The sequence below is a fragment of the Micromonospora siamensis genome (assembly GCF_900090305.1).
In the GTDB taxonomy this organism is placed as follows: domain Bacteria; phylum Actinomycetota; class Actinomycetes; order Mycobacteriales; family Micromonosporaceae; genus Micromonospora; species Micromonospora siamensis.
Window position 1 is genome coordinate 5328897 of record NZ_LT607751.1, and the last position, 112810, is coordinate 5441706.

The following is a 112810-nucleotide window of genomic DNA, read 5'->3' on the forward strand; positions in this document are numbered from 1 at the left end:
CTCCGTCACGCCTCGAAGGTTGGCGGCCAGGGCAACACCGAGGAGTCCCATGGCCAGACTCATGACGACGGCCGCCACGAAGCGCCATCCCGCCATCTGACCTCCTTGCTGGATCGACGGTCATCCGCCGCCCTGTCCTGCGGCGCTCAGGCCATTGTCAACCGGCGTCGGTCTCTCCCGCTGCCCCGTCTGTCCGTGCATGCCTCGAGCCTTACGATGGCGCGGTGACGACGGACAAGTGGGCGCAGTGGCTCCTGAGCCGCCGGGACGGCGACAGCGCGGACCTGCGGGCCCGCTACGCCCCGGAGTTGGCCGCGTTCCGGGACGGCGTCCTCGACGGAGCCGGCCTGGCGGCCGACGACGTGGTCCTCGACGTGGGCTGCGGGACGGGACTTGTCGGGTTCGGCGCGCTGGATCGACTCGGCCCGGACGGCCGTGTCATCTTCAGTGACGTCTCACCGGATGTGCTCGACGAGTGCCGGCGTACCGCCGGTGGCGACGGGCGGTGCAGCTTCGTGGTCGCCTCGGCCGACGACCTCACCGGAATCGCCGACGCCTCCGTCGACGTCGTGACCACCCGGTCGGTGCTCATCTACTCCGATCGCAAGGCCGCCGCCTTCGCGGAGTTCTTCCGGGTCCTGCGGCCGGGCGGACGGATCTCCCTGTTCGAGCCCATCAACCGCTTCGCGGAGCTGCTCCGGCCCGGTGATCTGTTCGGCACCGGCGACTCGCCTGCGGACGACCTGATCGCCAAGGTCCGCGACGTCTACCGGAGCACCACCGAGGAAGCCACCCGACCGATGATGGACTTCGACGAGCGTGACCTCGTCGACTGGGCGGTGACCGCCGGCTTCGAGGCGGTGGATCTGGACTACCGCGCCCAGGTCGACGTCCCCTCCCACCCGATCGGGGACTGGGAAGCACTCAAGCGCGCGGCGCCAAACCCCTTGGTCCCCACGTACGGCGAAGCGATCGATGTCGCGCTGACCGACGACGAACGCGAGCGTCTCGACACGTACCTGACCGCCCTGGCCACGGCCGGTACGCCAACACGACGCACGATGGCCACGGCGTTCCTTCGCGCGCGGCGTCCACACGGGAACCGCTGAGGACGTATCGCGCCACTCGCGCTCGCCCACGCGCCGGCCACGGATGTCCGCTGGGCCTGGCGCCCATCGCCGTGGCGCCCGGACCGCGGCAGAAGAGGACGGTCTAGTTGTCGCCTCGGGGTCCGTCGCGGACCACCGCCAACCCGCCGACCCGGGTCGTGATGCCCGCCGGCACGCGTCGTGCGGAAGCGAGCACGCTGGCCGGCCGGCCGAGGGTGTCACCCTGCTCCACCTCGATCGCGATCGTCTGTGCCCCTGTCGTGTCGAGCAGGTGGGCGGCCAGGCAGCCGGTGCTGTTGGCGTTGGCGACGTCCTCGTCGACACCGATCGCCGGCGCGAACATCCGCGCCGCACCCGGTCGGTCGCCCACCGGCGGTACGTACACGAAACAGCCGAGGAGCCCGTACCGCCGGCACGCCGCGGCCAGCCTGCCGAGGTCTGGGCGGACCCGGAGCAACGCCGACCGGTCGTGGACCGGTACCAGCATGCGTGGCGCGCCGGGCGCGGCGATGCGTGGCGCGTCGGTCCGATGCGGGTCGTCCGCGGTGAGCCCGAGCGCGGCGACGATCGCGGCGCGCTCGTCCGGTGCCGGGTCACGCAGCGCGACGAGGCCCTGGTCGAACCACACCTCGATGCCGGCGGGGCGGCGGATCGCGACGGTGTCGAACGTACGCCCGCCGGTGTGTTGGCGGTCGCTCAGCTCGCCCAGCGCGGTGCGGGTCAGCCGGACGGCCTGCGCGGCGACGGTGCCGTGGCCGCAGCCGGACAGTTCGGCGGTGGCGGTGAAGAACCGGACCGGCCAGCCACCGTCCGGCGTCCGCCCCGGGCCGAGGAACGCCGCGTGCGAGGTGCCGGCCGCGGCGGCGACCGCACGCCGGTCCGCGTCCGTCGCCGCCGGGTCGTCGTCGGCGACGGCCGTGGGGCTGCCGCCCCGGCCGTCGCGCCGCACGCACGCATCAACCACCGTGACATCCGGCCAGGACATGGGCCCACCTCTGACGCTCGACGAACCGGCATCCGCGAACGGCGTGGGATCCGGCGGGGCGAATATCGAGGTAAAGATCATGGCGAGTGTGGATGCCGACGCGATGATTCCCCCGAGCGCGGGGTTCAGGGCGAAGCCCAGTGCGACCCCTGCCAACCCCACGCACAGTGCGGTGACCCAGATCGCCCGCTGCTTCCGAGTCATACGGAGCCACACCGATCTGCTCGTTGTCGCCATGCCGGTAGGGTGCCATGAATCGATCAGTCTGGCGTCCTGGCAGATCTGCGTACCTGAACCTGGTTCCGGCGGTGACTGTCTCAAGGGCGGATCCCTGCCGAGGGCCCTCGACCGGGCTCGGGCTGCTTCGCGCAGTGAGCGGTCAGGGTGTGGACGCCTGCCGCACCTGCTCGAAGTGGAACTCGCGAATGAAACAGTCTCGTGGTTGGCCGACCGCGAAAAGCACGCAGTCGATGACCGATCGCGCGGTGAGATCGCTGTTTGCCTGACGGGGCCCGTCCTGAACGAAGTCCGGCGGAAACAGTGAGATCACCCGGATCCCTTCTGGCCGGAGCCGGTGCGACAGGATCTCAGCGAGTCCGGCGTGGGCATGCTTGGCCGCGTAGAACGCGGGATGTGCACCCGAGCGGCGGTGCCCCACCTCGCCGCATGCGGAGATCATGTTGACGATGTCGGGCCGCGACGATGCCCGTAGCAGCGGCAGTAGATTTTTGGTCAACAACATGGTGCCGGTCCCGCCCGCAGCCATCACGCTTTCGATCCTGTCGTCCGAGACGTCTCCCAGGTCGTCGCCTTCGATGTATGGGGCACCATTGTTGATCAGCACGTCGAGGTGCTTCGTCCGTTCGGCCACGGCACCGGCGAAGGCGCGCACCGACTCCGGTACGGCGAGGTCGCAGTGAAACACGTCAGCCCGGCCTGGCCCCCGCTGGCTGATCGCATCCGCAACATGCTCGGCCGCAGCCAGGTCGCGGGCCGAAAGGAAGATCTGCGCACCGTGCTCGGCGAAGGCTTCGGCCAGCAGTCGTCCGGTGTCACGTGCGGCACCGGTGATGGCGACGCGCAGACCGTCAAGGTTCATGGCCGAAGTGAAGCATCTGAACTCTGGTTGAGGTCAACAGGAACCTGCCGAGATCGGGCACCCGCTCTTCGGCATGACAGGGCGCCGCCTCGCCCCTGGCTTGCTGGCTGACGCGTTCCGGGGTCCACTAGTCGACCGCGGCTGACTCCTCGGTCGGGCGGGGTGTGCCGTTGACGAACCGGGGTCGTCGGCCCGGACCTCGACGCGGTCCGTCCGGGTCGCCGGCAGCATGATCGACCAGGGAAAACGGTTGGTGGGGCGGGCGGGACTCGAACCCGCGACCGAGGGATTATGAGATCAAGAAGGGCGATCCGGCAGCCTGCATACCTGGGCCTCTACCAGCGGAAACTCCTCTCGACATCTCTCACCGCTCCCCCACCGTCCGTCGACTTCTTGCGGACTGGATGCGGACTGTCTGCTGCCGCGAGGTGGCCAGTTCGCCGGTATCTTCCGGTTTGCCCGGACACCTACATTCCCGGGTGGGACTCGACATGTGGCGTAGCGTTCCGCAGCTAACATCGAAGGCTATGCAGCCTCTCCGAGATGTGCACGACGTCGCCCTCCTGCCCTTTAGCACCCATGGCGGCTTCTGGATCTTGGGGGGCCGATGATGCCGCTCGCTCAGGTCGGAATCACGCCCGGCGATTGGCTGGGTGCTGTTGTAGGGCTGGCCTCCTTGATCGTGACGGCGATCCTGGCCGTGCTGGTGTATCAGCTTCAGCGTCGGGACCGAGTTAAGGAGGCCGCACAACAGCGGTTAGAGGCGGAGCGTTCGAAGGAGCAAGAGCTCCGGCTCGCTGAGCTACGGCACGAGGAGGCCAAGCAACGCGAAGAAGCTCGCGCCAAAGAAGCGCGAGAGAGAGAGTTGCGACAGATCCGCCGTGAGCGCCATCGCGAAGACTTCGCCGTAGCGCACCAGGCCATCAACACGGTGGCTGATGCCGTGGATAAGTTGAAGTACGGGCCAATGGCTCCCGGAGATCCCCGCATAGCGGACTTGCGGGGCGCTGCCGAGAAGTTGAAGGGAATCGGCAGACGTATCGATGGCCTCTACAGGCTAGACAGCCTGGGCATTCATGCTGACTACCTTGCGCACCTTGCCACCCGAATGATGACCGACAAGGAAGCCGCGGCTCTGGTGACTATCGCGGTTCGTCGGGACAACGGCGACGGCGACGGCGAGCGCTTAAACGAGCGCCTGAGGAGCATGATGTGGGCTGTCGCCGATCAGTACGCAATGCGCAAGGAGATGCTGGTCAAAATTCAGGCCAGCCGCGATGCTCTGGCAAAGGAGTGGGGCGAATAGCCCCACATGACCTGCCATCCCGTCTGCCGCCGACCCACACACCGTGGAGCGGGCCAGGGCCAGGGTGACAAGGTGGAGCGCCCTACCGGACGAACGACCTTGTCGCCCTGGCCCTGGTCTGCTCGGCTCTGCCTGGGTCGGTGGCTGGCGGGATGGCATCCCACCACCCACGAACCGGAACCGTTCGGCAACTCCATCTCGGAGTCGTCTGGCCCCCGCCGGAGGCATGCCCTTAATTGGCCGGCGCGCCGGCCGATGCCGGCGCTTGCGCCGCCAGCAGGCCGAGCGCGGCCGGCGCGGCCCGCTTGCGGGCCGCCTTGATCTGATAGAGCGGAATTCGGCAACGCAAACCGCCGAGGGCTAGCCGAGCGGCATCCGAGCGATGACTTGCCATTCGTACATGTGCCGGTCTCGGTGCATCTCGATCAGATCAACGTGGCTGATCGAGACGGTGGCGGGCTCAGGAGCCACGGACTGCACCGCCTGAACGTAGGGCTCTGATGGGCCATCGGTGGTCAGGTAGGCAACGCTGACGTGGGGCCGGAATCGGCTCGGGTCCTCGGGGACCTGGTCCTCACCAACGACATGTCCGATGGCGGTCCGGGTAGCGGCTCGTAGCCGTTGGACAGGCTTGGCGGGCAGCGCGGGCATGACGATGGCCTCGTCAGCCACCACGATCTCCCGGAACTCGACAGCGACCGCGGGCAGTTGCGCGAGCTGCTTGCCCGCTTCCTCGATGATGGCGGCCAGTGTCGCGTCGCTGGTCTCGTCGGTGAAGCCGATGCCCTGCATGGTGAGGTGTAGCCACTGATCCGGGATCAGCGTTGCGGCGGGAGCTGCGGCCAGCGCCGACCGGTACGAGTCGGCCAAGCGGTACAGCTCGGGTTGGTCCTCGAAGGTCACGTGGAAGGCGTAAAAGCGGCGCCCGACACGCCACCCGGGCCGCCACCACCAGTGGTCACGGACATGGCCGGCGTGTTGCCCGGGTGCAAGGTCTGCGAATGACACGACTTCTCCTGTCAGACTTCCGAGGGCGCTTCGGGCTCGGTGGCGCTCGGCTCTACCTGGTAGTCGTCGATGACCATGATCCGATCGGCTGGCCATACCGACTCTGAGACTTCGAGGATGCTGCCGTCTTCGGCTCGGGCCGTATGGATCACGTGCATGACCGGGGCACCCATGGGCAGTGCGAGAGCTGCCGCTTCGTCGGCGGTGGGAAGGCGGGCCACCCACTGGTCTCGCGCCGTCGTGTAGCGCTTGCCGCTCAGGTCTTCCACGCAGAGGAACAGGCCCTTCGGGACCACCGTGGGTTCCTCTAGGTAGGTGCCGGCCGCGAACTCGGCCGGGATGTAGCTGGCCCCGATCTCCTCTGGCTTGCCCGTCTCCCGGTCGTAGAGGTTGCGGCGGCGCACCACGATCTCCGTGCCTGGCTCGATGTCCATGACTTCGGCGATGTGCGCGGGCACCGGGATGCGGCCGGCAAAGACGATCTCGTGCCGGAGATGCGAGGTAAGCAACCGCTGATCCTTGCGCGCTCGCCCATAGCGGTCGCGGGATCGGCGGTGCAGCCGGCGGCTTTCACGCACGAACGTGCCGACGCCGTGGCGGGACTCGATGAGCCCTTCGGCCCGAAGTACGCCGATGGCGTTCCGGAGAGTGATCGGGCTGACTCGGAAGCGCTCTGCGAGAGCTGTCTCAGCGGGAAGCCGGTTGTCCGGCTTGAACTTGCCTTCGCGGACTTCCCTGCGTAGCTGGGCCGCGATCTGCAAGTACTTGGGTGCCTTGGCACCGAGGTCGTCGGTCATGTCTGCCCCATCCTGGGCCGGTCCTATGGAGGTCTACCCCTCTTGACCACGGTAGCGCCGATGCCGTCTCCACTTCTCGGCAACATCGGTCCTATAGAGGTCTTGCTGACTGGCCGGAGAGCACCTACAGTCCTCTATAGGTCTTCCGACCCGCCAAGACCGGCAGAGGGCCGGCGGCGTCACGAAGGAGTGCCGAGATGGCTGTCCCCAACACGATCAAGGTCCCGGTTCCGTTCGAGTACGTCTTCCCCGCTGGTGTGCTGTGCCTGGGCGTACAGCCGGTGACGGACTTCGACAAGCGCGGCCAGGCCGACGACCAAGCCCGCGACAAGGACACCGGCGAGCGGCTGTGGGTGGTCAAGGTCCTGGACCTGGACCCGGAGGCCGGGAAGTTCGGCGGTACGAACGAGGTGAAGGTGAAGATCGCCGCTCCGGTGCAGCCGGTGCCGCCGGCGTCGAAGATCCCGGGCTACCCGCCGGCGGTGGAGTTCACCGACGTGACCCTCACTCCGTACGTCGACTCGCAGCGGTGCAAGGGCAACGCGCCCAAGTGCAAGGCCCGTCAGGCGTGGTCGATCCGCGCGGGCGCCATGACCGAGCCCATCGCTGTCGCCGCGACGAAGCAGGCGGCCTGACCAGAACTGCACGCGCGGGGCGGGCCTCTACCGCCAAGTCGATTCCCGCCCCGCGCTCTGACCCGTTCTCCCTGGAAGGAGTTGGGCTGATGCCCACGCTAGCTGACGCTGCCCGCATCGTCGGGAACCCGCGCCCCGCACCCCGCCGCACCACTCACCGCCGCACGGTGATGCGCCTCGCCGGCCCCGGTATCCGGGCCGTCCGCGAGGTCTACACCACCGTCCCCGCCGACGCCGTCCGCGTCGCCGCCCTGGTCGAGATCTCCGCCGCCGCCGCAGCGCTGGCGCGGACGGTGGTTAAGTTGCGGCACCTCGACCCGGACCTCATCGCCCCGCACGTGGCCGACCGCGTCGACCTGCGTGCCGTGCTCGGTCGTGGCCGGTGGCTGCCGACCATGACCCGCCACGTCCCCGCCCCGGACTGTGGTCCGGTCAACCTCGCCGCTCTCGCCCCGGCGCGGATGCCGGTGCGCCGCAGGGTGATCCGCCGTGCCGGCACCCCTGGTCAGGCATCGCTGTTCACCGCCGCCGCGACGGTCGGGGAGGGCTGAGCCATGCCGCTGGTCAACGTGATCCGGGGCGACCGGATCGAGGGCGCGCCGATCAACGTCCGTACCCCGTTCGTGCGGATCCCGATGTGGCTGGCCCTGTCGTGGTGGACCGCCAAGGCCCTCGGCCGCCTGGTCCTCGTGCTCGTCCGCTTCTGGTACCTGACCGCCCCGGCCGTCTTCTTCGGCTGGCTTTACCTCCGCTTCGGGTGGCTCGGCCCCACTGCCGTAGTGGCCGCCGTGGTGCTGGTGTCGACGGTGTGGGCGTTCGCGCATCGGGCGTCGTGGCTGCGGTTCGGGTGGTGGCCGGTCCTGTCCCGCTACCGGCGCATGGTCTATCGGCGGAACTGGCACGCCGCGATGGTGACCGCGAAGCTGGCCGTCTCGTTCGACTCGCACACCGTCTTGCCGGTGCTGCGGCGGGTCCGCTGCTCGGCGGGCGTGGACGTGGTGACGGTGCGGATGGTGACCGGGCAGATCCCCGACGACTTCGCCAAGGTGGCCGAGAGGTTGGCCCACACCTTCGGCGTCCGGCAGGTCAAAGCCGCCCCGGGTTCACGCCCGGACGTGGTGCTGCTGCACCTGTTCCGCGGTGACCCCCTGGCGAAGCTCGTCCGGCCCGTGCCGGTGCCGGCCGTGCCGGAGTTCACCGCCCTGCCGGTCGGTCGGCAGGAAGACGGCGACGGCTACGAGCTGCGGCTGTTCGGCACACAGGTCCTCGTCGTGGGCGCCACGGGAGCAGGGAAGGGCTCGGTCATCTGGTCGGTCGTCCGCTCCCTCGCCAACGGCGTCACCTCCGGCCTGGTGCAGATCTGGGGCCTCGATCCCAAGGGCGGCATGGAACTCGGGATGGGCGCGCCGATGTTCTCCCGCTTCGCCTGCAAGGACTACGCCGCGATGTGCGAGCTGATCGAGGAAGCCGCCACCGAGGCCAAGCGGCGAGCAGCCAAGCTCTACGGCCGCACCCGCCAGCACACGCCGACGCCGGATGAGCCGCTGATCGTCCTGGTGATCGATGAGCTGGCCAACCTGACCGCCTACCTCACCGATCGGCAGCTCAAAGACCGGATCAAGGCCGCGCTGTCGATCCTGCTCAGTCAGGGGCGGGCGGTTGGTGTTCACGTCCTGGCCGCGATCCAGGACCCGCGCAAGGAGGTGCTGCCGTTCCGCGACCTGTTCCCCACCCGCATCGGACTCCGGCTCGCTGAGGCGGCACAGGTCGACCTCGTGCTCGGGGAAGGGATGCGCGACCGGGGCGCGCTCTGCGACCGCATCCCGCAATCCCTGCCCGGGGTCGGCTTCGTGGTCATCGACGGTGACCCGACGCCGATGCGGGTCCGGTTCTCCTACCTGACCGATGACGAGATCCGCGACATGGCCCACACCTACGGCCGGCTCCGGGTCATCGACGGCGAGATCCTGGAAGGTGCCGCATGAAGCCCCACCCCACCACCACCCGCGCCGACCGCATCGAGGGCCTGGTCCTCGTCGTCATCCTTCTGCTCGTCGCCGGCTTCGCCGGGGCCGCGTCGTTCACCCACGTCAAGGACTGGACTCTCGACAACTCTCCGGCTGGCACGGGCGAGTGGTTCGGCTGGGCCAACGCCGTCATCAGTGAGCTCGTCCCGGTCGCCGCGCTGCTGACCATCCGCCGCCGACGCCGTTCCGGTGCCTCGATCCGGTACCCGATGTTCCTGCTCGTCGCTGCCGTCGCTCTGTCCCTGGCCGCGCAGCTCGCCGTGGCCAAGCCGGGCCTGTCCGGGTGGCTGCTGTCCGCCGTCCCGGCGCTGGCGTTCATGGGCCTGTCCAAGCTCGTCCTCGCCACCGCCCCGGCCCCCGCACCGGAGGCCGACGAACCCACCTCGACTACGGCACCCGCTGCGGCGTCGCCCGCCCGCCCGGTCACGCCGCCCGCTCCTGCCGTCACGCCAACTCCGCCCACCCCTGCCTCGGAACCGGTCGCCCTGGTCCCGGTCGAGCCCGCCCGTCCCGCCCCGGTCGTCCCGACTCCGGTCGCTCCGCTGGCTCCGGTGCCGCCGGCCGCGTTCGTCCGCCGCAATGGTGTGCCGCTGATCGGAGAGGTGACCCGATGACCGACAACCTGCTCTCCGGCGTCCTCTTCGCCGCCTGCCTCGCCCTGTTCGCCTGGGATCAGTACCGGCTCTACGCCGCCCGCTACGAGCTGGCCGCCCTGCAACGGACGACGCTGCGCGACCCGCTCACCGGCATCGCCAACCGCGCCGGCCTCGCCCAGGCGTGGGAGCAGCTCGCCGCGCTGCGGCCGTGGGTGCTGGTGGTCGACCTGGACGGCTTCAAGCCCGTCAACGACACCCACGGCCACGCCGCCGGAGACCTGGTCCTCACCGCCGTCGCGCAACGCCTGCGGTCGGTCCACGGTGTGGCCGCCCGGCTCGGCGGGGACGAGTTCGCCGCGCTCCTGCTCGACCCGAACCCGGCCACCGCCGCCCGCCAGCTGGCCGCCGCGATCGCCGCCCCGGTCCGGCTGCCGTCCGGGGTGTCGGTGTCGGTGACCGCCAGCATCGGCCTCGCCCCGGCCAGCCCGTCCGGCCTCGCCGCCGCCCTGGCCGACGCCGACGCCGCCATGTACCGGGCCAAGACCACCCGGGCCGGCGTCGTCGCCTTCGACCCGCTGCGCGACGACCACACCACCCCCACCGCCGACCCGCGCCCCGCCCTCCGCGTCCGCGACCTCACCCCGACTGTCGGGGTGGGCCGATGACCATCACCCCGACGCTGCCCGGCCTCGCCCCCGCCCCCGTGGCGGAGCCAAGGCCGGGCTCCCGGGCCGCCCGGATGCTCATGCCCCGCTCCGTCGACGTCGTCAAGGACCTAGCCGCCGACTACGGCGTCTGCACCCGCCCCGTCTCCCTGCGCCGCACCGACCTCGACAGCGGGCAGACCGAGGTCATCGACATGCCGTGCGGCGCCACGCAGGAAGCCAAGTGCCCCGCCTGCGCCACCCGCGCCCGCCGGCTGCGGCAGCAGCAGATCCGGGAGGGCTGGCACCGCGACGACGAACCCGACCCCGGACCGCAGCCGGCCACCGACGCGCAACGCGGCCTGATCGTCGCCCGCGCTCACCTGGAATTCGCCCGGGATGAGGCTGCTCGGGCTTCGCAGTGGGACCAGGTGGCCGACCTGGACGACGCGATCAGCGAGCTGGAAGGCCAGATCACCATCGAGGGCATGCGCGGGCGGCCCGCCCCACCGCACGGCGGCGAGGACCAGGAGGACGGCGACGGCAAGCGTCGCGTTCGCTCCACCAAGCGGCGGCAGGACGCCCCAGACCTGCCCCGGCTGCCGGTGGAGAACCGGACCGTGGGCCGCACGTTTGAGGGCCACGGCGGGCAGGTGTTCCGGCCGTCGATGTTCCTCACCCTCACTCTCGACTCCTACGGCCGCGTGCACTCCGACGGGACACCGGTCGACCCCGACAGCTACGACTACCGGCGAGCAGCGTGGGATGCGGTCCACTTCCCGCGGCTGCTCGATCGGTTCTGGCAGAACCTGCGCCGGGCGGTCGGCTGGAACGTCCAGTACGCCGGTGCCGTGGAACCGCAGCGCCGACTGGCTCCGCACGCGCACTTCGCCATCCGGGGCACCATCCCCCGCGCCCTGGTCCGCCAGGTGGCCGCCGCCACCTACCACCAGGTGTGGTGGCCCTCCGTCGAGCAGCGGGTCTACGAACCCGGGCGGGCGCCGCAATGGGACGCCGACGCCGCCGGCTACACCGACCCCACCACCGGGCGGCTGCTGCCGTCGTGGGATGACGCCCTGGACCTGGTCGACGCCGACCCCGATGCCGAACCGGTCCACGTCGTTCGCTTCGGTGTGCAGGTCGACGCCAAGGGTGTGCTCGCCGGCTCCAAGGACGCGGATCGGTGCGTTGGGTACATCACCAAGTACCTGACCAAGCAGGCCGCCGACTGCCACGACGTGACCACCGGCCGGCAACGGGCGCACCTGGAACGGCTCTGGCAGGAGCTGCGGCACACGCCGTGCTCGGAGCGGTGCGCCAACTGGCTGCTCTACGGCATTCAACCGAAGAAGGCTCGACCTGGGCTTCGGCCGGGCAACTGCAAGAACAAGGTCCACAAGCGGGAAACCCTTGGCATCGGTGGCCGGCGGGTACTGATCTCGCGGCAGTGGTCCGGCAAAACGCTGACTGACCACCGGGCCGACCGACGCGACTGGGTCAAGGCTCTCCTGGGCGTCACCACCGACGCCGACACCGCCCCGCCCGGCGGGGAGCAACGCCACGCCTGGGAACTCGCCAAGCCCACTGATTCGGACGTTGCTCCGCTCGGGCACCGGGTCCTGCGCGCCATCTCCGAGCGCATCCAATGGCGGGTCCAACTCGACGCGGCCAGACGCAACCAGGCACCACCCGATGTTTCGGCAACCGCCACGGCTCAGGAGGGAGCAGCATGAAGACCCGGACCATCGAACCGCTGTGGACGGCTGAGGACGTGTCGACCTTCCTCGGCATCCCGGTGAGCACCCTCTACCAATGGCGGTACCGCAGGACCGGACCCAAGGCGTCTCGGGTCGGCCGGCACCTGCGGTACAACCCGGCCGACGTGCGGGCCTGGCTGGAAGAGGCGGCAGACCGGTGAGCGTGGTCAAACGCCCGAACGGGAAGTGGCGTGCCCGGTACCGGGATGCTGCGGGCAAGGAGCACGCTCGCCACTTTGACCGCAAGGTCGACGCTGACCGGTGGCACGCGTCGATGAAGACGGCCCTTGCTCGCGGTGAGTGGGTCGACCCGGCTCTCTCACGGGTCACCGTTGGCGACTGGGCTGCCCGGTGGTTCGCCAATCAGGTGCAGCTCAAGCCTTCGACTCGGCATCGGTACGGCAGTCTTCTGCGGCGGCAGGTGCTCCCGGTGTGGGAACGCGTCCCCCTCTCGGCAGTCACGCACGCCGACGTTGGCGAGTGGGTGCGCCGCATGACGCAGGCAGGCCTTGCGCCGTCCACCGTTCGGCAAGCCCATCGCGTGTTCTCGCTGCTGCTGGCGCTGGCGGTTCGGGATGGTCGGCTGACTCGTAACGTCGCTGTGGGCGTGCGCCTCCCCCGCGTCGGGCGCGCTGACAAGGTGTTCCTGACGCACGGCCAGGTGGCCGAGCTGGCGGCGGCGGCAGAGCCGCATGGGCTGATCATCCGGGTCCTGGCTTACACCGGGCTGCGCTGGGGCGAGCTGGCCGCGCTTCGGGTCCGCCGGGTGGACCTGGTGAAGCGCCGGCTGCTGATCGCGGAGTCGGTGACGGAGGTCAACGGTCGGGCGGTGTTCGGCACGCCAAAGACGCACCAACGGCGTTCGGTGCCGCTCCCCCGGTTCCTGGTCGAGCCGATCGCCGGCCAGATCGCCGGCCGTTCCGGTGACGAGCTGGTGTTCACGTCCCCGGCCGGCGACGTGTTGCGCAACAACAACTTCCGTCGCCGGGTCTTCGATCGGGCTGCGGAGTCGGTCGGTCTCGCTGGCCTGACGCCGCACGAGCTGCGGCACACGGCGGCCAGTCTCGCGGTGGCCGAGGGCGCCAACGTGAAGGCGGTGCAGCGGATGCTCGGCCACGCCTCGGCGGCCATGACGCTGGACGTCTACGCGGACCTCTTCGAAGACGACCTGGACCAGGTGGCCGATCGCCTCGACCGGGCGGCGGGTCGTGCTGCTGCGGACTCAGTGCGGACTGAGGGTGTCGGTCCGGACCTCGATGCGGTCCGTCCGGGTCGTCGGCAGCATGGTTGACCAGGTAAAACGGCTGGTGGGGCGGGCGGGACTCGAACCCGCGACCGAGGGATTATGAGTCCCCTGCTCTAACCCGCTGAGCTACCGCCCCGTCACCGCGCCGGATCGTAACCCGCCCAACGGATCACCGGCCATCACCCGACGGGCCGACGCAGGATCCGGGCAGCACGATGGGCAACGCGAGAATAACAGCGCGCAGCCGGTTGTTCGGTCCCGCCATGGCCGACCGGAGCGTCACCGTTCCGGGTCGAGCAGGGTGGCCGACAGCCATGCCCCGGCGGTGTTGGTCGCCTCCCGGATCGAACGGGTGATCCGGGCGAGGCGACCCACCGTCGGCGGCGGGGCTGGGATCAGCTCGGGGTCGCGGGCCGGCAGGGCGACGTGCCGCTCGCCCGGCACCGCCTCGTCGACCATCGACAGGTCCGGCGTCGGGGTGAAGAGATTCGGCTCGACGTGCAGGGTGATGCCGTCGTCGCCGATCAGCCGCCGGGCGCCGTCGGGCCAGACCAGCAGGGCGGCGCAGGCGGCGTACCCGACGGTGGAGATCGCGTCGCGGAACGCCATGGTGACGCCGTCGGGGCCGATGGTCAGTTCGGCCTCGTCGTCGGTCCCGTGGTGGACGGTGCCGTCGACCGCCCGTTCCGAGGTGGTGGGCGCGGCGGTGAAGCCGGCCCAGTCGGCACCGTCGAAGATCGCCCGCAACGCCGGCCAGTCGTGGTCGCGCAGGGCCGCCCGCAGGGCGAGCACCTGCGGGTACGCGGCCTGCGGGTCCGTTCTGGCCGCTAGGGTGAGGGGCACGGCGCGATACCAGGTGATCAACTCCGGCCGCGGCGCCCCGATCGTCAGCCCCTTCCGCGCAGCTCCGCCAGCACCGCCCCGGCGGTCCGCCAGCCGCTGGCCAGCGCCCCCTGGATGGACGGGCTGTCCCGGTGGTCCCCGGCGACGAAGAGCTCGTCGCCGAACGTCACCGGCTTGCGCAGCCGGCCCTGCGGCGGCGGGGCGGCGGGCAGGGCGTCCGGGATGGACACGGTGGTCAGGTGCGTCCAGTCGGCGGTGGACCGCCCGTACAGCCGCTCCAGCTCGGCGCGGATCACCGGCTCCGGTGGCGCGGCCGGCCCGACCACGGAGGTGGCGACGAGGTGCCGTCCGGCCGGCGCGCACGTCGGCGCCGCCCGGCTGATCACCACCGTGTTCGCCACCAGCTCCCGCCGGTCCCCGTCGACCAGCAGGATCGGCTCGTCCAGCGGCGCCTCGGCGGTGCTGTGGTAGTAGGTGGTGTAGCTGTGCATGCGTACCCGACCGAGGCCCGGCAGCAGTGCGGCCGCGCGGGGCGGGTCAACGGCGACCACGACGGCCCGGCAGGTGATCTCGCCGGCCGGGGTGCGGACCCGGCCGGGCGTCACCTCGGCGACCGGGGTGCCCAGCTCGACCAGGCCGGTCGGCAGCGGGTCCGCGATCGCGGCGGGCAGCGCCCCCATCCCCCGGGCCGGCAGGCCGATCCGGCCACGGGCGAAGGAGCGAAGCACCATGGCCAGCACGTGGCTGGAGGTCTCCAGCTCCCGGTCGATGAAGACGCCGGAGAGGAACGGCCGGATCAGCTCCTCGACGATGGAGGTGGAGAGGCCGGCGCGGCGCAACGCCGCCTCAGTGGTGGTCTCCGGCGCGTCGAGCAGCCGACTGACGGGCAGGGTGGCGCAGCTGGTGGCGAGGCCGGCGAAGCGGAGCCGGTCGCGCAGCGAACCGACCCCGGCGAGCGCGGTGCGGGGCGCTCCGGCCGGCTCGCGCAGCGGGTTGACCAGCCGGTCCAGCCGGCCGCGGCGGCGGACCAGCACCCCGGAGGTGAACCAGCCGAGGTCGAGGGTGGCCAGGTCGAGCAGGGTGCCCAGCCGCGGGTAGGCGGTGTTCAGCACCTGGAAGCCGCGGTCCAGCAGGTAGCCGTCGACCGCGTCGGTGGCGACCCGTCCGCCGAGGCGGTCGGCCGCCTCGACCAGCCGCCACGCCACGCCGGCGCGGTGCAGTCGCCGGGCTGCGGCGAGACCGGCGAGGCCACCGCCGACGATCACGACGTCGGTGTCAGTGGGCACGGTGACTCCCGGCGTCCATCCGGTCGTCGCCGTCGCGCGTGGACCGGGACAGCCGGCTGGGCCACCACACCTTCGGCCCGATGTCGTACGACAACGCGGGCACCAGCAGCGAGCGGACGATGATGGTGTCGATCAGGACGCCGACGGCCACCGCCACGCCCAGCTCCACCAGCACCACCAGTGGGAGTACGGCCAGCGCGGAGAAGGTGGCGGCCAGCACGATGCCGGCGGAGGTGATCACCCCACCGGTGACGGCGAGCCCGGCGAGCACGCCGGCCCGGGTGCCCCGCTTGACGGATTCCTCGCGTACCCGGCTCATCAGGAAGATGTTGTAGTCGATGCCGAGGGCGACCAGGAAGACGAAGGCGAAGAGCGGGAACGACTGGTCCACCCCGGGGAAGTCCAGCAGGTGCTTGAAGATCAGCGCGCAGAGCCCGAGGGTGGCCAGGAACGACAGCACCACGGTGGCGATGAGCAGCAGCGGGGCGAGCAGGGCGCGCAGCAGCAGGGCCAGGATGATCGCGATCACCACCAGCACCACCGGGATGATGACGTTGCGGTCCCGGGCGGAGGCGTCCGAGGTGTCCACGTTGATCGCGGTGAAGCCGCCGACCACCGCGTCGGCGCCGGGCACGGCGTGCACCGCCTCCCGCAGGTCGCGGATGGTCCGCTCGGCGCCGTTGCTGTCCGGCGGGTCGGCCAGGGTGGCCTGGAGCTCGACCTTCCCGTCGACCACCTTGGGCTGCGCGTTCGGGTCGGGCGGGCCGGCCTGCTGGGCGCCGGTCACCGGGGCCACCGAGGCGACCCCGGGCACGCCCTGCGCCACCTGGGCGACCTGCCGGGCGGTCTGCTGGGTGGTGAAGATGGTGGCGGGGCTGCCGGTGCCGCCCGGGAAGTGTCGGGCGATCACCTCCTGCCCGGCCACCGAGTCGGTGCGCTTGGTGAACAGGTCGGTCTGGCCGAGGGTGGTCACGCCGAGCTGCGGCAGGCCCAGGATGAGCAGCCCCAGCACCGCGGCCGTGACCAGCCAGACCGGCCGGGCCCGGCGGGCGACGAAGCCGGCGATCCGGCTCCAGATGCCGTGCTCCGCCTGCGGGTCGGCCTGGTCCTGCCGGGGCACCCGGGGCCAGAACGCCCACCGGCCGCCGAGCACCAGCAGGGCCGGCAGGAAGGTCAGCATCACCAGCAGGGTGGCGGCGATGCCGATCGCGGCGACCGGTCCGAGCGCCCGGTTGGAGTTGAGGCTGGACAGCAGCAGGCAGAGCAGGCTCAGGATGACGGTGCCGCCGGAGGCGATGATCGCCGGGGCGGCACCCCGCCAGGCGGTCTTCATGGCGTCCCAGGGACGGGCGTGCCGGTGCAACTCCTCCCGGTAGCGGGCGATCAGCAGCAGCGCGTAGTCGGTGCCGGCGCCGAAGACCAGCACGGTGAGGATGCCCTGTGCCTGCCCGTTCAGCTTGATCACGTCGTTCTTCGCCAGGAAGTAGACGAAGACCGAGGCCAGCGAGTACGACATCCCGGCGGCGAGCAGCGGCGCGATCCAGAGCACCGGACTGCGGTAGACCACCAGCAGGATGATCAGCACCACGACCAGGGTGACCAGCAGCAGCGGCCCGTCGATGGCGGAGAAGACCTCGATCAGGTCGGCGAGCAGGCCGGCCGGCCCGGCCACGTCGACGGTGAGCCCGTCGCGATTCTCGCCGGCGATGGCGCGCAGTTGGTCCACGACGCTGATGATCTGGTCGCCGTCGGTCCCGTCGACCGGGACGACCACCTGCAACGCCTTGCCGTCCTTGCTGGGGATCGGCGGGGGCAGCGGGCCGACCACGCCGGGCACCTGGGCGAACCGGGCCGCGTCGGCGGCGGCGACCTGCTTGTCGGCGTCGGTGATGCCGGAGTTGCGTTCGTAGACCACCAGGGCCGGGGTGGTCTGCTTCTCGGTGAACCCGGCGGCCAGGTCCTGGGCCCGGGTGGCCTCGGCGTCGGCGGGCAGGAAGGAGGCGTTGTCGTTGGTCGACACCTCGCCCAACTTGCCGGAGTACGGTCCGGCGATCCCGCCCACGACCAGCCATCCGAGCACGACCGCCACCGCGATCAGTGTGGCCGTAGCGCGGCCCCGTCCTCCGGCCATCTGCACCCGTCCTTGAAATCGACGCACCAATCGACGCAGCGGGAGTCTAAGTCGACATCGACCATCCTGCCGGCCGAGCCCGGACGAAGGCGCAACTTGCGGCAATTAGGCGCTTTCCCGAGCGGTGAGGGCACCAGCCGCCGCAACCCGGGCAGCGGCACAAGTCGGGTCGGCGGCGGAACGACGAACGCCCGTCGGCCTGGGCCGACGGGCGTCTGGTGGAGAAGCTCCCCCGATTGGACTCGAACCAATAACCTGCCGGTTAACAGCCGGCTGCTCTGCCAATTGAGCTACAGGGGACTGCTCATCGCTTTCACCCCGGATCTCCCCGGTGCTCGGCGACGGGACAAGAGTACAGGAAACCGGGGGGTGTTGGTCCAGGGGGTTACCCCCTCCCACGACGACCGCCTCGACCGATGGCATAACCGGACATATCGTCATCCCGGCACAAGGAGGTATGAGGACGGAGCAGGATGGGTAGTTAGCTGCGGACAGAGGACGCAGGCGCGAAAAGGTCGCCCCGAGCGGGTCACCCCGTCGGGTTCGACGGCGCGTCAGGTACGAAAGGAGCCGCCATGCGCGGAAAGATCATGTTCCTTGGCGGGCTGGCTGCGGGGTTCGTCCTGGGCGCCCGTGCCGGCCGGGAGAAGTACGAGGAGCTGGTGGTGCGGGGCCGCAAGGTGCTCGACCACCCGACCGTCCAGGAGGCGGCGGGCGTCGCGCAGGCCCAGGCGACCCGGCTCTACAGCGAGGGCAAGGACAAGCTCGGCCAGTCCAAGCTGGGCGAGAAGCTCAGCACGAGCACCGGCAGCAACGGCAGCAGCCGGCAGGAGCTGACCGCCGCCGACGACGCGTTCGCCGGCACGCCGGCCACGGTCGCCGCCAAGGCGGGCAGCAGCTCGTCCAGCACCGGTTCGACCACCACGTCGGCCACCACCACCCCGCGCACCAAGCCGTCCGGCACCGGCGCCAACGGCAGCACCATCTGAGTCCACGTACTCCCGGAAGCGGGTCGATCGCCTCGGCGACCGGCCCGCTTCCGTACGTCCGGGCGCGCGTCGGGCAAGATTCTCCGGTGGAGGTGGTCACGTGGCCGTCGTACGACCGGAGAACGCGCACCAGGCGCGGCTGTTGCGCCTGCTGCGCGACGACGGGCCCCGCTCCCGTGCGGAGCTGGGGGACGCCGTCGACCTGGCCCGGTCCCGGCTGGCCGCGGAGGCCGACCGGCTGATCGAGCGCGGCCTGGTGGAGAACGCCGGACCGGCTGCCTCCCGGGGTGGCCGCCGGTCGCCGCTGCTCCGGCTCGCCGCCACCGTCCGGTTCGCCGGGGTGATCGTCTCGCCGCAGCGCATCGACGTCGCGGTGACCGACGGCGAGCTGGCCGTGCTCGCCCGGACCAGCGAGCCGGCGGACGTCCGGGCCGGGCCGGAGGCGATCTGCGCCCGGGTGGTCGAGCTGATCGGCAAGCTCCGCGCCGAGCTGGGCCTGAATCAGCTCACCGCCGTGGGTGTCGGCCTGCCGGCGCCGGTCGCCTTCGCCGAGGGGGTACCGGTGTCACCCCCGGCCCTGCCCGGCTGGCACCGCTTTCCGATCCGCGAGACGCTCGCCGCCGACCTGGGCTGCCCGGTGCTGGTGGACAACGACGCCAACCTGATGGCGCTCGGGGAGAAGCACGCCGGCACCGCCCGGGCCTTCGACGACTTCCTCCATCTCAAGCTCGGCTCGGCGATCGGCTGCGGGCTGGTGCTCGGCGGCCAGGTCTACCGGGGTGCCACCAGCGGCGCGGGCGACATCGCTCACCTGCGCCTGGCCGACGACGGCCCGCTCTGCGCCTGCGGCGACAACGGCTGCCTGGAGGCGTACAGCGGTGACGCCGCCCTGGTCCGGGAGGCGGTGACCGCCGCCCGGACCGGCCGTTCGACGGTGCTCGCCGAGCGGCTGGACGAGGCCGGCGAGCTGACCGTCCTCGACGTGGCCCGGGCGGCCACCGGCGGGGACGCCGCCGCACAGGCCCTGGTCCGGGCCGCGGCCCGCCGGTTGGGGCAGATCCTGGTCGGGCTGGTCAGCTTCTTCAACCCGGGCATCGTCATCATCGGTGGCGTGGCCCCGGGCATCGGGCCGGTGCTGCTGGCCGAGATCCGGGGGCTGGTCTACCGGCGGTCCACCCCGCTCTCCACCGGCACCATGCCGATCGTCCTGTCGGACCTGGACGACTGCGCCGGCGTGATCGGCGCGGCCCGGCTGGCCAGCGACCACGTCCTCACCCCCGCCTGACCGGCCGGCACTCCCGCGGCGCGTGCCGCTGCGCCGCGCCGTCCCGCGCCCAAGATCGTGCTGTTTCCAGGATGTAGTGGCCTCGGATCGACGAGGAGGCCACTACATCCTGGATCGAACGTGATCTTGGAGGGTCACCGGCGACGGACAGCCGCGCGGCGGGTCAGTCGCGGGTGCTGCTGAACGCGGCGTCGAACGCGGCCGACGGGGCGTCGAAGGCCAGCCGGCGGACGAACTGCAGCGCCTCCGGCGCGCCTACCAGCCGGTCCATGCCGGCGTCCTCCCACTCGATCGAGATCGGGCCGTCGTAGCCGATCGCGTTCAACGCCCGGAAGCAGTCCTCCCACGGCACGTCGCCGTGGCCGGTGGAGACGAAGTCCCAGCCGCGCCGCAGGTCGGCCCAGGGCAGGTGGGAGGCGAGCCGGCCGCGCCGCCCGTCGCCGGTACGCACCTTCGCGTCCTTGCAGTCCACGTGGTAGATCCGGTCGGCGAAGTCGAAGATGAAGTTCACCGGGTCCAGCTCCTGCCAGACGAAGTGCGACGGGTCCCAGTTCAGCCCGAACGCGGGCCGGTGCCCGATCGCCTCCAGGGTGCGCCTGGTGGTCCAGTAGTCGTACGCGATCTCGCTGGGGTGCACCTCGTGCGCGAAGCGCACGCCCACCTCGTCGAAGACGTCGAGGATCGGGTTCCACCGGTCGGCGAAGTCCTGGTAGCCGCGCTCGATCATCGCGGGCGGGACCGGCGGGAACATCGCCAGGGTGTGCCAGATCGACGAACCGGTGAACCCGACGACGGTCTTCACCCCGAGCTTCGCCGCCGCCCGGGCGGTGTCCTTGATCTCCTCGGCGGCGCGCCGGCGTACCCCCTCGGGTTCGCCGTCGCCCCAGATCCGCGCGGGCAGGATGTCCTGGTGGCGCTCGTCGATCGGGTGGTCGCAGACGGCCTGGCCGACCAGGTGGTTGGAGATGGTGAAGACCTGGAGGTTGTGCTTGGCCAGCGTCTCCTTCCTGCGCTCGACGTACGAGTCGTCGGCGAGCGCCTTGTCGACCTCGAAGTGGTCGCCCCAGCAGGCGATCTCCAGGCCGTCGTAGCCCCATTCGGAGGCGAGCCGGCAGACCTCGTCGAACGGGAGGTCGGCCCACTGGCCGGTGAAGAGCGTGATGGGTCGCGCCATTGTCTGTTCTCTCCCCTGTCGTGATGGGGATTCCTCGGTGCGGGACCGGGGCGGGGGCGACCGGGGTGGAGCACGGCGGACCGCCGTGGGACACCGGTGGGCGCGGGAAGCACCTGGGACCGACGGGTTGCGCCTCCCGTCGGTGCACCGGCGGCCGGCACGGTCGCCGCCCCCACTCTAGAACCGCCCCGGCGGTTGGGAAAGGGGCCCGATGGCACCGGGCCCCTTTCCACGCCTCAGGCGTCGCGGCGGCGGAGCTGGACGACGGCGGCGCCGAGCAGCACCGCGAGCCAGGCCACGAAGACCGCCGCGCCGGCCGCCGGGGAGAGCAGGTCGGGGTTCGACCCGATCGACATGAACGCCTGGCCGGCGTTCGACGGCAGGTACGGCGACACGGCATCCGACCAGCTCTCCGGCAGCAGCGACACCACCCCCGGCACCACCAGCAACAGCGCCACCACGCTGGTCAGCGCGCCGGCCGTGTTGCGCAGCAGCGCGCCCAGCGCCGCCCCGAGCACGCCCACCCCGGCCAGGTAGCCCGCGGTGCCCAGCACGGCACGCAGCACCCCGTCGTCGGTCAGCGCGACACCCTTGTCGCCGAGGATCGCCTGCCCGCCTCCGAAGGTGAGTAGCGCGGTCGGCACCAGCACCGCCAGCGACACCCCGGCCAGTACGCCGACCTTGCCGACCAGCACCGGCCAGCGCCTCGGCACGGCCGCCAGCGAGGAACGGATCATGCCGGTGGAGTACTCGCCGGCGACCAGCAGCACGCCGAGGGTGCCGATCAGCAGCTGGGCGAGGTTCACCCCGCCGAGGCTGGCGCCGAGCGGGTCGAGTGAGGACGGCCCACCGGGTGGCGCGGGCGTGCCCGGCTCGATGGTGGTGTTGGCGAGGAAGGCGGAGAAGGCAAGCCCGAGGCCGGCGAGGACGACGACGGTGGCGGCCAGCATGATCAGCGACGACCGCAGCGAGCGGAACTTGATCCACTCGGCGCGGAGCACCCGCCACCCGGTGACCCGGGCGTCGGCGGGCACGGTGGGACGCGGGACGGTGGTGGCGGTCATCGGGCGCTCCCTACGGCGGGCCGGTCGGTCTCGCCGTGGTACTCGACGGCGTCCCGGGTCATGGTCATGAACGCCTCCTCCAGGGAGGCCTCGGTGGCGGAGAGTTCGTGCAGGGTGAGGCCGGCCGTGGCGGCCCGGTCGCCGATCTGCTCGCGGGTCAGCCCGGTCACCTCCAGCAGCCCCGGCTCGCCGGAGGTGACCGTCACGTCCGGGCCGAGCAGCAGCTCACGCAGGGTGCCGGCCTGCGGGGAGCGGACCCGCACGGTGGTCCGGGACGCCTGCCGGGTGAACTCGGCCAGCGGCACGTCGGCGATCAGCCGGCCCCGGCCGACCACGATCAGGTGCTCGGCGGTCTGCGCCATCTCGCTCATCAGGTGGGAGGAGACGAGGACCGTGCGGCCCTGCGCGGCCAGCCCCTTGAGCAGGCCGCGGATCCACCGGATGCCGTCCGGGTCGAGGCCGTTGACCGGCTCGTCGAGCATCACCACCTTGGGGTCGCCGAGCAGCGCGGCGGCGATGCCGAGCCGCTGGCCCATGCCGAGGGAGAACCCGCCGGCCCGCTGACCGGCCACCTCACGCAGCCCGACCAGCTCGATCACCTCGTCGACCCGTCGGGCGCCGATGCCGTGGGTGGCGGCCATCGCCAGCAGGTGGTTGCGGGCCGACCGCCCGGTGTGCACCGCCTTCGCCTCCAGCAGGGCGCCGACCTCGCGCAGCGGGGCCGGGTGGTCGGCGTACCGGCGGCCGTCGACGGTGACGGTGCCGGAGGTGGGGGCGTCCAGGCCGATGATCATCCGCATGGTGGTGGACTTGCCGGCGCCGTTCGGGCCGAGGAACCCGGTGACGATCCCGGGCCGCACCTGGAAGGTCAGGTCGTCGACGGCGACCTTGTCGCCGTACCGCTTGCTCAGGTTGGTCACATCGATCATGCGTCCAACGATCGCCCGCGTACCCCTGCCTGCGCGTCGGCCGGGCGCGGACACCTGCGCGTACCGCGGACGTGGTAGGCGGGGACGCCGGCTACCGCGGGCGCGGGCCGCCTCAGCGCGCCGGCGGCTGGTCGACCCGGACCAGCCCGCTCTGGTACGCGATCACGACGAGCTGCGCCCGGTCGCGGGCGCCCAGCTTCATCATGGCCCGGTTCACGTGGGTCTTCGCCGTCAGCGGCGAGACGACCAGCCGCTCGGCGATCTGCTCGTTGGACAGCCCGGCCGCCACCAGACCCAGCACCTCCCGTTCCCGGTCGGTGAGCACCCGCAGCCGTTCGGGGGTGGCCCGCTCCTGGAGTTCCGGCTGGGCCAGGAAGCGGGCGATCAGCCCCTGGGTGGCCTTCGGGGAGAGCAGCGCCTCACCGGCGGCCACGGTCCGGATCGCGTCGAGCAGCTCGGTCGGGCCGACGCCCTTGCCGAGGAACCCGCTGGCACCGGCGCGCAGCGCCCGGAAGACGTACTCGTCGACCTCGAAGGTGGTCAGCACCAGCACCTTCACGCCGGCCAGCCCGTCGTCGGCGGTGATCGCCTCGGTGGCGGCCAGCCCGTCCAGCTCGGGCATCCGGATGTCCATCAACACCACGTCGGCGCGGGTGGAGCGGGCCAGTTCCACCGCCTCCCGGCCGGTGGCGGCCTCGCCCACCACGGTCAGGTCGGGGGCGGAGTCGACCAGCGCCCGGAAGCCGGCCCGGATCAGCTTCTGGTCGTCGGTGAGCAGTACCCGGATCATGCCTCCTCCTCGGGGGCGGGGAGTTGGGCGCGCACCGCGAAGCCGCCCTCGGGGCGGGGGCCGGCGGTGAAGGTGCCGCCGACGGCCTCGGCGCGCTCCCGCATGCCGAGCAGCCCGAGACCGCCGCCGGGTCGGGGCGTCGGCGGCGTCCCACCCGCGGGTACGCCGTCGTCGCGTACCTCGATGGTGACGCCCTCGGGGTCGTAGCGCAGGCGGACCGCGACGGCCGCGCCCGGCGCGTGCCGGTGGGCGTTGGTCAGCGACTCCTGGATGATCCGGTACGCGGCCACGTCGACGGCGGTGGGCAGCGGGCGCGGCGCGCCGCCCACGGTCCAGCGCACCGGCTGGCCGGCGCTGAACCCCTCGACCAGCGCGTCGAGGCGGTTGAGGCTGGGCGCCGGTTCGGTGGGGGCGGCCGGCTCGGGCTCGCCGTCCCGGCGCAGCACGCCGAGCAGGGCGCCCAGCTCGTCGAGGACCGACCGGCTGGCCGAGCGGACGTGCCCGAGCGCCTCCTCGGCGGCGTCGGGCCGCTCGCGCAGCAGGTGCCCGGCCACCCCGGCCTGCACGTTGATCACCGCGATGTGGTGGGCGACCACGTCGTGCAGTTCGCGGGAGATGCGCAGCCGTTCCTCGGCGACCCGTCGGCGGGCCTCCTCCTCCCGGGTCCGCTCGGCGCGCCGGGCCCGCTCCTCCAGCACCGCCACGTACGCCCGGCGGCTGCGCACCGCGTCGCCGAAGGCCACCGCCACCCCGAACCAGAGGATCAGCACGACCACGGCCGGGTCCAGCCAGCCCACGCCGAGAGTGGCCACGCCGGCCGCACCGAGCAGCAGCGCGCTCACCCCGCCCGCCAGGAAGGCGGTCCGCCGGTCGGTCCGGGTGGCCACGGTGTACGCGGCGATCGCCACGCTGAGCACGAAGGGACCGCGCGCCTGGTGGCTGAGCAGCGACAGGATCACCGCGACCAGCGCCACGGCCAGCACCGGCAGCGGGTGCCGGCGGCGTACGGCCAGCGCGCCGCAGCCGATCAGGGCGAGCAGCACCGCGCCCAAGGTGAGCGGGTCGCGGGGTGGGCCGCCGGGCGGGTTCACCGGCAGCAGGCTGACCGCGAAGAGCAGCGCGGCCAGCAGCGCGTCGGCGACCGTCGGGTGCGTCCGGGCGACCCGACGCCAGTCCGCGAGGCGTCCCATGCGGCCAAGGTACGGCAGCGACCTGTGGTCGGACCGCCCGCCTCGACGGCCGGCGTGCCGGGGCCGGTCGGCGCGGACCAGGCCGGCTTGCCGGACCCGCTCGGGGCGGACGACTTTTCGAGCGTGATACCCGAGAGGCATAGAAATACCTCTGAGGTATCGCGCTGGTCGAAGCATCGACCCGCAAAATCCACGACCCGCACGACCCGCCCGGCGGGAGGGCCGGACGGGTCGGGGCGGTCAGGGGGTCAGCTGCGTCAGGGCAGCACCCACTTCTGGTTGGCGGCGCCGGTGCAGGTCCACAGGTGCACGGGCGTGCCGTCGGCGGAGTTGTTGCCGCTGACGTCGAGGCACTTGCCGGACTGCGGGTTCCGGACAGTGCCGTCGGCCTGGGCGGACCAGTTCTGGGCACCGGTGCCGTTGCACGTCCAGAGCTGGATCTTCGTGCCGTCGGCGGAGCCGCCGCCGGAGACGTCCAGGCACTTGCCCAGCGCCTTGACCGTGGAGTTCGGCGTCACCGTCCAGGTCTGGGCAGCGGAGCCGTTGCAGGTGTAGAGCTGGATCTGGGTGCCGTCGGCGGTGGCCGCGTTGCGCACGTCCAGGCACTTGCCGGCCAGCCCCTTGACCGGGCCGGTACGGGTGGTGGAGCCGCCCCGGACCAGGGTGAAGTCGTCGACGTCGAAGAGCCCGGAGCCGGAACCGGTGAAGGTCAGGTACAGGTTCTGGCTACCCGACGGCACCCCGGTCAGCGTGGTGCCGACGTCGGCGTAGGTGGTCCAGCTGCCGGTGTTCGGCACGGTCACCTGCCCGAGCACGGTGCCGGTGGGCGAACCGGTCCGGACCTGGATGGTGCCGCCCGGGCCGCCGGAGACCACCCGGGCCCGCAGCGAGGTCACCCCGGTCAGGTCCAGGCCGTTGTACGCGGCCCAGTCGCCCGGGTCGACGTACCCGAGGGTCTGGCCGCCGTTGGCCCCGGCCTTGGTGTACGGGCTGACGCCGCTGGCGGTGCTGTACGCCTCGGCCTGGACGGTGGTGTCGCCGCTCGGCGGCGGGGTGCCGCCGAGTTCCTTGATCCGGATGTTGCGGAACGAGACGTCGTCGCCGGTCCCGTGGTTCTGGATGCCGATGTGGCCGGCGAGCGAGCGGACCGGATCGGTGTTGGTGAAGTCGTTGATCTTCACCCCGTTGAGGAAGACCTGCAGGCGCTCCCCCTCGACCCGCAGCTCGTAGGTGTTCCACTCCCCCGCCGGGTTGAGCGCGGCGTCCCGGGCCGCCAGGTCGGCGGACTTGAAGCCGTAGACCGCGCCGGTGGTCCTGTCCGGGGTGTCGGTGGGGTCGATCTGCACCTCGTAGCCGTTGCTCACCGCCGAGTTCGGGTCGGTCGACGGCGGGAAGCCGATGAACACCCCGGAGTTGTCGTCCCCGGCCAGCCTCCAGTCCAGTTTCAGTGAGTAGCTGGTGAACTGCTTCGCGCTGTACCAGTACAGGCCCATGCCGCCCACCGAGGTGAGGGTGGCGTCGGAGTTGGTGAAACTGCCCGGCCCGGCCTGGGACCAGCCGGTGGTGGCGCCGTTGTAGAGGGCGGTGTAGCCGGTCTCCGCCCGGCAGTCGGCCTTGGCGCGGCCGGCCGCGTACCGGATGCCGCCGAGCAGGTGGGCGCGGAACGCCGGGTCGCTGTAGGAGGCCTGGGTGTGGCCGCCGCCGGTGTAGAAGGACCGGCCCCCGGAGTACGCCTTGCACCAGGCGTGCGGGTGGTCGCCGGCCATCGACCCGCCGGAGTACGACGACTCGTCCAGGCTCGCCAGCACGTGCGCGGTGGAGCGGGCGTTGGTGCGGTAGTTGTACCACTCGTCGGTGCGGGTCCAGGTCTGCGGCAGGTGGGCGGTGGCGGCGTGCGCCCGATCCTCCACCTTGACGTTCGCCTGCTGGATGGCCGGGTGGGAGGCGAACCAGGCGCCGACCAGGTTGCCGTAGAACGGCCAGTCGTACTCGGTGTCGGCGGCGGAGTGCACCCCGACGAAGCCCCCACCCGCACCGATGTACGACTCGAAGGCGCTCTGCTGGGTCGGGTCGAGCACGTCGCCGGTGGTGTTCAGGAAGACCACCGCCTCGTACTGCGCCAGGTTCGCGGTGGTGAACCGGATGGCGTCCTCGGTGGCGGTGACGGTGAAGTTGTTGGCCGCGCCCAGGTCCCGGATGGCCTGGGTGCCGACCGCGATGGAGTCGTGCCGGAAGCCCGCGGTCTTGGAGAAGACCAGCACGTCGTACGGGGCGTCGGCGGCGGCCGCCGGGGTGGCGGGGACGGTGCAGGCGACGGCGGCGAGGACGGCGGTGGCCGCGCCGAGAACTGGTCGGGGAATCCTCATGGCAGGGTCCACTTCTGGTTGGCGGCGCCGGTGCAGGTCCACAGATGGACCGGGGTGCTGTCGGCGGAGTTGTTGCCGGAGACGTCCAGGCACTTGCCGGACTGCGGGTTGCGCAGCGTCCCGTCGGCCTGCGCCGACCAGTTCTGTGCGCCGGTCCCGTTGCAGGTCCAGAGCTGGATCTTGGTGCCGTCCGCGGAGCCGCCGCCGGAGACGTCCAGGCACTTGCCCAGCGCCCTGACCGTGGAGTTCGGCGTCACCGTCCAGCTCTGCGCCCCGGTGCCGTTGCAGGTGTAGAGCTGGATCTGGGTGCCGTCGGCGGTGGCCGCGTTGCGGACGTCCAGGCACTTGCCGGCCAGCCCCTTGACCGGTCCGGTGCGCACGGCCGACGTGGTCAGGGTGAAGGAGTCCACGTCGTAGAGGGCGCCGGTGGTGGGGCCGGCGAAGGTCAGGTAGAGCGTGGTGGTGCCGGCCGGGGCGCCGGAGACCGCGCCGGTGACCGTGGTGAACGAGTCCCAGGCGCCGGTGACCGGGACGGTGGCGGAGCCGAGCACGGTGCCGGTGGGTGAGCCGGCGCGCAGCTGGAGGGTGCCGCCCTGCCCGGCGGAGGAGACCCGGGCGCTGAACGAGGTGACGTTGCCCAGCTGGTACGGGGTGAACGCGATCCAGTCCCCGTTGTCGATGTTGCCGACGGTCTTCCCGCCCTCGGCGGTGGCCTTGTCGAAGGTGGCGATTCCGGACGAGGTCTTGAAGTGCTCGGCCTGCCGGTGCCGGGGTTGCAGGGTCTGCTGGGTGTGCGTGGTCAGGCCACCGGAGTCGGTGTACTCGGCGTCGAAGATGGCGAAGATGTTCGCCGCGTCGTCGTGCTCGCCGTCGACCGGGATGGTGATCGAGCCGGTGCAGCCGTTCACCGAGGTGATCTGGTGGCCGTGCTGGTCGTGGCCGAGCACGTAGGTCATCTTGACCTTCGCGCAGTCGATCGCGCCGTCCTCCGGGTCGGTGACGGTGATCGAGAAGGGCACCGTGTCGCCGTACGAGAAGAGCTGGCCGTTGCCGGGGGTGTTCACGGTGACCGTCGGCGCGGTGTTGCCGACGCTGATCGGCACGCTCGCCGTGCCGGTCGCGCCCTGCGGGTCGCGCACGGTCAGCGTCGCCGTGTACGTGCCGTTCGCCGAGTAGGTGTGCGCCGGGTTGGCGGCCGTCGAGCTGGTGCCGTCACCGAACGCCCACGAGTACGTCAACGCGCCGCCCTCCGGGTCCGCCGAACCGGCCGAGGAGAAGTTGACGGTCAACGGGGCCGCGCCGGAGGTCCGGTCTGCCGCCGCCTTCGCCACCGGCGCCCGGTTGCCGGAGCCGACGTGGTCGAAGCGGTATAGCGCCGAGTTGGCGTCGCCGTTGAAGTAGCCGGTGCCGTAGTCGAGCACGTAGTACGAGCCGTCCGGCCCGAACGCCGAGTCCATCACCTGTTTGCCGGTCCACGGGAAGGCGTCGATGGTGCCCGGGGTGCCGTCGGCGTTGAGGTGGATCGGCTTGATCCAGCCGCGGCCGAACTCGGTGGCGAAGAACTGCCCGTCGAAGGACTGCGGGAACTTGGTGGTCGAGGTGGAGGAGGCGTTGTAGCGGTAGACCGGGCCGGCCATCGGGGACTCGGAGCCGCCGCCGAACTCGGCCGGGGTGCCGGCGTCGCCGCCGTACCGGATCCAGGCGGGTTTGGCCGCGGGCAGGGTGGCCTGGCCGGTGTTGCGGAACGAGTTGTTGGTCGGGCCGCCCGCGCAGTTGAACTTCGGCCCGGCGGTGCCGGTGGCGAAGTCCCACTCGGCGTACGTCTCGGCGGCGGTGTTGGTGCCGGTGCAGTACGGCCAGCCGTAGTTGCCGGGGCCGGTGACCCGGTCGAACTCGACCTGGCCGGACGGGCCGCGGGTGGAGCTGGTGCCGGCGTCCGGCCCGTAGTCGCCGACGTAGACCACGCCGGTGGCCTTGTCGACGCTGATCCGGAACGGGTTGCGGAAGCCCATCGCGTAGATCTCGGGGCGGGTCTTCGCGGTGCCGACCGAGAAGAGGTTGCCGGCCGGGATCGAGTACGACCCGTCGGCGTTCACCTTGATCCGCAGGATCTTGCCGCGCAGGTCGTTGGTGTTGCCGGCGCTGCGCTGCGCGTCGTACGCCGGGTTGCGGTTGGTCCGCTCGTCGATCGGCGAGTAGCCGCCGGAGTCGAACGGGTTGGTGTCGTCGCCGGTGGAGAGGTAGAGGTTGCCGGCGGCGTCGAAGTCGATGTCCCCGCCGACGTGGCAGCAGATGCCCCGGTCGGCGGGCACGTCGAGCACGTCGACCCGGCTGGACTGGTTGAGCGTCCAGTCGGCGTTGAGGGTGAACCGGGAGAGCCGGTTGACGCCCTGCCAGGCGGAGAAGTCGGTGCCGGTGGCGGGGGCGTCCCCGGCGGGGGTGCTCAGCGGCGGGGCGTAGTACAGGTAGACCTGCCGGTTGGTGGCGAAGCCGGGGTCGACGCCGACGCCCTGCAACCCCTCCTCGTCGTGGTTGTAGACCGACAGGGTGCCGATCACGGTGGTGGTGCCGGCGGCGTCGGTGCGGCGCAGCGTGCCGTTGCGGGCGGTGTGCAGCACCGAGCGGTCGGGGAGCACGGCCAGGGACATCGGCTCGCCGGTCTCGGCGACGCCGCGGGCCAGCTCGACCTGCTGGAAGTCGCTGGCGGTGATGGTGTGGGCGGCGGCCGGGGTGGGCCCGCCGAGGGCGGCCGGTCCGGCCGCCAGGGTGGTGGTGCCGGCCGCCGCGACCAGGAGCAGCGCGGCGAGGCCGGCGGCGGGGCGGGGACGGGGTCGTCGAGGACGGGCGTACGGGGAGTTGGACATCGAGCTGTCCCTTCCTGACTGGAGCTGCCAGGGCGGGGCGCGCGCCGTCGCGCCGGATGCCGTTGCGGGGGTGGTTGCAACCGGAATGACATTAACGTTTCTCGATTGTGAAGTCCATGTCTTCTGATCGATCAGCATGAACTTCTGCTCATCCTGCGGAAAGTCACCGGCCGGCCGCGTACCGGATGCCGCCGAGCAGGTGCGCCCGGAACGCCGGCTCCGCGTAGGAGGCGGGGGTGTGGCCGCCGCCGGTGTAGAACGACCGGCCCCCGGCGTACGCCTGATACCAGGCGTGCGGGTGGTCGGCCCCCATCGCCCCGCCCGCGTACGACGACTCGTCCAGGCTGGCCAGCACGTGCGCGGTGGAGCGGGCGCTGGTGCGGTAGTCGTACCACTCGTCGGTGCGGACCCAGGTGGGGCCGAGGTGGGCGGTGGCCGGATGGCTGCGGTCCTCGACCCGGATGGTGGCGCGCTGCACCGCCGGGTGCCGGGCGAAGCGGGCACCCACCAGTTCCCCGTAGAACGGCCAGTCCTCCTCGGTATCGGCTGCCGCGTGCACCCCGACGAAGCCCCCACCGGCCCGGACGTAACCCTCGAACGCCGCCTGCCGGGCCGGGTCCAGCACGTCCCCGGTGGTGTTGAGGAAGACCACGGCCTGGTATTTCGCCAGGTCGGCGGTGGTGAACCGGGTGGCGTCCTCGGTGGCGGTGACGGTGAAGCCGTTGGCCGCGCCCAGTTCGCGGACCGCCTCGATGCCCGCCGGGATCGAGTCGTGCCGGAACCCGGCGGTCTTCGAGAAGACCAGGACCTCGTACCGGCCTTCGGCGGGGGCGTCCTCGCCCGCCGGCTCCGGGCCGGTGCAGGCGGCGGTGACCAGCAGGGCGGTGACCGTGCCGAGGACGATGTGCGGTGCTCGCATGGCCGAGGCTCCTTCCGGCCGGGGTCGGGGCCCCACCCTGCTCCTGCTCCTGCTCCTGCTCCTGCTCCTGCTCCTGCTCCTGCTCCTGCTCCTGCTCCTGCTCCTGCGTGGAGGATCGGACGTCCGTCTCGGACGCTACAGACTTGAGAGCGTGTACGACTCAACGGTCGTGAGTCGTTGACGCTCTCAAGTCTGTAGGCACCCGGCGGACTCACCGGGAGGCCTGCCCCGGGCTCGAGCCGAGCCGGGGGCCTGCCCCGGGACCGAGCCGAACCGGCAGCCTGACCCGGGACCGAGCCGAACCAGCAGCCTGACCCGGGACCGAGCCGAACCAGCAGCCTGACCCGGGACCGAGCCGAACCAGCAGCCTGACCCGGGACCGAGCCGAACCAGGAGCCTGACCCGGGACCGAGCCGAGCCGAGCCGAGGCCCAGCCTGCGCCGGGCCCAGGCCCGCGCCGAGGTCCAAGTCGAGGGTGGACTCGGGCGGGTCAGGCGGTGCGGTGCACGGCCTGGGCGGCCAGGCCGGCGAGGGCGGCCCGGGCCGGACCGGCCAGCGGCAACCGCTCCAACGCCTCCCGGGCCGCCGCCGCACGGACCCGGATCATCCGCTCGATCCGCTCGCGGGCCCCGGTCGCCTCGATGATCCCGCGCAGCTCGGCCGCGCCCCCGGCGTCCAGCTCCGCGTTACCGAACAGCTCCCGCAGCCGGGCCGCCTGCACCCGGTCGGCGGCGCCGCGGGCCAGCGCCATCATCACCGTCGGCTTGCCCTCCCGCAGGTCGTCCAGCACGGACTTGCCGGTCACCGCCGGGTCACCGAACACCCCCAGCACGTCGTCGCGGAGCTGGAACGCGTCGCCCAGCGGGTCACCGAACTCGACCAGCGCGTCCAGCAGGGCCCGTTCCGCGCCGGCCAGCGCCGCCCCGATCTGCAACGGCCGGGTCACCGTGTAGCGGGCCGCCTTCATCCGGATCACCGTCAGCGCGCTGGCCACCGAGCCGTCGCCCACCCCGGAGACCAGGTCCAGGTACTCCCCCGCGATCACCTCGGTACGCATCAACGCGAACCAGCGGTACCCCCGCTGCACCTCGGCGGTGCTCAGCCCGCACTCGTGGAACATCTGGTCCGACCAGGCGGCGCAGAGGTCCCCGCAGAGCAGCGCGGTGTTGCGCCCGTACGCCTCCGGGTCGCCGCGCCACGACGAACGGGCGTGCAGGTCGGCGAAGAGCCGGTGCACCGAGGGCTCGCCCCGGCGGCGGTCGCTGCCGTCCAGGATGTCGTCGTGGATCAACGCGAAGGCGTGGAACAGCTCCAGCGCCGCCGCGGCGACCACGATCGGCGTGCCGTCTCCCCCACCGGCGGCCCGCCAGCCCCAGTAGCAGAACATCGGGCGCAGTCGCTTGCCGCCGGCCAGCACGAACCGGTGCAGCGCGGTGAAGACGCCCCGGGGCGCCCCGTCCGGCCACTGCACGCCCTGCCGGTCCAGGAACGCCGCGAGTTCCGCGTCGAACCGGGCCCGCAGGCGTACGGCGTCGGCCGGGGCGACGGTCACCGTCACGGGGACTCCGGACGCAGGCCGGCCAGCTCCAGCAGCAGCCCCTTCACCCCGGTGGCGGGCACCCGCTCGCGGGCCGCCGACGGGTCGGAGCAGAGCAGCACCGGCCCGTCCGCCGGGTCCTCCGGCAGCCGGCCGTGCGAGCCGCGTACCGCCCGCGCGCCGGCGTCCAGCCCGACCACGCTCATCAGGTACCGCATCCCGAGTTTCTTGCGGGCCAGCGCCACCGCCGCCCGGCGCTTCGCGGCCCCGGGCGCGGCCGGGTCGAAGAACAACTCGGCCGGGTCGTAACCCGGCTTCCGATGAATTTCCACCACCCGGGCGAAGTCCGGCGCGTGGGCGTCGTCCAGCCAGTAGTAGTACGTGAACCAGGCGTCCGGCTCGGCGACCAGCACCAGGTCACCGGCGCGGTCGTGGTCCAGCCCGTACGCCGCCCGGCCCTCGGCGTCGAGCACCTCGGCCACCCCGGGCAGCCCGGCGCAGAGCTTCGCCACCGTCGGCAGGTCCGCCGGGTCCTTCACGTACACGTGGGCGACCTGGTGGTCGGCGACGGCGAAGGCCCGGGACACCCACGGGTCGAGGTATTCCATCCCCTCCTGGGTGTGCACCCGCAGCAGCCCCTCGGCGCGCAGCGCCCGGTTGACGTCGACCGGCCGGGAGACGTCGGTGATGCCGTACTCGGAGAGCACCACCACCGTCGCGTCCCGGCCCCGGGCGGCGTCCAGCAGCGGCCCGAGCACCTTGTCCAGCTCGGTCGCCGCCCGGGCCGCCTGCGGCGCGGACGGCCCGTAGCGTTGCAGGTCGTAGTCCAGGTGCGGCAGGTAGACCAGGGTCAGGTCCGGGTTCTTCTCCGCCATGATCTGCTCGGCGGCCCGGGCGATCCACCGCGACGAGGCGATCCCCGCGCCCGGCCCCCAGTAGGTGAAGAGCGGGAAGGTGCCGAGCCTGCCGGTCAGCTCGTCGTGCAGCTCCGGCGGGTCGGTGTAGCAGTCCGGGTCCTTGCGCCCGTCGGCGTGGTAGACCGGGCGCGGGGTGACCGTCCAGTCCACGTCGGCGCCCATCGCGTACCACCAGCAGACGTTGGCCACCGTCCAGTCGGGGCGCTGCCGCCGGGCCGCCTGCCACACCTTCTCCCCGCCCATCAGCGCGTGGTGCTGCCGCCACAGCAGCACCTCGCCCAGGTCGCGGAAGTACCAGCCGTTGCCGACGATGCCGTGCTCCTTCGGCAGCTCGCCGGTGAGGAAGGTGGCCTGCGCGGAGCAGGTGACCGCGGGCAGCACGGTGCCCAGCTCGGCGGTGAACCCGCCGTCGGCGACCGCCCGCAGCCGGGGCATGTGCGCCAGCAGCCGAGGGGTCAACCCGACCACGTTCAGCACCACGACCGGGCGGCTCATCGGCGTACCCCCGATCCGGCCGGCACCGGGGCCGGCACCGGCGTCAGGCCGACGGCGACCAGCTCGTCGCGGGCGAAGGCCAGCTCGGCGGCGATGCCGCCGGCCAGCTCCGCATCGGTGCGCGGTCGTCGCTGCACGGGCAGCACCCCCCAGGTGTACGTCTCGACGTCGAGGTGGTCGCAGCCGGCGGCCGGGCCGGCGAAGAGTTCGGCCAGGGCGGCCCGCAGCACCGGGACGGTGGAGGTCAACGGCTCCTCGGGCGGCGCGTGCAACGGCACGTGGTAGTGCACCCGCCACGCCCCGGGCAGCCGCCGCTCCAGCGCCTCGTCCAGGTCGTCGGCGGCGTACGCCGGGTCGGCCGGGTCGCCGCCGCCGGCGCACCTCGCGGACCGGGTCTGGTGCAGGAACCGGGGTTCCACCCAGCGGTGCAGCGCCCCCCGGGCGGCCTCCGGGTCGGCGGCCTCGACGGCGGCGGAGACCTGCACCTTGACCACCGGCAGCCCGGCGGTCCGCAGCCGGTCCAGCGCGGCGGCCGGCTCCTCCCAGGCGCAGGCCAGGTGGGCCAGGTCGAGGCAGATCCCGAGCCGCTGGACGTCCACGCCGGCGAGCAGCGCGGCGGCCTGCCCGGTGGACTCCACCACGCAGCCCGGCTCCGGCTCGAAGCCGACCCGGACGGTCCGGCCGGACTCCCGTTCCACCGTGGCCAGCCCGTCGGCGAGCTGGTCCAGCCGGTGGCGGGCGGCGTCGGCCCGTCGGCTGTCCCACGGGTCGCGCCAGGCCAGCGGCAGGGTGGAGACCGAGCCCCGGGCAGCGTCGTCGGGCAGCAGGTCGGCCAGGATCCTCGCCAGGTGCAGGGTGTACGCGAGCCGGTCCGGGGTGGTCCAGTCCGGTTGGTACACGTCGCCCTTGACCACCGGGGCCTGGAACGCCGCGTAGGGGAAGCCGTTGAGGGTGACCACCTCCAGCCCGCGCGCGGTCAACTCGGTCCGCAACCGGCGGGTCAGCTCCGGGTCGGCGGCCAGCTCGGCGGCGACCGGCGCGGCCAGCCAGAGGCCCAGCCCGAGCAGGTCGGCGCCGAGACGTTCCCGCACCGGCAGCGCGTACGTGTCGAGCTGGGCGAGGACGCCGGCCAGGTCCTCGGCCGGATGGACGTTGGTGCAGTAGCCGAGATGCACGTTGCTGCCGTCGGCGTGCCGCAGCCGCATCACTCACCCCCGCGCAGGATCGAGTTGCCGGTCGCCGGGTCCACGGCGGTGACGTCCAGGTCGGCCAGGTCCAGCCGCCCGGACTGCCCGTAGAACTCCACCGGGTTGCGCCACAGCACCCGGTCGACGTCGTCGTCGGTGAAACCGGCGGCCAGCATCGCCTCGCCGGTGGCCCGGGTGAGCAGCGGGTCGGACCGGCCCCAGTCGGCGGCCGAGTTCACCAGCATCCGCTCGGTGCCGTACGTCCTGAGCAGCTCCACCATCCGGGGCGGGGACATCTTGGTGTCGGGATAGATGGAGAAGCCGAGCCAGGCGCCGGTGTCCCGGACCAGATTCACGGTCACCTCGTTGAGGTGGTCGATCACCACCCGGCCAGGTTCGATGCCGGACTCGGCGACCACGGCCAGGCTGCGCTCGACGCCGCGCGCCTTGTCCCGGTGCGGGCTGTGCACCAGCGCCGGCAGCTCGTGCGCGACCGCCAGGGCGAGCTGGGCCGCGAACGCCTCGTCCTCGGCCGGGGTCATCGAGTCGTAGCCGATCTCGCCGACCGCGACCACGCCGTCCTTGTCCAGGTAGCGGGGCAGCAGGTCGAGCACGGGCCGGCAGCGCGGGTCGTTGGCCTCCTTGGGGTTGAGCGCGATGGTGGCGTGGTGCCGGACGCCGAACTGGCCGGCCCGGAACGGCTCCCAGCCGATCAGCGAGTCGAAGTAGTCGGCGAAGCTCTCCGGGCCGGTGCGGGGCTGGCCGAGCCAGAACGCGGGCTCCACCACGGCGCGTACCCCGGCGGCGGCCATCCGCTCGTAGTCGTCGGTGGTCCGCGAGGTCATGTGGATGTGCGGGTCGAAGATGCGCATCATGCCTCCGTGGGGCTGAGCTGTGCGGGGGTGGCCTGGCCGGCTCCGCCGGCGAGCCGGTCGAGCAGGGCGGTGGCGTCGGCGGGCATCGGTCGGCCGGCGGCGGCGCGCTCGGCGGCCAGGCCGGCCAGCATCACGGCCAGCTCGCCGTCGGCGCGCCCGTCGAGGTCGGCCACGGCGGCCAGCGGGACGCCCATGAAGACGCACTTGAGCACCCCCTGCCGCCAGGCCGCCTGGTCCAGGTGGCTCGCGTAGGGGCCGAGCGCGGCGGCGACCAACCGGGTGTCGTTGGTGCGCAGCGCGTCGTGCAGCAGCGGCACGCCGGCCGCGCCGACGGGCAGCAGCGGCAGGGCGCGCAGCACGGCCCGCTTCTCGGCGGCGTCGCCGTGCCGGTAGAGGGCGGTCGCCGCGTCGGCGTGACCGGCGGGCAGCGCGGTCAGCAGCAGCACCCGGGCCGCCTCGTCGGCGGTCCAGCCGGGCAGGTCGGGCAGCTCGGCCCGGCCGCAGTGCCGGCCGGCGGCGGCGAAGTGCCGCGCGATCGTCGTCGGTTCGGCCGCGACGCGGCGCAGCGCCTCGTCCAGCCACTCCGGATCGGGTACGCCGTGCAGCGCGGCCCGCAGTCGTTCCGGTTCCATACCGTTGCCTCCCCAAGCGCGGATGTCGGTGTCCGGACGTGGTCGGCCCGGCCGGGCCGACCACGAACGTGTTCAGCCGCCCCCTTTGCTCTGCTGCACCCCACGCGACGGTGCGGGCCCGGAAGTGTCGCCTCCGCCGCAGCAGAGCAAAGGGGCGGAGTCGGGTGCCTCCGGCCCGGGTGCCGCGCCCGGCGGATCCGGTCGCGTCGACGCGGTCCGGGCGGCGGCGCGCAGGAAGTCCAGCGACCCGGCGGCGACCGTCGGGGCGGCGTGCGAGTGCCGGGGCAGCTCCACGGCGACCAGGCCGCGGTAGCCGACCTCGGCCAGGGCGGCCAGCACCGGCGGGAAGTCGATCTCGCCGGTGCCGAACTCCAGGTGCTCGTGCACGCCCCGGCGCATGTCGTCGATCTGCACGTTGACCAGGTGTCCGGCGACCTGGCGTACGCAGTCCGGCACCGGGGCCGGTTCCAGGCAGCGGCAGTGTCCGATGTCGAGGGTGAGGCCGAAGGCCGGTGGGGCGCCGAGGGCGGCGTGCAGCCGGCGCCAGCCGGCGATCTCCTCGACCAGCATCCCCGGTTCCGGCTCGAAGCCCAGCGTCACGCCGGCCGCCGTGGCGGCGTCGCAGACCGTGCCGCAGCCGGCCACCAGCCGGTCCCAGGCCACGTCGGGCTCGACGCCGTCGGGGCGTACGCCGGCCCAGAAGGAGACCGCCTCGGCGCCCAGGTCCGCGCCGATCGCCACGGCCCGGCGCAGGAACTCGATCCGCAGCGCCGGGTCGTCGTGCAGCAGGGTCGGCGCGTGCTTGTGCCACGGGTCGAGCAGGTAGCGGGCGCCGGTCTCGATCACCACGGCCAGCCCGAGGGCGTCCAGCCGGCGGCGCACGGCGGCCACCCGGGCGGCCAGCCCGGGCGCGAACGGGTCCAGGTGGTCGTGGTCCAGGGTCAGCGCCACGCCCTGGTAACCCAGGTCGGCCAGGACGGCGAGGGCGTCGTCGAGCCGGTGGTTGGCGAAGCCGTTGGTGCCGTACCCGAGGCGCAGCTCCGTCGGGTCCAGCGCGGCGGGGGCGTTCATGTCGGGGACACCAGTCGGGCCAGCCGGTGGCCCAGCGGCGCCGCCGCCGCGACCGCCAGCCCGAGCAGCCCGGCGCCGGCCCGGGCGGTCAGCGCGCCCTGCAACGCGGGCAGCCCGGTGATGCCGGCGCCGACGGCGGCCCGGACCCGGCCCGGCGACGGGTCGGCGAGCACCCGGGCCTGGGCGCCGCCGTAGCGGGTGGCGTAGCCGGCGGCGAGCAGCGCGGGCACCGGGGCCACGGCCGGCCCGACCGCGGCGGCGGCGACCAGCGCCGTGCCGGCCAGGGTTGCCCGCGGCAACCGTCGGTCGGCGCCGCTCACCTCACGGCGGGACAGCTCGGTGACGGTCCAGGTGTGCGCGGCCACGGTGAGCGCCGCCGGGAACGCCCGGCGCAGCCGGCCGCCGGTCGCGCCGAGCAGCACGTCCAGCCCCCGGCAGGCGGCCATCACCACCGGGCCGGCGGCGGTGTTCTTGGCGGCCAGGTCGTACCCCCAGACGGTCGCCGCCAGCGGCACCGCGACGGCGGCGGCCCGCCGGCCGCCCGCGACGGCGGCCAGCGCCACCCCGGCGGCGGTGAGCCCGGCCGCGATACCGACCGCCGTGCCGGGACGGATCCGGCCGCTCGGGATGGGCCGCTCGGGCCGCTCCACCGCGTCCAGCCGGCGGTCGGCCCAGTCGTTGGCGGCCATCCCGCCCCAGTAGAGCAGCACCGACGCGCCGGCCAGAGCGGGCGTCCGCCGGTCCAGCGTCCCGGCCGCCGCCGCCCCGGCCAGCACGTCCCCGGGTACGGAGAGGCCGGCCGGCGCCCGGACCAGCTCGACCAGGTCAGCCACGCGGCTCATCGGCACCTCCCGCGGCGGCGTGCAGCGCCCGGACGAAGTCGCCCAGCCGGATCCACTGCTCGGCCAGCGAGTGGGTGGCCGCGCCGAGCGGGTCCTTGAAGAAGAACGCCAGCTCGGTCAGGGGTCCGGTGTGGCCGGTGGCGTGCGCGGCGGCGGTGAGTCGGGCCAGGTCCAGCACCAGCGGGGCGGCCAGCGCCGAGTCGCAGCCGTGCCAGGTGAACTCCATCCGCATGCCGGTGCCGAGGAAGCCGGCGAAGGTGACCAGGTCCCACGCGGTCTTGAAGTCGCCCAGGTCCTCGACGTACTCGATCCGGGTGTGGCCCTGCGGTACGTAGCCGAGCGTCTCGCCCAGCACCCGCTGCTTGCTCTCCACCTTGGCCGCGTTGGCGGCCGGATCGGCCAGCGTGGCGCCGTCACCGCCGCCGAGCAGGTTGGTGCCGGACCAGGAGCGCACGGCCAGGTTCCGCATCGCGAACATCGGGGCGAGCACCGACTTGACCAGGGTCTCCCCGGTCTTGCCGTCGTGCCCCGCGTACGGCAGGCCCCGCTCGGCGGCCAGCGCGGTCAGGGCCGGCAGCCGGGCCCCCGTGGACGGGGTGAAGTCGACGAAGGCGGCCCCGGCGGTGAACGCCGCGTACGCGCACAGTGAGCTGTTCGGCAGCACGTCGTCCGGTCCGGCGAGCGCGGCCCGCAGCGCGGCCAGGTCGGCGTGGGCCGGGTGCGGTACGGCGACCGGCTCGGTGGCCGACACGTTCACCACCACCAGCCGGTCCAGCGCGTGCCGGTCGCGGAACCCGGTCAGCTCGCGGACCAGGGTGGCGGCCCGGTCGGCCTGGCTGCCGCCGGTCGGGGCGGGCCGCAGGTCCTCCTCCACCCCGGTCAGCTCGGCGGTCAACGCGGCGACCAGCCGGGCCGGCACCACGCCCGCGTCGGCGAGCGTCTCGGCCCGCTTGGTAAGCGGGGTGCACACCACGTCGTGGCCGCCGAAGACGAGATCGGTCAGGGCCGGCAGGGCGGGGCCCCGCAGCTCGGGCAACTCGGTGACGCAGCCGGTCGGGGCGGCCAGGCCGGCCCGCAGGGCGAGCGCCCCGACGATGCTGGTGGTCGCGACCGAACCGCGCGCCCCCACCAGCCAGACACCCGTACGCATGATGCTCCTTCCCGTCGGGTGAGGGGACCGGTGCCCGTCGCGGCCGGCGGGTGGCCGGCCGGCGGCGTACGCCGGACCGTGGTCGACGCGGATGGCCCCGCCCGCCCACCCGTCGTGGGTGCACCCGGCGCCGGTGTTCGGCGGCACCGGCCCGGGCGGTCCGGGCGGCCGGGACGGGCGGGGCCGGTAGGCAGGTCCGGTCGGCGTGCCGGTCCTGCCTCCCCCGCGTCGGGTCCTGCCCGGTCCCGCGGGGCGGCCGGGGAATCCCGGTCCGACCGCCCCACGGGACCGTCGTGCCTCGTGCGTCGCCACAGCGGCGGTCGCACACCCTCCGGGGCCGACCTCGTCCCGGCCGCGGGGCGCAACCGCGGCCGGCCCTCGCCGGTCGGCACCGGGGAGCCGTCGGGCGACGGCGGCGGGTGGGCCGCCGTCGCGGGTGGTGCGGCGCGGCGGGTGCCGCGACCGCGTGGGCGACCGGCGCCGACCACGGCGCCGGCGTGGGTCAGGCGGGCACCGGCGCCGGGGTCGACGCCACCTCCGTCCAGGAGGAGCTCCGCTCGGCGGAGCGGGTGACCGCGTCCAGCACCAGCTGGACCTGCAGCGCCTCCTCGAAGGAGGGGGTCGGGTCGGCGCCGGTGGCGACCGCCTCGACGAAGTCGCGCATCTGGTGGGTGAAGGAGTGTTCGTAGCCGATGATGTGGCCGGGCGGCCACCACGCCGACAGGTACGGGTGCTCCGGTTCGGTGACCAGGATCCGGGTGAAGCCCTGCTCGCCGGCGGGCAGCGTGGCGTCGTGGAACTCCAGCTCGTTGAGGCGTTCCAGGTCGAACACCACGCTGCCGAGCGAACCGTTGATCTCCACCCGGAGGGCGTTCTTGCGGCCGGTGGCGAACCGGCTGGCCTCGTAGGTGGCCAGTGCGCCGCCGTCGAGCCGGGCGACGAAGACCGCCGCGTCGTCGACGGTGACCGGCCCGGTGGCCGGGCCGTGCCCGTCGACGGAGCCGTGCCCGTCCACCGATCCGTGCCCGTCGACCTGGGCGGCCAGGCCGCTGGAGCCGGCCGGCAGGGGGCGCTGCTTGACGAACGTCTCGGTGATCGCGCTGACCCCGCCGATCCGCTGGCCGGTGACGTACTGGGTGAGGTCGATGATGTGGGCGCCGATGTCACCCAGCGCGCCGGACCCCGCCTTGTCCTTCTGCAGCCGCCAGACCAGCGGGAACTGCGGGTCCACGATCCAGTCCTGCAGGTACGCCGCGCGGACGTGCCGGATCACGCCGAGGCGTCCGGCCTCGACCAGCTGCCGCATCAGGGTGACCGCGGGCACCCGGCGGTAGTTGAACCCGCACATCGAGCGCACCCCGGTGGTCCGGGCGGTGGCCGCCGCGGCGGCCATCTCCCGGGCCTCGGCGACCGTGTTGGCCAGCGGCTTCTCGCAGATCACGTGCTTGCCGGCGGCCAGCGCGGCGAGCGCGATCTCGGCGTGGCTGTCCCCCGGTGTGCAGATGTCGACGACGTCGATCTCGTCGGACGTCACCAGGGCCCGCCAGTCCGTGGTCCAGCTGTCCCAGCCGAGCCGGTCGGCGGCGTCGGCGACCTTGCCGGGGTCCCGGCCGCAGATCGTCGACATCCGGACCCGCGCCGGCAGGTCGTAGACCCGGTTCACGGTGCGCCACGCCTGCGAGTGCGCCGCGCCCATGAACGCGTAGCCGACCATGCCGACCCGCAGTTGCCTGTTGTGAGTGGACAAGGGAGGTCTCCCAACCGTGTGTCAGAACCCGAGCTTCAGGTAGTCGCCCGCGTTCTCCTTGGTGATGGTCTCGGAGGCCAGCACGATCTCCTTGGGGACCTGGAGTTCCACCAGGTCGGACATGCCCTTGCCCTGGCCGATCAGCCGGGCCAGCGAGATCGCCGACGAGGCCATCGACGGGCTGTAGGTGACGGTCGCCTTCAGCACCGTGTTGTCGGCCTTGATGTCCTCCATGGCCTTCTTCGAGCCGGCGCCGCCGACCATGAAGAACTCCTTGCGGTTGGCCTGGTTGACCGCCGCGAGGACGCCGATGCCCTGGTCGTCGTCGTGGTTCCAGATCGCGTCGATCTTCGGCAGGGCCTGGAAGAGGCCGGTCGCGGCCTGCTGGCCGGAGTCGGCGGTGAACTCCGCCGGCCGCCGGTTGGCGACCTTCAGCCCGCTGGCCGCCAGGGTGTCGGCGAAGCCCTTCGAGCGTTCCTGGGTCAGCTCCAGCGAGTCGATGCCGGGGATCTCACCGATCACCGGGTTGCTCACGCCCTTGGCCTTGAGCTGCTCGATGATGTACGTCGCGGCGGCGACGCCCATGCCGTAGTTGTCGCCCTTGATCTGCAACCGGTAGGCCTTCGGGTCGGGGAAGGCCCGGTCCAGGTTGACCACCGGGATGCCGGCCTTCATCGCCTCCAGGCCGAAGGCGTTGAGCTCCTTGCCGTCGTGCGGCAGCAGCACGATCACGTCCGGCTTCTGGGAGATCAGGGTGGACAGCGCCGCGCGCTGGGCCGCCGCGTCCGCGCCGGCCTCCACGCTCTGCAGCTTGACGTCCGAGTACGCCCCGGCCTGCGCCTTGGCGTTGTTGGTGATGGCGGCGATCCAGCCGTGGTCGGCTGCCGGGGCGGAGAAGCCGATGGTGACCTGCTTGCCCGGGGCGGCGGCGCCGCCGGAGGAGTTCGCGGCGGCCTTGGTCTGTGCCTCGGTCGGGGTGGCCTCGTTGCTGGTGCACGCGGTGAGCAGGGCACCGGCGCCGAGCGCCGCGGAGCCGAAGAGGATCCGGCGGCGGGACAGGTCGCTTCTGGTTGTCATGTCGACCTCCTGAAATGCGGGTGGGGGGAGCGGAAGAGGGTGTGGTCGTCCCGGCCACCGTCGGTGTGTCGAGGTGGCCGCGGGTTTCGCGGTGATCGGGTACGGGGTGGAGGTGGCTCCTGCTGTCGCGGCGGGTCGGTCGGTGCCGGGGTCAGGCGGTGCTGGCCCGCTTGCCCCCGAACCGGCCGCCCAGGCCCCGGAACTGCACCTGCTGGACCAGGACCGCGGCGACGATGATGCCGCCCTTGACCATGTTCTGGGCCTCGGTGGAGAGCCCGTTGATGGCGAAGAGGTTGGTGATGGTGGAGAAGATGATCACGCCGAGCAGGGAGCCGACGATGGTGCCCCGCCCGCCGGTGAGCAGCGTGCCGCCGATGATCGCGGCGGCGATCGCGTCCAGTTCGTAGAGGTTCGCCATCGCCGCCTGGGCGGAGTTGGCCTGCGCGGTCAGCATGATCGCGGCGATGCCGCAGCAGAGGCCGGAGAGCGCGTAGAGCAGCAGGGTGTGCAGTCGGACGTTGATGCCGGCCAGCCGGGCGGCCTCGGCGTTGCCGCCGACGGCGACCGTACGCCGGCCGAAGGTGGTCCGGTTGAGCAGCACCCAACCGGCCAGCACCACCGCGGCGAGGATGTAGACCAGCAGCGGGATGCCGAGCACGTCGGTGCTGGCGATGCCGTTGATGAACTGGCTGTTGGAGACCTGGGTCTGCTTCTCGGAGATCTGGGCGGCCAGCCCTCGGGCGGCCACCATCATGGCCAGCGTGGCGATGAACGGCACCAGCCGGCCGTAGGAGATCAGCACGCCGTTGACCAGACCCACCGCCAGCCCGACCACCAGCGCGCTGAAGATCATGCCGCCGGCGCCGTAGCTCTGGGTGGCCAGGGTGGTGCACCAGACGCCGGCCAGGGCGACGATCGCGCCGACCGACAGGTCGATGCCGCCGCCGATGATCACGAAGGTCATCCCGACGGTGACCACGCCGACCACCGAGGCCAGCTTGAGGATGGTGAGGGTGTTGCCCCACACCCAGTTCGCGTCCCCGTACAGGTCGGGTCGGGTGGCGATGCCGATCACCACCAGGATGACCAGGGTGGCGAGCAGGCCCAGGTTGCGCCGGGCGCCCTCGCCGCCGTCCCCGCTCCAGAACGGGATCCGGCCGCCCGCCGGGGCCTTCGTCGCGGCGGTGTGCTCGGCGGCCTCGGTCTGTGCCGGGTCGACCGGCGGCGACTGGGCCGGCAACTGCGTCGCCGTGGGTGTCGTGTCGCTCATGCCGGTGCGCCTTCCATCAGGGACCCCGCCATGACGAGGTCGAGGACGGTGTTCTCGTCGAGTTCGTCGGCCGGGGCCTCGCGGACGAGCCGCCCCTCCCGCATGACCAGCACCCGGTCGGCCAGGCCGAGCACCTCCGGCACCTCGCTGGAGACCAGCAGCACCCCGACGCCCTGCTCGGCCAGCCCCCGGATGACCTGGTAGAGCTCGGCCCGGGCACCCACGTCCACGCCCCGGGTGGGCTCGTCGAGCAGCAGCAGCTTCGTGCCGCCGAGCAGCCAACGCCCGACCACCACCTTCTGCTGGTTGCCGCCGGAGAGGGTGCCCACCCGGCGCTGCACGTCCCGGGGCCGCAGCTCCAGGTCGTCGGCGATCCGGGTGGCCTCGGCGCGTTCCCGGCCGGTGTCGGTGAAGCCGAGGCGGGCGTACCGGCCGAAGGTAGCCAGCGTGACGTTGCGGTAGATCGGCTCGCCGAGCAGCAGCGCCTGACTCTTGCGCTCCTCCGGGGCCATCCCCAGGCCGGCCTTCACCGCCGCGCCGACGCTGCCGGCGCGCAGCGCCCGCCCGGCCATCCGTACCGTGCCGGACTCGGCCCGCCGGGCGCCGTAGATCGTCTCCAGCAGCTCGGAGCGGCCGGAGCCGACCAGCCCGGCGATGCCGACGATCTCGCCGGCCCGCACGGTCAGCGACACGTCGGCGAACTCGCCGGCCCGGGTCAGCCCGTCCACCCGGAGCAGTTCGTCGGCCGCCGGCTCGTCGGTCGTGCGGTCCGGGAAGACGTACTCGATGGTCCGGCCGGTCATCCGGGACACCAGGTCGCGGGTGGGGGTGTCGCGCGCCGGCAGGTTCGCCGCGGTGGTCCGGCCGTCCTTGAGTACGGTGACCCGGTCGCCGATCTCGCGGATCTCCTCCATCCGGTGGGAGATGTAGATGACCGCGATGCCCTGCGCGGTGAGTTCCCGGATGATCCGGAACAGGTTGCCCACCTCGTCGTGGGCGAGCACCGCGCTCGGCTCGTCCATGATGATCAGTCGGGCCTCGTGCGAGAGCGCCCGGGCCATGCTCACCACCTGCTTGCCGGCGGCGGGCAACGCCCGGACCATCCGGCCGGGCGGGATCTCGCCGTGCCCGAGCCGGGCCAGGATCTCCCGGGTACGCCGGGCCATCTGGCCGCGCCGGACGAAGCCGGCCACCTTCGGCTCGTGGCCGAGGAACGCGTTCTCCGCCACCGACAGGTCCTCGACCAGGTCGAGTTCCTGGTAGATGGTGGCGATGCCGGCGCGCATGGCGGCCTGCGGGTTGGCGAAGCTCACCGGCTGGCCGCGCCACTCGACGGTCCCCGAGTCCGGTCGGTGCACCCCGGCAAGCACCTTGATCAGGGTGGACTTGCCGGCGCCGTTCTGGCCGAGCAGGCAGTGCACCTCCCCTGCCCGCACCTCCAGCTGCACCCCGTCCAGCGCCCGTACGCCGGGGAAGGTCTTGACCACGTCGGTGAGGCGCAGCACCACCTCGCCCGGGACGGCGTCGGCGGGCTTGTCGGATGCGCTCATGATGCCTCCCCGAAGGCGACGTCGCTGGCGAGGACGGCGGCGCCGGCCACCCCGGCCCGGCCGCCCAGTTCGGAGAGGACCACCGGCAGGTTTCCGGTGGCCAGCGGCAGCGAGCGCCGGTACACCACACTGCGAATCTCGGCGAGCAGGATGTGCCCGAGCTGGGCCAGCCCGCCACCGATCACGATCATCGACGGGTTGGTGAAGCTGACCAGGCCGGCCAGCACGCCGCCGACCCGCCGGCCGCCGTCGCGGATCAGCTGGATGCAGGTCACGTCGCCCTCGCCGGCGCCCTCGGCGACGTCCAGGGCGGTCAGCCCGTTCCGCCCGGCCAGCCGCTCGGCCAGCGCCGGGGAGAGGCCGCTGCGCGCGGCGGCGGTCGCCTCGCGGGCCAGGGCCGCGCCGCTGAACAGCGCCTCCAGGCAGCCGATGTTGCCGCACGAGCACATCGGACCGTTGGCGTCGACCTGGATGTGGCCGATGTCCCCGGCGCAGCCATCGGTGCCCCGGTAGACCTCGCCGCTGAGGTAGATGCCGCAGCCGATGCCGGTGCCGATCTTCACGAAGAGGAAGTCGTCCACCGAGTGGGCCACGCCGCCGTGCCGCTCGCCGATGGCCATGATGTTGACGTCGTTGTCGACCACAGCCGGGCAGCCGTGCTCCCGGGTGAGCAGCTCACGCACCGGGAACCGGTCCCAGCCCGGCATGATCGGCGGGGAGACCGGCACCCCGTCGCGGAAGCTCACCGGCCCGGGCACGCCGATGCCGACCGCGTCGAGCCGCTCGTACGCGCCGTCCACCTTGGCCTTGTGCAGCAGGTCGTTGACCCGTTGCAGGGTGACCTTCGGGCCGGAGCGGATGTCGGCGGGCTCGGCATACGCCGCGATCGGCTCCAGCCGGCCGTTGACCACCTCGACGTCGATCGAGCTGGCACCCAGGTCCACCGCGGCGAACCGCAGGTGCGGGCTCAACTCGACCAGGGTGGAGCGTCGCCCACCCCGGGACGCGGCCAGCCCGGCCTCGGCGACGTAGCCGAGGCTCACCAGCCGTTCCAACTCGGCGAGCAGGCGCGGGCGGGGCATCTGCAACCGGTCACCGAGCTCTGCCCGGGACACCGCCCCTTCGTCGCGGAGCAACCGCAACAGCCGCACGTGCAGGGGGTCCTCCGTCCGCACGGGACTCACCTCCGCATCGGGGTCGTTCACATCGACGCAATGGCGATGTGTCGTGTCCGACACAGTAGGAGCCTTCCGTGCCGCCTGTCCAGAGCTTCAACCAATCTGACGCAAACTTTTGTACGCGCGAACAAAAGCTATGAGTTGATCTAGAAAAGGTGCAGGGCGCTGGGTCTTCGCAGGTCAGGGTGCCTCTCTGCGTCTCCGCGCCCCCGCGCCGGCCCGACCGGCAGCCCAAGATCGCTCCAGATTGCGGCACTTCCCGCGCCTGCGGAGCCGGGAGGAACCCACCTGGGGCAACCCGTCGACCGGTGCCGCTCGACGTGGCGCACGACGCTTCCGACCACCCCACAGCCCTTGTCCGACCCCCCTCGGTCGGCGCCGCTCGACCGGCACCCGCACGCCGGCCAAGATCAATCCGACATGCCGCGATCGGTCGCTTCACTCACTCCGGAAGGGCCCGTTTGCCGCAACCTGCGGGCCGAGGACTCGGCGAGGGACCGTTTCGCCGCGATCCGGGCCCAGGCGACAGGCCAACTTGCCGTCCGCACCCGAACACGACAGGTCCCCCGCCGGGGCGGACGAGGGTCCGTCGACGCCTACAGACTTGAGAGCGTGGATGACTCACCGGGCCCGCCGGGGCCACTCTCCCGTCGGTACGACCGTGGCCCGGCCCGACAGCACAGCCGCCCTACGGCCACCCTGGTCGTCGTGCCACCCGCGTGAGGGCGACAGCGGTGGGCGGACAGGACGGGCACCGACGGGTGGGTGAGTCGTTCGTGCTCTCAAGTCTGTAGGCACCGGGAGCAACCACCGGGCGAGGCACCGGCGTGAGGGGTGCGAACCAGTGCCGATCCCCTTCCGCAGGCCGGGGCGGCGGAGACGGACCGCGGACCAATCCGCGGCCGGCGCGGCGGAAACGGACCGCGGACCAATCCGCGGCCGGTGCGGCGGAAACGGACCGCGGACCCAATCCGCGGCCGGTGCGGCGAAACCGCGGGCCGAAGCCCCGGCCGGCCGGATACGCGGGCCGACGCCCCGGCCGGCCGGCTGCGCGGGCGGGCGGGCGGAGACGACGATCGCCCCGCCGCGGGGAGGGCGGCGGGGCGATCGGGGCGTACCCGGGCGGGTCAGCGACCGGCGGCGGCGTTGCGCTTCTTGCGCAGCTTGCGGTCGTCGCGCAGCTCGACGTAGGGCTCCTGGTCGGCGGGGTGGCCCGCGGAGATGGCCCGGCCACGTTCCAGCTCGGCGTCGAACTCGGCACCGAGCAGGATGGCGATGTTGCTCAGCCACAACCAGACCAGGAAGACGATCACGCCGGCGATGGCGCCGTACGTCTTGTTGTACGAGGCGAAGTTGCTGACGTAGAGGGCGAACAGGCCAGAGACCAGCAGCCAGATCACCACGGCGAGGATGCCGCCCGGGCTGACCCAGCGGAAGCCGCCGTGCCGGGCGTTGGGCGACGCCCAGTAGAGGATCGCGAACATCAGGCTGACCAGGATCAGCAGCACCGGCCACTTGGCGATGTTCCAGACCGTGACGGCGGCTCCACCGGCGCCGATGGCCTGGCCGGCCTGCTCGGCGAGGCTGCCGGTGAACACGACGATCACCGCGCTGGCCAGGAGCAGCACGCCGATCACGGCGGTGATCCCGATCCGGATCGGCAGGGTCTTCCAGATCGGCCGGCCCTCCGGCACGTCGTAGATCGAGTTGGAGGCGCGCATGAAGGCGGCGATGTAGCCGGAGGCGGACCAGAAGGCGGCGAGCAGACCGATGACGGCGGCGACGCTGGCCAGCCCGCCGGACGCGCCGGCTTGGTCGATGGCACCGCTGATGATCTGCCGGATGCTGCCGTCCGGCACCACCTCGTTCACGGTGTCCTGGACGCCGTTCGTGGCCCGCGTGCCGAGCAGGCCGAGCAGGGAGATCAGCACCAGCAGGCCGGGGAAGATGGAGAGCACCCCGTAGTAGGTCAGCGCCGCCGCCCAGTCGGTGAGGCTGTCGTCCTGGAACTCCTTGACGGTGCGGCGCAGCGCCGCCTTCCACCCGGAGCCGGGCAGCTCGGTCGGGCTGTCCGGGCCCTCGTCGGGACCGGCCGGGCCGGAGCGGACGGCGCCCCTGTCGGACCGGCCGGCTCGAACGGGGTCGTCGTGGTGGCGGTCGGCCGGAATGGGGTCGTCGTGGTGGCGGCTGGCTGGAACGTCGTCGTCGTGCCGGCCGGCACCGACGACGTCGCCGGGGCGCCGATCGGTGGCGGTCGTGCTGCCGGGCTCGTCCCGGTCGCGCCCGTCGCGGGCGGAAGACTCGTCGGAGGCCATCGCCCCTCCTCACTCGTCGGCGGTGTCCCCCTGCTCATGCCCCATCGGGGTCCGCCGCTAACTTTTCGAGCGGGACAGGAGTCCGCCGTCACCGGTAGAGCAGCCGCTGCATCCGGCGGGCGGCCACGCCCAGCCCCAGCCCGGTCGCGACCAGCAGGTAGAGCACGTCGGGCAGCCAGGACCAGCCGCCCTCCCCGAGGGTGATGCCCCGGATCAGGTGCACCGAGCGGTAGAGCGGGGTCACCTCGACCAGCCAGCGCAGCACCGCCGGGTACGCCTCGGCGGGCACGAACGTGCCGGAGAAGAGGAAGAGGGTGAACTGGGCCGAGCCCAGCAGGTCGAAGTCCTGCCAGCTGCGCATCAGGGTGGCCACGACCATGCCCAGCGCACCGAAGGCGAAGCCGACCAGCACGGCGGCCGGCAGCGCCACGGCGGCCCGCCCGGCCGTGGTCAGCCCCATCGCCACCATCACCACCAGGAACGCCGCCGAGTAGGCGGTGCCCCGGACCATCGCCCAGGCCAGCTCGCCGAGGGCGATCTCGAACGGCCGGACCGGGGTGGCGATCATGCCGTCGTAGAGCTTGAGGTATTTCATCTTGCCGAAGAAGTTGAACGTGGTCTCGGCCAGCGCCCCGGTCATCGCCGACGAGGCGAGCATCGCCGGGGCGACGAACGCCGCGTACGACACGACAGCGCCGCCGGGCAGCGTCAGGTCGCCGACCAGCGCGCCGACCCCGACGCCGATGGAGAACAGGTAGAGCAGCGGCTCGACGAAGCCGGACAGCAGCAGCACCCAGTAGAGCGGGCGCAGGCTGGCCAGGTTCCGCTCGACCACCGACGCGGACCGACGGGAGGCGGCCGGCAGGTCGAGCAGCCGGGGCAGGGCGAGGGCGATCACGGGCGCCTCTCTAGACGACGAGCCGGCGACGGAAGCCCCGCAGCGCGAGCAGCCAGCCGGCCACCGCCCACACCGCGAGGTAGAGCAGGTGCCCGGTCACCGACCAGGCCGGCGCCACCCCGAGCGTGGCGGCCCGGCACAGGTCGACGCCGTGCCAGAGCGGGGTGGCGTACGCGAACCAGCGCAGCACCGTCGGCAGCGACTCGACGGGGAAAAACACCCCGGCGAAGAGGCTCATCGGGATCACCGCGAAGCGGAACAGCAGGGCGAGGTAGGTGTCGCTGGACACGGCCGAGGCGTACCCGAAGGTGGGTGCGGCGACGGCCAGGCCGAGCAGCGCGACCACCGGGAGCACGGCGAGCGCCCAGGGCGAGCGGACCGCCCCGAACAGGGTCACCACCAGCAGGAACGCGGCGCTGCTGGTGATCACCCGGAACAGCACGAAGGCGAGGTGACCGGTGAGCACGTCACCGATCCGCAGCGGCGCGGCGACCTGCGCGAAGTACGTCTTGATCCACTGGAAGTTGCTGAACACCGGCCAGGTCGACTCGCTGATCGCCACCTGGAGGGCGGTCGAGGCGATCAGGCCGGGCACGATCCAGTACAGGTAGCGCACCCCGCCGACGCCCTGGTCGACGTAGGCCCCGACGCCGAACCCGAAGCCGACCACGCTCAGCACCGGCAGCAGGAACGACGAGAAGACCCCGCCGCGCCACGTCCGCCGGTAGCCGACCAGGTAGTGCGCCAGCACCGCCAGCGCCGGCACCCTGGGCAACGCCGGCCGGGCCTGTTCCCGGGCCAGCTCCGTCACGCTCACCGCCCCACCCCCGTCCGTCTCACCACGACCTTCCTACCCCGGGGGTACGACAGACCGCCGGCAACCCTACGGCGGGCGTCGAGAGGTGTCGCAGGGATTTCGGCAGGATCAGCCGTCACCGTCGCCGGCGCCGACCGCGCAGCGGTCTTCTCCCAGCGTCATCGAACCGGCCGAGGACATCCGTCCGCCGCCACAACCCGTCGATGACAAAGCCCGCCCAGATAAGGCCTATCGCCGGCAGGCCCAGGGCGTACTCGTAGCGGGGCATGAAGAGCGCGGCGACGGCCATGGGATAGGCGACCAGGGAGACCGCCTTCAAATACCACGGGACGGCACGCCAGAGAATCGCCCGCACCAGCAGCACGACCCACCACGCGGACAGACCGAGCACCACCGGCCACAGCGGAACGTCGCCAAAAGCCTCACTCAGATGCTGGGAAACCATGGGGTGGGTCCATCCTTCCCGCCGTGCGACACCTCCGCCGGACTGCCGTCAGCGGTCACCTCCCACACCGTACGAGGGCGGGCGTAACCGACCTGGGAACCACCCGACGATGAGATCCGACTCAGGCCCGCTCAGCCAGCGCTGCACCCGTAGTGTCCGCCCGTACCAGTCGACCAGACCGGTGCGCAGTTCCTCCCGGGCATCGCCCGGGTCGGGGTCGGCCCGGTCGCTGAACCACCAGTAGTCGCCGGCCCGGCGCGGTCCCCCGTTCGCGGGAACGAGCGTCATGTCGACGGACACCTCCCGTAGACCGTCGCCGCGCGGCGAGTCGTCGAGTTCGACGTACAGATAGCCAGTCGCGCCGTCGTCCGCACGCACCTCGGCCACTCGCCGGTCGAACTCCCAGATCGGGTCCGCTGCCATCTCTCCACACCTCCCGTCGCCCGCTCCTGGTCGAGACGGTTCACCACTGGCGGCGGACCGTCGCCTTCGGGCCGGTCACCAGGCTCGCCGGCGGGACGTCGTCGGCCACCACCGCGCCCGCGGCGATCACCGCGTCCCGGCCGATGCTCACCCCGGGCAGGATCGTGGCCCCCGCGCCGATCCACACGTTCTCCGCCACGTCGATCGGCGCGCCGGTGAGATAGAGCCGCCGCTCCCCGGGATCGACCGGGTGGCCGTTGGTGATGAAGGTGACCTTCGGGCCGATCATCACCCGCTCCGCGAGCCGGATGCCGGCGTAGTCGAGGAACGTGCAGTTCTGGTTGATGAAGACCCGTTCGGCGATGTCGAGTCGCAGGCCGTGGTCGGTGTAGAAGGGCGGGTAGATCGTCACCCGGGCGGGCAGCGGCCTGCCGAGGATCTGCGCGAACAGCTCCGCCTTGCCGGCCTCGTCGTCGAAGGGCAGGGAGTTGAGGCGGGTGGTCAGCTCGGTGACCTCCAGGACCCGCTCGGCCATCGCCTGGAACTCCGGACTGTGGATCCGCATGAAGCGGTCGCTGGACACGTGCAGCCCTCCTGGGTGTGCTCGCCGATCAGGCCCGTGCCGCCGGTCCCGCGGCGGGCAGCGTGCCGGCGGCGTACTCGGAGAAGATCTCGTCGAGGACGCGGAACGCGTCCGGGTCGTCGGCGCCGTCGACGGCCCGGGCGCAGGCGGTCAGCGTCTTCCACAGGGCCCAGCCGCGCCCGCGCGCCCAGCTCGCCGCGTCGACGGGTAGCCGGCCGCGGAAGGCCTGCCGGCCCTCGGCGGTCAGCAGTGTCCAGGCCACCGCCAGGTCGCAGGCCGGGTCGCCGACGCCGCAGGTGCCGAAGTCGATGACGGCAGCCAACTCCCCGCCGTCGAGCAGCAGGTTGCCCTGGGCCACGTCGCCGTGGAACCAGCGCTCCACACCGTCCCAGGGTGCGTCCAGCGCGCCGGCCCAGATCTCCCGGGCCAGGTTGGTGTCGACGTGGCCGTCCAGGGCCGCGAGCGCACGCCGGGCCAGATCGTCGTACGTCTTCAGGGTGCCGCCCCGGAACCAGTTGTGCAGGCCGGGACGCGGGCCGTCGGTGGGGTCCACGGTTCGCAGGGCGACCAGGAACCGGGCCAGGTCGTCGGCGAACCGCACCGGGTCGGCGATCCGGTCGGCCCGCGCCGGCTCGCCGTCGACCCACCGGTAGACCGACCACGGGTACGGGTATCCCGCGCCCGGTTCGCCCTTCGCCAGCGGAACGGGGACCGGCAGCGGAAGTCTGGCGGCGAGCACCGGAAGCCACCGGTGTTCCTTCTCGATCGCCAGGGCGTAGGGGGCGGCGCTGGGCAGCCGCACGGACAGCTCCTGGCCGAGGTGGAACGTCCAGTTGTCCCAGCCACCGTCGGCGACCGGCTCGACCGGGAGGCCGGCCCATCGCGGGAACTGGTCGGCGACGAGCTGCCGCACCTGCGCCGCGTCGACGGCGACGCGGTCGGGCACGGGGCCGAGCTGCGGTGTGTCGGTCACCGGGACATCCTCGCCCGTCGAGGCTCCGAACGGGTGCCCGCCGCCGCGAGAGCGGCACACCTGCGGCAGGTCGGGGCATCAGCCCGACGGGAAGGACCGACTTGCCGCCCGGCGCGATGGGCCCCTCGGCGTGGGGCCCGAGGTGCGGCATACCGGGTCGCGGTCCTGCGATGGCCGCACCCTACGACCGGGCGGGAAGGGCGGCGACGAACGCGCGCCAGGCCGCGGGGGCGAAGGCCAGCGCCGGGCCGGCCGGGTCCTTCGAATCGCGTACGGCCACCACGCCGGGAAGATTGTCGGCCACCTCCACGCAGGCACCACCGCTGCCGTTGCTGCGAGTGCTCTTGCGCCACCGGGCGTCGTTCAGGTCCATGTCTCCGCCACTTCCGCGATCAGGTCGAGGGACTGCTGCTGCGATAGTGCCTCACCACGGATCGACTCCCACACCTCGACCATCTGCCGCAGGTACTCGGCGCGATCGATCACCTGTCCGTGGCGCTGTCCCTCCAGGTAGACCACGTCCTCTCCGGCTGGCGAGGTAGCGATCACGAAGGGGCCGTCGAGCCCAGGGTAGGCACCCGCCGAGAGTGGCACGACCTGGATTCGAACCCTGGGCAGAGCCGACCCCAGCTTCACGAGGTGTCGCAACTGCTCGCGCATAACCTCCGAGCCGCCGATTCGGCGGCGCAGCACTTGTTCGTCGACCACCGTGGTGAGTAGCGGCGGCCTGTTCCTGGTGAGCACCGCCTGACGATCGATCCGTGTGGTTACCTGCTGCTCTATCTCGTCCAAGCCGAACAGCCCCGCCGCGTCCAGGATGGCCTGGGCATACGCTTCGGTCTGCAGAAGGCCCGGCACGTAGAGCGGCTCGAACCAGCGAAGCGCAGTCGCCTCTGCCTCGATGCCCGTCCAGTCACGCACCCACGGCACCACGGTCTCCCGGCTGATCCGGCGCTGGATCCGCTCGAACCGCCCGTCCGCCCCGAACACCGCGTCGCAGCGGCGGGCGAAGTCGAGGCTGGGCCGGCGTTCGCTGGTCTCCACCTTGGCCACCAGCGCCCCGGAATAGCTCAGCGCCTCGGCCAGCGCCGCCTGGGACATGCCGCCACCGGCCCGGGCCAGCCGCAGCTCCTCGGCGAAGTGGTCCAGCATCGACGAGCTCTCCACGGACAGCCTCCGTACATCCTCGTACCGGCTTGCGCCGACCGGTATACGCGCTGGTCGTCGGCGCGCGGGACCTCCCACGGTAGTCGTGTCCTCAGCAGACTGTCACGCAGCGGAACCGCTCACGGGATCTCGACGGCGGGCGGAACCAGGCCGGGGTGTCCTGCGGGCCGGCGGACGCAGGACACCCCCTCACCCACTCGACGGAGGTCCACCCGATGCGGATCAGGTTCTGGCGGTGCCGCCCGACGGCACCCGCCCCGCTCCCCCGGCGTACGCGCAACGATCGTCCGGCGTGGGCGACCGCCCCGACGGAGGTGTTCCCGGTCGACCGGCCGGGGCGTCCGGGGCGGCTGACCCGGGCCCAGGAGTGGCGGGCCAACGGCGGCCACCGACTGCCGTCGCCGCGCCGACCGGGTGGCGCAGAGGATCCGCGCTGATGCCGCGTTACCGGCCGCACGTGGCGGCCCGGCCGGGGTGGCGCTGCCGGGTGTGCGGCGCCGGGTGGCCGTGCTCGGCGGCCCGGCTGGCGCTGCTCGCCGAGTACCGCGAGGACCGGACCGCGCTGCTGATCTATCTGGGCACGCTGCTGGCCGAGGCGACGGTCGACCTGGCCGGGCAGTGCCCGCCGGACCGGTTGGCCGATCGGATCCTCAACTGGGCCCGGTCACGCTGACCACACCTCAGTCGACGAGGGTGCGGCCGGTGAGCTGGAGGAAGACGTCCTCCAGGCTGCTGCGCCGCACCAGCACGCTGGCCGGTTGCAGACCCAACCCGGTCACCTCCTCGACCGCCGCGTCACCGTCGGGGACGTAGAGCAGGATCCGGTCGGGCAGCACCTCGACCCGCTCGGCCAGGCCCTCCAGCTTGCCGGCGAACGCCTCCTGCGACTCGGCCGCGAAGCGCAGCTCCACCACCTCGCGGGTGGAGTGCTCCTCGATCAGCGCGCGGGGCGAGCCCTCGGCGACGATCCGGCCGCCGTCCATCACCACCAGGCGGTCGCAGAGCTGCTCGGCCTCGTCCATGTAGTGGGTGGTGAGGACCAGGGTCACGCCCTGCCGCTTGAGCCGGAACAGCCGCTCCCAGACCAGGTGACGGGCCTGCGGGTCCAGGCCGGTGGTCGGCTCGTCGAGCAGCACGATCTCGGGCTCGTTGACCAGTGCGCGGGCGATGGTGAGCCGCCGCTTCATCCCGCCGGAGAGCGGCTCCACCTTGCTGTCGGCCCGCTCGGTGAGCTGGACGAAGTCGAGCAGCTCGGCGGCGCGCTGCCGGGCCACCTTGCGCGGGATGCCGAAGTAGCGGGCGTAGGTGGTCAGGTTCTCCCGGACGGTCAACTCGGGGTCGAGGCTGTCCACCTGGGGGCAGACGCCGAGCCGGGCGCGGATGGCCGGCCCGTCGCGGACCGGGTCCATCCCGAGGATGCGCAGCTCGCCCCCGGTCGGCGGGGAGACGCAGCCGACCATCCGCATGGTGGACGACTTGCCGGCGCCGTTGGGGCCGAGGAAGCCGAACGCCTCGCCCGGGCGCACCTCGACGTCGATGCCGGCGACGGCGGTGAAGTCGCCGAACCGCTTCACCAGCCCCCGGGCCTGGATGAGTGGCTGTCCTGTGGTCACCGGCCGACCCTAGCCCCGGGCTACGACACGTTCGACCCGATTCGGGCCCGGCCGCCGACCTCAGCCCTCGTCACGGACCGTAGCGAAGTAACGGAAAGTGACAAGACCAACGCGCAGCCATGACCCGGGCCACACCGTCGCCCTGCGTGCCGGTACCATCACTCGCAGGGCGTAAGAGACCTAAGTGGACAGATCGTTTTCGGACGAGGCCACCAATGGTTAAATTGTCAACGCCTGGCACCGAAATTGTCACTCGATCGCACTCATTCAACGTTCCTCAGCGTAACCGCAAAACCGCTCCGACTACCGACCGCAATGATGTCGGGCGATGTTCCGCGCGTCCGACAAACGGCGTATCGTGCCCCCTCGTGTCGGCCGTACGCTCCTCCGAGGACCCCGTGGCGCAGCCGTCGTCCCACGACGCGGCTGGCCAGGGCGTATCCGTCGACGGCGCGACCACCCGGCTGCCGGCGGAGGAGCGGGGCGGCCCCGGCCACCCCTGCCGGGCGCCCGATCCCCGCGACCTCGCCGCGCAATTCGAGGACGAGAAACCCGGGCGTACGCTCACCGGCCGGGTGGGCCTCCTGGTCACCGGCACAACCGTCGCGATCGCCCTGTTCACGCTCGTCCAGGCATTCCGGCCGCTGGCCCAGGGCAGCAAGTATTACCTGATCATTTTCCTGGCCGGCGTGCTGCCGATCGTCTTCCTGGCGTACCCGTCGGGGCTGCGCCCGCTGCGGCGGACCGCGACCGGCGCACCGACCGGGGACGGCGGCGACGCCCGGGCCGACCGCGGCCGGCCCACCGCCGCGGACTGGCTGCTCGCGGCCGCCGCCCTGGTCACCTGCCTCTACCCGGTGCTGCCGTTCGCGCTCGGCGACGGCGGTGGCGGCTACGACGCGTTCCTCGACCGGCAGGGGCTGCTGGCCGGGCCCGACGTGGTGATGGGCACCGTCCTGCTGCTCCTGCTGCTGGAAGCCTGCCGGCGCACCACCGGCTGGATCCTGCCCGCGGTCTGCCTGGCGTTCCTCGGCTACGGCTACTACGGCGGGCTGCTGCCGCAGGGCTGGCCGGTGGCGCACGCCGGGCTCGACTTCGACCAGCTCGTCGACGCCTTCTACAACTCCGACAGCGGCTTCTACGGCACCCCGCTCGACGTCGCGGCCACGTACATCGTGCTGTTCACCATCTACGGCGCGGTGCTGGACCTCTCCGGCGCCGGGCGGTTCTTCGTGGAACTCTCCGCCGCCGCGTTCCGGCGCTCCCGCACCGCGGCCGGACGCACCGCCGTCGCCTCCGGGTTCCTGCTCGGCACCGTCTCCGGCTCCGGCGCGGCCACCACCGTCAGCATCGGCGCGGTGACCTGGCCGATCCTGCGCCGCGCCGGCTACCCGGCGGAACGGGCCGGCGGCATGCTGGCCGCTGCCGGGGTCGGGGCGATCCTCTCCCCACCCACGCTGGGCGCGGCGGCGTTCATCATCGCCGAATACCTCGGGGTGTCCTACCTCCAGGTGCTCGGCTGGGCGACCGTGCCGACGATCCTCTATTACCTGGGCATCCTGCTCTCGGTGGAGATCGACGCCCGCCGCTCCGGCGTCCGGCCGGTGGTGATCGACGCCGGCTCCGCAGGGCGGCTGCTGCTCCGCTTCGGCTACCACTTCCTCTCCCTCTTCGTGATCATCGGGCTGCTCGCGGTCGGTGCCTCGGCCACCCGGGCGGTGGTGGCCGCCACCGTCCTCGCCGCCGCGCTGTCCTTCCTGGACCGCCGGCACCGGCTCACCCCACCCCGGCTGGTGGCCGCGCTCAGCGCCGGCGTGCGCGGGGTCCTCGCGGTCAGCGCGGTCTGCGCCGCCGCCGGCATCATCACCGCCACCACCACCCGCACGGGGCTCGGCCCGCAGGCGGCGGCGCTGCTGGTCGGCGGGGCGCAGGCGCTCGCCTCCGACCCCACGGTCGTGCTGGCGCTCACCGCGCTGCTCGCCGCCGTGGCGCTCAGCCTGCTCGGGCTGGCCGTGCCGGTCACCGCCTCGTTCGTCATCGGCTGGGTGATCATCGGGCCGGCGCTGCTGCACCTCGGTGTCGCCGCGCCCGCCGCGGCCATGTTCGTCTTCTACTTCGCCGTGCTGTCCGAGGTCTCCCCGCCCACCGCGCTGGCCGCCGTCGCCGCCGCCGCGGTCACCGGCGGCCGGCTGGTCCCCACCATGTGGCAGACCCTCCGGTACGCCCTGCCGGCCTACCTGATCCCGATCGCCTTCGTGCTCACCCCCACCGGCCTCGGCCTGCTCGGCATCGGTGGCCCGGGCCGGATCGCCGCGGCCGGGCTGGCCTCCGCGCTCGGCGTCGCCGTGCTCGCCGTCGCGGCGGGCGGCTGGCTGCCCGGCGTCGGCCCGGCCGGAGTGCCGGAGCGGATCTGCGGAGCGCTCGCCGGGCTCGCCCTGCTCTGGCTCGAACCCGTACCCGTCGCGGCCGGCGTGCTGCTCGCCGCCGCCACCGTGGCGGGTGTCCTCGTACGACGCGGATCCGCCGGCCGGACCGGCGGACCGACCACCACTCCTGGGGAGGACGACAAGTGAGAAGGACGAACGTGCGGCTGGCCGCCGGCATGGGTGTGCTGGCCCTGGTCGTGACAGGTGCTGCCGGCTGCGGGGGCCGTCAGGACAGCGCCGCCAAGGACGACGCGAGAAGCGAGATCACCTGCAAGGTCGACAAGGACACCCGGGTCGGCATCGCCACCGGCAACGCCACCGGCGTCTACTACGTGGTCGGCAACGCCCTCGCCGGCCAGCTCTCCACCACCACCGGCGGCAGGCTCACCGGCACCGCCGCCGAGACCGGCGCCTCCGTGCAGAACATCGAACAGCTCGTCGCCGGCCAGTACGACGTGGCCTTCTCGCTCTTCGACACCGCCGTCAACGCGGTGCAGGGCAAGGGCAGCTTCTCCGGCCCGCAGGACGTCCAGGCGCTGGCCCGGATCTACGACAACTACACCCAGGTGGTCGTCCGGGCCGACTCCGGCATCACGTCGGTGGCCGGCATGAAGGGCAAGAAGATCTCCACCGGCTCCCCCAAGTCCGGCACGGAGGTCATCGCCAACCGGCTGCTGGAGGCCGCCGGCCTCGACCCGGCCAAGGACATCCAGGCGCAGCGGCTCGACCTGGCCAAGACCGTCGAGGGCGTCAAGGACGGCAGCGTCGACGGCTTCTTCTGGTCCGGTGGCCTGCCCACCGGCGGAGTCACCGACCTGTTCACCACCTCCGGCGACAAGGTGAAGTTCCTCGACGTCAGCGCGCTGCTGCCCAAGCTGACCGAGCTGAACCCGGCCTACCAGAGCGGGACCATCCCCGCCGACACCTACCGGACCGCGGCGGACACCCCGACCATCGTGGTGCCCAACGTGCTGCTGGTCCGCAAGGACCTGGACGCCGACGTGGCCTGCGCGATCACCAAGACGGTCTTCGAACGCCGGGACGCCCTGGCCGAGGCGAACCCGGCGGCCAAGGGCATCAGCCTGGACAACGCCCGCAGGACCGACCCGGTGCCGCTGCACCGGGGCGCGGACAAGGCCCTCAAGGACCTCGGCGCGAGCTGACCCCCGACGGCGCCGGGCCCGGGTCTCCCCGCCCGGGCCCGGCGCTCCCCACATCCGACGGAGACCCCGTGCCGCTCCCCGCCCGCGTACGCCGGCACGACCGGCCCGCCGACCACACCGGTCGGCTGTGGTCGGTCCGTACCCAACTGATCGCCCCGATCCTGGTGGCTACCGTCGGCCTGGTGGTGCTCGGCGCCGTCCAGACCCGCACGGCGCTCGCCGACTCGGCCGACGCCGACCGGGCGCGGGTGCTGGCCGGCACCGCCACCGCCACCGTGCGGCTGGTGCACGAGCTGGAACGGGAGCTCGGCGAGACCGCCGCCCTGCGCCAGCGCAGCGGCGCCACCGGCCGGCCGCTGGTCGACGCCCAACGCCGCCGGGTGGACGCCGCCGTGCAGCGCTACCGGGACGCCAGCCGGGCGGCCCGGGACGCCGCGCCCGACCTCGGCCGGGTGCTCGACGACGCGGACGGCCAGCTGGGCCAGCTGGACCCGTCCCGGGCGCTGGCGGTCCGCACCGAGACCGCCGACCCGGCGTACGCGGCGCTGGTCGAGTCGCTGCTCGCCGTCGCCGACGCGCTCCCCGCCCAGCTGCGCGACACCGAGCTGGCCAACGGGGCCCGGGAGGTGGCGGCCGTGGCCGCCCAGGAACACCTGGCCTCCCTGGAGCGGGACCTGCTGCGGGCCGTCTTCGTCCGGGGTTCGCTGGTCGACGGTGAGCTGGTCCGGCTGGGCCAGCTGCGCGGGGCGCAGGAGCAGCGCCAGGCCGAGTTCTCCCGGATCGCCGCCGCGCCGGCCGCCGCCGCCCGGCGTCGGCTGGTCACCGGCACCGACGTGACGACCGCCGGGCGGATGCGGGACGGCGCGCTGGCCGCCGAGTCGGAACCGGGGGCGCTGCGCACCGACGGCGACGCCTGGTACGTCGCCCAGAGCGGGACCATCCGCCGCTACAACCTGCTCGGCCGGGAACTCTCCGAGGCCCTCGACCGGAAGGCCGCCGGCCTGGCCCGGGACGCGGAACGCCGGGCCCTGCTCACCTCCGGCGGCACCTCGGCGGTGGCGGTGGCCTCGCTGGTCGCCGCGGCGCTGCTCGCCGTGCGTACCAGCCGGCGGCTGCGCCGGCTGCGGGTGGCCGCGCTGACCATGGCCCACCGCGAACTGCCGGACCGGATCACCGCCATCGTGGCCGGCGACGGCGTCCCCGCCGAGGGCGTCGCGACCCGGCTCACCGCCGGCATCAGCCAGGGCCGCGACGAGGTGGCCCAGGTCGCCGAGGCGTTCGACACGGTGAACCGGGCCGCGCTGCGGCTCGCCGGTGAGCAGGCCGAGCTGCGGATGGACGTCACCCGGATGGCCGAGGCGCTGGCCCGGCGGATCCGTACCCTGATCACCCGCCAGCTGCGGCTGCTCGACGAGTTCGAGCGGGAGGAGACCGACCCGGACGCCCTGGCCCGGCTCTTCGCGCTGGACCACCTCGCCGCCCGGATGCGCCGCAACGGGGAGAACCTGCTGGTCCTCGCCGGTGGGGAACCCGGCCGGGTGGACGAGGGCGCGCACCTGCTCGCGGACGTGCTGCGGGCCGCCGCCTCGGAGATCGAGGACTACCCGCGGGTGGAGATCGACGTGCCCGACGCGGCGGTGCACGGCACGGCGGTGGGCAACCTGGCCCACCTGCTGGCCGAGCTGCTGGAGAACGCCACCGCCTACTCGCCGCCGCGCAGCCCGGTGCGGGTGGACGGCCGGCGTACCGTCGACGGGCTCACCCTGCGGGTGCACGACCAGGGGATCGGCATCGGCGACGACCGGCTGACCGAGATCAACGACCGGCTGCGGGCGCCGGCCACCCTGTCCAGCGCGGCGGCCGGCAGCATGGGCCTGCACGTGGTGGCGCACCTGGCCGCCAGGCTCGGGGTCCGGGTCCAGCTGCACCACACCGCCGGCGGCACGGTGGCCCAGGTGGACGTGCCGGAGTCCCTGCTCACCCGGGTCGACGCGGTGGCCCGCCGGCCGCTGCCCGCCCCGGCCCCGGCGCTGGCCCTGCCGCTCGCGGTCACCGCGACCGGCCGCCCGCCGACGATCCGAGGAGTGGCCCGGGCGGTCGCCGCGACGGCCGCGCCGACCGGCGCGACCACCGCGGTCGGGCTGCCCCGCCGGGTACGCGGCGGTCAGCTCCCGGCCCGCTACCCGGCCCCCGCCGCCCGCCCCACCGACGACCTGCTCGACCCCGAGGTGGTGCGGTCCCGGCTGTCCGCCCTCGCCGCCGGGGTGGCCACCGCCATGCGCCAGAGCCAGCAGCCGAAACCGAACGGGAGAACGTCATGACCACACCGCTGCACGCCGGCCTCGACTGGCTGCTGGAGAACTTCGCCGAGCAGGTCCCGGACGTGTCGCACGCGCTCGCGGTCTCCGGCGACGGCCTGCGGTTGGCCACCTCCCCCGGCCTCTCCCCCGACCAGGCCGACCAGCTCGCCGCCGTGATCAGCGGTCTGGCCAGCCTGACCGTCGGGGCCGCCCGGCTGATGTCGGCCGGCCGGGTACGCCAGCAGATCGTCGACATGGACGGCGGGGTGCTGCTGGTGATGGCCGTCGGCGAACGGGCGCTGCTCGGGGTGCTCGCCGCGCCCGGCTGCGACCTGGGTCAGATCGGCTACGAGACGGCGACGCTGGTCCAGCGGGTGGCGGAGGCGCTGGAACCGGCGGTCCGGCTGTGACCCTGCGGCGCCGGGCACCGCGACCGGCCAGCCGGCCGCGCCGGGCACTGCGACCAGGCCGCCGGTCGTTCCGGTCGCCGCTCCCCCTGCGGGTGCTGGCCGTCGTGCTGGCCACGGTGCTGGTCGGCACCGGCTGCGGGCAGCCCGCCGCGCCGCCCCGGGCCTGGCACGACGGCCGGATCTTCCTGGCCACCGGCAACACCACCGGCGTCTACTACCAGCTCGGCGGCGGGTACGCCGACGTGATCAGCCGGCACCTGCCCGGCTACGAGGCGCGGGCCGAACCGACCGGCGCCTCGGTGGACAACGTCACCCGGCTGGCCGGCGGTGACATGGAGGTGGCGTTCAGCCTGGCCGACACGGCCGCCGACGCGGTCGCCGGCCGGGGCGCGTTCAGCCGGCCCCAACCGGTGCGGGCGCTGGCCCGGGTCTACCGCAACTACACGCACGTGATCGTCCGGGCCGACGCGCGGGTCACGAACCTGGCCGGGTTGCGCGGCCGGCGGGTCTCCACCGGTTCGCCGCGCTCCGGCACCGACGTCATCGCCGGCCGGCTGCTCACCGCTGCCGGGCTGGACCCGGGCCGGGACGTCCGGCGGGTGACGCTGTCGCTGCCGGAGACGGTGAACCGGATGCGCGCCGGCACCCTGGACGCGATGTTCTTCTCCGGGGGCCTGCCCACCCCGGGCATCGCCGACCTGCTCTCCGGCCAGCCGGGGACGTTCGTCCTGCTGCCCGTGGCCGACCTGCTCGAACCGTTGACCGCCCGGTACGGCTCGGTCTACACCACGGCGGAGCTGCCCGCCCAGGCGTACGGGACGCCGACCGGGACGCCGACGGTGACCGTGGCGAACCTGATCCTGGTCAACGCGGACATGCCGGAGCAGTTGGCGTACGACCTGACCCGGTTGCTCTTCGCGTACCAGTCCGACCTGGTGGGGGTGCATCCCGAGGGCGGGAACTTCACCCGGGCGACCGCGGCGGGCACCGACCCGATCCCGCTGCACCCGGGGGCGGCCCGGTTCTACCAGGGCGGCTGACCGGCTCAGACGTCGGCGGGCGCGGTGGCGGCGCGGGCCTCGGCGACCAGCCGGTCAGTCTCGGCGCGTACCTCGTCGTCGGTCGGGGTGCCCGGGTCGTAGCGGACGGTCCAGCTCAGCCCGTCCACCCCGGCGACCCGGCGGGCGGCGATCCGGCCGGACCCGCCGGGCAGGGCGTGCTGGGCGGTGTACGCCACCGAGCGGGTCACCCGGGCCCGCACCTGGTGCGGTAGCTCCCCCGGGTCGAGCAGCAGGTACGTCTCGGCGGGGCAGTCGGCGACCACCAGGTAGCCGTCGCGTTCGGCGACCCGCTCGGCGGGGACGACGGTCAGCTCCCGGCCGGACCAGGTGGCCTTGAGCACGTCGTGCCAGCCGATCCGGTGCGGCCGGCCGGGCAGCCAGAGCCCGAGGTTGCTGGCGACCACCACCCCGTCGCCCTCGCCGTTGCCGGCGGCGGCCCAGGCGAGCACCCGCTCGTCGGTGGCCAGTGGCGGCCGGGCGGCCGGTGGCAGCTTCGGCCTGCGGTTGAACAGTCCCATCTCACAGCCCCCCGGCGGCCTGCTCGCGCAGCGCCCGCGCGTGCTGTTCCAGCGAGAGCAGTTCCCCGAAGAGCGCGAAGTACTCGTCCTTCTGGTTCACCGGGTTGATCCGCTGGATCTTGGATTTGAGGTCCCGGATCCGGGCGGTCACCGAACCCCACTGCAACTGGGCCATGGTGATCGACACGTACCGCGGGTCCGGTTCGCCGTCGATCCGCAGCGGCTCCACCGCCAGCTCGCCGACGAGCGCCTGGGCGGCCAGGTCGTCGCAGGCGTCCCGGACGGCCTCGATCCAGACCGCGCCGCCGGTGGCGGTGGCGGCCCCCCCGGCCTCGGCGACGGCGGCCCGGACGGCGACGTGCACCGGGTGCCGGTAGTCGGCGGCCTCCACCGCGTCGAACATCGGGCCGGCGAGCACCGGCTGCTGGAGGGCCAGTTTCAGCGCCTCCCGCTCGACCATCGACTGCGGGCTGTCCACCGATGGCGCGGGGGTGCGGCCGCGCCGGGCCGACGCGGCGGAGTCCTGGGCGGGGCCGGTCGGCGCGCCGCCGGCCGCCTGCACCGCCCGCTGCACCGGCTCGATCTCCATGCCGAGGTCGCCGGCGAGCTTGCGGACGTACTCCGGGCGCTTCTCCCGGTCCTTGATCTTGGCGACCAGCGGGGCGGCCCTGCGCATCGCCTCCACCCGGCCGTCGACGGTGTCCAGGTCGTAGCGGCTGATCACGTGCCGCAGCGCGAAGTCGACCAGCGGCTCCCGGCGGGCCACCAGGTCGCGGACGGCCAGGTCGCCCTTGGCCAGGCGCAGGTCGCACGGGTCCATGTTGTCGGGGCTGACCGCGATGAAGGTACGCCCGACGAAGCGCTGGTCGTCCTCGAAGGCGCGCAGCGCGGCCTTCTGCCCGGCGGCGTCCCCGTCGAAGGTGAAGACGATCTCGCCGGCCCGCTCGTCGCTGTCGAGGAGCACCCGGCGCAGCACCGAGATGTGGTCCGCGGCGAAGGCGGTGCCGCAGGTGGCCACCGCCGTCGGCACGCCGGCCAGGTGGCAGGCCATCACGTCGGTGTAGCCCTCGACGACGACCACCTTGCCCTGCTTGGCGATCTCCCGCTTGGCCTGGTCGATGCCGTAGAGGACGTGCGACTTCTTGTAGATCGGCGTCTCGGGGGTGTTCAGGTATTTCGGGCCGTCGTCGTCGTCGAAGAGCTTGCGCGCGCCGAAGCCGATCACGTCGCCGGTGATGTCCCGGATCGGCCACATCAGCCGGCGGCGGAACCGGTCGATCAGCGAACCGGAGCGGGCCGGCCGGGACAGCCCGGCGGTGACCAGCTCATCGTGGGTGAAGCCCTGCTGGCGCAGGTGCTTGGTGAGCAGGTCCCAGCCGTCCGGGGCGAAACCGCAGCCGTAGCGCTGGGCGGCGGCCCGGTCGAAGCCCCGCCGGGCCAGGAACTCCCGGGCCGGGCGGGCGCCGGCCGTGCCGAGCTGGGCCTGGTAGAACTCCACGGCGGCGGCGTGCGCGGCGACCAGGCGCTGCTTCTGCCCCTGCTGCGGGCGGGGCCGCGGGGTGGTCTGGTCGTTCTCGACGTACCGCAGCTGGATGCCGGCCCGGGCGGCGAGCCGTTCGACGGACTCGACGAAGCTCAGGTGCTCGGCGTCCATCAGGAACTTGATCGCGTCGCCGCCGACCCCGCAGCCGAAGCAGTGGTAGACGTTGCGGGCCGGCGAGACGTTGAACGACGGGCTCTTCTCGTCGTGGAACGGGCACAGCCCCTTGAGGTTGCCGCCACCGGCCGACTTCAGGGTCACCGTGTCGGAGATGACCTCGGCGATGGAGGCGCGTTCCCGGACCAGCGCGATGTCCTCGTCCCGGATCCGCCCAGCCATCTCCGCCACCCCCTCGGCGTACATCCTGCCCTGCCGGACCGACGTTCCGGCGGTCGGGGGGACGGCGTGTGGCGCAGCCGTCAGGCGCTCCGGCCCACCCCGCTGGTGGCGTCGCCGATGCGCGGGAACGGCTCGATGGAGAAGACCACCTCCACCGGCACCTCGAAGTACGCGGCGATCCGCAGCGCCAGGTGCAGGCTGGGCCGGAACTCGCCGCGCTCCAGGTAACCGATGGTCTGGTAATGCACCCCCAGTGCGTCGGCGAGCTGGCGGCGGGAGACGCCCCGCTCGGCGCGCAGCACCGCGATCCGGTTGTGCACCGTCTCACTCATCCGCGACGCCCTCTCACATCACCCGTTGCATGGCCCGTTCCCGGCGCGCCGCCACCCGCGAGCCGGACTCCCGGCGGGCCATCCGGCGCAGCACGACCGGGGCCAGCAGCAGCCCCAGCACGGCCCATCCGCCGAGCGCCAGGACCGTCTCCAGGTGCCGCCAGCTCCCGCCGAGCTCGACCGCCGACAGGGCGTCCGGCAGCAGCGCCGAGCGCATGCCCAACCCTAACCAGTAGATCGGGAACGCCTGGGCGACGGCCTGCACCCAGCCGGGATAGCCGTTGATCGGGTAGAAGATGCCGGAGAGGGCGATCAGCCCCATCATCGGCAGCACCACCAGGCCCATGTTGCGCGGGTTCTCGATCACCGAGCCGATCACCGCGCCGAGCGGCAGGGCCGCCACCAGGCCCAGCGGCACCACCCAGGCCAGGGTGAGCCAGGCGCCGGGCTCGCCCAACCGGAGCCCGTCCAGGAAGAACACCCCCGGCACCAGTTGCAGCAGCAGGCCGAGCACCGCGGCGGACGAGGTCAGCACCAGCTTGCCGACCAGATAGCCGAGCATGCCGTTGGGGGTGGCCTTGGCCCGCAGCAGGGTGCCGTCCTCGCGGTCGACGATGAGCTGCTGGGCCAGCATCAGCATCCCACCGAACGCGATGCCCATGCCGAGCGCGCTGGGCAGCGTCCGGGCGCCGAGGGAGAAGCCGGTGCCGGGCACCGTGGAGCCGCGCATGAAGAACATCGCGACCAGCAGCACGACCGTGGGGAAGGCGTAGTTCCACAGGTCCTGGCCGTTGCTCAGGGTGTTGCGTACCTCGATCAGGCCCCGGCGCAGGCCGGCGCGGACCGCCGTGGTCGTCGGACTCACCGCTCCCCCTCCCCGCGCAGCACCCGCAGCGCGGCGTCCGCCCGGCCGCCGGCCTCGTGCTCACGCACCAACGTCATGTACGCGTCCTCCAGGCTGGCCCGGCGGACCTCCAGGTCGGCGACGGCGTCGCCGTGCTGCCGGAACAGCTCGCGGACGAAGCCGGTGGCGTCGGTCGCGGCGTGCACGAAGCGCTCGCCGTCGACGCTCCACCGGATCTCGGCCTTGCCGGCCACCCGCCGGGACAGTTCGTCGGCCGAGCCGTCGGCGATGATCCGGCCGCCGGCCAGGATCAGGATCCGGTCGGCCAGCTTCTCCGCCTCGTCGAGGTCGTGGGTGGTCAGCAGGATGGTGGTCTCGTCCAGGTCGGCCAGCCGGTGCACCAGCTCGTGGAACTCGCGGCGGGCGGCCGGGTCGAAGCCGACCGTCGGCTCGTCGAGGAAGAGCAGCTCGGGGCGGCCGACGATGCCGACCGCCACGTCCAGGCGGCGGCGCTGGCCGCCGGAGAGCTGGTTGACCCGACGCCCGGCCTGCCCGGTCAGCCCCACCGTGTCCAGCAGGTCGGCGGTCGGCCAGGGCCGGCGGATCGCGGCCGTCGCGTACGGCGCGTAGTAGGAGCCCAGGTGGGCGAGCAGGTCACCGACCCGCCAGCGGCCGTGGTCGCGCCAGGACTGGAGCACCACGCCCAGTCGGGCCCGCCACGCCTCGTCGCCCCGGGCCGGGTCGGTGCCGAGCACGCGCACCTCGCCGGCCGAGCGGAGCCGGAAGCCCTCCAGGATCTCGATGGTGGTGCTCTTGCCGGCCCCGTTCGGGCCGAGCAGGGCGAGCACCTCACCGCGCCGGGCGGTGAAGTCCACGCCGTGCAGGACGTCGACGGTGCCGTAACGCATGCGCAGGGCCCGGACGTCGAGCACCTGGTCGGCGTCGGGTGGATGCGGAGCCTCGGTCGCCCCCGCGAGCTCAACCGCTGTCATGGCCATCCCTCGGAATGATGGATCGGTACCGCGAAATGTAGCACCCCTACTACATTGCGGGCAGCCCCGATCCGCTCCGGGTCGGCAACGGTTCAGCGCGGGTTGCGCCGCAGCCAGCGGGTCACCGGCGGCGGGTCCTCCTCGTCGTACGACCGGGCGGCCCGCACGGCGGTGGCCAGGCCGTAGCGACGGCCCCGGCCCAGGTGCGGGTTGGCCGCCGGATCGGCGGCCATGTCCCGCCACAGCGCCGCGGCCAGCCCGAGCATCACCACCACGAACGGCAGCGCCACCAGGATGGTGGCCTGTTGCAGCGCCTCCAGGCCGCCGGCGAGCAGCAGCGCCGCGGCGACCGCGCCGATCAGCACCCCCCAGAGCACCACCAGCACCCGGTGCGGGCGCAGCGCGCCGTTGGAGGTGAGCGTGCCGAGCACCAGCGAGGCCGAGTCGGCGCTGGTGACGAAGTAGAGCGCGATGAGCACCATCGCCAGCACGCTGGTCACCGTCGCCAGCGGCAGCGCGTCGAGCAGGCCGAACAGCGCCTGCTCACTGCCCTTGCCGACGTCCGCCACCAGGTCCCGCGTGCCGGTGGCCTGGGCGCGCAGGGCGCTGCCACCCATGATCGAGAACCAGACCGCGCTGGCCCCGCTGGGCACCAGCAGCACCCCGACCAGGAACTGCCGCACCGTGCGGCCCCGCGAGATCCGGGCGATGAAGGTGCCCACGAACGGCGCCCAGGAGATCCACCACGCCCAGTAGAAGATCGTCCACGAACCGAGCCAGGCCGTGTCGGAGAAGGCCCCGGTACGCGTCGACATGAACACCAGGTTGCTCAGGTAGTCGCCCACCGAGGCGGGCAGCACCTCCAGCGTGTAGATGGTCGGCCCCACCACGAAGACGAAGACCATCAGCAGCACCGCCAGCACCACGTTCGTGGTGGACAGCCATTTGACGCCCTTGTGCAGGCCGGAGAAGGCCGACACCACGAAGGCCAGGGTCAGCGCGCCGATCACCACCAACTCGACCCCCCTGGTGTCCCGGATCCCGGTCACCAGGTCCAGCCCGGCAGCGACCTGGAGCGCGCCCAGGCCGAGGCTGGTGGCCGAGCCGAAGACGGTGGCGAAGACCGCCAGCAGGTCCACCGCCCGACCGGCCGCGCCGTCGGCCCGGGCGCCCAGCAACGGGTGGAACGCCGCCGAGATCCGGTTGTCCCGCCCCTTGCGGAAGGTCGAGTACGCCAGCGCCAGCGCCGCGATCGCGTAGATCCCCCACGGGTGCAGCGTCCAGTGGAAGAGCGTGTACTGCATCGCCGCGGCCCCGGCCGCCGGGGTCTGCCCCGCGACCCCGGTGGACGGCGGCGGCGTCGCGTAGTGCTGGATCGGCTCGGCCACGGCGAAGAACACCAGCCCGATGCCCATCCCGGCGCTGAACATCATCGCGATCCAGGCCAGCGTGCTGAACTCCGGCTCGTCGTCGTCGGCGCCCAGCCGGATCCGCCCGAACCGGGAGGCCGCGATGACCACCGCCAGCACCAGGAAGGCGTCCGCCGCCACCACGAAGAACCACCCGAAGGTACGGATCACCCAGGCCAGCCCGGACGTGCCGAAGTCCGCCAGCGACCCGCGGGCCAGCAGGCCCCAGGCCACCACCGCCAGCACGCCGCCCACACTGAGCGTGAGCACCACCGGGTCGGGCCGCCGGACGGACCCGCTTCTCTCCCGTTCGACCTGTTCGGACATCAGTCACCCCCGGTGACCATCCTGGCCGCCCGGACCGCCCCGGACGGGGGGAAAGGCGGTAATCACCCGGTCCGGCGGGCCCACCGGTCGATGCGCGTGGCCCCGGGAGCCCGGGGCAGGATGGGCCGCATGTCCACGACCGCCCCGCCCCGGTTCGCGTACCGCCCGGCGCTGGACGGGGTCCGCGGCCTCGCCGTGGCCGCCGTCCTGGCCTTCCACGGCGGGGTGGCCGCGCTGCCCGGCGGATTCCTCGGCGTCGACGCGTTCTTCGTGCTCTCCGGGTTCCTGATCACCTCGCTGCTGCTGGCCGAGCACCGGGACACCGGCCGGATCGACCTGGTGGCGTTCTGGGGTCGCCGGTTCCGGCGGTTGCTGCCCGCGCTGCTGCTGGTGCTCGCCGTCGTGCTGCTGGTCTCCCGGTGGCTGCTGCCCGACACCGAGTTGACCGCGCTGCGCTGGGACGCGTTGGCCGCGTTGGGCTACGTGGCGAACTGGCGGATGGCGAACCGGGACGGCGACTACTTCGCCGCCACCGGCAGCCCGTCGCCGTTGCAGCACACCTGGTCGCTCGGCATCGAGGAACAGTTCTACCTGGGCTGGCCGCTGCTGCTGGGGCTGCTGCTCGCGCTGGCCGCCCGCCGGGCCGGCCGCGCGCCCGGGTCGGGAACCCGCCCGGCCGGGCGGTCGGCTGCGGTGCTGGCGTTCACCCTGGGCGGCGCGCTGGCCTCGGCGGTGGCCGCCGCGCTGCTCTTCGCGCCCGACGCGGTGGACCGGGTCTACTACGGCACCGACACCCGGGCGGTGGCCCTGCTGATCGGCGCCGCCCTCGCGGTGGCGCTGGCCCGCCGTCCGGCCACGTCGCACGCGCCGGCCACACCGGCCACGCCGGAGGACGCCACGCCGGAGGACGCCACGCCGGAGGACGCCACGCCGGCGCCGGCCGCCGCCGGTGCGCCGTCGCCTCGGGTACGCCGGGTCCTCGGCGCGCTGGCGCTCGCCGGCGCGGTCGGCACCGGCTGGCTCTGGGCCACCGCGAACGGCGGCGACCCCTGGCTCTACCGGGGCGGACTGACCCTCGCCGCGCTGGCCGTGGCGGCGGTCATCGCGCACGCCACCGTCAGCCCGGGCGGCCCCACCGCCCGACTGCTGGCGCTGCCGCCGCTGGTGTGGACCGGCCGGATCTCGTACGGGCTGTACCTGTGGCACTGGCCGCTGTTCCAGTGGTGCGACGCGGAGCGGACCGGGCTGACCGGGCCGGCCCTGCTCGCCGCCCGGTGCGCGCTCACCCTGGCCGTCGCCGTGGCGTCGTACCTGCTGGTGGAGCGCCCGATCCGACGGGCCCGGCGGCTGCCCCGGGTGGCGGCGGCGCTGGCCGGCGCGGCCGTCGCCGCGGTGGCGGCGCTCGCCGTGTTCGGCACCGTCGTGCCGCCGGTCCCCTCCACCCCGCCGGCCGCCATCGCCTGGGACGCCACCCCGACGCCCGACGCCACCGCCGGCCCGGTCGCCGGCTCGGCGGCCCCCACCCCGCCGGTACGCCGGCCCGGCCGCGAACCCGGCCGACTGCCCCGGGTCACCTTCCTCGGCGACTCGGTCTCCTGGTCGCTCGCCAGCTACCTGCCGGAACAGGACCGGCTCGCGGTGAGCGTGCGGGCGGTGCAGGGCTGCGGGATCGCCCGCCTGCCCGAGCTGCGCTACGTCGGAGGCGACCACACCAACTACCCCGGCTGCGACACCTGGGACAACCGGTGGTGGAAGTCCGTCGACGCCGACGACCCGGACGTCGCGGTGATCCTGCTCGACCGCTGGGAGCTGGTCGACCGCCGGCTCGACGGGCGGTGGCAGCACGTGGGCGACCCGGCGTACGACGAGTACCTCGCCGGGGAGCTGGACCGGGCGATCGACATCGCGGGCGGTCGGGGCGCCCACGTGGTGCTGCTCACCGCGCCGTACACCCGGCGGGCGGAACGCCCCGACGGCGGTCTCTGGCCGGAGGACGACGCGCAGCGGGTGGACGCCTGGAACCGGCTGCTCGCCGACGCGGCCGTACGCAAGGAGGCGAGCCTGCTCGACCTCAACCGGCGGGTCTGCCCGGACGGCGAGTTCACCTGGGAGGCCGGCGGGGTCCGGGTACGCAGCGACGGGCTGCACTTCACCCCGCGCGGGGTCCGCGAGTGGATCGCCCCGTGGCTGCTGCCGGAGCTGCACCGGCTCGCCGTCCAGGGCGCCTGACGCCCCGCCCGGCTCGTCCGCGGAATGCCGGTCAGGCGACCGCGGCGGCCTCCTCGGCCTCGACCCGGGCGTTCCAGTCGGCCTTGCTGGCCCGCCAGCCCTCGTCGGTCATCCCGCGCCGCCAGTAGCCGGAAATGGAGAGCGCCTCGCGGGGCACCCCCCGCTCGACGCGCAGCAGGTGCCGCAGCTCCTTGACGAAGGTCGCCTCGCCGTGCACGAAGGCGTGCACCGCGCCGGGCGGGAACTCCAGCGCCCGGACGGCGGCGACCAGCGCCTCCCCCACCGGCCGGTCGCCGCGGTGCAGCCAGGTCAGCTCGACGGCGCCCGCACTGGTCAGCGGCTGCTCGTCGGCCGGGCCGTCGACCTCGAGGAAGACCACCGCCCGGGCGCCGGTGGGCAGCCGCTCCAGGCTGGCCGCGATCGCCGGCAGGGCGCTCTCGTCGCCGACCAGCAGGTGCCAGTCGGCGGCCGGGTCGGGGGCGTACGCGCCGCCGGGTCCGGTGAAGCTCACCTCGTCGCCGGGGCGCAGCGCGGCGGCCCACGGGCCGGCCACTCCCTCGTCCCCGTGGTGCACCACGTCGATGGTCAGCTCGCCGGCCGCCGCGTCGAACGCCCGCACCGTGTAGGCGCGCAGCCGCGGCCACTGCTCGCGGGGCATCGTCGCGCGCACCGCCGCCATGTCCAGCGGCCTCGGGTACGTCACCCCGGGCTGCGGGAAGACCAGCTTGACGTAGTGGTCGGTGTACGCGCCGACCGGCAGGCCGGTCAGTTCCCCGCCGCCCAGGACCAGGCGGATCAGGTGGGGGGTGGGCCGGCTGGTCCGCAGGACCGTGGCCGTGACGACCTTCTTCGTCGGACGCTCCGTCATGGCGCTTAGGCTAGCCTAAGTCAACGTGCCGCCGCCCGCCCCGGGTGCGCCGGGCACCAGCCGCCGGTGCCAGGCCACGGCCGCCGGGTCGGTCAGCGAGGCCACCTGGTCGATCACCACCCGCAGCCGGGTGGCGTCGTCCGGGGCGGCCCGCCACAGCGGCGCGAAGACCGGGTCCAGCGCGCCGGCCCCCCGGTCCGCCAGCGTGCCGACCAGCTCGACCAGCATCTGCCGCTGGCCGGCGTACCGGTCCCGGGCGCCGGGGCGGCGCATCACGTAGCGCAGGGCGATGCCCTTGAGCAGCGCGCACTGGGCCCGGATCCGGCGGGGCACCACCAGGTCGGCGGCGTACCGGCGGTGCGGGCCGGGGCCGAACCGCTCCCGGGTGGCGGCCACCACCGTGGAGACGAACCGGCCGGTCAGCACGCTGGTGGTGGCCTTCAGGGCGGCCTGCGCGCGGTGGCTGCCGTCGTAGCCGGCCAGCGGGGCGAGGACCGGCTCGGCGAGCAGGTCCACCAGCACGGCGGCCAGGTCGTCCGGCGACTCGCCGGAGTACGCCCCGGCCACGTCGGCGCAGAGCGCCCGCCGCTCGTCGGCGTCGACGAGCAGCGGGGCGAGGGTGACGTACCCGCCGTGGATGCCGTCCTCCACGTCGTGCACCGAGTACGCCACGTCGTCGGCCCAGTCCATCACCTGCGCCTCCAGGCAGCGGCGCGGCCGGCCGTCGAGGCCGACGCCGGGCGGGGCGCCGACGCGGACCCAGTCGAAGACCGGGCGGTCGTCGGCGTACGTGCCGAACTTGCGCTCGCCGGGCCGCCGGGGCCACGGGTACTTGGCGACCGCGTCGAGCGAGGCCCGGGTCAGGTTCAGCCCCGCCGGGGCGCCGTCCGGGCCGATCACCTTGGCCTCCAGCCGGGTGAGCACCCGCAGGGTCTGCGCGTTGCCCTCGAAGCCGCCGCAGTCGGCGGCCAGCTCGTCCAGGGCGTCCTCGCCGTTGTGCCCGAACGGCGGGTGCCCGAGGTCGTGGGCCAGCCCGGCGGTGTCCACCACGTCCGGGTCGCAGCCCAGCCGGGCGCCCATCTCCCGGGCGATCTGCGCCACCTCCAGCGAGTGGGTCAGCCGGGTACGCAGGAAGTCGTCGGTGCCCGCCGTGTGCACCTGGGTCTTGGCGGCGAGCCGGCGGAACGCCGCCGAGTGCAGCACCCGGGCCCGGTCCCGCTCGTACGGGGAGCGCCCGTAGCCGCCGTCCTTGGGCGCCTCACCGACCCACCGCTCGTCCGGCGCGCCCCCTTCACTCGTTGCGGGCACGGAGAACGCAGAACTCGTTGCCCTCCGGGTCGGCCAGGACCACCCAGTCGGCCCCGCCCTGCCCGACGTCCACGTGCCGCGCGCCCATGTCGACCAGCCGCTCGACCTCCGCCTCCTGGTCGGTCGGGCGCAGGTCGAGGTGGAGCCGGTTCTTGGCGTTCTTGGGGTCGCGGACCGGCACGAAGACGATGCCGGGCAGCCGGTCCGTGCCGGGGCGGATCTCCACCTCGTCGGAGCGTTCGGCGACGATCTGGTAGCCGAGCGCCTCCGCCCACCAGCGGGCCAGCCGCGCCGGGTCGCGGGCGTCGACGGTCAGGCTCTCCCAGACGCTGGTCATGCGGTCACCCTTCGCTCGGCACGGCAGGCACACGGGCGAAACCAGGTTACGCCCGCCCGACCCGAACGGCCCGCCCAAGCATCCTCCGACCGGCCCCCACCCCACCGGGAGCGGGGGCCGGTCCGCTGGTCAGCGGGAGTCGGAGCCGTCGGTGTCCACCACGGCCCGACCGGCCTCCAGGCGGGCCACCGGGACCCGGAACGGGGAGCAGGAGACGTAGTCCAGGCCGACCTCGTGGAAGAAGTGCACCGAGTCGGGGTCACCGCCGTGCTCGCCGCAGACGCCGAGCTTGAGTCCGGGGCGGGCGGCCCGGCCCTCCTCGGCGGCGATCCGGACCAGCCGGCCGACCCCGTCCCGGTCGATCGACTCGAACGGCGAGATGCCGAAGATGCCCAGTTCCAGGTAGCGCCAGAAGAACGCGCCCTCGACGTCGTCGCGGGAGAAACCCCAGCCCATCTGGGTGAGGTCGTTGGTGCCGAAGGAGAAGAACTGCGCCGCCTCGGCGATCTGCCCGGCGGTCAGCGCCGCCCGGGGCACCTCGATCATGGTGCCGATCAGCACCTCGACACCGCTGTCCCCGACCACCTCGGCGATGATCTTCTCGGCCTCCGCGCGTACCGTCTCGAGTTCCTGGACCGCGCCGACCAGCGGGACCATGATCTCCGGGCAGGCGCTGCCGCCGGACCCGGCCACCGCGACCGCGGCCTCCGCGATCGCCCGGACCTGCATGGCGAACAGGCCCGGGATGACCAGGCCCAGGCGTACGCCGCGCAGGCCGAGCATCGGGTTCTCCTCGTGCATCCGCCGGACGGCGGCGAGCAGCGCCTCCTCCTTGGCGACGTCCTCGCCGCGCTCCTGGGCGACGGCGACGTTGACCGCGAGCTGCTCCAGCGGGGGCAGGAACTCGTGCAGCGGCGGGTCGATCAGCCGCACGGTGACCGGCAGGCCGTCCATCTCGCGGAAGATCTCGATGAAGTCCTCCCGCTGCAACGGCAGCAGCGCGGCCAGCGACGCCTCCCGCTCGTCGTCGGTGCGGGCCAGGATCAGCCGCTCGACCAGCTCGCGGCGGTCGCCGAGGAACATGTGCTCGGTGCGGCACAGGCCGATGCCCTCGGCGCCGAAGCGCCGGGCCCGGGCCGCGTCCGCACCGGTGTCGGCGTTCGTCCGGACGGCCAGCCGCCGCTTGCCGTCGGCGTGCGTCATGATCCGGTGTACGGCCCGGACCAGCGCGTTGTCGATGTGCTCGGGGTCGAGGCTGCCCTCGAAGTACTGCACCACCTCGGACGGCATGACCGGCACCTCGCCGAGGTAGACCTTGCCGGTGGTGCCGTCGATCGAGACCACGTCACCCTCGCCGACGGTCTGCCCGCCGACGGTGAACTTCTTGCCCGGCACGTCGACCTCGAGCTCGTCGGCGCCGGAGACGCAGGTCTTGCCCATGCCGCGGGCCACCACGGCAGCGTGGCTGGTCTTGCCGCCGCGCGAGGTCAGGATGCCCTTGGCGGCGATCATGCCGTTGAGGTCGTCGGGGTTGGTCTCCCGGCGGACCAGGATCACCGACTCCCCCTCGGCGGCCAGCTCGACGGCGCGGGCGGAGGTGAAGACGACCTTGCCGGAGGCGGCGCCCGGGGAGGCGCCGATGCCCTTGGCGACCGGCTGGAAGTCGTGGTCGAGCTGGAAGCGGGGGAACATCAGCTGGGCCAGCTGCGCGCCGTTGACCCGGTGCAGCGCCTCGTCCAGGTCGATCAGGCCCTCGTCGACGAGCTGCCCGGCGATGACGAACGCGGCGGCGGCGGTGCGCTTGCCGACCCGGGTCTGGAGCATCCACAGCTTGCCGCGCTCGATGGTGAACTCGATGTCGCAGAGGTCCTTGTAGTGCTCCTCGAGCCGGGCCATGATGCCGAGCAGCTCGTCGTAGGACTTCTTGTCGAGCTGCTCCAGCTCCTGCAACGGCACGGTGTTGCGGATGCCGGCGACGACGTCCTCACCCTGGGCGTTGGCCAGGTAGTCGCCGTAGATGCCCTGTGCGCCGCTGCCCGGGTCACGGGTGAACGCGACGCCGGTGCCGGAGTCCGGGCCGAGGTTGCCGAAGACCATGGCGACCACGTTGACCGCGGTGCCCAGGTCGGCCGGGATCCGCTCCTGGCGGCGGTAGAGGATGGCCCGCTCGGCGTTCCACGACTCGAAGACCGCGCGGATGGCCAGGTCGAGCTGCTCGCGCGGCTCCTGCGGGAACTCCCGCCCGGTGTGCTTCGCGAAGATCTTCTTGTACGCGTCGACCAGCCCGCGCAGGTCGTCGGCGTCCAGGTCGAGGTCGTTCTTCGTACCCTTGGCGCGCTTGGCGTCCTCCAGGGCGTGCTCGAACTCCTCGCCGGGCACCTCGCAGACGGTCTTGCCGAACATCTGGATCAGGCGGCGGTAGGAGTCCCAGGCGAACCGGTCGTTCCCCCCGGCCTGCTTGCTCAGCCCGACGACGCTGCGGTCGTTGAGGCCGACGTTGAGGACGGTCTCCATCATGCCGGGCATGGAGAACTTGGCCCCCGAACGCACGGAGACCAGCAGCGGGTCCTGCGGGTCACCGAGCCTGCGGCCCATGCCGCGCTCCAGCGACTCCAGGTGCGCCTCGATCTGCCCGGCCAGCCCGTCGGGCTCCCGCCCGGTGGCGAGGTACGCCTTGCAGGCCTCGGTGGTGATCGTGAAGCCGGGCGGGACCGGCAGGCCGAGATTGGTCATCTCGGCCAGGTTGGCACCCTTGCCGCCCAGCAGGTCCTTGAGGTCCTTGTTGCCCTCGGAGAAGTCGTACACGTACTTGTCGTCGGCCTTGTCCTGCGCTGCCACCAGAGCCTCCCACGCGCGTCCGCATTGACACTTAACGAAGGTTCAGTTGCTCATACCCCGGGGCCGACCACCGCTAATCCAGGCGTCGTGGCCGATCGGTGGGCGAAGGTTAAGCGAACATCGCGTGGCTCGGGACCGTTCGGTGACAATCGGCACAACCATCACCACTATCCGCGTCCGTACCGGTTTTTGGGAACGCTTCCACGCGCACGATCACGCAATCGCGCCTCCCCTCGTACCCTTGACGGCGCTGGGTTCGTCGAACCTGACTTTTGCCATATCCCACGCGAATACACCCCCGGAGCCGTCCCCGTGCCGACCACCCCCGCCACCAGCCCCGAGACCGGTCCCGACCCGCTCGACCGGGCCGTCCCGCCCACCCGGCGACCGGCCGCCGCCGAACTGGCCCGCACCGCCACCCAGACGGCCGGCGCGCAGCTCACGCCGGCCGCGCCGGTCGCCCTGGGCGACGTGGTGCCGGCGCCGGAACGGGTGCTCCCGGACCCGGCCGCCGACTTCACGCTGACCGCCAACACCGTGCTGCGGATCAGCCCGGACGGCGGGGCCCGGGACGTCGCCGTGTTCCTCGCCGAGCTGCTGCGCCCCGCCACCGGACTTCCGCTGCCGGTCGCCGACGCCGCCCCCACGGACTCAGCGTCACCGGCCGGGGCCCACGCCACCGGGACGCCCGAGCCGGTCGGCCCGAGCGGGGCCCCGCTCACGCTCACCCTCGACGCTGCGGCCACGGTCACCGTCGACTCCGTCGCCGGGCCGGGCGACGCCGGGCCCGCAGGGCTCCCCGAGACCGGGGAGCTGGGCGTCGAGGGGTACCGGCTCGACGTCACCCCCACCGCCGTCCGGATCACCGCGCTCACCGCCGCCGGGCTGCTGCACGGGGCGCAGACGCTGCGCCAACTGCTGCCCGCCGCCGTCGAGAGCCGGACGCCGGTGACCGAGCGCTGGACGGTGCCCGGCGGCACGATCGTGGACCGGCCGCGCTTCGCGTACCGGGGGGCGATGCTCGACGTGGCGCGGCACTTCTTCGCCGTCGAGGACGTGCTGCGGGTGATCGACCACCTGGCCCGGTACAAGCTCAACCACCTGCACCTGCACCTCACCGACGACCAGGGCTGGCGGATCGCGGTGGACTCCTGGCCCCGGCTGGCCCCCGTCGGCGGCGCCACCCAGGTCGGCGGCGGCACCGGCGGCTGGTACACCAAGGACGACTACCGGCGCATCGTCGCGTACGCCGCCCGCCGGCACGTCACCGTGGTGCCCGAGATCGACCTGCCCGGCCACACCAACGCGGCGCTGGTCGCGTACCCCGAGCTGGCGCCGGGCAAGGTCCCGCCGCCGCCGTACACCGGCACCGAGGTCGGGTTCAGCTACGTCGACCCCGCCGACGAGCGAACGTACGACTTCGTCGCCGACGTGCTCGGCGAGGTGGCCGCGCTCACCCCCGGGCCGTGGCTGCACATCGGCGGCGACGAGGCGTTCAAGGTCAAGGGCGAGGCGTACACCGGCTTCGTCGAGCGGGCCCAGCGGATCGTCGAGAGCACCGGCAAGACGGTGGTCGGCTGGCACCAGCTCGCCCCCGCCGCGCACGTCGACGGCAGGGTGCTCCAGTGGTGGGGCACCAACGGCGACGACCCGGACATCGCCGCGGCGGTCCGCGGGGGCGACCGGCTGATCCTCTCCCCCGGCAACCGCGCCTACCTGGACATGAAGTACGCCCCGGACACCCCGATCGGGCACGACTGGGCCGGCCTGATCGACGTGCACCGCGCGTACGACTGGGATCCGGGCACGCACCTCACCGACGTGCCGGCCGAGGCGGTGCTCGGCGTCGAGGCGCCGCTCTGGACCGAGTCGGTCACCACCCTCGCCGACATCGAGTTCCTGCTGCTGCCCCGGCTGCCCGCGCTGGCCGAACTCGGCTGGTCACCCCGGGCGACGCACGACTGGGCCGGGTTCCGCGAGCGGCTGGCCGGGCACGGCCCCCGCTGGACCGCCGCCGGCATCACCTTCCACCGCTCCCCCGACGTCCCCTGGCCGACGCCCGCGACGCCCTCCGCGGTGGACCCGGCCCGTCCGGTCCCGACCCAGCCCTCACCCGACGCCGTCCCCGACACCCACTGACCCACCCCGCCTCACGGCGGGCGGACCGGCAACTTCGGTGAAGATGCTGCCTCGCGACGGACCGAGGCAGCATCTTCAGGGAAGTTCCGCGCGGTGGGTCCGTCGGTGGAACGGCATGGGTGTTTCCGGGCATCGGTGACAGCAATGGCGTTCCACTCACCGGGTGCCATCACCCGCTTCCTGTGGGGCGTCGGGGGCTGGGGGATGCGGTCGTCGCTCGGGTGCTGCGGCGCTCCGGCCCGCTCGGGAGTCAGGCTCATCGGCACTCATGGACGCCAACGAGCGTGATACCTGAGAGGAATAAATATGACTCTGAGGTATCTCGCTCGACAGCGATGTCGCCTCCGGTTCCGGGCCGCCGCACCGCCGCTCGGCGGCACCGGGCACCCTGGGCCCCGTCAGCGCTCGTGCGATGGAGTGTCCGGGTTCGCTCATCCGCAACCTACGGGAGGGGATGTCCGGGGGCGCTGCGGCTGGGGCTGAATGTCCGTTTCGGGACGGCCGGATGCGGGCCGGACGTGCCCGGCTGCGAACGGCGTCCCGTGGCCGACAGCACCCCGGGGGCGGAATCGCGGGTGGGACCGGGGCGTTGTACCTGGCATACCGCGGGCACTCCCAGCCCGCCGGCCCCGGCAAGACCCGGCGGAATGCCGGACCGAGCCGCACGGTTACACCCCCGGACCACGCAGCACCGGTCCCCGGCAGAGCCGGCGGGAATCATCCCCGGCCACCGGCCGTTACATCCCCGGGCCACCCGAGCAGCCACCCCCGTGAGCGCCGGGACCCCGCAGACTCTCCCCCCGCGCGGCACCCCCGCAACACCCGCCGCGCACACCCCCGAACGCAGAGGAGCACGCCATCATGCGTACCGACATTCTGCGCAAGACCGTCCTGACCGCCACCGGCGTCATCGCCACCGCCGGCGGAATCGCCGGCCCCGCCATCGCCGCCCAGGCCGCCCCCGCCACCCCGACCGCCCAGGTCCAGACCGACCGCAAGGGCCACGGCGAGCGCGAGCTCAACGTCCGCTACGAGGCGCAGCCGAACTTCTACTACTGCGGCCCCGCCGCCACCCGCAACGCCCTCTCCGTCCAGGGCAAGGACATCGACGTCGACGCCATGGCCAAGGAGATGGGCACCACCGAGGACGGCACCAACAGCATCAACGACATCACCCCGGTGCTGAACAAGGAGACCGGCCGCAACGCGTACCACAGCACCGAGCTGCCGGCCGACAAGGTCGACGGCAAGCGGGTCGAGCAGCTGCGCGCCGACGTGGTGCGGGCCGTGGACGACGGCCGGGCCGTGGTGGCCAACATCGCGGGTACGGCCGCCGACACCGACGGTGTCGCGCACTCCTTCGAGGGTGGCCACTACATCAGCGTGGTCGGCTACCGCGACGGCGGCAAGGTCGTGACGATCGCCGACTCGGCCAACCCGCAGCAGGCCTCCTACCGGATGGACACCGACGCCCTGGCGCACTGGATCGCCAGCCGCGGCTACAGCTCCTGACGAACGGATACGCGAAGGGCCCGACCCCCACCCGGGGTCGGGCCCTTCGGCACGTCTCAGCAGGTCAGCCGCCGGAGTCGTCCATTTCGGCGCCCTCCGGGACGGTGTCGTCGTCCCGGCTGGCCAGCCAGCCGTCGGGCAGGGCGACCTTGCCCGGCGAGTTGGTCCGGCCGCGCGGCTGGCCGAGGGTCTCGACCGGGAACGGCACCGCCGGGTCGAGCTTGCCGAGCAGGTCGTCGAGCTGGGCCAGGCTCTCGATCATCGCCAGCGAGCGGCGCAGCTCGCCGCCGACCGGGAAGCCCTTGAGGTACCAGGCGACGTGCTTGCGGAAGTCGGTGCAGCCGTCGCGTTCGCCCCGGGCCGGGTTGCGGGCCCCCGCCACGAACTGGTCGACCAGCAGCTCGGCGTGGCGGCGCATGGTCACCGCCACCTCGCCGAGGTTCGGCAGCCGCCGTTCGGGGCGCCCGTTGAAGGCGGCCTCCAGGTCGGCGAAGAGCCACGGCCGGCCCAGGCAGCCGCGACCGACCACCACGCCGTCGACGCCGGTGTGGGCGACCATCCGCAGCGCGTCGTCGGCCTCCCAGATGTCGCCGTTGCCGAGCACCGGCACATCGAGGGCCTGCTTGAGGGTGGCGATGGCGTCCCAGTCGGCGGTGCCCGAGTAGCGCTGCGAGGCCGTACGCCCGTGCAGGGCCACCGCGGCGACGCCGGCGTCCTGGGCGGCGAGGCCCGCCTCGACGTACGTCAGGTGGTCGTCGTCGATGCCCTTGCGCATCTTGACCGTGACCGGCACCCCGGCGGGTGACGCCGCGGCCACGGCGGCCCGCACCAGCCGGGCGAAGAGCCGGCGCCGCCAGGGCAGCGCGGCGCCGCCGCCACGCCGGGTCACCTTCGGCACGGGGCAGCCGAAGTTCAGGTCGATGTGGTCGGCGAGATCACGCTCCACCACGATCCGCACCGCGGCGGCGGTGACCTCCGGGTCGGTGCCGTAGAGCTGGAGGCTGCGCGGCCGCTCGTCGTCGCCGAAGGCGATCATGCGCAGCGTCTTCGGGTTCCGCTCGACCAGCGCCCGCGTCGTGATCATCTCGCAGACGTAGATGCCACCGCCCTGCTCCCGGCAGAGCCGCCGGAAGCCGATGTTGGTGATCCCGGCCATCGGCGCCAGCACCACCGGCGGCCACACCTGGTGGGGGCCGAGGGTCAGCGGGCGCAGCGCGGGCAGGGTCGGGGCGGTCACCGGACAAGTGTACGGGGCCCCGACCGGGCAGGTCGGGGCCCCGTGACCAGCGTCAGCAGCCGGGGAGACGCTCGATCAGGTAGCGCTCCACCTGGTCCAGGGCGACCCGCTCCTGGGCCATGGTGTCCCGGTTCCGCACCGTGACGGCGTTGTCGTCGAGGGTGTCGAAGTCGACGGTGACGCAGAACGGGGTGCCGATCTCGTCCTGCCGGCGGTAGCGGCGGCCGATCGCCTGCGAGTCGTCGAACTCCACGATCCAGCGCTTGCGCAGGTCCGCGGCGAGCTGCTTGGCCTTGGGCGAGAGCGCCTCGTTGCGGGACAGCGGCAGCACCGCCACCTTGACCGGGGCCAGCCGCGGGTCGAAGCGCATGACGGTGCGCTTGTCCACGCCGCCCTTGGTGTTGGGGGCCTCGTCCTCGTCGTACGCCTCGAGCAGGAAGGCCAGCACCGCGCGGGTGAGGCCGGCGGCCGGCTCGATCACGTACGGCATCCAGCGCTCGCCCTTGGTCTGGTCGAAGTACGACAGGTCGACGCCGGAGTGCTTGCTGTGCGTGGAGAGGTCGAAGTCGGTCCGGTTGGCGATGCCCTCCAGCTCGGCGAACTCGGTGCCGCCGAACTGGAACTTGTACTCGATGTCGACGGTGCGCTTCGAGTAGTGGGAGAGCTTCTCCTTGGGGTGCTCGTAGAAGCGCAGGTTGCTCTCGGAGAGGCCCAGGTCGAGGTACCAGTTCCAGCGCTCGGAGAGCCAGTACTCGTGCCACTGCTCGTCGGTGCCCGGCTCGACGAAGAACTCCATCTCCATCTGCTCGAACTCGCGGGTCCGGAAGATGAAGTTACCGGGGGTGATCTCGTTGCGGAACGACTTGCCGGTCTGCGCGATGCCGAACGGCGGCTTCTTACGGGCGACGGTCTCGACGTTCTTGTAGTTGACGAAGATGCCCTGGGCGGTCTCGGGGCGCAGGTAGTGCATCCCCTCCTCGCTCTCCACCGGGCCCAGGTAGGTCTTCATCAGGCCGTTGAACATCTTCGGCTCGGTGAAGGTGCCCTTGTTGCCGCAGTTCGGGCAGTTCAGCTCCTGCAGCGAGGTCAGCGGCTTGCCGTGCTTGGCCTCGTACGCCTCTTCGAGGTGGTCGGCGCGGAACCGCTTGTGGCAGGACTGGCACTCGGTGAGCGGGTCGACGAACTCGGCGATGTGGCCGCTGGCCTCCCAGACCTTGCGGGCCAGGATGACCGCGGAGTCGAGGCCGACCACGTCGTCGCGCTGCTGGACCATGGTCCGCCACCACTGCCGGCGGACGTTCTCCTTCAGCTCCACACCGAGCGGGCCGTAGTCCCACGCCGACCGGGTGCCTCCGTAGATCTCGCTGGAGGGGAAGACGAAGCCACGGCGCTTGGCGAGGCTGACGACGGCGTCGATACGGTCGGCTGGCATGTTTCCTCCTACGCCGGCTGGCGGTCGGCGGGGGCGAGATGTGGATGGAACGGTCGGTTCGGGACCACGGTACGGCGACCGGGAGCCCGAGCCCAGCAGAATACTCGGGCCGGGGTCGGCCGGGGTCGGCCGCCTCCTCGCCGCCCCTGGTCAGCTGATCCCGCAGACCTCGATCGAGCCGGTGCCGCCGTCCGGGGCGAGGGTGACCTGCTGGGTGCGCCGGTCCCCGCCGGCGAAGGTCACGTCGACCGGCACGGTGAGCGTGTTCGGGTCGACGTCACCGACCCGGTACGCGGTGACCTGCGGCTGCTCGGAGACCCGCCGCTCGAACTGGGCGCGGCTCTCCCGGCGCTGGGCGTCGTCGCAGAGCGCGTCGTAGGACTCGTCGTAGTTACGGTCGCGCAGCCCCTGGTAGTAGTGCTCGGTGGCGGTCTTCCCCTGCTCGCGTACCGCCTGGAGGTTGCTGACCGCGAGACCGACCACGGCGGCGCCGCCTCCGCCGCAGCAGAGCAGCAGGGCCAGCGCGCCGACGCCCAGGCCGAGCCAGAGCCGGGCCTGCCGGCCCTCGGTGGGCGGCGCGGCGAACGGCGGGACCGCCCCGGGGCCGGGCGGCGGCGCGGGCGCGCCCGCCGGGGCCGGCGGCGGCGCGGCCGGGGACGCCGGGTGACCGCCGGCGGGGGAGGCGGGGTACGGCGGTCCGGGAGCGGTCATACCGTGCAGGGTAGTGCCCGCCGGCTCACCGGTAGGGACGTGCGGCCCGATCGCTGGCCACCTCGACGATCTCGCCGTTGGGGGCGGCGCTGGCCAGCGTCTCGTACGCGGACGGCTCGTCGAGCGACTCGGCGAGCAGCGGGGTGGCGTGCACCTTGACGTCGAAGCCGCCCAGCGCCCGCCGGTACGCGCCGACCGACTCCCAGTCGGTCACCAGGCACCAGTGCCGGGGGTCGTCGAGCGCGCGCAGCAGCTCCCCGCGCAGGTAGCCGGGGCGGGCGGCGAGCGCGGTGAGCGCGGCGTGCGCGCGCTCGGTGAAGGCGGGCGCGACATCCTCGTCGACCACGAACCGGTTGGTCACCAGCACCGGGATCCTCCTCGTAGAGTCTGTGGGATGCAGCGTACGCAGAGCCCCCTGCTCGTCCGGTTGGCCCGGGTGAACCCCACCACGGCGTTCCTGGCCGCCCTGGTCATCGTGCTGGTGGCGTTCTTCGCGCCCGGCCCGGTGGGCGGGGTGCTGCTGCTGGCGCTGGCCGCCGGTCTGGTCTGGCTGCTGGCCACCACCTGGCCGGTGCAGGCCCCGGCGATCCGGCTGATCCGGCTGGTGATGCTGACCGTGCTGATCGCGGTCGCCCTGGCCAAGCTGCTGTGACATGCAACCATGCGCTTTTGACAATCAATTTCGTTAGGGCGGACAGTGGTGGCATGACGCTCCGCACCGTCCCGCGCGCCCTGGCCACCGCCGCTGCCCTGCTCACGCTCGGCGGCACCGCGGCCTGCACCCGCGACGGGGCGGGCGCCGACCCCCAGCGGGTGGACGTGGTGGCGGCCTTCTACCCGCTGCGCTTCCTCGCCGAGCGGATCGGCGGCGACGCGGTACGGGTCACCGACCTGGCCAAGCCGGGCGCCGAGCCGCACGACCTGGAGCTCAACCCCCGGCAGGTCGGCCAGGTCGCCGAGGCGGAGCTGGTGGTCTACCTCAGCAGCTTCCAGCCCAGCGTCGACGAGGCGGTCGCGCAGAACGCCGGCGACCGGGCCTTCGACGTGACCGGCGTGCAGCCGCTGCTCGACGCCGCGGCCGGCGGCCACGACCACGAGGGTGAGGCCGGCCACGAGGGTGAGGCCGGGCACGCCGAGGAGGAGCACGGCGGCAAGGACCCGCACCTCTGGCTCGACCCGACCCGGCTCGCCACCGTCGGCGACCGGCTCGCCGAACGGCTCGGCACGGTCGACCCGGAGCACGCCGCCGACTACACCGCCCGGGCCGGGTCGCTGCGCGCCGAGCTGACGAAGCTCGACGGCGAGTTCACCGCCGGCGTGGCCACCTGCCAGCGCCGGGAGATCGTGACCAGCCACACCGCCTTCGGCTACCTCACCGAGCGCTACAAGCTGGAGCAGGTCGGCCTCACCGGGCTCAGCCCGGAGGCCGAGCCGTCCCCGCAGCGCCTCGCCGAGGTGGTCCGCGAGGCCCGGGACCACCAGGCCACCACGATCTTCTTCGAGACCCTGGTCAGCCCCAAGGTCGCCGAGACCGTCGCCCGCACGGTCGGGGCGCGGACCGCGGTGCTCGACCCGATCGAGGGCCCGCCCGCCGAGGGCGACTACCTCACGGCGATGCGTACCAACCTCCAGACCCTGCGTACCGCGTTGGACTGCTCATGAGCACACCGGTGATCCAGGTCGCGCACGCGGCCGTCGGCTACGACGGCCGGCCCGTGCTGCGCGACGTCTCGCTGACCGTGACCGCCGGGGAGGTGGTCGCCGTCCTCGGCGCCAACGGCTCCGGCAAGTCGACCCTGATCCGCGCCGTGCTCGGCCTGGTGCCGCTGGCCGCCGGGTCGGTCACCCTCTTCGGCGCGCCGCAGCGCCGCTTCCGGCAGTGGCACCGCATCGGGTACGTCCCGCAGCGGCTCGGCGCGGGCAGCGGCGTACCGGCCACGGTCGGCGAGGTGGTGGCCTCCGGGCGGCTGGCCCGGCGGGGCGTGCTGCGCCCCGCGGGCCGCGCCGACCGGGCGGCGGTGAGCGCCGCGCTGCACGCGGTCGGGCTGGCCGACCGGGCCGGTGACCCGGTGGCCACCCTCTCCGGCGGCCAGCAGCAGCGCACCCTGATCGCCCGGGCGCTGGCCGGCGAACCGGAGCTGCTGGTGCTCGACGAGCCCACCGCCGGGGTGGACGCGGCCAGCCAGGAGGCGTTCGCCGGGGCGTTGCGCGGCTTCGTCGACGGCGGCGGCACGGTGCTGCTGGTGGCGCACGAGCTGGGCCCGCTGCGCCCGCTGATCAGCCGGGCGGTCGTCGTCCACCAGGGCGGCATCGCCCACGACGGCGCGGTCCCGGAACCCGCCGGCCACCACGCGGAGCCGGACCACGACCACGTGCACCCGCACTGTGACGAGGAGCCCGCCGGGCTGTGGAGCATGTGATGGACCTCTTCCAGTACGACTTCATGCTGCGCGCCCTGGTCGGCGCCCTGATCATCGGGCTGGCCGCCCCGGCCCTCGGGATCTACCTGGTGCAGCGGCGGCTGGCGCTGATCGGCGACGGCATCGGGCACGTCGCGCTCACCGGGGTCGGCGCGGGGCTGCTGCTCAACCGCTCCCCCGTGCTGGTGGCGGTGCTCGCCGCCACCCTCGGCGCGGTCACCATCGAGCTGGTCCGCTCGCGGGGCCGCACCTCCGGCGACCTGGCCCTGGCGCTGCTCTTCTACGGCGGCATCGCCGGCGGGGTGATGCTGGTCGGGCTCTCCAACGCCAGCAACGCGTCGCTCAACGCGTACCTCTTCGGGTCGTTGACCACCACGTCCCCGACGGACCTGGTCACCATCGGCGTGCTCGGCGTGGCGATCCTGGTGCTCATGCTGGTGCTGCGCCCGGCGCTCTTCGCGGTCTGCCACGACGAGGAGTACGCCCGGGTCTCCGGCCTGCCCGTCCGGGCGCTGAACATGCTGCTCGCGGTGACCACCGCAGTGACCGTCACCATCGCCATGCGGGCCGTCGGCGTCCTGCTGATCAGCGCCCTGATGGTGGTGCCGGTGGCCACCGCGCAGCAGGTCACCCGCGGTTTCCGCAGCACCATGGCGGCGGCGATGACGCTCGGCCTGTTCGCCGCCGGCGGTGGCGTCGTGGTCGCCGCGAACGCGAACACCGCCCCCGGCGCGTCGGTGGTGCTGCTGGCCATCGCGAGTTTCCTGGTGGTCGCGGTGGCGGCGGCCGGGTGGCGGGCGCTACGCCGGCGGCGCACCCCGCAGCCGGCCCCGGCGACCGAACCGCACGAGCACGAGGTGGTGCTCCGGTGAGGCTGGCACCCGCCGGGGCGCTCGGTTGGTTACCGTGACCCGGTGACCGGCACGAACGGGTACGACGCCTTCGAGGGCGCGGGTGACCTGCTGCGCGCCCTGGCGGCTCCGATCCGGCTGGCGATCGTGAGCGAGTTGGCGCAGGGTGAACGGTGCGTGCACGAACTGGTCGACAAGCTCGGCGCCCCGCAGCCGCTGGTCTCCCAGCACCTGCGGGTGCTGCGCGGCGCCGGGGTGGTGCGTGGCTCCCGGCGCGGCCGGGAGATCGCGTACGCGCTGGTCGACGAGCACGTCGCGCACATCGTGGCCGACGCCGTCAGCCACGCCGGAGAGGGCACGTGACCGACACGGCCCGACCGGTGCCGGCCCCGCGACGCGGCACCGCCACTTCGGGAGGTGACATGACCGAGTCCGGCACCGTGGTCCGCAACACCCGGCAGCGCTCGGCGGTGAGCGCGCTGCTCGCCGAGGTCGAGGGCTTCCACAGCGCCCAGGATCTGCACGCCATGCTGCGGCAACGCGGCGAGCGGGTCGGCTTGACCACCGTCTACCGCACGTTGCAGGGGCTGGCCGACGCGGGCGAGATCGACGTGATGCGACCCCCGGGCGGGGAGCACCTCTACCGCCGGTGCAGCCAGGGCCACCACCACCACCTGGTCTGCCGCGCCTGCGGCCGGACGGTCGAGGTGGCCGGCCCGGCGGTGGAGACCTGGGCCGAGCGGGTGGCCGCCCAGCACGGTTTCTCCGATGTCAGCCACACCCTGGAGATCTTCGGCACTTGCGCCACCTGCGGGTGAGCAGGGCCCCCTTCTCGGCACCTCGCGGCCGGCCGGCCGCCCCGCGTCGGCGGGGATGCCGGGCCGCGCGGGGCGTGGCACGCTGTCCGGCGTGAAGATCTACGCCGACCGTTTTCCCACCGCCGCCCGTCAGCTCCTCACCGACCTGCTCGTCGTCGCCTGGGTGTACGCCGCGGTGCGCTTCGCGCTGTGGCTGCACGACCTGGTGGAGAAGCTCGCCGTACCCGGTCAGAAGCTGGAGGGCGCGGGCACCGGCCTCGCCGACAACCTGGCCGACGCCGGCGGCAAGGTCGGCCGGGTCCCGCTGGTCGGCGACGAGCTGACCGCCCCGTTCACCAGGGCCGCCGAGGCCGCCCGCTCGGTCGCCGAGGCGGGCCAGGACCAGCAGGACCTGGTCGGGCAGCTGGCTCTGGCGCTGACCGTGGCGGTGCTGATCTTCCCGCTCGGCCTGGTCCTCTTCGGCTGGCTGCCGCTGCGGCTGCGCTGGATGCGCCGGGCCGGTGCGGCGAAGTCGCTCGCCGCCGCGCCCGCCGGGCGGGACCTGCTCGCGCTGCGCGCGCTGACCGGCCAGCCGCTGGGCCGGCTCGCCCGGATCGCGCCGGACGTGGCCGAGGCGTGGCGGCGCGGCGACGACGCCACCCTCGACGCGCTCGCCGCGCTGGAGCTGCGCCGACTCGGCCTCAAGGGCGGCCGCTAGGGTGTGCGGGTGCTCTACTTCCTGATCGTCGTCGCCGTGGCGCTGCTGGCGTACGCGGCCGTGCTGGTGAGCTACGTCCGCCGGGGGCGCAAGATCCCGCCGCAGGCGTACCTGGTGCTGGCGCTGCTCAACGGCCTGATCCTGGCCGCCGTGCTGGCCTGGGCCATCGCCCGCCGCTGACCCGCCCCGCCGCCCCGCCGCGAGCAGAGGGGACATCTTCCCCGAAGTTGACCGGTGCCAAGCCGGCAGCGGACGCAGGTCAGCGGGTCAGGACACGGGCGGGATGCGGCGGCGGACGTCCTCGGCGGTGGACGGGCCGGGGGTCCAGCGGGCCACCCACGGGGCGTCGGCGGGCGGGGTGATGACCCCTTCCTCCAGCGCGGCGTACCGGCCGTCGAGGATCCGCCTGGCCGCCGCCACGTCCACCGAGTCGGTGTTGTCCCAGAGGCCGGTGAAGAGCTGGTCGATCCGGACCCGGGCCTGCCGGCAGAACAGGTCGGCCAGCTCGATGTTCTCCGGTCGGGTGTCCCGCTCGGCGGTGGCCCGTACGCAGACCGCGGAGATGGCGAACAGCTCCGCCCCGATGTCCACGACCCGGCCGAGGAACGCCTGCTTGCGTTCCATCTTTCCCTGCCACCGGGACATCGCGTAGAAGGTGGACCGGGCCAGCTTGCGGGAGGTCCGCTCGACGTGCCGCAGGTGCCCGGCGAGCGGCCCGAACTCGGCGTACGCGCCTGGCCGTTGCCCGGCGCCGACGGCCAGGGTGGGCAGCCACTTCGCGTAGAACGCGCCGGCCCGGGCACCCGCCCTCGCCTTGCGGACGGGACCTGCGTCCGGGTCGATGATGTCGCCGGCGACGGAGAGGTGGGCGTCGACGGCCTCCCGGGCGATCAGCAGGTGCATGATCTCGGTCGAGCCCTCGAAGATCCGGTTGATCCGCAGGTCGCGCAGGATCTGCTCGACCGCGGCCGGGCGTTCGCCGCGGGCGGCCAGCGAGTCGGCCGTCTCGTAGCCGCGCCCGCCGCGAATCTGGATCAGCTCGTCGCCGATGGTCCAGGCCATCTCGCTGGCGTAGAGCTTGACCAGGGCCGCCTCGATCCGGATGTCGTTGCGGTCGTCGTCGGCCAGGAGGCAGCACAGGTCGAGCATGGTCTCCATGCCGTACGTCGTGGCGGCGATGAAGGCCAGCTTCTTGGCCACGGCCTCGTGCTCGCCGACCGGCCGGCCCCACTGGACCCGGTCGGCGGCCCACTCGCGGGCCACGTTCAGCGACCACTTGCCGGCGCCGACGCACATCGCGGGCAGCGACAGCCGGCCGGTGTTCAGCGTGGTCAGGGCGATCTTCAGGCCCTTCCCCTCGCCCCCGATGACGTTCTCCTTCGGCACGAAGACGTCGTGGAAGCGGGTGAGGCTGTTCTCCAGGCCACGCAGGCCGACGAAGGCGTTGCGCCGCTCGACGGTGATGCCCTCGGCGTCCCCGTCGACCACGAACGCGGTGATCCCGCCCCGGCGTCCCTCGCCGGCCGGCACCCGGGCCATCACCACCAGCAGGGTGGCCACGGTGCCGTTGGTGGCCCAGAGCTTCACGCCGTCGAGCCGGTAGCCGGTGCCGTCGGCGGTCGGGGTGGCGGTGGTGGCCAGCCGGGCCGGGTCCGAGCCGACGTCCGGCTCGGTGAGCAGGAACGCCGACACCTCACCGGCGGCGAGCCGGGGCAGGAAGCGTTCCTTCTGCTCGGTGGTGCCGAACATCTTCAGCGGCTGCGGCACCCCGATGGACTGGTGCGCGGAGAGCAGCGCGCCGATCGCCGGGCTGACCGAACCGGCCAGCATCAGGGCTCGGCAGTAGTGCAGGTTGCTCAGGCCGAGGCCGCCGTACTTCCGGTCGATCTTCATGCCGAACGCGCCGAGCCGGGCCAGTCCGTGGAAGACGTCGTCGGGGATGCGGGCGTCCCGCTCGATCGCACCGCCGTCCACCTCGGAGGCCAGGTACGACCGCAGCGCGGTGAGGAACTCCTCGGCGCGGGCGTCGTCGGCCGGGTCCGAGCGCGGCCACGGGTCGATCAGGTCGAGGCGGAACCGGCCGAGGAAGAGTTCCTTACCGAAACTGGGCCGGTCCCAGGCCGCCTCGCGGGCGGCCTCGGCGACCTGGCGGGCCTCCTTCTCGGAGACCTGGCCGTCCGCCAACGGCCGCGGCGCGGCTCCGTCCTGGGTGGATGAGCTGTTGTCCTGCGTCGTGGTCACGGCTGCCCCCTCGAAACCTCGGTCCGGCTGCGTCGACGTGCGCGAATGCAACGCTACCCCCGGGTGTTACCCAGGGGTAGCGTTGTGTGCACGTCCGATTTTTCGCAGCGGCCGCGAGGCGCGGAAGGTCAGCGACCCGACAGGGTCTCCGGGTCGTCATCATCATCGTCGATGTCGTCGTCGCCCCAGTTGCGGCGGGCGAAGGGCAGGAAGACCCAGAAGGTCAGGAACCACAGCGCGGTGATCCCGGAGAGCAGGAAGGCGATCGGCCGGTCCAGGACGAAGTCGGTGACCAGCAGCACCGCGCTGACCATGGAGATCAGCATGAAGCCCAGGCCGCCGCTGGCCATGGTGTGCGCGAAGCGGACCAGTTCCGGCTTGCGGCCCTGCCGGAACAGCGCCCGGTGGAAGGCCACCGGCGAGATGATCATCGCGGCGGCGGCGGCGGCCGCGAGCAGAGCGACGATGTAGACGTCCCGCTGGAACTCGGTGGTCCGATTGAAGCCACCACTGAACGGAAGGGTGAGCAGGAAGGCGAAGAGGATCTGCACACCCGTCTGCGCGACCCGCAACTCCTGGAGGAGATCGGCGAAGTTGCGCTGCCAGCGCTGCTTCTCGGTTTCCTTCGACACGTGGTGCTACCTCCCACTGAGACGCGGCTGCCGGCGAGAGGTCCCACTCCGCCGGCGCCCGCCCAGTGCCCGATTTCGACCTCGGTGAAACCGGTTCACGACCCGCGCCGGATCCGGCCGGCGTACCGGGCCTCCAGGGCGTCGTTGTGCGCGTCGCCGCCGGTGATGTTCGCCGACAGGTAGACCGGCGGGGTCTGCCCCGTGGCGAGCAGCCGGGCCACCACCTCGGCGACGATCTGCTGCGCCAGCAGGGCGGCGGTGATCGAGGAGACCGCGCCGACCGCGCCGCCACCGGGCAGCGGCAGCGTCGCGTCCCCGTACGGGGAGCCGTTGTCCAGCACCACGTCGGCGAGGTCGGCCAGCTTGCGCCCGGACGGGTGGCGGGAGGTCATCCGGGCCGAATGCGCCACCGAGGTGATCGCGACCAGCCGGTGCCCGCGCTCCTTCACCAGCGACGCGAACTCCACCATCGCCCCGTTGACCCCGGAGTTGGAGGCCAGCACGAAGATGTCCGGCGGGCGGACCGGGGCCAGGTCGTAGAGGCGGTGCGCCACCTCGGGGTCGCGTTCCAGCTTCGGGCCGAGGATGCCGGCCGGTTGCCCGCCGTACAGCACCAGGTCGCGCAGCGCGATCCGGTTGGTCGGGACCAGCCCACCGGCCCGGCCGGCGATCTCCATGGCCAGCGCCTCGGAGTGCCCGGTGCCGAACGCGTGGACCACCCCGTCGGCCGACAGGGCCTCGGCGATCAGGTCGGCGGCCTCCCCCACCGCGGCCCGCTGGCCGGTCGCCACCCGGTCGATCGTCTCGCGCACCACCGCGAGGTATGCCTCCGCGCCCACCGTCATGCCGTCTCCGTCCGTCGTTCCCGCCCCAACCAGTCCACCGCGAAGTCGACCGCCGCCCGCTGCCGGACCAGCCGGCCCGTCCCGTCGCCGACCGGGCCCAGGCGGACCGCGCCGGTGGCCTCCAGGTCGTCGCCCAGCCGGGCGAAATCGCTCTCGTCGACGTCGACGTCGTCCCACCAGACCCACTCCCGGCCACCGTCACCGGTCGACACGGCCGCGCCGCAACGCTGCCGGGGCAGGCCGGGCAGCCGGTATTCCGCCAGGTGCAGCGAGGTGTTGGAACCGTGGTCGACGCCGAGCAGCAGCACGTCGGCGTCGAGGTCGTAGAGGCGGGCCAGCGGGGAGGTCTCCCCCAGCATGTCGGTCAGCGCGTGGTCGGCCACGATCCGGTCGGCCGCCGGGCCGAGCGCGGCGAACGAGACGTGCGGGTGGGCGCTGCGCCGGGCCCCCGGCCAGGTCCGCACCTGCTCGGCGACGGCCCCCATGAACCGGCTCGGCGTCCGCGCCGGGTCGAAGCCGGGCCACTGCGCCCGGATCACCGGCCACCAGTGCGCCGGCACCGGCGGGTTGGTCCAGCCGGCCGGGTCGCTGTTCTCCGGGGTGTGGGTGGGCACCACGATCGTCCCGTCCGGTCCGAGCACGTCGCGCAGGGCCGCCACCACCGCCTCCGGGCCACCGCAGAGGAAACCCAGAGGGCGCAACGCGGCGTGCACCAGGAGCACCCCGCCGGGGCGTACTCCCAGGTCCTGGAACTGCGCGGCGAGCGACGCGCGGGTGTGCGGCCCGGCCGGCGCGGGCGTCGCGGTCACCCGCGGACCCGGGCGAGGATCGCCTCGGCCAGCGGCCCCGGCGCCTCGTCGGGGATCCAGTGGGTGACGCCGGACAGGGCCACGAAGCGGTAGTCGCCCTCGACGTGCCCGACGCACGCCTCGGCCGCCGTGCGGCCGATGGCGATGTCCTTGTCGCTCCAGACGTAGGTGGTGGGGACGGCCACCGGGCCGACGGCCTTCATGTCGGAGCCGGTCATGGCCCGGTACCAGTTCAGGGCGGCGGTCAATGCGCCCGGCGCCCGCATCGGGTCCGCGTAGCGGGCCACCCGGGCCCGGTCGCCCACCCCGGAGAGCAGCTTGCGCAGCGCGGTCGCGTTGAACGCCAGCAGCACCTTCTCCGCCTTGCCCGGCTTGCGGAACAGCGCGATGTAGGACGAGCGGGCCTTCTGCTGCGGGTCGGTGGCCAGGGCGTGGCCCATCGCCGCCGGGTGCGGCACGGAGACCGCGGTCAGCGTGCGGACCCGGTCGGGGTGCGCGGCGGCCAGGCCCCAGGCGACGATGGCGCCCCAGTCGTGTCCCACCACGTGCGCGGCGGTCACCCCGAGCGCGTCGAGCACGCCGGCCGCGTCGGCCACCAGCTCCGGGATCGAGTACGCCCCGACCTCCGCCGGCCGCGCCCCCGGCGAGTAGCCGCGCTGGTCCAGGGCGTACGTGCGCAGCCCGGCGGCGTGCAGCGTCGGCAGGACCTCGTCCCACTCGCCGCTGTGCTGGGGGAAGCCGTGCAGCAGCAGGACGGGCAGGCCGTCCTCGGGACCGCCGGTGCGTACCTCGAACGTCAGACCTCGCGCGTCGACCCGCATGATCGGCAGCCTACCCACCGTCGGCCCACTGGGCCGCCGGCCAGGTGCGGTGCTAGCGTCTGCACCGAGACAACTTCACATCCGACAGGGGAGCGCACAGCGCTGAGAGTGCGGGCACCGCCCGCAGACCCTCGAACCTGATCTGGGTAATGCCAGCGCAGGGAGTTCGGTCGACCTCCAGCCGCGCCGCCGTCCGGCGACACCGGACGCGGCGTGCGTCTTCTCCTGGTTCGTTCACTGGACTGGGAGCACACCATGAACCACACCGACAGCAACCGCTGGCGCACCATCGACATCGTGGTCGCCGCCGTGATCGCCGTCGCCTTCGGCGTCGTCTTCTGGGCGTGGGGGCTGGTCTGGAAGGCCGCCGACCCGGCCTTCGCCGCCGCCCCCGCCACCCAGGCGATCATGTACGGCGTCTGGCTGGTCCCCGCCGTGCTGGGTGGCCTGGTCATCCGCAAGCCGGGCGCGGCCCTGTTCTGCGAGACGGTCGCGGCGGTCGTCTCCGCCCTGCTGGGCAGCCAGTGGGGTGGCGTCGTCATCGTCCAGGGACTGGTCCAGGGGCTCGGCGCCGAGCTGGCCTTCGCCGCGTTCCGGTACCGGTCGTACCGGCTGCCGGTGGCGGTGCTGGCCGGCGCGCTGACCGGCCTCAGCGCCGCCCTGTTCGACTTCTTCGTCTGGAACTCCGAGTACGCCCTGGTCGACTACCGTCTGCCGTACGCGGCGCTGACCGTGGTCAGCTCGGCCCTGATCGCGGGCGTCGGCGGCTACTACCTCACCCGCGCGCTGGCCAACACCGGCGCCCTGGACCGCTTCCCCGTCGCCCGCGACCGCGCCACCGTCTGACCGCCCGGATCCGCAGAGGGGGTGCAGGGTGGGTTCGGTGCAGTTGCGCGGGTTCGGGTGGCGGCACGCCGGGCGGAAACGCTGGGCCGTACGCGACCTGGACCTGCGCATCGAGCGCGGCGAGCGGGTGCTGCTGCTCGGACCGTCCGGCGCCGGCAAGAGCACCCTGCTCGCCGCGCTGGCCGGGCTGCTGCCCGAGGACTCCGGCGAGCAGGAGGGCACCGTCGAGATCGACGGGCTCGACCCCCGCAAGGCCCGGGAACGGGTCGGCATCGTCTTCCAGGACCCGGAGAGCCAGCTGGTGATGGCCCGCTGCGGCGACGACGTCGCGTTCGGGCTGGAGAACCGGGGCGTGCCGGCCGAGGAGATCTGGCCCCGGGTGGACGAGGCACTGCACCGGGTCGGCTTCCCGTACCGGCGGGACCGGCCCACCGCCGCGCTCTCCGGCGGCGAGCAGCAGCGGCTCGCGCTGGCCGGGGCGCTCGCCCTGCGGCCGGAACTGCTGCTGCTCGACGAACCCACCGCCAACCTCGACCTCGCCGGCGCCACCCAGGTCCGCCGGGCCGTCGCCGACGCCCTCGACGCCGACACCACCGTGATCCTGGTCGAACACCGGGTCGCCGAGGCGTTGCCGCTGGTCGACCGGGTGGTCGTCGTCGAGGCAGGCGGCGGGGTGCGGGCCGACGGCACACCCGAGGCGGTCTTCGCCGCCCACGGCGACGCGCTCGCCGCCGAGGGCGTCTGGGTGCCGGGCCACCCCGTACCGCCGCGCCGCGCCGCCGGCCCGGCCGGTGACCTGCTGCTCACCGCCGACCGGCTCGGCCTGCCACCCCGGCTGGCCCCGACCGACCTCCGGGTACGCGCCGGCGAGGCGCTCGCCGTCCTCGGCCCGAACGGCGCCGGCAAGTCCACCCTCGCCCTGCTGCTGGGCGGCCTGCTCCGCCCCGGCACCGGAGGGGTGACCGCCAGCGCCGAACTGGCCGGCCGGGACGCCCGCACGCCCCCGCACCGCTGGCGGGCGCCCGCCCTGGCCCGCCGGATCGGCTCGGTCTTCCAGGACCCCGAGCACCAGTTCGTCACCGGTACCGTCCGCGACGAACTGGCCCTCGGCCCCCGCCGCACCGGAACGCCCGAACCGGCCGTACTGGCCACCGTGGACGCCCTGCTGGAGCGACTCGGCCTGGCCGCGCTGGCCGGCGCCAACCCGTACACCCTCTCCGGTGGCGAGGCGCGGCGGCTGAGCGTGGCGACCGCCCTGGCCACCGCGCCCCGCCTGCTGATCTGCGACGAACCCACCTTCGGCCAGGACCGGCGGACCTGGCGGGAGTTGGTGGACCTCCTCGCCGGGCTGCGCGACGCGGGACACGGCATCGTCGCGGTCACCCACGACGCGGACTTCGTCGCCGCCCTCGCCGACCGCACCGTCACCCTGGAGCGCCGCCCGTGACCACCGCCGCCGCCCGCCGTCGCGGCGACGTCGCGGCCGTCCGCCATGACGGCGCAGGGGCCGTCGGCCCGGTCGCCGGCCGGCCGGCCACCTCGGAGCGTCGCCCGTGATCGACATCGAGCCGATCGCCGCGCCCGGTGCGCCGCTGGCCAGGCGCAACCCGGTGGCGAAGGTGGCCGCCGCGCTGGTCTTCTCGTTCGTCCTGCTCGCCACCCTGGATCCGGTGGCCCCGGCGCTGGCCATCGCCGTCGAGCTGGCCGTGCTGCCGCTGTTCGGCGTCCGCTACCGGCTGCTGGCCCGGCGGGCCTGGCCGCTGCTGGCCAGCGCCGTCGGCGTCCTGGTCACCCTGGTGCTCTTCGCCGCCGACCGCTCCGGCCGGGTACTGCTCGACGCCGGCCCGGTCCTGGTCACCTCCGGGGTGCTGGTCACCGCGCTCGGGCTGGTGCTGCGGCTGCTGGCCGTGGCGCTGCCCGGCATCATCGTCTTCGCCACCACCGACGCCACCGACCTGGCCGACGCGCTGGTCCAGAACGCGAAGGCGCCGGCCCGGTTCGCGATCGGCGCGCTGGCCGCGTTCCGGCTGGTGCCGCTGCTCGGGCAGGAGTGGCAGATGATCAGCATGGCCCGTCGGGCCCGGGGCGTGGACGCCGGTCGCAACCCCGTGGCCAAGCTGCGGCTCTTCGTCTCGACCGCGTTCGCGCTGCTGGTCGGGGCGATCCGCCGGGGCACCCGGCTGGCCGTCGCGATGGACGCCCGCGGCTTCGACGCCGGTGTCCCCCGGAGCGTGGCCCGCCGGCAGCGGTTCGGGGCCGCGGACTGGGCGCTGATCGCCGGGGCGGCGGTGCTTGCCGGGGCGGCGCTGACGGTGAGCGTGCTGCTGGGGACGTTCCGCCCGCTGATCGGCTGACCGCCGAGCCAGGGCCGACTCCACGTGCCGCAACCGGCGCCATCCAGACCATGATCGACTCCGGCTGCCGCGAGGCGCGCCTTCCATGGACCGGGAAGGCCAGGATGCCGCAGGCGGAGTCGATCATGGCTGGTGAACGGTCAGCTGTGCCCGGGCGATCAGCTGCGCCGGAAGGCGTACCGGCGGCTCGGGACGGCGGCCGTCGTGGCGCCCTTACGGACCGGCGCGCCCGAACGGGACGGCGGCGGTGTAGACCGCCGATCAGCCGTACGCCCATCAGCCACCGGCCGGATCTCGGCCTGCGGCAGGCCAGGCCCTTCCGTTCCAGACAGCCCGACGGACAGCGCCGGCAGAAGGGCGGTACCGGTCACCGGCGACGCGGGCGGGCCGGCGAGATCCGTCGCACCGGTGAGCGTGCCCGGATCCGGCTCGCGCCCCTTCTGCGCACCGGACTCCCGCAGCGGGCGGGACGGACGGGACGAGCGGGAACTGCGCTTGGCTGGCATACGGTTCCTCCTTCGACGGGGCGACCGCGCCACCACGGCGGGCGGTCGACGGGCAGGGACGAACCGGGCGACCGACCACGCGAACGCCACCGGAGAAGGGTGGGGATGCGGACGCCCGGGGCACGGACCGCGGCGATGGCGGCGGGCCGGCTCGGAAGGTGGGCGTCAGATGCGCATACCGGCACGCTAGCCGAGGGCCGGTCGGGACCGCATCCGAATTGGCTGGCACAAGAATTCGGCCGGTCACGCCGCGACCGGTGCAACGGGTACGGACGCCGGCCCGGATCCCTGACACGATCACAGGCATGCTGATCGCGTTCTCCATCACCCCGCTCGGCGTGGGTGAGTCCGTCGGCGACCTCGTCGCCGACGCGGTCCGGGTGGTCCGCGAGTCCGGGCTGCCCAACCGGACCGACGCCATGTTCACCACCGTCGAGGGCGAGTGGGACGAGGTGATGGCGGTGGTCAAGCGGGCCGTCGACACGGTCGCCACGCAGGCGCCCCGGGTCAGCCTGGTGCTCAAGGCCGACGTCCGCCCCGGCGTCACCGACGCGATGACCGCCAAGGTCGCCCACGTCGAGGCCCGCCTGGCCCAGGGCTGACCGGCAGGCGCGGCACTGCGTGCCCGCTCGCGTACCCACCGTCGACGACCGGACCCGGTGCGTCGTCGGCCGCGATACGGTCGCAGGACGGGCATCGAAGCAGGACGCGGGATCGAAGACGAAGGGTGGCGGTACGCATGGCACAGCAGGCGACGGCGCAGATCGGGGTCACCGGGCTGGCGGTGATGGGGCGCAACCTGGCCCGCAACCTCGCCCGCAACGGCTTCCGGGTGGCGCTGCACAACCGGTCGCCCGAGCGCACCCGCAGCCTGGTGGCCGAGCACGGCGACGAGGGCACCTTCGTGCCGGCGGAGTCCATGGCGGACTTCGTCGCCTCGCTGGAGCGTCCACGCGCGGTGATCGTGATGGTGAAGGCGGGCGCCCCCACCGACGCGGTGATCGACGAGCTGGTCCCGCTGCTCGAGGAGGGGGACATCATCGTCGACGCCGGCAACGCGCACTTCGCCGACACCCGCCGCCGGGAGGAGGCGCTGCGCGGGCACGGGCTGCACTTCGTCGGCACCGGCGTCTCCGGCGGCGAGGAGGGCGCGCTGCTCGGTCCGAGCATCATGCCCGGCGGTTCGGCCGAGTCCTACCAGAAGCTCGGCCCGATGTTCGAGAAGATCGCCGCGCAGGTGGACGGCACCCCGTGCTGCCGGCACATCGGCCCCGACGGCGCCGGCCACTTCGTCAAGATGGTCCACAACGGCATCGAGTACGCCGACATGCAGCTCATCGCCGAGGCGTACGACCTGCTGCGGGCCGGCCTGTCGGCGAGCCCGGCGGAGATCGCGGAGATCTTCCGGGAGTGGAACGGCGGCGAGCTGGAGTCCTTCCTCATCGAGATCACCGCCGACGTGCTGGCGCACACCGACGCGGCGACCGGCCGCCCGTTCGTCGACGTGGTGCTCGACCAGGCCGAGCAGAAGGGCACCGGCCGGTGGACGGTGCAGAGCGCGCTGGACCTCGGCATCCCGATCACCGGCATCGCCGAGGCGACCTTCGCCCGGTCGCTGTCCGGACACGCCGACCAACGCGCCGAGGCCCGCCGCGCCTTCGGCGACGCGGGCGAGAAGTGGCAGGTCGACGACCGGGACACCTTCGTCGAGGACGTCCGGCGCGCGCTGCTGGCCAGCAAGATCGTCGCGTACGCGCAGGGCTTCGACCACATCCGGGCCGGCAGCCGGGAGTACGACTGGGACATCGGCCTCGGCGGCACCGCCACCATCTGGCGGGGCGGCTGCATCATCCGGGCCCGCTTCCTCGACCGGATCCGGGAGGCGTACGACGCCGAGCCGGAACTGACCACGCTGCTGGTGGCGCCGTGGTTCGCCGAGCGGGTCTCCGACGGCGTGCCGGGTTGGCGGCGGGTGGTCGCCGACGCGGCCCGGGCCGGAGTGCCGACGCCGGCATTCTCGTCGTCACTGGCCTACTTCGACGCGCTGCGCGCCGAGCGGCTGCCGGCCGCCCTGATCCAGGGCCTGCGGGACGACTTCGGCGCGCACACCTACCACCGGGTGGACCGGGAAGGCACCTTCCACACCCTCTGGGCCGGCGACCGCTCCGAGGTGCAGGCCTGACCCCGGTCACGTGTCGAGCAGCCGGGCGAGCGCGTCCCGCAGCCGCCCGGCAAGCTCGGCCTGCTCGTCCGCCGGCACGTCGAGCCAGCCCCGGTCACCGTCGAGGGCGGCGAGTTGCTGCTCGGCGTAGGGCACGCCGGGCGGCAGCGGCGCCACGTGCCAGTGGACGTGGCAGTTGCCCTGCTGACTGCCGAGGCTGAGCACGTAGAGCCGCTCGACCGTCAGGGTGTTCTCCAGCGCCGCGCCGGTGGCGTGCAGGACCCGCTGCAGACGCAGGTATTCCTCGGTGGTGAAGTCGCCGACGACCCGTTCCCGGTGCCGCACCGGGGCGACCAGGGTGTGCCCGCGCAGCCACGGCCACCGGCTGAGGAAGACCACGGCGTCGTCGTCGCGGTGCAGCTCGTGGTGCCGGTAGTCGGGATTCCCGGCCAGCGCCTCGCAGACGAAGCAGGCGGCCCGCACCCGACGCAGGTACGCGTCCTCGTCCCAGGGCACCCGGCGTCCGGTCACCGGTCCAGGGTGTCAGAGCGGGTGCGGCCGCGCCGCCCCTGCGGTCACCAGGCTCGCTGGCCGGGTTCGGTGGGTGCCCAGCCGAGCGCCGGCTCCCCGTCGGCCAGTTCGCCGATCTCGCCGGAGCGTACGGCAGGGGCGTGTCCGAACTCCTGGCAGTGCCGCTCGGCGACCTCCGCGCAGACCGCGGCGACCTGCTCCCGGGCCGGGCCGGCCAGGTCGGCGGCGGCCAACGCCGTGATCATCTTGTCTCGCAGCTCCACCATCGCGCACCCCCGCGGCCGACCCTACTGTCGGCGTACCCGAGGGGTGGTGAAACGCGACGGCGCCGCACGTCCGGGGGACGTGCGGCGCCGTACCTACCGGCTCAGAAGAACCGGCGACGCTTGGCCTTCTGGGGACGGAGCATGTCCGCGCCCTTGTTGAGCAGTCGGCTCACGCCGGACGGGCCACGCTTGGCCTCCAGCGAGTGGCTGAGCCGACGTGCGCCGGCCGCCGCCAGCGGCACGGCGACCGCCATGAACGCCCACTGGGCGATGCGCTTCTGAATCATGTGGGTTCACCTCCGCGTTTGTCTGCTGCGATGAAGGTGATACCCAGCCCCGGCTCGGGCTAAGCGTGACCCGGGCCCTGCGGGGCCACCGGGTTCGGCAGGGCGCCGCCGAAGCGCCGGTCGCGCTGCGCGTACAGCTCGCAGGCGTACCAGAGGTGGCGGCGGTCGAAGTCCGGCCAGAGCGTGTCCAGGAAGACCAGTTCGGCGTACGCGGTCTGCCAGAGCAGGAAGTTGGAGATCCGTTCCTCGCCGGAGGGGCGCAGGAACAGGTCCACCTCCGGGATCTCCGGGTGGTAGAGGTACTTGGCGATGGTCTTCTCGGTGACCTTGTCCGGGTGCAGCCTTCCGGCGGCCACGTCCCGGGCGATGGCCGCGGCGGCGTCGGCGATCTCCGCCTGACCGCCGTAGTTCACGCAGAACTGCAGGGTCAGCGTGGAGTTGCCGCGGGACATCTCCTCCGCGGTCTGCAGCTCGGAGATGACGCTCTTCCACAGTCGACCGGCCCGCCCCGACCAGACCACGCGTACGCCCAGCTCGACGAGCTGGTCCCGGCGACGCCGGATGACGTCCCGGTTGAAGCCCATCAGGAAGCGGACCTCCTCCGGGGAGCGCCGCCAGTTCTCGGTGGAGAAGGCGTACGCCGAGAGGTAGGGGATGCCCAGCTCGATCGCGCCCTCGATGGTGTCGAAGAGGGAGTGCTCGCCCGCCTCGTGGCCCTTGGTACGGGGCAGCCCGCGGTCCTTGGCCCAGCGGCCGTTGCCGTCCATCACCACCGCCACGTGCTTCGGCTTCGCCTCGGCGGGCAGCGCCGGCGGCCGGGCGCCCGACGGGTGCGGTGTCGGCGGCACCGGCTCACGCCGGCCGGCCCTCATCGATCGGATCACTCGGTCATCTCCCTGCTCACGTCCACTGCCCCGGCCTCGCCGACCCGGCCCGGCAGCCCGCCGGGGCCGGCCTGGCGGACCGGGCCGGCCATCGGGGTGGCCCCCCGGTCGACCAGCGGCAGCGAGCGTAGCGCGCGTTCCAGGTGCCACTGCAGGTGCGCCGCGACCAGGCCGCTGCACTCCCGGCGTACGCCGGTCTCGGTGGCGTCGGCGAGCACCCAGTCGCCGCTGGTCAGCGCGGACATCAGGTCGATGGTGGCCGGCGCGGGGTGGGCCGCGCCGGGTGGCCGGCAGTCCGGGCAGACCGCGCCGCCGGCCGGCACGGAGAACGCCCGGTGTCGGCCGGGGGTGCCACACACCGCGCACGCGGTGAGCGCCGGCGCCCACCCGGCCAGGGTCATCCCGCGCAGCAGGTACGCGTCGAGCACCAGCGTGGTGGCGTGCTCCCCCCGGGCGAGCGACTTCAACGCGCCGAGGGTGAGCTGGAACAGCCGCAGCGACGGCTCCCGCTCGACCGGGGTGAGCCGCTCGGCGGTCTCGGCGATCGCGCTGGCCGCCGTGTAGCGGGGGTAGTCCCCGAGGAACCGCTTGCCGTAGAGGTCGATCCCCTCGACCTGGCTGACGCTGTGCAGGGCGCTGCCGGTGTTGCCCTTCGGGTCGCCGGCGAGCTGCACGTCCACGTGCCCGAACGGCTCCAGCCGGGCCCCGAACTTGCTGGTGGTGCGGCGTACCCCACGGGCCACCGCGCGCAGCCGGCCGTGCCGGCGGGTGAGCAGGGTGATGATCCGGTCGGACTCGCCGAGTTTCTGCACGCGCAGCACCACCGCGTCGTCGCGGTAGAGCTGACGGCGGTATCCGGCCATCCGGTCATTCTCCCTCAGGGTAGGAATTCAGGGTCTGTTCGGGGTGTGCCGGCGGCGGAACCCCGATGTGCCCTCGGTCGGGCGGTCGTAGCGTGCTGCCATGTCCTCTCCCCGCGTCCGCCGCGCAGCCGGTGCCGCCGCCCTGCTGATCGTCCTTGCCGGGTGCGACACCATCGCCTCCCGCCGGCTCGACTTCGACACCACCGAGCAGGCCCGGATCGATCGGGTCACCGTGCTGCGCGGCGCGGGCGACGTGGTGCTGCACGGCACCGGCCCGGCCGGGCAGGTACGGGTGAAGCGCACCCTGCGCTACCAGGGTGACCAGCCGGGGCAGACCTGGCGGGTCGACGGCGGCGAACTGGTGCTGGACACCGACTGCGGGCCGCGCTGCTCGATCTCCTACGACGTCACGCTCCCCAAGGGCGTCCCGGTACGCGGCGAGACCGCCTCCGGCAACGTCGAGCTGGCCGGCACCGGGGAGGTGCAGTTCACCGTCCGCTCCGGTGACGTGCGGGTGGCGGGGGCCACCGGACCGGTCCGGATCGAGGCCAACTCGGGCAACGTCGAGGTGTCCGACCTGACCGGGCCGGTCCGGCTGAGGGCCAACTCCGGCGACGTCACCGGCACCCGGCTCGCCGGTCCGGTCGACGCCGATGCCGACTCGGGCAACATCACCCTCGACGTGAGCGCCCCGACCGCGGTCCGCGCCCACGCCGCCAGTGGCGACGTGTCGGTGCTGGTGCCTCCGGGCGCCTACCGGGTCCGCGCCCGGGCGGACTCCGGCAACAAGGACATCGGGCTCGCCGACGACCCCAAGGCAACCGTGCTGCTGGACGTCAGCGCCGACAGCGGCAACGTGACGCTCACCGCCCGCTGAGGTATCCGACGACGCTGGCCTCGGCCTGGCGCTGGCCGGGCGGGCGACCCCCGACGAGCACCGGCACGGCCGGCCCGGCCGGCGCGGGGCTGGTCGGCGCGGCGGCTGGGGTACGGCGTCCGCCGGGGATCAGCTCCGGACGGCGCCGGGCCGCGACGTCCTCCACCCAGCCGACCAGCAGGGTAACCACCCCGACCAGGGCGAAGACCAGCAGCACCCGGATCGCCAGGCCCACCGGGTCGGTGCGGGACATCCCGACCACGTCGACCAGCGGAGTGAGGGCGATCACGAAGGGCATGTGCCAGAGGTAGATGGTCAGCGCCCGCCGGTTGACCACGGTGACCGCCCGGCTGAACAGCGCGCTGCGGTCGACCCACGCGGCGCCGGCCGGCGCCCGACCCAACATGACCAGGATGAACGCGGTGGACCAGAGCGCGTTGCCCAGGTGGATGTCGTTGAGGTCGTAGCCGCGGGCACCCGGATGGGTGAGGATCCACGCCCAGCCCACGGCGCCCACCACCAGGGCCACCGGCACCAGCACCCGGTTGGCCAGCCGGCGGAGCAGTCCGTCGTGGTGGGCGAAGCCGAGCATCCAGGCGCCGAAGTAGAGCCCGAACTCGCGCAGCACCAGCGGGGCGCCCGGCAGCAGGCCGAACTCGATCGCGGCGAGCAGCGCGTACGGGGTGGCGAGGGTGGGCACGGGCGCCCGGCGGAACAGCCACAGCGCGACCGGCGAGGCGAGCACGAACCAGAGGTAGTCGCGTAGGTACCAGATGACGCTCAGCGCGAGCGCCCCCCAGTGGTTGGCCGGCGGGTCGGCCACCGGGAAGAGCCACAGCAGCACCCGACTGGTGAACGGCAGGCCGGTGAGCAGCATCGCCGGCACGAAGACCGCCGCCACCACCCACAGCGAGGGCAGCAGGCGACGCAGCCGGCGTCCCACCGCGCGTACGCCGGACCGGTCCAGCGACGCCGCCATCAGCGACCCGGCCAGCGCGAACATGACCGACATGGCCGGGAAGACCAGGGTCAGCACGGCGTAGCCGGTCACGTGGTAGACGACCACGCGGAGGATCGCCAGGAAGCGCAGCAGGTCCAAGTATCGGTTTCGCATCGGCCTGGATCTGTCTCCGGGGGCAGGGGGTGAAGCGTTCCCTACCCTGCGGCGCGGCGACGACAAACGGCCAACCGAGCCGACGCAAAGTGAAACATCCCATATGCCAGACCAGCCCGGATCGTCGGTCGGAACACCAGGGCGGGCAACCAGAACGAACCGGACCAATGCAGCAGCCGGCACCCATCGCCGTTCTCGCCGACCGCCCCGGGGGACTCGTTGCGGCGCCTACGAACTTGAGAGCACCAACGACTCAGCGGAGCGGGGGCCGGGTCCGCCGGCCTGAGTCGTCCACGCTCTCAAGTCCGTAGGCACCGACAGGCACTTCTGGCCCCCTGCCCCCGCCCGTCGGACGCCGCACCAGATGCGGCAGGACGGCCTTGAACGCGGCGGGAAAGCACCGACCTGCCGCAACTCGCGCCGATCTTGTCCGCGCCGGTCAGAAGCCGAGCTTGCGCAGCTGCTTCGGGTCGCGCTGCCAGTCCTTGGCCACCCGGACGTGCAGGTCCAGGTAGACCCGGCTGCCCAGCAGCTCCTCGATCTGCTTGCGGGCGGTCGTGCCCACGTGCTTGAGCCGGCTCGCCTTGTGACCGAGCACGATCGCCTTCTGGCTGGGCCGCTCGACGTACACGTCGGCGTAGATCTTGATGACCTGGCCTTCGGGGATCATCTCCTCGACCACCACCGCGATGGAGTGCGGCAGCTCGTCGCGGACCCCCTCCAGGGCGGCCTCCCGGATCAGCTCGGCGACCAGCACCTGCTCCGGATCGTCGGTGAGCATGTCGTCGGGATAGAGCTGCGGCGACGGCGGCAGGTAGCCGGTCATCACGTCGACCAGCGTCTCCACCTGGTGCCCGGAGACCGCGCTGACCGGCACCACGTCGGCGAACTCGCCCAGCTCGCTGACCGCCAACAACTGCTCGGCCAGCCGCTTCTTGTCCACGAGGTCGGTCTTGGTCACCACCGCGATGACGGTCGCCTTCAACTCGGCCAGCTCGCCGGTGATGAACCGGTCGCCACGGCCGATCGGCTCGTCCGCCGGGATGCAGAGCCCGATCACGTCGACCTCGCTCCAGGTGGAGCGGACCAGGTCGTTCAGCCGCTCGCCCAGCAGCGTGCGGGGGCGGTGCAGCCCGGGGGTGTCGACCAGCACCAGCTGCGACTCGGGACGGTGCAGCACCGCCCGGATCACGTGCCGGGTGGTCTGCGGCTTGTTCGAGGTGATGGCGATCTTCTGCCCGACGATGGCGTTGGTCAGCGTCGACTTGCCGGCGTTCGGCCGCCCGACGAAACAGGCGAAACCCGCCCGGTACGGGCGTTCCTGCGGCTGGGCTGCCCCGGTCACTCGACCACCGTGCCGAGGACCGTGCCGTCCGGCGCCGCCACGTGGATCGGCGCGTCGGCGGCCAGGTCGCGGACCGCCGCGTGTCCCGCACCGTCCAGTGTCGAAGCCTCGGTGACCACCACGGCCGCCTCCAGCCGGCTCGCCCCGGCGGCGACCGCCGAGGCGACGGCGAGCTGCAACGCGGTCAGCGTCAGCGACGGCAGCGAGACGCTGGCCGCCGCGTACGTCCGGCCGTCCTGGTCACGGACGGCCGCGCCCTCCACGGCGGCCACCCGGCCGCGCGCACCCCGGGCCAGGACGACCAGCTTGCCGTCCTCGGCGCTCAACTCGGCCGGGTCGGACGGGGTGGGCCGGGCGGCCGGTACGGCAGCGGACTCAGGCATCGGCGGGCAGCCTCTCCTCGGATCGGTTCGGGTGGTTGCGGGACTCGGCGTGCTCGCCGCGCCCCGGGGCGTCCTGCCCCTCGGTCGACTCGACCCGGCTGACCAGCACCGAGTCGATCCGGTTACGCCGGCCGGTGGTGCCCTCGGCGACCAGCCGGAGCCCCGCCACCTCGGCCGCGGCCCCGGGGATCGGGACCCGGCCGAGCGCCTGGGCCAGCAGGCCACCGACCGTCTCCACCTCGTCGGTGGGCAGCTCGGTGTCGAACAGCTCGCCCAGGTTCTCCACCGGCAGGCGCGCGGTGACCCGGACCGAGCCGTCGGGCAGGTGCTCCACCGGCGGGCGCTCGACATCGTACTCGTCGGTGATCTCCCCGACGATCTCCTCCAGGATGTCCTCGATGGTGACCAGTCCACCGGTGCCGCCGTACTCGTCGACGACGATCACCAGGTGGTTGCGGGCGGCCTGCATCTCCGAGAGCAGGTCGTCGACCGGCTTAGACTCGGGCACGAAGGTCGCCGGACGCATCAGCTCCGACACCGGCGTCTGGTGGGCGCGCGGGTCACCACCCCGGGTACGCCGGATCAGGTCCTTGAGGTAGAGCACGCCGAGCACGTCGTCGACGCTCTCGCCGATCACCGGGATCCGGGAGAAGCCGGACCGCAGGAAGAGCGCCAGCGCCTGGGAGAGGGTCTTGCCCTCCTCTATCCACACCATCTCGGTACGCGGCACCATCACCTCGCGGGCGATGGTGTCACCCAACGCGAAGACCGAGTGGATCATCTGCCGCTCGCCGTGCTCGACCACACCGCGCTGCTCGGCCAGGTCGACCAGCTCACGCAGCTCGATCTGGCTGGCGAACGGCCCCTCCCGGAAACCCTTGCCCGGGGTGACCGCGTTGCCGATCAGGATCAGCAGCGAGGCGAGCGGGTTGAGCGCCCGGCCCAGCCAGCGCACCAACGGCGCCACCGCACGGCCGACCGCGTACGCGTGCTGCCGGCCGATCGTGCGCGGCGCCACGCCGACCACCACGAAGCTGACCACGGTCATCGCGCCCGCGGTGACCAGCGCGGCCCGCCAGCCGGCGCCGAAGCTGTCCACCGCGACCAGCGCGACCAGCGTGGTCGCGGTCAGCTCGGCCAGCAGCCGCAACAGCAGCAACAGGTTGAGGTGGCGGACCACGTCACCGGCGACCGCCTGGAGGGTACGCGCGCCACGGGCACCGTCCCGGGCCAGCTCGGCGGCCCGGGCCGGGGAGACCGCGGCCAGCGCCGCCTCGGTCATCGCGATCAGGCCGGCGAGCACCACCAGACCGGCGGCGAAGAAGATCAGTTGCAGGTCAGGAAGGCCGGCGGGGCCGGCCGCGAGTGTCGGGGAGGACATCACCGGGACCGGGTCGACCGCCAACTGGCCAGCAGTTTGGCCTGGAGCCCGAACATCTCGCGCTCCTCCTCCGGCTCGGCGTGGTCGTAGCCGAGCAGGTGCAGCACCCCGTGCACGGTGAGCAGGTGCAGCTCGTCGGCGGCGGAGTGACCGGCGGTGGCCGCCTGCTTGGCCGCCACCTCCGGGCAGAGCACGATGTCGCCGAGCAGGGCCGGCTCGCCACCGGCGGAGGCGGCCTCACCGGGCCCGTGGTCGACGCTGCCCTCGTCCATGGGGAAGGCGAGCACGTCGGTCGGACCGTCACCACCCATCCAGCGGTGGTTCAGCTCGGTCATGTAGCCGACGTCGACCAGCAGCACGGAGAGCTCGGCGAGGGGGTTGACCCCCATCTCGTCGAGCGCGTGCCGGGCCACGGCGAGCACGGCGTCGGTGTCGACCTCGACACCGGACTCGTTGGCGATCTCGATGGACAACTGTCTTCCTCTGGTGGAAATTAACGGCGCCGGCTTGCCCGGCCGCCCTGGGCGGGCCGCCCGGGCACGGCGTGCACGCCCTGCGCCTGCTGGTTCTCCCGCTCGTCCCAGCGGGCGTACGCGTCGACGATCTCGCCGACCAGTCGATGGCGGACCACGTCCGAGCTGGAGAGCTGGGCGAAGTGCACGTCCTCGACGTTGCTCAGGATCTCCCGGACCACCCGCAGGCCGCTGGTGGTCCCGCCGGGAAGGTCCACCTGGGTGACGTCACCGGTCACCACGATCTTGGAACCGAAGCCGAGGCGGGTCAGGAACATCTTCATCTGCTCGGGCGTGGTGTTCTGCGCCTCGTCCAGGATGATGAACGCGCTGTTCAGGGTCCTGCCCCGCATGTACGCCAGCGGCGCGACCTCGATGGTGCCGGCGGCCATCAGCTTGGGGATGGTCTCCGGGTCGAGCATGTCGTGCAGCGCGTCGTAGAGCGGCCGCAGGTACGGGTCGATCTTCTCGTTGAGGGTGCCCGGCAGGAAGCCCAGCCGCTCCCCCGCCTCGACCGCCGGCCGGGTGAGGATGATCCGGTCGACCTGCTTGGCCTGGAGCGCCTGGACGGCCTTCGCCATGGCGAGGTAGGTCTTGCCGGTGCCGGCCGGCCCGATGCCGAAGACGATGGTGTTCGCGTCGATCGCGTCGACGTACTTCTTCTGGCCGAGGGTCTTGGGACGGATGGTGCGCCCGCGCCGGGAGAGGATGTTGAGCGTCAGGACCTCGGCGGGCCGCTCGGCGGTGCCCTGTTCGAGCATGCCGACGGTGCGCCGCACCGCGTCAGTGGTCAGGGTCTCGCCTTTCTCGATGAGTTCGATCAGCTCACTGAAGAGCCGCTCGGCGAGGGCGTTGTCCGCGGGCGCGCCGGTGATGGTGATCTCGTTGCCGCGGACGTGGACGTCACTGGTGACCGAGCGTTCGACGAGCCGCAGGATCTCGTCACCCGCGCCGAGGAGGTTGACCATGATCTTCGGGTCGGGGACCGTGATCCTGGTCTGCACGCGGGGCGGGCCGGGAGGTGGGGTGCCGGTCATAGATCGGGCCCGTCGGGCCCTGCGCCACCTGCTCTCGATCTCGGTGCCGGGCCCAGCTGGCGCGGCGGACGGACGTTGCTCCCATCGTATCGGGTCAACACCGGACGCACCTCGCCCATTTCCAGCGCCCGAAGGTCAACTCCCGGCGCGGAAGTCGTACCCGTCGAAGGTCTCCTGGGTGCTGGTGAACCGGTACGTCGCCCAGTGCATCCGCACGACCACGCCGCGTTCGTCGCGGGTCAGCCGGAGCAGCTCGCCGACCTCCCGGCCGGAGACCGTGCGGAACACGTCGGGTCGCTCCGGCAACGGGGCGAAGACCGCCGGCGGCTTGCCGGCCGGGTCGTCCGCGCCGCGCGCCCGCAGGGTGCCGTCGTGCCAGGAGAAGACGTACTCGAAACCCTCACCCCACCAGCGGCCCAGCATCCCGCGCAGGTGCTCCGGCGCGGGCGGTCCCGGCCGCCAGGGGGTGATCTCCGCCGGGTCGTGCTCGGCCGCCGTGGCGAGCAGCCGGTGCGGCAGGTCGAAGATCTCCGCGGCGGTGCCGGAGGAGGCGAGCACCGCGGCGCCCATCGCGCCGGCCGTGCCCTCCCCGCCCCGGCGGCCGTAGACGGCGGCCAGGAAGCCCGGCATCGCGCCGTCGTGTCCGACGTGCGTCACCCGGCCGCCCTGCGGCACGAGGATCAGCCCGAGGCCGAAGCCGGTGCCCCAGGCCGTCTCGTCGGTCACGGTCAGCGGCCAGCGCATCTCGTCGACGGTGGCCGGGGTCAGCACCGCGCCGGCCGGATCCAGCGCCGCCGGGTCGGCCAGGAAGGCCGCCCAGCGGGCCATGTCGGGCGCCGTGCTCCAGAGCTGCGCGGCCGGACCGACCGCGCCGAAGTCGGTGGGTGGCTCCGGGTGGGCCTCGTCGGAGTACGCGTCGACCAGGAAACCGGTGGCGGCCCGCTCCCCCGGCCGGACGGCGGTGCCGGTGAGCCCGAGCGGGTCGAGCACCCGCTCGGTCAGCACCTGCGCCCAGGTCCCGCCGCGCAGCCGGCCGACCAGCGCCCCGAGCAGCGCCATCCCGAGGTTGGAGTAGTGGTAGCGGCGGGCCGGCGGGAGCACCCGCTCCACCCGGGCCAGCTCGGCGAGGAGCTGGTCGGCGTCCGGGGCGCGCAGGCTGTCCCAGACGTCGCCGTGCGGCTCGCGTTGCAGGCCGGAGGTGTGCGAGAGCAGCCGGCGGACCGGCAGCTCGCCGTGCGCGGGCAGGTCCAGGTGCCGGCCGATCGGGTCGTCCAGGTCGAGCAGCCCGTCGTCGCGGCACTGGAGCACGAGCACCGCGGTGAAGGTCTTGGTGACCGAGCCGATCCGGAACACGGTGTCGGCGTCCAGCGGGGTGCCGTTGCCGGTGCCGCCCGCCGCGCAGCTCCAGAGCGGGCGGTCGGCCCGGTGCAGGGCCGCCGCGAGGGCGGGCACCCGGGCGTCGGCCTGCACCCGGCGCACAATCCGGCCGAGCCGGTCGTTCACGTCCGTCACGCCGTCACCCTACGGGCCGGCCCGCTCCGGGGGCAGTCCCCGGTCCGCCGGCCAGGCCCGCCAGCCAGCGCTGGTGCCAGCCCAGCAGGGAGCGGCGCAGCCACCACCTGCCGACGGCCGGCACCGGACCGGCCTGCACCTCCTCGGTGACCACCCGGGTCCCGTCGCCCTCGGCGGTGAGCAGCCACCGGTGGTGCCCCGTCGAGCCGAGTGCCCGGCCACTCCAGCCCAGCGCCGCGTACGGCCGCCACAGGTCCACCCGGCAGCGCACGCGCACGCCCAGCGTGGTCCAGTCGAAGACCACCCCCGGCCCCAGCTCGCCGCGGCCGGCGGGGAGCGCCACGTCGCGGGCGCCCGCGTACCAGTCGGGCCAGGCCGGCGCCGCCACCAGCCGCTGCCACACCCGCGCCGGTGGCAACGGCACCAGCAGCTCGTTGCGGGTGTGCACCGGCGCCCGGTCGGGGGTCAGGCCGGCCGGCCAGTCCGGGGCGGTCACCCGAGGTCCCGCAGCGCGGTGCCCGGGGTGGTCAGGGCGACCTCCAGCCCGAACCGCTGCGCCGGGGTGGCGTACCCGGGTGCCGCGCCACCGGCCGCCGTCCGGGCCAGCAGCTCGACCGCGGCGTGGGCCGTCCAGAGGTACGCGTCGGGGCCGGTGAGCAGTGCCGCGACCCGGCCCCCGGCGGAATCGGTGGCGACTCCGTGAACGACGGCAGCGCCGGCGGCGAGCTGCCCCGCGGTGGGGCCGGCCGGCAGCCGGCGCAGCAGCCGGGCCTGGAGCCGCCGGCTCGGCGCGGCGGTCACCAGGGCGGGCACCCGGCGGGCCAGCCGCATGGCCAGCACCACCGGCGCGGGGAACGCGGTGAACGCCGACACGTCCGGCACCCCGGTCGACGTGCCGGCGGAGACCACGTCGGCCCGCCAGGGATTGGCGTGCACGGTGACGGTGCGGCCGTCGTGGTGGAACCGGCGCCGCTCGCCGGCCGGGTGGACCGGGACGAGCCGGCCGCCCCGACGCCACACCCCGGGGCCGCCGAGGCCGGCGAGGAGGGTCTCCAGGGTGCCCCGGGAGACCGCGCCCCGGGTGGCGAAGGAGAGTTCCAGCCGGTCCGCCGTCGGCAGCCGCCGGATCAGGTGGACCGCCATCGCGTCGGTGGGGACCACCCCGAAACCCGCACCGGGCAACGCCATCACCCCGGCGGCGCGCAGCTCCGCGTCGCGGGCCCGGACGGCGGTGAACTCCGCGGCCTCCCCGGACAGGTCCAGGTAGTGGGTGCCGGTGCGCAGGCACGCGTCGAGCAGGGGCGCCTGGGTACGCGCGAACGGGCCGGCGGCGTTGAGCAGCACCGCGGCGTCGGAGAGGAGGGCGTCCAGGGCCGCCGGGTCGTCCAGCGCGGCGGTCCGGGCGGGGAGCCCGAGTTCGGCGGCGAGCCGGCCCAGGCGGTCGGCGTTCCGGCCGGCCAGCACCGGCCGCAGTCCCCGGTCGACGGCGGTACGGGCGGTCAGGGCGCCGATGTAGCCGGTGGCCCCGTAGAGCACGATGCGGTCCATCCGGCGACGATCCCGCCGGCGCCCCGCCGGCGTCCAAGAGACGGCACCTCGGCCAGCCTCGGCGACGCCTATCGGAGCAGGCCACGGGCCGTCGCGCGGGAGGTGTCGACGGGCGGCGCGGTGACCGGGCTCACTACAGTGCGGGCGTGGATCTGAACCGGGTCAGGGCGTTCGTGGTGACCGCCGAGCTGCGCAG

107 protein-coding genes, 2 tRNA genes, 1 pseudogene and 1 riboswitch (2 of these 111 only partly in view) are annotated in these 112810 nt (G+C 73.2%); of the genes and pseudogenes, 36 read left to right on the forward strand and 74 right to left on the reverse strand.

The genetic code is table 11. The features are described 5' to 3' along the window. Window positions 1–96, reverse strand: partial view of a hypothetical protein gene (locus GA0074704_RS24220; protein WP_088972617.1) — the 5' portion only. The gene continues 213 nt to the left of window position 1, outside the view; the window shows 96 of its 309 coding nt (coding positions 1–96); its start codon is at window positions 94–96; its stop codon lies beyond the left edge, outside the window. A 128-nt stretch (window positions 97–224) separates the two neighbouring features. Here GA0074704_RS24220 and GA0074704_RS24225 point away from each other — a divergent pair, with 128 nt between their 5' ends. Beyond that, a complete protein-coding gene (locus tag GA0074704_RS24225) occupies window positions 225–1109 on the forward strand; it encodes a class I SAM-dependent methyltransferase (RefSeq protein ID WP_157743783.1) in 885 nt (294 codons plus the stop codon). A gap of 103 nt (window positions 1110–1212) precedes the next feature. Here the strand turns inward: GA0074704_RS24225 and GA0074704_RS24230 are convergent, their stop codons facing one another. Together GA0074704_RS24230 and GA0074704_RS24235 are read right to left on the reverse strand one after the other, a co-directional pair. Further along, complete coding sequence (locus GA0074704_RS24230; protein WP_088972619.1) at window positions 1213–2094, reverse strand: PhzF family phenazine biosynthesis protein; 882 nt, start codon at window positions 2092–2094, stop codon at window positions 1213–1215. A gap of 379 nt (window positions 2095–2473) precedes the next feature. Continuing rightward, a complete protein-coding gene (locus GA0074704_RS24235) occupies window positions 2474–3193 on the reverse strand; it encodes an SDR family NAD(P)-dependent oxidoreductase (RefSeq protein WP_088972620.1) in 720 nt (239 codons plus the stop codon). A gap of 607 nt (window positions 3194–3800) precedes the next feature. On the opposite strand from GA0074704_RS24235, the gene GA0074704_RS24240 reads away from it, so the two are divergent. Then, complete coding sequence (locus tag GA0074704_RS24240) at window positions 3801–4499, forward strand: hypothetical protein (RefSeq protein ID WP_157743784.1); 699 nt, start codon at window positions 3801–3803, stop codon at window positions 4497–4499. A gap of 360 nt (window positions 4500–4859) precedes the next feature. Here the strand turns inward: GA0074704_RS24240 and GA0074704_RS24245 are convergent, their stop codons facing one another. Together GA0074704_RS24245 and GA0074704_RS24250 are read right to left on the reverse strand one after the other, a co-directional pair. Then, a complete protein-coding gene (locus GA0074704_RS24245) occupies window positions 4860–5402 on the reverse strand; it encodes a 2'-5' RNA ligase family protein (RefSeq protein WP_197697571.1) in 543 nt (180 codons plus the stop codon). A gap of 116 nt (window positions 5403–5518) precedes the next feature. Further along, window positions 5519–6304, reverse strand: coding sequence for a GntR family transcriptional regulator (locus tag GA0074704_RS24250; RefSeq protein ID WP_088972623.1), 786 nt, complete (start codon window positions 6302–6304; stop codon window positions 5519–5521). A 197-nt stretch (window positions 6305–6501) separates the two neighbouring features. Here GA0074704_RS24250 and GA0074704_RS24255 point away from each other — a divergent pair, with 197 nt between their 5' ends. The 8 genes from GA0074704_RS24255 to GA0074704_RS24290 all read left to right on the forward strand — a co-directional run bounded on the left by GA0074704_RS24255 (window position 6502) and on the right by GA0074704_RS24290 (window position 13254). Beyond that, entirely contained in the window at window positions 6502–6939 is a 438-nt protein-coding gene (locus GA0074704_RS24255) for a hypothetical protein (protein ID WP_088972624.1), read from the forward strand. Between the two features lie 89 nt (window positions 6940–7028). Further along, complete coding sequence (locus GA0074704_RS24260; RefSeq protein WP_157743785.1) at window positions 7029–7490, forward strand: hypothetical protein; 462 nt, start codon at window positions 7029–7031, stop codon at window positions 7488–7490. 3 nt (window positions 7491–7493) lie between these two features. After that, window positions 7494–8924 (forward strand): FtsK/SpoIIIE domain-containing protein, encoded by a 1431-nt coding sequence (locus tag GA0074704_RS24265; RefSeq protein WP_088972626.1) that lies wholly within the window; start codon window positions 7494–7496, stop codon window positions 8922–8924. Then, window positions 8921–9580: a DUF2637 domain-containing protein gene (locus GA0074704_RS24270; protein ID WP_088972627.1), complete on the forward strand. Its 660-nt coding sequence runs from the start codon at window positions 8921–8923 to the stop codon at window positions 9578–9580. Before GA0074704_RS24265 ends, GA0074704_RS24270 begins: the two co-directional genes overlap by 4 nt. After that, window positions 9577–10227: a GGDEF domain-containing protein gene (locus GA0074704_RS24275; protein ID WP_088972628.1), complete on the forward strand. Its 651-nt coding sequence runs from the start codon at window positions 9577–9579 to the stop codon at window positions 10225–10227. The genes GA0074704_RS24270 and GA0074704_RS24275 overlap by 4 nt, the downstream gene beginning before the upstream one ends. Next, entirely contained in the window at window positions 10224–11939 is a 1716-nt protein-coding gene (locus GA0074704_RS24280; protein ID WP_088972629.1) for a replication initiator, read from the forward strand. Before GA0074704_RS24275 ends, GA0074704_RS24280 begins: the two co-directional genes overlap by 4 nt. Further along, window positions 11936–12124: a helix-turn-helix transcriptional regulator gene (locus GA0074704_RS24285; protein ID WP_088972630.1), complete on the forward strand. Its 189-nt coding sequence runs from the start codon at window positions 11936–11938 to the stop codon at window positions 12122–12124. Before GA0074704_RS24280 ends, GA0074704_RS24285 begins: the two co-directional genes overlap by 4 nt. Next, on the forward strand, window positions 12121–13254 hold the full coding sequence (locus GA0074704_RS24290) for a tyrosine-type recombinase/integrase (RefSeq protein ID WP_172880282.1): 1134 nt from the start codon (window positions 12121–12123) through the stop codon (window positions 13252–13254). The genes GA0074704_RS24285 and GA0074704_RS24290 overlap by 4 nt, the downstream gene beginning before the upstream one ends. A gap of 14 nt (window positions 13255–13268) precedes the next feature. Here the strand turns inward: GA0074704_RS24290 and GA0074704_RS24295 are convergent. From GA0074704_RS24295 to GA0074704_RS24315, 5 genes are all read right to left on the reverse strand, one after another. Beyond that, window positions 13269–13345, reverse strand: a tRNA-Ile gene (locus GA0074704_RS24295). A 143-nt stretch (window positions 13346–13488) separates the two neighbouring features. Then, the gene (locus tag GA0074704_RS24300) at window positions 13489–14052 is read right to left on the reverse strand and encodes a hypothetical protein (RefSeq protein ID WP_157743786.1); all 564 of its coding nucleotides are present in this window, start codon (window positions 14050–14052) and stop codon (window positions 13489–13491) included. 44 nt (window positions 14053–14096) lie between these two features. Then, window positions 14097–15338: an FAD-dependent oxidoreductase gene (locus tag GA0074704_RS24305; RefSeq protein WP_088972633.1), complete on the reverse strand. Its 1242-nt coding sequence runs from the start codon at window positions 15336–15338 to the stop codon at window positions 14097–14099. After that, window positions 15328–17469, reverse strand: coding sequence for an MMPL family transporter (locus GA0074704_RS24310; RefSeq protein ID WP_088973946.1), 2142 nt, complete (start codon window positions 17467–17469; stop codon window positions 15328–15330). The genes GA0074704_RS24305 and GA0074704_RS24310 overlap by 11 nt, the downstream gene beginning before the upstream one ends. A gap of 227 nt (window positions 17470–17696) precedes the next feature. Further along, window positions 17697–17769 (reverse strand) — tRNA-Asn (locus GA0074704_RS24315). A gap of 275 nt (window positions 17770–18044) precedes the next feature. Here GA0074704_RS24315 and GA0074704_RS24320 point away from each other — a divergent pair. Both GA0074704_RS24320 and GA0074704_RS24325 read left to right on the forward strand, forming a co-directional pair. Beyond that, window positions 18045–18458 carry a hypothetical protein gene (locus GA0074704_RS24320; protein WP_088972634.1) on the forward strand — a complete coding sequence of 138 codons (414 nt, stop codon included), beginning with the start codon at window positions 18045–18047 and terminating at the stop codon, window positions 18456–18458. 100 nt (window positions 18459–18558) lie between these two features. Further along, entirely contained in the window at window positions 18559–19743 is a 1185-nt protein-coding gene (locus GA0074704_RS24325; RefSeq protein ID WP_088972635.1) for an ROK family transcriptional regulator, read from the forward strand. Between the two features lie 163 nt (window positions 19744–19906). Here the strand turns inward: GA0074704_RS24325 and GA0074704_RS24330 are convergent, their stop codons facing one another. From GA0074704_RS24330 to GA0074704_RS24480, 30 genes and pseudogenes are all read right to left on the reverse strand, one after another. Next, a complete protein-coding gene (locus GA0074704_RS24330; RefSeq protein WP_088972636.1) occupies window positions 19907–20917 on the reverse strand; it encodes a sugar phosphate isomerase/epimerase family protein in 1011 nt (336 codons plus the stop codon). Window positions 20918–21153: 236 nt separating this feature from the next. Then, a complete protein-coding gene (locus tag GA0074704_RS24335) occupies window positions 21154–21981 on the reverse strand; it encodes an ABC transporter permease (RefSeq protein WP_088972637.1) in 828 nt (275 codons plus the stop codon). Beyond that, the gene (locus tag GA0074704_RS24340) at window positions 21978–22910 is read right to left on the reverse strand and encodes an ABC transporter ATP-binding protein (protein ID WP_088972638.1); all 933 of its coding nucleotides are present in this window, start codon (window positions 22908–22910) and stop codon (window positions 21978–21980) included. The genes GA0074704_RS24335 and GA0074704_RS24340 overlap by 4 nt, the downstream gene beginning before the upstream one ends. A 112-nt stretch (window positions 22911–23022) precedes the next feature. Continuing rightward, on the reverse strand, window positions 23023–23700 hold the full coding sequence (locus GA0074704_RS24345; RefSeq protein ID WP_088972639.1) for a response regulator transcription factor: 678 nt from the start codon (window positions 23698–23700) through the stop codon (window positions 23023–23025). After that, window positions 23697–24890, reverse strand: a complete 1194-nt coding sequence (locus tag GA0074704_RS24350; RefSeq protein WP_088972640.1) for a sensor histidine kinase — start codon at window positions 24888–24890, stop codon at window positions 23697–23699. The genes GA0074704_RS24345 and GA0074704_RS24350 overlap by 4 nt, the downstream gene beginning before the upstream one ends. A 257-nt stretch (window positions 24891–25147) precedes the next feature. Then, on the reverse strand, window positions 25148–27256 hold the full coding sequence (locus GA0074704_RS24355; protein WP_088972641.1) for a ThuA domain-containing protein: 2109 nt from the start codon (window positions 27254–27256) through the stop codon (window positions 25148–25150). Next, the gene (locus GA0074704_RS24360; protein ID WP_088972642.1) at window positions 27253–30120 is read right to left on the reverse strand and encodes a PQQ-dependent sugar dehydrogenase; all 2868 of its coding nucleotides are present in this window, start codon (window positions 30118–30120) and stop codon (window positions 27253–27255) included. Before GA0074704_RS24360 ends, GA0074704_RS24355 begins: the two co-directional genes overlap by 4 nt. A gap of 166 nt (window positions 30121–30286) precedes the next feature. After that, a pseudogene (locus GA0074704_RS24365) lies at window positions 30287–31039 on the reverse strand (ThuA domain-containing protein); the annotation flags it as partial. Window positions 31040–31529: 490 nt separating this feature from the next. Continuing rightward, the gene (locus tag GA0074704_RS24375) at window positions 31530–32597 is read right to left on the reverse strand and encodes a polyprenyl synthetase family protein (protein ID WP_088972644.1); all 1068 of its coding nucleotides are present in this window, start codon (window positions 32595–32597) and stop codon (window positions 31530–31532) included. Beyond that, entirely contained in the window at window positions 32594–33988 is a 1395-nt protein-coding gene (locus GA0074704_RS24380) for an alkaline phosphatase family protein (RefSeq protein WP_088972645.1), read from the reverse strand. The genes GA0074704_RS24375 and GA0074704_RS24380 overlap by 4 nt, the downstream gene beginning before the upstream one ends. After that, complete coding sequence (gene eboE, locus GA0074704_RS24385) at window positions 33985–35193, reverse strand: metabolite traffic protein EboE (RefSeq protein WP_088972646.1); 1209 nt, start codon at window positions 35191–35193, stop codon at window positions 33985–33987. Before eboE ends, GA0074704_RS24380 begins: the two co-directional genes overlap by 4 nt. After that, entirely contained in the window at window positions 35193–36047 is an 855-nt protein-coding gene (locus tag GA0074704_RS24390) for a TatD family hydrolase (protein ID WP_088972647.1), read from the reverse strand. The genes eboE and GA0074704_RS24390 overlap by 1 nt, the downstream gene beginning before the upstream one ends. Next, window positions 36047–36682, reverse strand: a complete 636-nt coding sequence (locus GA0074704_RS24395) for an EboA domain-containing protein (protein ID WP_088972648.1) — start codon at window positions 36680–36682, stop codon at window positions 36047–36049. Before GA0074704_RS24395 ends, GA0074704_RS24390 begins: the two co-directional genes overlap by 1 nt. Before the next feature lie 72 nt (window positions 36683–36754). Beyond that, entirely contained in the window at window positions 36755–37753 is a 999-nt protein-coding gene (locus GA0074704_RS24400; protein ID WP_088972649.1) for a sugar phosphate isomerase/epimerase family protein, read from the reverse strand. Continuing rightward, window positions 37750–38595, reverse strand: coding sequence for an SCO3242 family prenyltransferase (locus GA0074704_RS24405; protein WP_088973947.1), 846 nt, complete (start codon window positions 38593–38595; stop codon window positions 37750–37752). Before GA0074704_RS24405 ends, GA0074704_RS24400 begins: the two co-directional genes overlap by 4 nt. Then, window positions 38579–39745: an inositol-3-phosphate synthase gene (locus GA0074704_RS24410; RefSeq protein WP_088972650.1), complete on the reverse strand. Its 1167-nt coding sequence runs from the start codon at window positions 39743–39745 to the stop codon at window positions 38579–38581. The genes GA0074704_RS24405 and GA0074704_RS24410 overlap by 17 nt, the downstream gene beginning before the upstream one ends. Before the next feature lie 502 nt (window positions 39746–40247). Next, a complete protein-coding gene (locus GA0074704_RS24415) occupies window positions 40248–41459 on the reverse strand; it encodes a Gfo/Idh/MocA family protein (protein WP_172880981.1) in 1212 nt (403 codons plus the stop codon). Window positions 41460–41513: 54 nt separating this feature from the next. Next, the gene (locus tag GA0074704_RS24420) at window positions 41514–42569 is read right to left on the reverse strand and encodes a substrate-binding domain-containing protein (protein ID WP_088972652.1); all 1056 of its coding nucleotides are present in this window, start codon (window positions 42567–42569) and stop codon (window positions 41514–41516) included. Between the two features lie 151 nt (window positions 42570–42720). Continuing rightward, window positions 42721–43839, reverse strand: coding sequence for an ABC transporter permease (locus tag GA0074704_RS24425; protein WP_088972653.1), 1119 nt, complete (start codon window positions 43837–43839; stop codon window positions 42721–42723). Further along, on the reverse strand, window positions 43836–45389 hold the full coding sequence (locus GA0074704_RS24430; RefSeq protein ID WP_088972654.1) for a sugar ABC transporter ATP-binding protein: 1554 nt from the start codon (window positions 45387–45389) through the stop codon (window positions 43836–43838). Before GA0074704_RS24430 ends, GA0074704_RS24425 begins: the two co-directional genes overlap by 4 nt. Beyond that, window positions 45386–46564: an ROK family protein gene (locus GA0074704_RS24435; RefSeq protein WP_088972655.1), complete on the reverse strand. Its 1179-nt coding sequence runs from the start codon at window positions 46562–46564 to the stop codon at window positions 45386–45388. The genes GA0074704_RS24430 and GA0074704_RS24435 overlap by 4 nt, the downstream gene beginning before the upstream one ends. 1130 nt (window positions 46565–47694) lie before the next feature. Then, a complete protein-coding gene (locus GA0074704_RS24440) occupies window positions 47695–48882 on the reverse strand; it encodes a YihY/virulence factor BrkB family protein (protein WP_231926671.1) in 1188 nt (395 codons plus the stop codon). A gap of 88 nt (window positions 48883–48970) precedes the next feature. After that, window positions 48971–49780 (reverse strand): ABC transporter permease, encoded by an 810-nt coding sequence (locus GA0074704_RS24445; RefSeq protein WP_088972656.1) that lies wholly within the window; start codon window positions 49778–49780, stop codon window positions 48971–48973. Between the two features lie 10 nt (window positions 49781–49790). Then, window positions 49791–50591, reverse strand: coding sequence for an ABC transporter permease (locus tag GA0074704_RS24450; RefSeq protein WP_088972657.1), 801 nt, complete (start codon window positions 50589–50591; stop codon window positions 49791–49793). A 121-nt stretch (window positions 50592–50712) separates the two neighbouring features. Continuing rightward, a complete protein-coding gene (locus GA0074704_RS24455; RefSeq protein WP_088972658.1) occupies window positions 50713–51042 on the reverse strand; it encodes a hypothetical protein in 330 nt (109 codons plus the stop codon). Window positions 51043–51090: 48 nt separating this feature from the next. Next, entirely contained in the window at window positions 51091–51465 is a 375-nt protein-coding gene (locus GA0074704_RS24460; RefSeq protein WP_088972659.1) for a hypothetical protein, read from the reverse strand. A 40-nt stretch (window positions 51466–51505) separates the two neighbouring features. Next, window positions 51506–52048 (reverse strand): DapH/DapD/GlmU-related protein, encoded by a 543-nt coding sequence (locus tag GA0074704_RS24465; RefSeq protein ID WP_172880762.1) that lies wholly within the window; start codon window positions 52046–52048, stop codon window positions 51506–51508. Window positions 52049–52076: 28 nt separating this feature from the next. Then, window positions 52077–53021: an aminoglycoside phosphotransferase family protein gene (locus GA0074704_RS24470; RefSeq protein WP_088972660.1), complete on the reverse strand. Its 945-nt coding sequence runs from the start codon at window positions 53019–53021 to the stop codon at window positions 52077–52079. Between the two features lie 181 nt (window positions 53022–53202). Continuing rightward, window positions 53203–53394 (reverse strand): DUF397 domain-containing protein, encoded by a 192-nt coding sequence (locus GA0074704_RS24475; RefSeq protein ID WP_088972661.1) that lies wholly within the window; start codon window positions 53392–53394, stop codon window positions 53203–53205. Further along, the gene (locus GA0074704_RS24480) at window positions 53385–54188 is read right to left on the reverse strand and encodes a helix-turn-helix domain-containing protein (protein ID WP_231926672.1); all 804 of its coding nucleotides are present in this window, start codon (window positions 54186–54188) and stop codon (window positions 53385–53387) included. The genes GA0074704_RS24475 and GA0074704_RS24480 overlap by 10 nt, the downstream gene beginning before the upstream one ends. Window positions 54189–54624: 436 nt before the next feature. On the opposite strand from GA0074704_RS24480, the gene GA0074704_RS24485 reads away from it, so the two are divergent. Then, entirely contained in the window at window positions 54625–54861 is a 237-nt protein-coding gene (locus GA0074704_RS24485) for a flavin reductase (protein WP_088972662.1), read from the forward strand. Window positions 54862–54868: 7 nt separating this feature from the next. Here the strand turns inward: GA0074704_RS24485 and GA0074704_RS24490 are convergent, their stop codons facing one another. Next, window positions 54869–55801, reverse strand: a complete 933-nt coding sequence (locus tag GA0074704_RS24490; protein ID WP_088972663.1) for an ABC transporter ATP-binding protein — start codon at window positions 55799–55801, stop codon at window positions 54869–54871. A gap of 368 nt (window positions 55802–56169) precedes the next feature. Here GA0074704_RS24490 and GA0074704_RS24495 point away from each other — a divergent pair, with 368 nt between their 5' ends. From GA0074704_RS24495 to GA0074704_RS24515, 5 genes are all read left to right on the forward strand, one after another. Beyond that, window positions 56170–58374: a TRAP transporter permease gene (locus GA0074704_RS24495; protein WP_377470461.1), complete on the forward strand. Its 2205-nt coding sequence runs from the start codon at window positions 56170–56172 to the stop codon at window positions 58372–58374. Continuing rightward, window positions 58371–59390, forward strand: coding sequence for a TAXI family TRAP transporter solute-binding subunit (locus tag GA0074704_RS24500; protein WP_088972664.1), 1020 nt, complete (start codon window positions 58371–58373; stop codon window positions 59388–59390). The genes GA0074704_RS24495 and GA0074704_RS24500 overlap by 4 nt, the downstream gene beginning before the upstream one ends. 68 nt (window positions 59391–59458) lie before the next feature. Continuing rightward, window positions 59459–61711, forward strand: coding sequence for a sensor histidine kinase (locus tag GA0074704_RS24505; RefSeq protein ID WP_231926673.1), 2253 nt, complete (start codon window positions 59459–59461; stop codon window positions 61709–61711). Continuing rightward, window positions 61708–62100 carry a roadblock/LC7 domain-containing protein gene (locus tag GA0074704_RS24510; protein WP_088972665.1) on the forward strand — a complete coding sequence of 131 codons (393 nt, stop codon included), beginning with the start codon at window positions 61708–61710 and terminating at the stop codon, window positions 62098–62100. Before GA0074704_RS24505 ends, GA0074704_RS24510 begins: the two co-directional genes overlap by 4 nt. Before the next feature lie 92 nt (window positions 62101–62192). Beyond that, window positions 62193–63140 carry a TAXI family TRAP transporter solute-binding subunit gene (locus tag GA0074704_RS24515; RefSeq protein ID WP_231926674.1) on the forward strand — a complete coding sequence of 316 codons (948 nt, stop codon included), beginning with the start codon at window positions 62193–62195 and terminating at the stop codon, window positions 63138–63140. Between the two features lie 5 nt (window positions 63141–63145). Here GA0074704_RS24515 and GA0074704_RS24520 read toward each other — a convergent pair whose 3' ends face one another. The 6 genes from GA0074704_RS24520 to GA0074704_RS24545 form a co-directional block, all read right to left on the reverse strand. Continuing rightward, on the reverse strand, window positions 63146–63679 hold the full coding sequence (locus GA0074704_RS24520; protein ID WP_088972666.1) for a hypothetical protein: 534 nt from the start codon (window positions 63677–63679) through the stop codon (window positions 63146–63148). 1 nt (window position 63680) lies between these two features. Beyond that, window positions 63681–65582 (reverse strand): DNA primase, encoded by a 1902-nt coding sequence (gene dnaG / locus GA0074704_RS24525; protein ID WP_088972667.1) that lies wholly within the window; start codon window positions 65580–65582, stop codon window positions 63681–63683. Between the two features lie 56 nt (window positions 65583–65638). Continuing rightward, on the reverse strand, window positions 65639–65890 hold the full coding sequence (locus GA0074704_RS24530) for a helix-turn-helix transcriptional regulator (RefSeq protein WP_088972668.1): 252 nt from the start codon (window positions 65888–65890) through the stop codon (window positions 65639–65641). A gap of 13 nt (window positions 65891–65903) precedes the next feature. Continuing rightward, window positions 65904–66755, reverse strand: coding sequence for an ABC transporter permease (locus GA0074704_RS24535; RefSeq protein WP_088972669.1), 852 nt, complete (start codon window positions 66753–66755; stop codon window positions 65904–65906). Further along, window positions 66752–67726 carry an ABC transporter ATP-binding protein gene (locus GA0074704_RS24540; RefSeq protein ID WP_088973954.1) on the reverse strand — a complete coding sequence of 325 codons (975 nt, stop codon included), beginning with the start codon at window positions 67724–67726 and terminating at the stop codon, window positions 66752–66754. The genes GA0074704_RS24535 and GA0074704_RS24540 overlap by 4 nt, the downstream gene beginning before the upstream one ends. A gap of 92 nt (window positions 67727–67818) precedes the next feature. Beyond that, window positions 67819–69462 (reverse strand): BCCT family transporter, encoded by a 1644-nt coding sequence (locus GA0074704_RS24545; RefSeq protein ID WP_088972670.1) that lies wholly within the window; start codon window positions 69460–69462, stop codon window positions 67819–67821. A gap of 129 nt (window positions 69463–69591) precedes the next feature. On the opposite strand from GA0074704_RS24545, the gene GA0074704_RS24550 reads away from it, so the two are divergent. Next, a complete protein-coding gene (locus GA0074704_RS24550) occupies window positions 69592–71691 on the forward strand; it encodes an acyltransferase family protein (protein WP_088973955.1) in 2100 nt (699 codons plus the stop codon). A gap of 31 nt (window positions 71692–71722) precedes the next feature. Here GA0074704_RS24550 and GA0074704_RS24555 read toward each other — a convergent pair whose 3' ends face one another. The 4 genes from GA0074704_RS24555 to ppdK all read right to left on the reverse strand — a co-directional run bounded on the left by GA0074704_RS24555 (window position 71723) and on the right by ppdK (window position 77042). Next, complete coding sequence (locus GA0074704_RS24555; protein ID WP_088972671.1) at window positions 71723–72559, reverse strand: siderophore-interacting protein; 837 nt, start codon at window positions 72557–72559, stop codon at window positions 71723–71725. A 15-nt stretch (window positions 72560–72574) separates the two neighbouring features. Next, entirely contained in the window at window positions 72575–73867 is a 1293-nt protein-coding gene (locus tag GA0074704_RS24560) for a deoxyguanosinetriphosphate triphosphohydrolase (protein ID WP_088972672.1), read from the reverse strand. Further along, entirely contained in the window at window positions 73851–74204 is a 354-nt protein-coding gene (locus GA0074704_RS24565) for a VOC family protein (RefSeq protein WP_088972673.1), read from the reverse strand. Before GA0074704_RS24565 ends, GA0074704_RS24560 begins: the two co-directional genes overlap by 17 nt. Window positions 74205–74333: 129 nt before the next feature. After that, entirely contained in the window at window positions 74334–77042 is a 2709-nt protein-coding gene (gene ppdK / locus GA0074704_RS24570; protein WP_088972674.1) for a pyruvate, phosphate dikinase, read from the reverse strand. A gap of 312 nt (window positions 77043–77354) precedes the next feature. On the opposite strand from ppdK, the gene GA0074704_RS24575 reads away from it, so the two are divergent. Beyond that, entirely contained in the window at window positions 77355–79181 is a 1827-nt protein-coding gene (locus tag GA0074704_RS24575) for a family 20 glycosylhydrolase (RefSeq protein ID WP_088972675.1), read from the forward strand. A gap of 861 nt (window positions 79182–80042) precedes the next feature. After that, entirely contained in the window at window positions 80043–80693 is a 651-nt protein-coding gene (locus GA0074704_RS24580) for a C39 family peptidase (protein ID WP_088972676.1), read from the forward strand. 64 nt (window positions 80694–80757) lie between these two features. Here the strand turns inward: GA0074704_RS24580 and dusB are convergent, their stop codons facing one another. The 4 genes from dusB to GA0074704_RS24600 form a co-directional block, all read right to left on the reverse strand. Continuing rightward, the gene (gene dusB, locus GA0074704_RS24585) at window positions 80758–81930 is read right to left on the reverse strand and encodes a tRNA dihydrouridine synthase DusB (RefSeq protein ID WP_088972677.1); all 1173 of its coding nucleotides are present in this window, start codon (window positions 81928–81930) and stop codon (window positions 80758–80760) included. Between the two features lie 52 nt (window positions 81931–81982). Further along, window positions 81983–83362 (reverse strand): glycine--tRNA ligase, encoded by a 1380-nt coding sequence (locus GA0074704_RS24590; RefSeq protein ID WP_088972678.1) that lies wholly within the window; start codon window positions 83360–83362, stop codon window positions 81983–81985. A gap of 150 nt (window positions 83363–83512) precedes the next feature. Next, window positions 83513–84073 (reverse strand): hypothetical protein, encoded by a 561-nt coding sequence (locus GA0074704_RS24595; RefSeq protein ID WP_088972679.1) that lies wholly within the window; start codon window positions 84071–84073, stop codon window positions 83513–83515. Between the two features lie 25 nt (window positions 84074–84098). Further along, the gene (locus GA0074704_RS24600) at window positions 84099–84440 is read right to left on the reverse strand and encodes an antibiotic biosynthesis monooxygenase family protein (RefSeq protein WP_088972680.1); all 342 of its coding nucleotides are present in this window, start codon (window positions 84438–84440) and stop codon (window positions 84099–84101) included. A gap of 27 nt (window positions 84441–84467) precedes the next feature. Here GA0074704_RS24600 and GA0074704_RS24605 point away from each other — a divergent pair, with 27 nt between their 5' ends. The 8 genes from GA0074704_RS24605 to GA0074704_RS29110 all read left to right on the forward strand — a co-directional run bounded on the left by GA0074704_RS24605 (window position 84468) and on the right by GA0074704_RS29110 (window position 89039). After that, complete coding sequence (locus GA0074704_RS24605; protein WP_088972681.1) at window positions 84468–84725, forward strand: DUF6703 family protein; 258 nt, start codon at window positions 84468–84470, stop codon at window positions 84723–84725. 53 nt (window positions 84726–84778) lie between these two features. Then, window positions 84779–85735, forward strand: a complete 957-nt coding sequence (locus tag GA0074704_RS24610) for a metal ABC transporter substrate-binding protein (protein ID WP_088972682.1) — start codon at window positions 84779–84781, stop codon at window positions 85733–85735. Then, window positions 85732–86493: a metal ABC transporter ATP-binding protein gene (locus GA0074704_RS24615; protein WP_088972683.1), complete on the forward strand. Its 762-nt coding sequence runs from the start codon at window positions 85732–85734 to the stop codon at window positions 86491–86493. Before GA0074704_RS24610 ends, GA0074704_RS24615 begins: the two co-directional genes overlap by 4 nt. After that, window positions 86493–87365 carry a metal ABC transporter permease gene (locus GA0074704_RS24620; RefSeq protein WP_088972684.1) on the forward strand — a complete coding sequence of 291 codons (873 nt, stop codon included), beginning with the start codon at window positions 86493–86495 and terminating at the stop codon, window positions 87363–87365. The genes GA0074704_RS24615 and GA0074704_RS24620 overlap by 1 nt, the downstream gene beginning before the upstream one ends. A gap of 42 nt (window positions 87366–87407) precedes the next feature. After that, complete coding sequence (locus tag GA0074704_RS24625) at window positions 87408–87707, forward strand: ArsR/SmtB family transcription factor (RefSeq protein WP_088972685.1); 300 nt, start codon at window positions 87408–87410, stop codon at window positions 87705–87707. Between the two features lie 59 nt (window positions 87708–87766). Then, window positions 87767–88162 (forward strand): Fur family transcriptional regulator, encoded by a 396-nt coding sequence (locus GA0074704_RS24630; protein WP_088973956.1) that lies wholly within the window; start codon window positions 87767–87769, stop codon window positions 88160–88162. Window positions 88163–88253: 91 nt separating this feature from the next. Next, entirely contained in the window at window positions 88254–88859 is a 606-nt protein-coding gene (locus GA0074704_RS24635; protein ID WP_088973957.1) for a hypothetical protein, read from the forward strand. Window positions 88860–88868: 9 nt separating this feature from the next. Further along, window positions 88869–89039, forward strand: a complete 171-nt coding sequence (locus tag GA0074704_RS29110; protein WP_172880765.1) for a hypothetical protein — start codon at window positions 88869–88871, stop codon at window positions 89037–89039. An 87-nt stretch (window positions 89040–89126) separates the two neighbouring features. On the opposite strand, the gene GA0074704_RS24640 is transcribed toward GA0074704_RS29110, so the two are convergent. The 5 genes from GA0074704_RS24640 to GA0074704_RS24660 all read right to left on the reverse strand — a co-directional run bounded on the left by GA0074704_RS24640 (window position 89127) and on the right by GA0074704_RS24660 (window position 94207). Then, the gene (locus GA0074704_RS24640) at window positions 89127–91100 is read right to left on the reverse strand and encodes an acyl-CoA dehydrogenase family protein (RefSeq protein ID WP_088972686.1); all 1974 of its coding nucleotides are present in this window, start codon (window positions 91098–91100) and stop codon (window positions 89127–89129) included. A 128-nt stretch (window positions 91101–91228) separates the two neighbouring features. Next, the gene (locus GA0074704_RS24645; RefSeq protein ID WP_088972687.1) at window positions 91229–91732 is read right to left on the reverse strand and encodes a DUF6328 family protein; all 504 of its coding nucleotides are present in this window, start codon (window positions 91730–91732) and stop codon (window positions 91229–91231) included. 95 nt (window positions 91733–91827) lie between these two features. Then, window positions 91828–92577, reverse strand: a complete 750-nt coding sequence (locus tag GA0074704_RS24650; RefSeq protein ID WP_088972688.1) for a sugar isomerase domain-containing protein — start codon at window positions 92575–92577, stop codon at window positions 91828–91830. Next, window positions 92574–93386 (reverse strand): aminoglycoside N(3)-acetyltransferase, encoded by an 813-nt coding sequence (locus GA0074704_RS24655; RefSeq protein ID WP_088972689.1) that lies wholly within the window; start codon window positions 93384–93386, stop codon window positions 92574–92576. The genes GA0074704_RS24650 and GA0074704_RS24655 overlap by 4 nt, the downstream gene beginning before the upstream one ends. Continuing rightward, window positions 93383–94207, reverse strand: coding sequence for an alpha/beta fold hydrolase (locus tag GA0074704_RS24660; protein ID WP_088972690.1), 825 nt, complete (start codon window positions 94205–94207; stop codon window positions 93383–93385). Before GA0074704_RS24660 ends, GA0074704_RS24655 begins: the two co-directional genes overlap by 4 nt. 76 nt (window positions 94208–94283) lie before the next feature. Continuing rightward, window positions 94284–94389, forward strand: a riboswitch (TPP riboswitch). A gap of 73 nt (window positions 94390–94462) precedes the next feature. On the opposite strand from GA0074704_RS24660, the gene GA0074704_RS24665 reads away from it, so the two are divergent. The 5 genes from GA0074704_RS24665 (at window position 94463) to gndA (ending at window position 100095) form a co-directional block, all read left to right on the forward strand. Then, window positions 94463–95053, forward strand: coding sequence for an ECF transporter S component (locus tag GA0074704_RS24665; protein WP_088972691.1), 591 nt, complete (start codon window positions 94463–94465; stop codon window positions 95051–95053). 28 nt (window positions 95054–95081) lie between these two features. Further along, window positions 95082–96500: an ABC transporter ATP-binding protein gene (locus GA0074704_RS24670; RefSeq protein ID WP_088972692.1), complete on the forward strand. Its 1419-nt coding sequence runs from the start codon at window positions 95082–95084 to the stop codon at window positions 96498–96500. 106 nt (window positions 96501–96606) lie between these two features. Continuing rightward, a complete protein-coding gene (locus tag GA0074704_RS24675; protein ID WP_088972693.1) occupies window positions 96607–97407 on the forward strand; it encodes an energy-coupling factor transporter transmembrane component T family protein in 801 nt (266 codons plus the stop codon). 811 nt (window positions 97408–98218) lie between these two features. Continuing rightward, complete coding sequence (locus tag GA0074704_RS24680) at window positions 98219–98515, forward strand: MTH1187 family thiamine-binding protein (RefSeq protein ID WP_088972694.1); 297 nt, start codon at window positions 98219–98221, stop codon at window positions 98513–98515. A 137-nt stretch (window positions 98516–98652) separates the two neighbouring features. After that, entirely contained in the window at window positions 98653–100095 is a 1443-nt protein-coding gene (gndA, locus tag GA0074704_RS24685; protein WP_088972695.1) for an NADP-dependent phosphogluconate dehydrogenase, read from the forward strand. Between the two features lie 6 nt (window positions 100096–100101). Here gndA and GA0074704_RS24690 read toward each other — a convergent pair whose 3' ends face one another. From GA0074704_RS24690 to recO, 5 genes are all read right to left on the reverse strand, one after another. After that, on the reverse strand, window positions 100102–100605 hold the full coding sequence (locus GA0074704_RS24690; protein ID WP_088972696.1) for an HIT family protein: 504 nt from the start codon (window positions 100603–100605) through the stop codon (window positions 100102–100104). Window positions 100606–100649: 44 nt separating this feature from the next. Further along, window positions 100650–100871, reverse strand: a complete 222-nt coding sequence (locus GA0074704_RS24695; RefSeq protein ID WP_088972697.1) for a thioredoxin reductase — start codon at window positions 100869–100871, stop codon at window positions 100650–100652. 101 nt (window positions 100872–100972) lie between these two features. Continuing rightward, a complete protein-coding gene (locus tag GA0074704_RS24700) occupies window positions 100973–101158 on the reverse strand; it encodes a hypothetical protein (RefSeq protein WP_088972698.1) in 186 nt (61 codons plus the stop codon). Between the two features lie 59 nt (window positions 101159–101217). Beyond that, window positions 101218–102030, reverse strand: coding sequence for an isoprenyl transferase (locus GA0074704_RS24705; RefSeq protein ID WP_088972699.1), 813 nt, complete (start codon window positions 102028–102030; stop codon window positions 101218–101220). A gap of 8 nt (window positions 102031–102038) precedes the next feature. Then, window positions 102039–102905, reverse strand: coding sequence for a DNA repair protein RecO (recO, locus tag GA0074704_RS24710; protein ID WP_088972700.1), 867 nt, complete (start codon window positions 102903–102905; stop codon window positions 102039–102041). 100 nt (window positions 102906–103005) lie between these two features. Here recO and GA0074704_RS24715 point away from each other — a divergent pair, with 100 nt between their 5' ends. Beyond that, window positions 103006–103782: a DUF4097 family beta strand repeat-containing protein gene (locus tag GA0074704_RS24715; RefSeq protein WP_088972701.1), complete on the forward strand. Its 777-nt coding sequence runs from the start codon at window positions 103006–103008 to the stop codon at window positions 103780–103782. On the opposite strand, the gene GA0074704_RS24720 is transcribed toward GA0074704_RS24715, so the two are convergent. The 9 genes from GA0074704_RS24720 to GA0074704_RS24760 form a co-directional block, all read right to left on the reverse strand. Continuing rightward, window positions 103769–104896, reverse strand: a complete 1128-nt coding sequence (locus GA0074704_RS24720; protein WP_157743787.1) for an acyltransferase family protein — start codon at window positions 104894–104896, stop codon at window positions 103769–103771. The two genes, GA0074704_RS24715 and GA0074704_RS24720, sit on opposite strands and share 14 nt — an antisense overlap. Before the next feature lie 439 nt (window positions 104897–105335). Then, complete coding sequence (gene era / locus GA0074704_RS24725) at window positions 105336–106241, reverse strand: GTPase Era (protein WP_088972702.1); 906 nt, start codon at window positions 106239–106241, stop codon at window positions 105336–105338. Further along, window positions 106238–106624, reverse strand: coding sequence for a cytidine deaminase (locus tag GA0074704_RS24730; protein ID WP_088972703.1), 387 nt, complete (start codon window positions 106622–106624; stop codon window positions 106238–106240). The genes era and GA0074704_RS24730 overlap by 4 nt, the downstream gene beginning before the upstream one ends. Further along, on the reverse strand, window positions 106617–108029 hold the full coding sequence (locus tag GA0074704_RS24735) for a hemolysin family protein (protein WP_088972704.1): 1413 nt from the start codon (window positions 108027–108029) through the stop codon (window positions 106617–106619). The genes GA0074704_RS24730 and GA0074704_RS24735 overlap by 8 nt, the downstream gene beginning before the upstream one ends. Next, window positions 108005–108478 (reverse strand): rRNA maturation RNase YbeY, encoded by a 474-nt coding sequence (gene ybeY, locus GA0074704_RS24740; protein WP_088972705.1) that lies wholly within the window; start codon window positions 108476–108478, stop codon window positions 108005–108007. The genes GA0074704_RS24735 and ybeY overlap by 25 nt, the downstream gene beginning before the upstream one ends. A gap of 20 nt (window positions 108479–108498) precedes the next feature. Beyond that, complete coding sequence (locus tag GA0074704_RS24745; protein WP_088972706.1) at window positions 108499–109554, reverse strand: PhoH family protein; 1056 nt, start codon at window positions 109552–109554, stop codon at window positions 108499–108501. Between the two features lie 135 nt (window positions 109555–109689). Beyond that, window positions 109690–111066 carry a serine hydrolase domain-containing protein gene (locus GA0074704_RS24750; protein ID WP_088972707.1) on the reverse strand — a complete coding sequence of 459 codons (1377 nt, stop codon included), beginning with the start codon at window positions 111064–111066 and terminating at the stop codon, window positions 109690–109692. 4 nt (window positions 111067–111070) lie between these two features. Next, window positions 111071–111562, reverse strand: coding sequence for an SRPBCC family protein (locus tag GA0074704_RS28945; protein WP_157743788.1), 492 nt, complete (start codon window positions 111560–111562; stop codon window positions 111071–111073). Next, window positions 111559–112614 carry a saccharopine dehydrogenase family protein gene (locus GA0074704_RS24760; RefSeq protein ID WP_088972708.1) on the reverse strand — a complete coding sequence of 352 codons (1056 nt, stop codon included), beginning with the start codon at window positions 112612–112614 and terminating at the stop codon, window positions 111559–111561. Before GA0074704_RS24760 ends, GA0074704_RS28945 begins: the two co-directional genes overlap by 4 nt. Before the next feature lie 146 nt (window positions 112615–112760). On the opposite strand from GA0074704_RS24760, the gene GA0074704_RS24765 reads away from it, so the two are divergent. Then, on the forward strand, window positions 112761–112810 hold the start of the coding sequence (locus tag GA0074704_RS24765; protein ID WP_088972709.1) for a LysR family transcriptional regulator. 838 nt of this gene lie beyond the right edge of the window; 50 of the gene's 888 nt are visible here — the first part of the coding sequence; it begins with the start codon at window positions 112761–112763; its stop codon lies beyond the right edge, outside the window.

Bases quoted from the DNA above. Each gene is read 5' to 3' on its own strand.
- GA0074704_RS24715 (WP_088972701.1), top strand. From the start codon at position 103,006: ATGTCCTCTCCCCGCGTCCGCCGCGCAGCCGGTGCCGCCGCCCTGCTG.
- GA0074704_RS24405 (WP_088973947.1), bottom strand. From the start codon at position 38,595: ATGAGCCGCGTGGCTGACCTGGTCGAGCTGGTCCGGGCGCCGGCCGGC.
- gndA (WP_088972695.1), top strand. From the start codon at position 98,653: ATGGCACAGCAGGCGACGGCGCAGATCGGGGTCACCGGGCTGGCGGTG.
- GA0074704_RS24380 (WP_088972645.1), bottom strand. From the start codon at position 33,988: ATGAGCCGCCCGGTCGTGGTGCTGAACGTGGTCGGGTTGACCCCTCGG.
- GA0074704_RS24390 (WP_088972647.1), bottom strand. From the start codon at position 36,047: ATGCGCATCTTCGACCCGCACATCCACATGACCTCGCGGACCACCGAC.
- GA0074704_RS24695 (WP_088972697.1), bottom strand. From the start codon at position 100,871: ATGGTGGAGCTGCGAGACAAGATGATCACGGCGTTGGCCGCCGCCGAC.
- GA0074704_RS24425 (WP_088972653.1), bottom strand. From the start codon at position 43,839: ATGAGCGACACGACACCCACGGCGACGCAGTTGCCGGCCCAGTCGCCG.
- GA0074704_RS24540 (WP_088973954.1), bottom strand. From the start codon at position 67,726: ATGACAGCGGTTGAGCTCGCGGGGGCGACCGAGGCTCCGCATCCACCC.
- GA0074704_RS24280 (WP_088972629.1), top strand. From the start codon at position 10,224: ATGACCATCACCCCGACGCTGCCCGGCCTCGCCCCCGCCCCCGTGGCG.
- GA0074704_RS24590 (WP_088972678.1), bottom strand. From the start codon at position 83,362: ATGCCAGCCGACCGTATCGACGCCGTCGTCAGCCTCGCCAAGCGCCGT.
- GA0074704_RS24745 (WP_088972706.1), bottom strand. From the start codon at position 109,554: ATGACCGGCACCCCACCTCCCGGCCCGCCCCGCGTGCAGACCAGGATC.
- GA0074704_RS24310 (WP_088973946.1), bottom strand. From the start codon at position 17,469: ATGGCCGGAGGACGGGGCCGCGCTACGGCCACACTGATCGCGGTGGCG.
- GA0074704_RS24475 (WP_088972661.1), bottom strand. From the start codon at position 53,394: ATGGACCTGAACGACGCCCGGTGGCGCAAGAGCACTCGCAGCAACGGC.
- GA0074704_RS24550 (WP_088973955.1), top strand. From the start codon at position 69,592: ATGTCCACGACCGCCCCGCCCCGGTTCGCGTACCGCCCGGCGCTGGAC.
- GA0074704_RS24230 (WP_088972619.1), bottom strand. From the start codon at position 2,094: ATGTCCTGGCCGGATGTCACGGTGGTTGATGCGTGCGTGCGGCGCGAC.
- GA0074704_RS24485 (WP_088972662.1), top strand. From the start codon at position 54,625: ATGCCGCGTTACCGGCCGCACGTGGCGGCCCGGCCGGGGTGGCGCTGC.
- GA0074704_RS24355 (WP_088972641.1), bottom strand. From the start codon at position 27,256: ATGAGGATTCCCCGACCAGTTCTCGGCGCGGCCACCGCCGTCCTCGCC.
- GA0074704_RS24400 (WP_088972649.1), bottom strand. From the start codon at position 37,753: ATGAACGCCCCCGCCGCGCTGGACCCGACGGAGCTGCGCCTCGGGTAC.
- GA0074704_RS24520 (WP_088972666.1), bottom strand. From the start codon at position 63,679: ATGGGACTGTTCAACCGCAGGCCGAAGCTGCCACCGGCCGCCCGGCCG.
- GA0074704_RS24630 (WP_088973956.1), top strand. From the start codon at position 87,767: ATGACCGAGTCCGGCACCGTGGTCCGCAACACCCGGCAGCGCTCGGCG.
- recO (WP_088972700.1), bottom strand. From the start codon at position 102,905: ATGGCCGGATACCGCCGTCAGCTCTACCGCGACGACGCGGTGGTGCTG.
- GA0074704_RS24700 (WP_088972698.1), bottom strand. From the start codon at position 101,158: ATGATTCAGAAGCGCATCGCCCAGTGGGCGTTCATGGCGGTCGCCGTG.
- GA0074704_RS24455 (WP_088972658.1), bottom strand. From the start codon at position 51,042: ATGGTTTCCCAGCATCTGAGTGAGGCTTTTGGCGACGTTCCGCTGTGG.
- eboE (WP_088972646.1), bottom strand. From the start codon at position 35,193: ATGCGGCTGCGGCACGCCGACGGCAGCAACGTGCATCTCGGCTACTGC.
- GA0074704_RS24705 (WP_088972699.1), bottom strand. From the start codon at position 102,030: ATGAGGGCCGGCCGGCGTGAGCCGGTGCCGCCGACACCGCACCCGTCG.
- GA0074704_RS24460 (WP_088972659.1), bottom strand. From the start codon at position 51,465: ATGGCAGCGGACCCGATCTGGGAGTTCGACCGGCGAGTGGCCGAGGTG.
- GA0074704_RS24250 (WP_088972623.1), bottom strand. From the start codon at position 6,304: ATGACCGACGACCTCGGTGCCAAGGCACCCAAGTACTTGCAGATCGCG.
- GA0074704_RS24620 (WP_088972684.1), top strand. From the start codon at position 86,493: ATGGACCTCTTCCAGTACGACTTCATGCTGCGCGCCCTGGTCGGCGCC.
- GA0074704_RS24530 (WP_088972668.1), bottom strand. From the start codon at position 65,890: ATGAGTGAGACGGTGCACAACCGGATCGCGGTGCTGCGCGCCGAGCGG.
- GA0074704_RS24555 (WP_088972671.1), bottom strand. From the start codon at position 72,559: ATGACGGAGCGTCCGACGAAGAAGGTCGTCACGGCCACGGTCCTGCGG.
- GA0074704_RS24605 (WP_088972681.1), top strand. From the start codon at position 84,468: ATGCAGCGTACGCAGAGCCCCCTGCTCGTCCGGTTGGCCCGGGTGAAC.
- GA0074704_RS24235 (WP_088972620.1), bottom strand. From the start codon at position 3,193: ATGAACCTTGACGGTCTGCGCGTCGCCATCACCGGTGCCGCACGTGAC.
- GA0074704_RS24595 (WP_088972679.1), bottom strand. From the start codon at position 84,073: ATGACCGCTCCCGGACCGCCGTACCCCGCCTCCCCCGCCGGCGGTCAC.
- GA0074704_RS24730 (WP_088972703.1), bottom strand. From the start codon at position 106,624: ATGCCTGAGTCCGCTGCCGTACCGGCCGCCCGGCCCACCCCGTCCGAC.
- GA0074704_RS24580 (WP_088972676.1), top strand. From the start codon at position 80,043: ATGCGTACCGACATTCTGCGCAAGACCGTCCTGACCGCCACCGGCGTC.
- GA0074704_RS24330 (WP_088972636.1), bottom strand. From the start codon at position 20,917: ATGGCGCGACCCATCACGCTCTTCACCGGCCAGTGGGCCGACCTCCCG.
- GA0074704_RS24240 (WP_157743784.1), top strand. From the start codon at position 3,801: ATGATGCCGCTCGCTCAGGTCGGAATCACGCCCGGCGATTGGCTGGGT.
- GA0074704_RS24545 (WP_088972670.1), bottom strand. From the start codon at position 69,462: ATGTCCGAACAGGTCGAACGGGAGAGAAGCGGGTCCGTCCGGCGGCCC.
- GA0074704_RS24665 (WP_088972691.1), top strand. From the start codon at position 94,463: ATGAACCACACCGACAGCAACCGCTGGCGCACCATCGACATCGTGGTC.
- GA0074704_RS24720 (WP_157743787.1), bottom strand. From the start codon at position 104,896: ATGCGAAACCGATACTTGGACCTGCTGCGCTTCCTGGCGATCCTCCGC.
- GA0074704_RS24320 (WP_088972634.1), top strand. From the start codon at position 18,045: ATGCGCGGAAAGATCATGTTCCTTGGCGGGCTGGCTGCGGGGTTCGTC.
- GA0074704_RS24610 (WP_088972682.1), top strand. From the start codon at position 84,779: ATGACGCTCCGCACCGTCCCGCGCGCCCTGGCCACCGCCGCTGCCCTG.
- GA0074704_RS24660 (WP_088972690.1), bottom strand. From the start codon at position 94,207: ATGCGGGTCGACGCGCGAGGTCTGACGTTCGAGGTACGCACCGGCGGT.
- GA0074704_RS24565 (WP_088972673.1), bottom strand. From the start codon at position 74,204: ATGACCAGCGTCTGGGAGAGCCTGACCGTCGACGCCCGCGACCCGGCG.
- GA0074704_RS24510 (WP_088972665.1), top strand. From the start codon at position 61,708: ATGACCACACCGCTGCACGCCGGCCTCGACTGGCTGCTGGAGAACTTC.
- GA0074704_RS24265 (WP_088972626.1), top strand. From the start codon at position 7,494: ATGCCGCTGGTCAACGTGATCCGGGGCGACCGGATCGAGGGCGCGCCG.
- GA0074704_RS24415 (WP_172880981.1), bottom strand. From the start codon at position 41,459: ATGGTCGGCTACGCGTTCATGGGCGCGGCGCACTCGCAGGCGTGGCGC.
- GA0074704_RS24420 (WP_088972652.1), bottom strand. From the start codon at position 42,569: ATGACAACCAGAAGCGACCTGTCCCGCCGCCGGATCCTCTTCGGCTCC.
- GA0074704_RS24650 (WP_088972688.1), bottom strand. From the start codon at position 92,577: ATGACGGTGGGCGCGGAGGCATACCTCGCGGTGGTGCGCGAGACGATC.
- GA0074704_RS24275 (WP_088972628.1), top strand. From the start codon at position 9,577: ATGACCGACAACCTGCTCTCCGGCGTCCTCTTCGCCGCCTGCCTCGCC.
- GA0074704_RS24285 (WP_088972630.1), top strand. From the start codon at position 11,936: ATGAAGACCCGGACCATCGAACCGCTGTGGACGGCTGAGGACGTGTCG.
- GA0074704_RS24395 (WP_088972648.1), bottom strand. From the start codon at position 36,682: ATGGAACCGGAACGACTGCGGGCCGCGCTGCACGGCGTACCCGATCCG.
- GA0074704_RS24255 (WP_088972624.1), top strand. From the start codon at position 6,502: ATGGCTGTCCCCAACACGATCAAGGTCCCGGTTCCGTTCGAGTACGTC.
- GA0074704_RS24440 (WP_231926671.1), bottom strand. From the start codon at position 48,882: ATGGCCTCCGACGAGTCTTCCGCCCGCGACGGGCGCGACCGGGACGAG.
- GA0074704_RS24350 (WP_088972640.1), bottom strand. From the start codon at position 24,890: ATGGGACGCCTCGCGGACTGGCGTCGGGTCGCCCGGACGCACCCGACG.
- GA0074704_RS24260 (WP_157743785.1), top strand. From the start codon at position 7,029: ATGCCCACGCTAGCTGACGCTGCCCGCATCGTCGGGAACCCGCGCCCC.
- GA0074704_RS24345 (WP_088972639.1), bottom strand. From the start codon at position 23,700: ATGATCCGGGTACTGCTCACCGACGACCAGAAGCTGATCCGGGCCGGC.
- GA0074704_RS24410 (WP_088972650.1), bottom strand. From the start codon at position 39,745: ATGCGTACGGGTGTCTGGCTGGTGGGGGCGCGCGGTTCGGTCGCGACC.
- GA0074704_RS24680 (WP_088972694.1), top strand. From the start codon at position 98,219: ATGCTGATCGCGTTCTCCATCACCCCGCTCGGCGTGGGTGAGTCCGTC.
- GA0074704_RS24340 (WP_088972638.1), bottom strand. From the start codon at position 22,910: ATGATCGATGTGACCAACCTGAGCAAGCGGTACGGCGACAAGGTCGCC.
- GA0074704_RS24270 (WP_088972627.1), top strand. From the start codon at position 8,921: ATGAAGCCCCACCCCACCACCACCCGCGCCGACCGCATCGAGGGCCTG.
- dnaG (WP_088972667.1), bottom strand. From the start codon at position 65,582: ATGTACGCCGAGGGGGTGGCGGAGATGGCTGGGCGGATCCGGGACGAG.
- GA0074704_RS24615 (WP_088972683.1), top strand. From the start codon at position 85,732: ATGAGCACACCGGTGATCCAGGTCGCGCACGCGGCCGTCGGCTACGAC.
- GA0074704_RS24335 (WP_088972637.1), bottom strand. From the start codon at position 21,981: ATGACCGCCACCACCGTCCCGCGTCCCACCGTGCCCGCCGACGCCCGG.
- GA0074704_RS24760 (WP_088972708.1), bottom strand. From the start codon at position 112,614: ATGGACCGCATCGTGCTCTACGGGGCCACCGGCTACATCGGCGCCCTG.
- GA0074704_RS24360 (WP_088972642.1), bottom strand. From the start codon at position 30,120: ATGTCCAACTCCCCGTACGCCCGTCCTCGACGACCCCGTCCCCGCCCC.
- GA0074704_RS24430 (WP_088972654.1), bottom strand. From the start codon at position 45,389: ATGAGCGCATCCGACAAGCCCGCCGACGCCGTCCCGGGCGAGGTGGTG.